The organism is Prochlorococcus marinus str. MIT 9201 (assembly GCF_000759955.1).
GTDB lineage: Bacteria > Cyanobacteriota > Cyanobacteriia > PCC-6307 > Cyanobiaceae > Prochlorococcus_A > Prochlorococcus_A marinus_G.
The window spans coordinates 1-115,343 of the sequence record NZ_JNAL01000017.1; the positions used below are offsets into that span (position 1 = coordinate 1).

Genomic DNA, 115,343 nt, shown 5'->3' on the forward strand with positions numbered 1-115,343 from the left:
TGTTTTTGCTCTTCTTGCTTCTCTAATTCCTGTTTTTGCTCTTCTTGCTTCTCTAATTCCTGTTTTTGCTCTTCTTGCTTCTCTAATTCCTGTTTTTGCTCTTCTTGCTTCTCTAATTCCTGTTTTTGCTCTTCTTGTCGTTTTTTTAAAAGTGCATAAGCCTGTGCAGCCCACTCTCTAGAATTATCAGAATCAGCATTTGTCATTGATAGTTATGATTCCTATTTAGAAAAATTTTAATACTATCTATTTATATCAAATAATCATTGCAATTTTACTGTTTGTAATCTCCGTAAGACTCCATTAATAAATTTTCTTCCTTGGATATCACTATATTTATTAGCTAAATTTACTGCCTCATCACAAGCAACAGCCATCGGTGTACTAAGAAAATTAATATCAACATAAGCTAAACGCAAAATATCTCGATCAATTCTTGGTAATCTTTTTAATCTCCAACCATCCATTACTTGATCAATATCAGAGTCAACAATTGCAAGGTTATTAACTACATGACTAATCCTCTGATTAACATCCTCTCTTATATCAAATTGACCACTAGAAACTATTAATTTTGGAAAATCTAAACTTACTGAGAGAGTATTCATTACGGTTTCTATTTTGTTTAAAGATTTTTTTAACTGTTCTCTAACATCTGCAAGAGAAGAATCAACCCCATCTTGCAATTCACTATCTAATATTTTTTGTGATGCATTTTCTAAATCTGACTCGCAAATATCTAATTCATCTCTGCAATGATTTATTAAAGAATCCAAAGCAGATTCAACAACCTCTTCTATCTGAAATTTATTATATTTAAATTCACCCTTATCTTTTATCAAGCCTAAAGAAATTAAAGATAATTCTCTAGAAAGAGATCTATTATATTTCATCAATTAAGAAGATGTATTAGTGGAAGCACGTAGTTGAGAGAATAATTTTGAAAATGTTGGATTAGAAGTATTATTTTTCTCATCAGGATTCACTATCCCAGCTGAAATAATAGTTCTGAAAGCATCTTCAACAGAAATATCTAAATCCTTAACAGAGGACTCAGGAACCAAGGTATACCAACCAGTAGTTGGATTTGGCGCTGTAGGAATAAAAACACTTAACAACTTTTCCTGCAATTCTGGCTGAAGAGAAGGGCCTACATCACCAGTAACGAAACCCACGCTATATAGTCCTTCTCGTGGATATTCAACCAAAACAACTCTTCTAAATCTATTAGATTTGTTACTTAAAAAAGTTTCAAGTAATTGTTTAAGAGTTTTATAAACTGCTCCGGCTACAGGAATTTTTGAAAGAGTTCCTTCCCCAAATTCTAATAACCATCTACCTACGAAATTTCTCGCCATTAAGCCTATGAGCAAAATAGCTAACAAAGGAACTGTTAAACCCAAAGTAAGATTGATTAAATCTTGCAATAGAGGATTTAAAGTAATAAAAGGATTTAATTGCTTAGGAACAGAAGTAACTAATGTTAAAACAAATTTACTTACTAATGATGACAACCAGATAGTAGTTGCTAGGGGGATTACTACCAACAATCCAGCTATAAGATCATTTTTTAGATCTTGCTGTAGTCTCGATCCTAAACTAGAATCTTGATTTTGATTAGATTCAACCAAAATAACGTTCTATACTAAATTTACTCTACTAATAATTTAACTACTTTTACTTCTTTAGGATATATATTTTTTTAATAAATTTAAATTATTTATTAGTTTCTACCCTAAATTTTACTTTTTAAGGAAATGCTATTCATAATAAAGAAATGATTAATACCCATCAAGAAAAAAAAGAAATAAGTAAAAAATTAAAAGAAAAAGCAATTAGTGAAGGGTTTACAATATCTGGAATTGCTTCTATACCAGGAAGTTCACGGCTAAAGTTAAGAACAAATGCACTCGACAGATGGTTATCAAATAAACACCATGCTGAAATGAAATGGATGGAAGCAGAAAGAAGAAAAAGCATAAGCACACTTCTTGAAGGAGCAAAAAGTGTTCTTAGCGTTGGATTTGCTTACATTAATTCACAAAACAACAATAATAAGAACAACACAGACAAAAACTTGAAGATAGGGAAATTTTGCCAGGGAGAAGATTATCATAAGGTTATTTACAAAAAATTAAAGAAAATTGGCAAGTGGATTAACCTTGAAATCCCTGATTGCAAATGGAAAATATGTGTTGATACCTCTCCACTTCTTGAAAAGGCATGGGCTGAAGAAGCAGGTCTTGGCTGGATAGGTAAAAATAGTAATTTAATAAGTAAAAAAAATGGCTCTTGGTTTACTTTAGGTTTTATGATCCTCACAAAAGATCTAATGCCAGATAAACCTCATCAATCACTTTGTGGGAAATGTGAAAAATGTATTGAACACTGCCCCACTAAAGCAATAGTTGAACCCTTTGTAATTCAGTCAGATTTATGTATTGCTTATCACACAATAGAAAATAGAGAAACAACTATTCCCAAAAAAATTGAAAAAAATTTAAATGGTTGGGTTGCAGGATGTGATATTTGTCAAGATGTATGCCCTTGGAATAAATCGGTCCCATACAACAATACTTTTGAAAACAAACCAAAAGAATGGATTAAAAATCTTAATATTGAGGCATTAAGTTGGGATGATAAAACTTGGGAAGAAAATCTTAAAGGGACCACATTAAAAAGAATAAAGCCATGGATGTGGAGAAGAAATATAAAAGCAAATCTAATGAATAATTAATAAATGAAAAAATTTTTTAAAAAAGTAATATTTATCTCTCTGATAGGTTTTTATTTTTTACAAATAAAACAGGTTCAATCTTTAATTCCCTATTATTATTTTCCAGGAGATGAAAATTTAAAAAAAGAGAGTTTTTCTATTGGAAAAAGTGCATATCAATTATTATATCTAGGTCAATATGAACAAAGTCTTAATTTAGCAAAATTAGCCGTAAAGATAGATAAGACAAATGAAAAGCTATGGTTAATTTTAGCTGAAACGCAGCTAGCTAACGAATTACACGAACAAGCATTAAGGTCCCTAAATAAAGCACAAAAAATTAATTCGAATATTAGCGAAATATACTTTGCTAAAGGTAATGTTTATTTTAAAATTTCACAACTTAAAAATGCAAAGACTGCTTTAGAAAAAGGATTGAAAATTGAGCCAAAAAACCATAAAGCTATTTTTCAATTGGGAAATATTTTACTAATAGAAAAAAATTACTCTGAGGCCATCAATTTATTTGATAAGGCTGTAAATATAAAACCAGATTTCTGGCAAGCGATAAATAATATAGGTTTGGCTTATTACGAAAAAAACAACATACATAGATCTATGAAATTTTTTGAAAAAGCAATCTCAATAGAGGATAATGCTGAGCCATTACTAGGACTTGCTTCTTGTTTAAGAACAGAAGATATTAAATTAGCTCTAGAGCTTGCAAAAAAAGCTTTAACTAAAGACCCTAACTATGTTGACTATGATTTTAGAAAAGAACAGTTGTGGGGCGAAAAATTGCAAAACTCAACAGAAATACTTCTACAAAATGATCAGATTCAAACAGATGTAGCATTGGCAAAATCGAAAATAAATGCATCTTCTTAATTTTCAATACTGGTAAATATTTGTTTACCTATTAGTCTTAATTTAGTTAATTAATACATATTTAAATTTTGCGCTCTGATGAATAAGAAAAATTTCACTTCTATCTCACTTCAAGAGGAAATGCAACGTTCTTATTTGGAATATGCAATGAGTGTAATAGTTGGACGTGCTCTACCAGATGCAAGAGATGGGCTTAAGCCTGTGCAAAGAAGAATACTTTTTGCAATGTATGAATTAGGTTTAACACCAGAAAGACCATTTAGAAAATGTGCAAGAGTTGTTGGAGATGTACTTGGAAAGTACCATCCTCATGGAGATCAAGCGGTATATGATGCATTAGTAAGATTAGTACAAAATTTTTCAACTAAGTATCCTACCCTAGACGGCCATGGAAATTTTGGTTCAGTAGATAATGATCCACCAGCGGCAATGAGATACACTGAAACAAGATTAGCTCCGATAGCTTATAAAGGATTTCTTGAAGAAATTGGGTCAGAAACAGTAACTTTCTCAAATAATTTTGACGGCTCACAAAAAGAACCAGATGTTCTTCCAGCCCAACTTCCATTTTTATTGTTAAACGGGTCATCAGGTATTGCAGTTGGGATGGCAACAAACATTCCCCCTCATAATCTAGGCGAAATAGTAGATGGCTTAATTGCTTTAGTAAAAAATAAAGATATAAGTAATAAAAGACTTTCAAACATTATTAAAGGGCCTGATTTTCCTACAGGTGGAGAATTAATTCAAAGCGAAACAATAGAAGAACTTTATGCAAAGGGCAAAGGATCAATAACAATTAGAGGGGTCATAAATACAGAAGAAATAATTTTGGGCAAAGGTAAGCATAAAAAAAATGCATTGATTATTACTGAACTTCCTTATCAAATCAGTAAAGCTGGTTGGATTGAAAAATTAGCAGAACTTGTTAATACAGGCAAAATTAATGGAATTTCTGATATTAGGGATGAAAGCGATAGAGATGGTATGAGAATTGTAATAGAGCTAAAAAAAGACTCCAATGCTGAACTTATAATTTCTAATTTATATAAAAAAACAACTCTACAAACTAACTTTGGTGCAATATTTTTAGCCTTAATTAAAGGTAAGCCTATACAGTTAAACTTAAAAGAATATCTCAACTTTTTTCTTGAGTTTCGAGAAGAAACAATTAGAAAAAGAACTAATTATTTTCTAAAAAACACTCTGGAAAAGCTTGAAATATTAGAAGGTTTATCTAAGGCAACAAAAGATATAAAAAGAGTTATCGAGATTATTGAAAACTCTGAAAATTCTGGAGAGGCCAAATCAAAATTAATTATTAAATTTTTCTTAAGTGAAAAGCAAGCAAATTCAGTTTTAGATATGCCTCTAAAAAAACTAACAAATCTTGAAAGAAATCAAATAAATGACGATATAAAAGATTTACAAGAAAAAAAGAATTATCTTCAAAAATTATTAAACGAAAGAAAATTATTACTTGAGTTGCTAATAGATGAATTCTTATTATTAAAGAAGAAATATAATGTCAAAAGAAAAACAAGAATTCTAAAAAACATAGATCAAAATGAAGAGTTAGAAACAATTAATAATCAAATATTAGAAGAATTCATCAATAAAAAAACTAAATTACACATAGACAATAGACTATATTTAAGGAGAATGATTTTGAATAGTTATAAGAAATCTTTTGAGAATTCAAATAAAATAATAGATAATAAAAATATTCAAAAATTTATATGTAATATTGATAAAAATTTAAAATTAATTGGAATCACTCATACGGGTAAAGTTTTTCATATAGATTGGGAGTCAAATATTAATAATGACTATAAATTAGATAATAAAAGTCTTGGAAATATTGAACCAAATGAGATAATAAATTTCCATTCAATTAAAAAAGGGGTTAATAACTATTTATGTATCTTAAATTCAGATGGAAGATTTAAAAAAGTTTTATTTGATAAGGATATGATCAAAAGTAATAGATCTTTTGCAATAACAAAATTAAAAAAAAATATAAAAACAATTGATTCATTTATTTCTAATGAAGAAGAAAATTTAATAATATTAACCTCAATTGGAAGAATTTTTAAATACAATTTATCAGATAAATTTTTAACTCCAACAACAAAACAATCTCAGGGTTTAATGCTTGTAAAGCTTTTACCAACTGAAAAGATTGTTTCTTGTTGTCCGCATCGAAATGAAGAAAATATTTATTTAATTTCTAAAAATGGGAAAATCTTTTGTATAAATACTAATGAAATTTATTACGCTAATGAATATAGCTTAGGTTACTTAAATGAAAAAACTCAGCTTAAAAACGATTGTTTCTTAAAAGTCCTTCCAAGCAACCATTACCTCGATATTGAAACTAATAAAAATAAATCTGCTAGATTAAACTTTAACAAATTAAATTTCAAATCTAATAAAACAAATTCACTAATTGACTTTTTAAAATTAGAAACAGGCGAACATCTTGAAAATTGTTTTCTACTAAAAAACCTTCTCGACTAAGATTTATATTCGTTTTCAACCCAATTTAAATATTCTTTATTTACTGTTCCTGTTACATAAAAGCCAGTAAAACAACTCATCTCCAAATCCTTAATTAAAGTATCATTTATTATGGATTTACGTAGATTTTCAACACTTTGATAAACAAGATTATCGATTCTAAGTTGATGAGCAATTTCGCTAATTGTTCTATCGTGAGCTATCAATTCATCTTTATTAGGCATATTAATTCCATAGACATGAGGAAAACGTACAGGAGGTGCTGCTGATGTAAAAAAAACTTTATTTGCTCCTGCATCTTTAGCCATCTGAACGATTTCTTTTGAAGTAGTACCTCTTACTATTGAATCATCAACAATTAATACATTTTTATTTTTAAATTCTGCACTCATAGCATTTAATTTTTGTCTTACAGACTTCTTACGTTTCTGCTGACCAGGCATTATAAATGTTCTACCAACATATCTATTTTTAAAAAAACCTTCTCTATACTCTATTCCTAACTGTCTGGCAACTTGCATAGCGGCAGGTCGAGAAGAATCAGGAATTGGCATTACAACATCAACATCTCCTGAATTAATTGTCTCTTTTATTGTTTCAGACAAATAATCACCCATTTTTAAACGAGCTTTATAAACTGAAATTCCATTCATGATTGAATCTGGCCTAGCTAAATAAACATATTCAAAGGCACAGGGACATAAAAACGGATTTTCGGAACATTGCTTAGAAAAAAACTCGCCATTTTGATTTATAAAAATTGCTTCTCCAGGATCTACATCTCTAACAACTTGATAATCATTATTCTCGAGCACTAAAGATTCACTAGCAACCATCCACTCTTCCTTGTTTGTTTTTAATGAAAGTCTTTTTCCAATTACTAAAGGTCTAATTCCAAAAGGATCTCTGAATGCTAATAAACCATGTCCTGAAATTAATGCAATTGAAGCATATGATCCCTGAATTCTTTTATGCAAAGATTTAACAGCATCAAAAATAATATCAGGTTGTAATTCTTGATTATGAATCTGTTCTTGCAATTCTGTAGCAAATACATTTAATAGCATTTCAGTATCACTTGAAGAATTTGTATGACGCTTATCAACATTAAATAATTGTTTTTCTAAATCTCTCGTGTTCGTTAAATTACCATTGTGTATCAAAACAATTCCATAGGGTGCATTAACATAAAAAGGCTGAGCTTCCTCTACACTTTCTGCTGATCCCTTTGTTGCATACCTAACATGACCCAATCCAGTTTTACCGATTAAATTCCTCATGTCTCTCGTTCTATAAGCAGTATTAACATGACCTTTAGACTTATGTATATGAAAAACGGTATTTTCCATTGTGGCTATACCTGTTGAGTCTTGACCTCTATGTTGCAAAAGCAAAAGACTATCGTAAATTTGTTGATTTACATCATCTGAAGAAACGATTCCAACTATTCCGCACATAACTTAATATCTTAAAAAAAATAATAGTTGAGAAATATTTTTCATATTTAAAAGTAACCTGAAATACTATTATTAAATTTTTCGGATAATTCCTCAACCCTAATATTGCAGATATCTTTATCTTGAATTTTTATCTTAAGCGTTTCATTAGATACACGTCCTATTTTTTTTACAAAAACACTTGATGGAATTTTTATCTGATTTTCTTTTAAATAATTAAGCCATTCATTTTCGTTTATTTTACTAATTGAAAAAATAATTCTAGAACCGCCTTCTGCAAACAATAAATTATCATCTCTATTTAAATCTCTGGTTAATTCTATCGTTGCACCTTTTGATGACAAAATACAAGACTCTGCTAAAGCTATAGCTAAACCGCCATCGCTAATATCGTGAGAAGAAACTACAAGACTTTTTAAAATCGCATTTCTTAAAAAATTCTGACAAAATTTTTCATCCACTAAATCTATTTTTGGAGGACGGCCTGTGATTTCTCCATGAAAATATTCCAGATAAGAACTAGCTGCAATTGTTGTATCTGATTTAGTAGAACCAATTAACCAGATTTCATCATCAATATTTTTCCATTCACTACTTATAGCTTTTTCGACATTATTAATGCTTCCAACCATTCCAATGACTGGAGTAGGATTGATAGGAGTTATTACGTTATCTTTATTTTTAGATTCATTATACAAAGAAACATTACCTCCTGTAACAGGAGTTTCTAAAGCTTCACAAGCTTGAGCAATTCCATTACATGAAGATGAGAGTTGCCAATATCCTATTTCATTCTCTGGAGAAGAAAAATTTAAATTATTCGTAATTGCTACTGGCTCAGCACCAACACAACTAACGTTTCTAGCGGATTCTGCGACAGCAGCAATAGCTCCTCTAAAAGGATCAAGAGAAACCCATCTACTATTACAATCAACTGAAGCAGCGATACCAGAAAATACTTTATTTTTATTTTTATTATTTTGTTCTCTTAATCTTATTACAGCTGCATCTGATTTTCCAGGTTTAAAAACTGTATTTGACTGCACTTGAGAGTCATATTGTTTATAAATCCATCGTTTAGAAGCTATTGAGGGATTAGAGAGTAGTTTTAAAATAATTTCTGAATAAGAAAAATTCTTATTTTCCTTGAGTGAAAATATTTTTTGCTCATAAATTGCTGGCAAATCACTTTCTTTCCATTCCCATTTCTTTAAAAGATAATCAGGTGGAGTATCAATCACATTATGAAAATTAACAGGGGTATCATCAGATAAAGCAGAAGTGGGTATTTTGGCAACAATTTGACCTTTATGAGAAATAATTACCTCATTAGTGGCTATTACCTGACCAATTACATTCGCATATAATCCCCATTTATTAAACTTTTTTATAAGATCATTAATTTTATCCTCTTTAACGACAAACAACATTCTCTCTTGCGATTCAGATAATAAATATTGATATGGAGACATTTCATCTTCTCTAGAAGGAACCAAATCTAAATCAATAGATATACCTAAATTTCCATTTGCAGCCATTTCTGCACTGCTGCATGTTAAACCTGCAGCACCCATATCTTGAGCTGCAATTACATCTCCTGTTTTGAAAGCCTCCAAACAAGCTTCAATAAGACTTTTCTCAATAAATGGATCTCCTACCTGAACTGCTGGTCTATCATCTAATGAGGTTGTAGTTAATTCTGAACTAGCAAAACTAGCACCGCCAACTCCATCTCTTCCAGTTGTATTACCAACATATAATACTGGTGATCCAATATTTTTAGCTCCAGAACAAACAATTTCATTAGTCTCTAAAAGTCCTAAAGCCATAACATTCACTAAAGGATTTCCTGAATAACTATCATCGAAGTCAATTTCACCTCCAACAGTCGGCACGCCTACGCAATTCCCATAATGAGCAATGCCGGATACAACTCCTCGCAGTAAATCAACATTTGATGATTTATCAAGATTTCCGAATCTCAATGAATTCAAAACTGCGATTGGCCTTGCTCCCATTGTAAATATATCTCTTAAAATTCCCCCTACACCTGTTGCCGCACCTTGAAAGGGTTCAATAGCGGAAGGATGATTATGACTTTCTATTTTGAAGACAAGTTTTTGATTATTTCCAACATCAATAACACCAGCATTTTCTCCAGGTCCAACTAAAACATTTTTACCTTTAGTGGGAAACTTAGATAGTAAAGGTTTTGAATTTCTATAACAACAATGTTCAGACCACATAACACCAAACATGCCTAATTCAGTCCTATTAGGTTTTCTCTTTAATCTCTTGCAAATTTCTTCATAATCATTAATTGTTAAATTTTCAACTTTCAGTGCCTCATTGAGATCATAATTTTCTTGATTTATCATTCTTTATATCCAGGGATCATCTTCTTTTTTTTCGCCAAACGGTATGGATGTTATATCTTCATTATAAAAACTTTTTTGTTTAAAATCTAAGTTTTGGCTTATATCTTCATCTTCTTCAAGCCATTCCTCTAATCTATTAGACGCAATATTTTTCATATCATCAAATCTATCAATAATTTTTTTTCCTTTTTGCATGAATTCATTTTTAATACTTGATTTTAATAAAGATAAATCATCTAAAGAATTTATTTCACAAAATACCAATCCGGGTTGTTGATCATTAATATTTTCAATATTTAATTTCCATCTACTAGACCCTGGAATCTTAGGATTAGATCTAGAAACTAAGTAATATTTAATTTTCCCAGTTTTCATTTCAAATAAAAAATCTGCAATAACGCCAATTTTTGATCCTTTTACATTTATCAGATTAGCTTCTATTAAAGTTGGGAATCTATTTAAAGTTGCTAAATCAGAAATAGCTGGCTTACCTTTAACATAGATTTCATTATCTATTATTTGAGAAATTTGATTTAATCGCCAAACATTTCTTTTCAAATCAAAATTTGATGGACGAGAGTACCATCCTAAAATTCGATGAACTGGAGGGTGCATCCAAACATTTTCACCATTTCCATAATTAAGGAACATATCACCCTTAACACAATAATTTAATAGGTCACTTAATAAAATTTCTTTAGGTAATTCCAAATTAAGAACGAACTTGCACAGGCATAACTAAATAAGTAAAAGAATTCAAATTATCTTCTGGTACAAAAACAGCTGGAGTAGTTGCAATATTACACTTTAAAAGTACATTTTCAGAAGCAATAACTTTTAAACCTTCTAATAGATATCTTACGTTAAATGCAATATCAAAGTTTTCTCCAGAGTATGAAACAGGTATTAATTCATTTGCATTTCCAATATCTTGAGCATCTGCGCTGATTGAAGCTAAATCTGTATCATCTAATTTAATCTTTACAACACTACTTTGCTGATCAGCTAACACGGCAATTCTTTCTAATGCATCAATTAATTTTTTTGTATTAAAGTTCAGTATTTTAGAAAAAGAATCAGGAATTAATTGTGAGTAATTAGGATATTTACCTTCTAGGGTTCTTGTAGTAATTATTTGGTTAGAAGAAATAAATACTACTTGACCCTTATCATAGAAAAGTTTTATTGAATTTTCTAAACTTTTCAAAGATACTAGTTTTTCAATTTCTCTTAATGATCTTGTTGGAATAGTTACTGACAAATCACCATCATTCGAAGATGATTTTTCTTCATTTTCGATATTTTCTTCATTGCCAATTAAAGCAACAGCCAATCTATGACCATCTGTAGAAGCAGACTCTAAATAATTTGGTTTAAATGTGAAATTAACACCTGTAAGTAATTGCTTTGAATCATCATTACTACTAGCAAAAATGGTAGATTTTAAAGCTTTTAAAAAAGAGCTTGAATCAATATTCAAAGAAGTCCCAGTTTCAACAAATGGTAAATTAGGGTATTCATCAGAGGGTATACCTTTAAGGTTAAAAGAACCTCTGTCACTTTTTATTAAAATATTATCTGAATTCTCATCAACTTCTAAAGAAACAGGAGTTTCATTAGGTAGTTTGTTTACTATTTCAGATAAAAGTTTTGAAGGTATAGTAATAGCTCCACTATTTTTAACAGTTCCATCAAAAGAGGTTTGAATTCCTAAATTAAGATCAAATCCTGTCATGCTAATTTTATTGGTTCCTTCGTCAGCTGTTAAAAGTATATTTGCAAGAATTGGATGCGTTGGTCTTGAAGCAACTGCTTTACTCACTAGTTGTATAGAATTATTTAATTCATTTTGATTACAAATAATTTCCATCGGAATTTGGAACTTTTTACAAATACAATATACTTTTTTCGTAAATTAAATTCAATAAATTAATTTTTTACTTTTCTAATATAAAAATAATTTAATAAATAAAAGTTTTAATAGTAGTAGTTCTTGTGGGAACTGTGGAATTCTTAGCTAAAGTGGCTTGTCTAAACAGTTTAAGTACAAAATAATATGTGAAAAAAATTTTTCATTTGTTGAATAGTTTTTCTTCGATTAGAAAAATTTAAATTTATTCAACAAATACAATTAATTATTAGGTATTTTTCAACATATGATGTTTGTTTTTAATTGATTTCCACAGACACTATTTTTTTTGGATTTTAATATCCTAAGATTTTAGTTATATTTTTTAATGAAGGTTCTATATTTTTTCTGAAAATAGCATTATTGCTCTTTATGGCGCAATCAGGATCTTTTAAGCCATTTCCAGTAAGAACACAAACAATAGTAGATTCTTTCTGAATTCTATTTCTATTTTTAATCAGCCCAGCAACTGATGCTGCACTTGCAGGTTCACAAAAGACTCCCTCTTTGGCAAGGATTCTATAAGCATTGATTATTTCTTCATCAGTAACTGACTGAAAGTCTCCTTTACTCTCTTTTTTTACTTTTTTTGCTTTTTCTCTATTTACAGGATTCCCAATTCTTATTGCAGTTGCAATAGTTTCTGGGTCTTTAACTATTATATTTTTTACTAAAGGGGCAGAGCCTTCGGATTGAAAACCCATCATAATTGGTAATTTCAAATTTCTTTTTATTTTTGAATATTCTTTAAATCCCGTCCAATAAGCAGTTATATTTCCTGCATTGCCCATTGGAATACAAAGCCAATCAGGAGCAATTCCCAAGTCATCAACTATCTCAAAAGCTGCTGTCTTTTGTCCCTGTATTCGATATGGATTAACCGAATTAACGAGTTCTACCGGATTTTCTGAGGATATATCTCTAACTATTTCAAGAGCCTTATCAAAGTTTCCATTAATAGATATTATCTCAGCGCCATACATTAATGCTTGAGCAAGCTTTCCTTGTGCAACAAATCCTTCTGGTATTAAAACATAAGGTTTTAATCCTCCTCTAGAAGCATATGCTGCTGCTGCTGCAGAAGTATTTCCAGTACTCGCACAAATTACTGCTTCGCAGCCTTCTTCTTTTGCTTTGCTAATTGCCATAGTCATACCACGATCTTTAAAAGATCCTGTTGGATTTAGGCCATCATATTTTAAAAAAACTTTTGTTCCATTTCCAATTAAGTTGCTAATTGAATCGCTTAGGATTAGTGGTGTATTTCCTTCATTAAGGGAAATAATAGGAGTTTGTTTAGTAACTGGGAGATATTGTTTATAAGCTTCTATTAGACCTGGCCATCTTTTTTTTCTGTAATTAATACGCAGTTTATTTTTGATTTTATTTAATAACACCATGATTGTTTAATTTGTTTTGATTTTTTCTAGAGGAGAATTGGTGAAAAAGGTTAATAATTCTGAAATTGATTCTACTTTATTCATAACTTTGCTCAAAGCGCTGACATCTAAAATAACAGTTTTAGTTGGATATCCTTCAAAAAAATTTATTAGATTTATTTTTCCATCTCCTATATTAATTCCTTGAATTACGCTTGCTCTAAGGGCCAGCATACCTGTTCTTTCATCATTTGCTTTGGGTGGGTGGATAATAGATGAAAGTCTTGTTAAAAAAATATTTCCTATTTCAGAATATACTAATTTGCTTGCAATCGTAATAGGAACTTCAAAATCTTTATTTAAAATATTTCTAATTTCTTTATCGGGTGACCCTGTTGCTTTCAAAATTCTTTTTAATTTTTTTGTTGATTTACCTTCTTTAGCAAAAGTTTTTAAAGAATTTACTTTAATTGTTCTGGAAAATATGCTGTATGTGATTTTAATTTCCTCAGCAGCAAAAGTTTTTGAAGGATTAAAAAATAATGGATAACTTACTAAAAGAAAAAAAATTTTAAATATTAAAAATTTACTAAAATTCATTTAGATATTTGCACCAGCGGCAATCTTAACAAGTCTTACAACTCCTTTTTCAGTAACTTTTTTTGCGATTTTTATACCCATTTCTTTTGTATAAGGCTCATTTATAAGTCTCGGAACCCTTTTTAGAAAAATGTCAATTGAATAGCCTGGTACTTTTTGTAAAATCTCTAAAAAGTTTCTTAATGGCTCTATGCTCATTATAAGGTCATTTGACATGTTGTTTTCGTTAATAGTATTTAATTTAATTGATTGTGGAAGATAGTTATTCAAATTTTTCAATATTTTTAGACTGAGTATATCTATCTGATTTGTTAAACTTTCAACTATCTCATTTCTAAGAAACCCTCCTTTTGGAGAAAAAAGAAGATTTATAACTTCGTCTAAAAGTTTTTCTAAATTTAGATTTGTTTGTTTTGCAGCGTTAGAAAGTAGATCTTCTAAACGGTCCCATTTAAATTTTTTATTATCAAAAAGCATTTCTTTAAGGCTTTCTCTTAATTGTGGATCAGGGTCTTCCATCAATCTTCTTGCAAAGTATGGATAAGCTGCGCCTAATATTTTGAAGTTTGGATCTACGCTTAAAGCTATACCCTCTAATGTAAGCAATGATCTAATTATAAGTGCATAATATGGAGGTAGTCTGAAAGGGAATTTATACATAACGCCTGACATATCATCAGTAACGCTCTTGAAATCCATTTTTGAAACTCCTTGTTCGACGGCGTTAATGAAAACATCTTGAAACGCTGGAACAATGGGTTCTAGATTAACTTCCTCTGATAGAAATCCTAATTTAACGAAATCTTGAGATAATTTATCGAAGTTTTTATTTACTAAATGTACTACTGCTTGAATTAAGCCTGATCTAGACTCTCTGGAAACTTCGCTCATCATTCCAAAATCTAAGTAACATAATCTTCCATCTTTTAAGGCTAATAAATTACCTGGATGTGGGTCTGCATGAAAAAAACCATGTTCCAAAAGTTGTTCTAAACTGCACTGCACCCCTATATCAATCATTTCATCAGGATTAATTCCTAAACTTTTTACGTCTTCTAAATTTGTTAATTTTGTACCGTCTATCCATTCCATTGTTAAAACTCTCCTTGAAGTTATTTCTTTGTAAATTTTTGGCACAGCAATCATTTTGTTATGTTTATGCATATCTCTAAATTTTTCTGCATTTGCAGCTTCATTTAAATAGTCCATCTCTTCAAAAACTCTCTTGCCTAATTCATCAATCAAAGCAACTAGATCACTTCTAATTAAGCCGACATTGTTTTTTAGCCAATAAGCAATATTTCTTACAATGTAAAGATCTAAAGTTATTTGTTCTCTTAAGCCTGGCCTTTGTACTTTTACTGCAACAGTCTCTTCATTTTTTAATTTAGCTTTGTGCACTTGCCCTAGAGAGGCAGCGGAAATTGGCTTTTTATCAATTTCTAAAAAAATCTCATCTATTTTGGACCCTAAATCTTCTTCAATTAATTCCATTGCTTTATCACCATCAAACCCTGGTAGTTGATCTTGTAATTCAGATAATTCTTCAAGAAGAACTCCTGGAATGATATCTGGTCTTGTTGATAAAGCTTGACCAGCCTTAACAAATGCAGGACCAAGTTCTACTAACAAATTTGTTAATTCTCTTGCTCTAAATCTTGCTTTTGCTTCATTTTTTAATCTTCCGGTTAATTTATCCCATCCAACAGAAAATAAATAGGCAAAAATAGGTATGAGTGTTTGCCAAAGTCTTTTAAGAAGTCTTTTTGGGTTCTTTTTGTAAATTTTAGAAATTGTTTCTGGATCATAATTCAACAGTCCAGATACCTCAATAAAATCTGTAAAATCTTCTTTCATAACTTTATATATTCAAAACCTTTATTTTTTTTAAAAACCAGTTAATTTTTTTATATGGAAGATTTATCATGCTAGAACAATTAAAGATAGAAAATATAGCCTTAATAGAGATTATAGAAATTAATTTCGAAAAAGGTTTGAACATCATTACTGGGGATTCTGGTTCAGGAAAATCACTAATTTTGGATTCTTTAAATGTTTTATTTGGTGGAACTAATATACCTTTAAAGCACTTAATACGTCCAGGAAAAGACCATTGTGCTATCGAGGCAAAATTTTCTTCTTCGTTTCAAATCAATGATTGGCTAATTAATAATGGTTTTAAAAGCAATTCAGTTATAAATGTAAGAAGAATATCTTATAGAAAAAAAAATAAAGTTTTATCTAAATATAGTCTTAACAATTTCTCAATTAATAAAAAATTATTAGAAGAACTTGGACAATTATTAATTGATTTCGCAGGCCAATCAGATGCTTTAATATTTGATTCTCTAGACAAGAGAAGATTAATTATTGATGATTTATGTTCTCAAGAATTGAGAGATACAAGTTCAAAGATTAAAAATATATGGGAGGAAATTCAGTTTTTAACAGTTTTAATAAATGAAAAAATTGAATCTTCTAAGAAGCAAGAAGAAAATAACTTAATAACTAAACAAATTTTGAAAACTCTAGAGGAAGCTAATTTAGAGTCCGGTCAGGAAATATTAGAATTGGAGTTACTAGAAAATAAACTTGTAAATAATCTCGAAATAAATAATTCAATTCAATCATCTTTAGATAACTTAAATAATTTCAGTCATGATAAACCATCAGTATCGTCTTTAATAAATCAATCAATTAAAAATCTAAACAAAACAGCAGATTTTGATTTGAAAATTCAAAAGTTTAGAGAAAATTTATTAGATATCCAAACTTATATTGAAGATTTAATTTTCGCTTTAAACTCATATATTCAAGATATAGATGACAATGAATCTAACCTTTCAGAAATACAAAAAAGATTATTTTTTTTAAAAAACTTAGAAAGAACTTTTTCATTGGATTTACCTCAATTAATTAAAAAGCGAGATCAATTAAGAACATATTTTCAAAAAAACGATAAAGACAATGAGATCTGTAATATCGAAAATCAAATTAAAAACTTAGAAAGTAATTTAAATTCTTTATTTTTTACTCAATCTACTGAAAGAAAAAAAATTGCTAAAAAGTTACAAGACTCGGTAATTTCTATCTTAAGAAATTTAGGATTAGAAAATGCAAATTTTTCAATTCATTTTACGGAATGTAAGCCTTCTGGCGATGGTATAGATAATATAAATTTTTTGTTTTCTGCTAATCCTGATCAGAAGCTTGCTTCATTATCAAATGTTATTTCAGGTGGAGAAATGTCAAGATTCTTATTAGCTATTAAATCTAGTATTTCTAAAAAACCAAATACTTTCTTTTTAGACGAAATTGATAACGGTTTAAGTGGTAAATCTTTACTCTCTTTGGTTGAGCTTATAAAAGAAATTTCTAAAGATCAACAGGTTTTATGTATTACACACCAGCCTTTCTTGGCTGCTAGGGGATTAGCTCATTTTAAAGTTACTAAAAACGTTGTCGATGGAACAACTTATACTTCAATAGTTAAACTAATTACAAAAAAACAAAGAAAAAATGAATTAATAGAACTTATTGGTGGAGGTTCAACCGAAGTAAATGAATATGCTTCTAGACTTCTTGATCATGCTGCTGCATAAAATAGATAAAATTCCACTATAATAGTCTTTCTAAATCATAGTTAGATTTAAATATGGTTATTAAAACTGATAATAATTATGAAAAAGATAACTCGATTATTATTAGAGGAGCTCGTCAACATAATTTAAAAAATATTGACCTTTCTCTACCTAGGAATAAATTTATTGTTTTTACAGGAGTCAGTGGTAGCGGTAAAAGTTCTTTAGCTTTTGATACGATTTTTGCTGAAGGTCAAAGAAGATATGTCGAAAGTCTTTCAGCATACGCAAGGCAATTTTTAGGTCAAGTAGATAAACCAGATGTTGATAATATTGAGGGCTTATCACCTGCTATTTCAATTGATCAAAAATCAACAAGTCATAATCCTCGTTCAACTGTTGGAACAGTAACAGAAATACAAGATTACTTGAGGTTGTTGTTTGGTCGTGCTGGTGAACCGCATTGTCATCATTGTGGGATTCCAATTGCCCCACAAACAATCGATGAAATGGTTGATCAAATTCTTTTATTGCCAGAAGGAACAAGGTATCAATTGTTGGCTCCTGTAGTAAGAGGGAAGAAAGGAACTCATACAAAATTAATAAGTGGACTAGCTGCTGAGGGCTTCGCTAGAGTAAGAATCAACGGTGAGGTAAGAGAACTTGCTGATAGTATTGAATTAGATAAAAACCAAATTCATAATATTGAGGTAGTAGTTGATAGACTTATTGCAAGAGAAGGAATTCAAGAACGACTAAACGATTCTTTACAAACTTGTCTAAAGAGAGGCGATGGTTTAGCGATTGTAGAAGTTGTGCCTAAAAAAGGAGAAAGTTTACCTCCTAACCTAGAAAGAGAGAAACTTTATTCAGAAAATTATGCATGTCCTGTACATGGTTCTATTGTAGAGGAGCTTTCTCCTAGACTTTTTTCTTTTAACAGCCCATATGGGGCGTGTCCAGACTGTCATGGAATTGGTTATTTAAAAAAATTTACAGCTGATCGAGTTATACCAGATCAAACATTACCTGTTTATGCCGCCATAGCTCCCTGGAGTGAAAAAGACAATACTTATTATTTTTCTTTACTTTATTCTGTAGGACAAGCTTATGGTTTTGAATTAAAAACTCCTTGGAAAGATTTAAGTGATTTGCAAAAAAAAGTTCTACTTTTGGGATCGGATAAACCAATATTAATTCAAGCTGATAGCCGTTTTAAAACTTCTAGTGGTTTTGAAAGACCTTTTGAGGGAATTTTACCAATATTAGAAAGACAATTGAATGAAGCTAATGGAGAATCTGTAAGACAAAAATTAGAAAAATATCAAGAATTAGTCGCTTGTAAAATATGTTCTGGCAAAAGATTAAGACCTGAGGCTCTGGCAGTTAAACTTGGTCCATTTAATATTACTGATTTAACTTCTATAAGTGTTTCAGAAACTTTAACTCATGTAGAGCTCCTAATGGGATTAGGCAAGACTAAAAAGGAAAATATATCTTTATCAGAAAAACAAAAGCAGATAGGTGAATTGGTTTTAAAAGAGATTCGTTTACGATTGAAGTTTTTAATTAATGTTGGTTTAGATTATTTAACTCTAGATAGACCAGCAATGACTTTGTCTGGCGGAGAAGCTCAGCGTATTAGATTAGCTACTCAAATCGGTGCAGGTCTTACTGGTGTTTTATATGTGTTAGATGAACCAAGTATTGGTTTACATCAGAGAGACAATGACAGATTATTAGAAACTTTAAAAAGTTTAAGAGATCTTGGCAATACTTTAGTTGTTGTTGAACATGACGAAGATACTATGAAATCTGCAGATTATTTAGTAGATATTGGTCCAGGTGCAGGAGTTTATGGTGGAGAAATTATTGCTAGTGGATCATATCAAGATGTCTTGAAATCAGAGCGGTCACTAACTGGGGCTTATCTAAGCGGGAGGAAGTCGATTCCTACTCCACAAGAACGCAGATCTTCTGTGAAAAAAAGTTTAATTTTAAATAATTGTTCAAAAAACAATTTAAAAAATATATCTGTAGAGTTCCCATTAGGAAGACTAGTTTCTGTAACTGGTGTTAGTGGTAGTGGTAAAAGTACTCTTATAAATGAGTTGCTTCACCCTGCCTTGTGTCATTCTCTGGGATTAAAAGTTCCTTTTCCTCAGGGGGTAGAAGAGTTAAAGGGTATAAAGGCAATTGATAAAGTCATCGTTATTGATCAATCTCCAATAGGAAGAACACCAAGATCAAATCCTGCCACATATACAGGTGCTTTTGATCCTATAAGGCAGATATTTACTGCTACTGTGGAAGCCAAAGCAAGGGGTTACCAGGCTGGTCAGTTTAGTTTTAATGTAAAAGGAGGAAGATGCGAAGCGTGTAAAGGCCAAGGAGTTAATGTCATCGAAATGAATTTTTTGCCTGATGTGTATGTTCAATGTGAAGTTTGTAAAGGAGCTCGCTTTAACCGTGAAACTCTTCAAGTTAAATACAAAGGTTTTAATATATCTGATGTCTTAGAGATGACTGTTGAACAAGCTGCAGAAACTTTTTCTGCTATACCTCAAGCTGCTGATAGGTTATCTACATTAGTAGATGTCGGATTAGGATATGTCAAATTAGGCCAACCTGCTCCCACATTATCTGGTGGAGAGGCTCAAAGAGTTAAGTTGGCCACCGAATTATCTAAAAGAGCTACTGGAAAAACTTTATATTTGATTGATGAACCAACTACAGGTTTAAGTTTTTATGACGTACATAAATTAATGGATGTCATACAACGTTTGGTAGATAAAGGTAATTCAGTAATTGTTATTGAACATAATCTCGATGTTATTAGATGCTCGGATTGGATAATCGATTTAGGACCTGATGGAGGAGATAAAGGGGGTGAAATTATTGTGGAAGGTATTCCTGAAGATGTAGCGAAACATCCCACAAGCCATACAGCTAAATATCTAAAAAAAGTTCTAAATTAAGAGAATCTTTGTTGTATTTCTTTGTATTTTTAATTATCTATGTAAAGTGAAAGTCTTTCTTCGAGGGACTTAATGTCAGTCTCTCTCTGCTTTTTTTAAAATTTTAATACAAAAATTTTGAAAATCATAATGCTTTCTTAATATTTCCTTTGGAAATTCAGCTTATTTGTATTAAAGGCGGTTGATCGGAGGATTTGCTGAATGAGGCTTAAATTTTTACATTTACATTTACATGGTCTTATACGTTCTAAAAATCTTGAATTAGGTAGAGATGCAGATACAGGAGGGCAAACACAATACGTTTTAGAATTAGTTAAAAGTTTGGCCAATACTACAGAAGTTGATCAAGTAGATTTAGTCACTCGTTTAATCAGCGATGCTAAAGTTGACGATGAATACTCTCAAGAAAAAGAATTTGTAGAACCTGGAGTTAAAATTTTAAGATTTAAATTTGGGCCTAATAAATATTTAAGAAAAGAATTACTTTGGCCTTATTTAGACGATTTAACTGAAAGCCTTATTTCACACTATAAAACAAATAAAAAGCCTGATTTTATTCATGCACATTATGCAGATGCTGGATATGTCGGAGTTAAATTAAGTAAATCTTTAAACGTTCCACTTATTTTTACTGGTCATTCTTTAGGAAGGGAAAAAAAGAGAAAATTGCTTGATACCGGTTTAAAAGGCAATCAGATTGAAAAGCTTTATTCCATAAGTAAAAGAATTGAGGCAGAGGAAAAAGCATTAAAGACAGCAGATATTATTGTTACAAGCACTAAACAAGAGTCCGTTTATCAATATTCCCAATATTCTTCTTTTTCATCTCACAAGGCTAAAGTGATTCCGCCTGGTGTCGACCATAATAAGTTTCATCATATTCACTCGACAACAGAGACAGCTGAAATTGATATTATGATGAAACCTTTTCTAAAGGATTCTACTAAACCTCCATTATTGACTATTTCTAGGGCTGTACGAAGAAAAAATATTCCCTCTTTGATTGAGGCATATGGAAGGTCTGAGAAATTAAAAAGAAAAACTAATTTAATTTTGATTTTAGGTTGTCGAGAAAGTACCTCAAAACTTGATCCTCAGCAAAAAGATGTTTTTAATAATATTTTTGAAACGATTGATAAATATAATTTGTATGGAAAAGTTGCTTATCCAAAAAAGCATCTTCCAAGTCAAATACCTGCTTTATATAGGTGGGCTGCTAGCAGAGGAGGTGTATTTGTAAATCCAGCATTAACGGAGCCTTTTGGTTTAACCCTTATTGAAGCTTCTTCATGTGGATTACCAATAATATCAACGAATGATGGAGGACCAAAAGAAATTCGCTCGAAATGCGCAAATGGGCTTTTGGTAGATGTTACTGATATTAACGAGTTGAAAAATATTCTTGAAAAAGGAATTTCAAATAATAATCAGTGGAAATTATGGAGTAGAAATGGAATTGAAGGGGTTAACAGGCACTTTAGTTGGAATACTCATGTACGAAATTATTTATCAATACTTACAGAAGAGTTTTCAAGGTCAAATAATCATTCTTCTTCTGATATTAAACAGAGTTGTTTAAAAGGAAGTTCCTCACTAATAAAACCCCACTGATCAAATACTTTAGGATCTGGGTGCAGAATCAGTTGATTGTTATGAGTTTTCTTTAGTTTGAAGCCTTTTTTAGATAGTTTTTTCATTAAGTTAGCAGTTTCTTCAAACCTTGATGCCATTGCATCAAGACTTGAGCAGTCACTTGTTAATCCATTATCTTTCCATGTAAAAAAACTCATAACAAATTTTTTAAAGATTAATTTTTAAAACTATACCTAAAATTACAAGTAAAATGTTGATTTTCCAAAAATTTTCAACTATTTTTTGTTCTTTTATTCCTTGAAGTTCAAAATGGTGGTGCAGTGGAGACATTAAAAATATGCGTTTACCTTTATGAAATAATTTTTTTGTAATTTTAAAAAATCCTACTTGGATCATTACTGATAAAGATTCAACAATAAATATTCCAGAGAAAATAGTTAAGGTAAAAATGCTATTAGTTAATATTGCTATAGAACCCAGAATTGCCCCAATACTTAAAGATCCTGTGTCACCCATAAATATTTTTGCAGGATAACTGTTGTACTTTAGAAACCCTAAGCATATCCCAGACATTGAATAACATAAGATACTAAAAACAAAAAGTTCTTGCTGCTCTTTCATCAATATTTCTGTTCCTAATCCGTAAAAGACGATTCCACTGCATCCAGCTGCTAATCCATCTAGCCCATCAGTTAAATTCACTGAATTACTTATCCCAATTAGTACTAAAAAAGTAATAGGCAATATGAAAGTATTTATATTTATTCCCAAAGAGTCGGATATTATAATTATTGGATTTAGAAAATTTTTTTCATAGGTTAACCATATAAAAATTATTGAGATGATACTTTGTAGTATTAATTTTTCCTTTGTTTTTAAACCTGTGTTTTCATTTTTTTTAATACTTAAATAATCATCTAAAAATCCGATAATAAAAAACCCAACAATAGTAACCAATAAAAGAAATAATTTTAGGGAACCTAAATTGATAGTTATTAACAACAGAAAAATTAAAAAAGGGATTATCATAAATACCCCACCCATTGTTGGAGTACCGCTTTTTTTTACGTGACTAGCAGGGCCTTCAATCCTAATATTTTGAAGTAAATTTAATTTATTGATTATTTTTAGACCACTCTTTGTTATTAATAAAGAAGTAAAGAAAAATAATGTATAAACTCCTATAAAAATAAAATTTTTAAAAAAAAAGGAGGTAACTATTAAAGAAAAAGTATTAAATATTAATAACGATTTAAAGTTAAATTCTTTAATCTTCCCAATCATCTTCTAAAGAAGGGTCTTCTTCAGTTTTATAATCTTCTTTTTCTCCCATAAGCGCTGAAAGTTCTTCTTCTTCTATCGTACTAATCTCTTGTGAATCCCCCTCTTTTTCAGCAACAAGTCTTCCTGTATTTTCAAGCCAAGATAGCAAATCAGGTTCATCTCTTAGGGGTAAAACAGGAGCTGGGTCATCTCTGTGGTAGCAAGTTAAAGCAGGGTTGACTTCAGAAATATCGTCTAATCTAAGTTTTAGTTTATTTGAGTCCATAAGGAGTTTTCTTCTATATATAAGATAATACATAATGATGCACACGAAAAACTTTGTTTGACAAAGCAAATTTAAAATACTTTTTTATCTGGTCAATTTCATTATTGATTTCAGGATTATTTAAACTGATTGGTTATTTGAATCCTAATGTTTTAATAATTAATAACTTTCTTCTCTTGTTACTAGTTTTTGGACCAGCTCTTTTAGTTACAATAATATTAGTTTTTAAAAAGTTTTCAAATTCTTAATTACGTCAAAATTTAAATTTATGGAGCAAATTTAGATGCAGCAGGTTAAAAAAGTTGTACTAGCTTATTCTGGCGGAGTAGATACGAGCGTTTGTATTCCATATTTAAAAAATGAGTATGGAATTTCAGAAGTGGTTACTTTTGTAGCAGATCTTGGTCAAGGCGAGGATTTGGAACTTATTAGACAAAAAGCCTTAAATTCTGGTGCATCTCAATCAATCGTTGGTAATTTAGTAAATAATTTTGTTGAGAAATACGCTTTTCCAGCTATTAGAGCAAACGCGTTATATTTAGATAAATATCCTTTATCTACAGCTCTTGCAAGGCCTTTAATTGCTGAAAATCTCGTAAATATTGCTAGAGAGATTAATGCTGATGCAGTAGCTCATGGATGCACTGGGAAAGGCAATGATCAAGTTCGATTTGATTTAGCGATTAATTCTTTAGGCCCTGATTTGAAAATAATTACTCCTGCAAGGGAGTGGAATATGAGTAGGGAAGAGGCAATAATGTACGGAGAAAAATTTGGTATTCCTGCACCAGTTTCAAAAAAATCACCATATTCGATAGACGTTAATTTACTTGGTAGGAGTATTGAAGCGGGGATTTTAGAAGACCCAATGCAAGAAGTACCTGAAGATATATTTGCGATGACATCATCAATTGATAATTCACCTAATTCGCCTCAAGATATAGAAATTGCCTTCAAAAATGGGTTTCCAGTTGGAATTAATGATAAATTTTTAACTCCATTAGAAATCATTCAAAAAGCAAATGATCTTGCAGGTGTGCATGGTTTTGGAAGAATAGATATGATTGAAGATCGAGTAGTAGGAATTAAAAGTAGAGAGATTTACGAAACACCTGGCCTCTTACTTTTAATCAAAGCTCATAAAGAATTAGAGAGCATTACATTAAATCCCGATGTTGTTGACTTTAAAGAAATAGTAGAAAAAAAATGGGGGCAATTAGTTTATCAAGGGTTTTGGTTTGGACCTCTTAAAGAGAGTTTAGATTCCTTTATTTCATCGACTCAATCTTCAGTTAATGGAATAGTAAGGATTAGACTTCACAAGGGGAACGCAATAGTAATAGGGAGAATGTCGGAAAATAATTCACTCTATAGGGAAGATTTGGCGACTTATAGCAAAAATGATGTTTTTAATCATTCTTTAGCAGAGGGTTTTATTTATATGTGGGGAATGTCTAATAAAATATGGGCTGAGTTAAATTCAAAAACAAAAGATTAACATTTAAGATTTTGCATTTTCTTTTGTTTTAGTATCATCTTTTTCTAAAGTTGAAGTATTTGCGCTTAATACTGGTTGTTTTTCCTTAGATTCATCTTTAGTTTCTAGATTCTCTTTATCATCTGATTGAGTTGAACCCTTTGTGGAAGGTCTTGGAGTTGGTAAAGGCCCTTCTTGTTTAACGGTCATGTATCTAATAACGTCTTCACTAAGTCTCATTGATTTTTCTATTTTAGAAATATGTTGCCCATCACCTTGATGACTCAATTGAACATAAATACCTTCTCTGTGTTTTGATATTTGATAAGCTAGTCTTCTTTTACCTCTCATTTGACTATCCAGGATGGTGCCACCATATTCTTCTAAAAGCTTATTGTCTTTTTCAATGTGATTATTTACTTCATCTTCCGCAATATCAGGGCGGAGGATGTACATTGTTTCGTAATAAATTTGTTGGTCGTTCATAGTTTCAGACAAGGTCTTTGGCTCATAAATAGTTTTCATGAGCGTCTGTACATTATTTACCTTACATTACGAAGGGTAGTTTCTTAAAAATTGGCATCATTTTTTTTAAGATAATTTTTCAGCGCGTCACTCATAATGTGAAAAGGGACTTCTAAACCATCTGTCCAAAATGTTAATGATTTCATACCTTGGGCAATAAGCATTTGTAAACCGTCGATAGTGATGCATCCTTTGTTTGAGCTAAATTTTAATAAAGGTGTTGGAGCGGGATTATAGATTAAATCATAAACAATAGTTTTCGAGGTAAGAGATCTCCAAAAAGTCTCTCCATATGGCAAAGTGTTTTCTTCATTTGAAGCTGTTTTCATTCCTACTGGTGTTGTATTTACTATTAAATTCGCTTCTTTAATTAATTTTTGAATCCTATCATCATTATTTAAAAAACCCTGAATTTCAATTTGATTTCCAAAATTTTTTATTAAATTATCTAGTGATGATTTGTTACGTGATACCACTGAGATTGTTGAGAAATTTAAATTTATTAATCCTTGAATAACTGATCTTGCTGCACCACCGGAGCCAAGAACTATCGATTGTTTTTTTGTTAAATTTAATGTTTTTAACGGATAAATAAATCCCTCTACATCAGTATTAGTTCCGCTCCATTCTTTTTTAGAATTTAGTTTTAGCGTATTTATTGCTTTAAGTTTGTTAGCGATAGGGGAAATTTCACTACAGAGGTCAAATACTTTTTCTTTATGGGGGATTGTGATATTTAAACCCTTACAATTAATTTTTTTAAAAGAACTGAGAACTAACTCTAGATCTTCATTTTTACAGGGTATAGCAATATAAATTAAATCCAAGCCTAAATACTGAAGAGCGTGATTTTGCATAATTGGTGATAAGGAATGGCTTACTGGATCGCCTATTAATGCAATAAAAGATGTCTTACTTGTAATCATGTCTAAAAATTTTTAAAAAAAATTGCGGTCTGTTCGGGAACCACACCCCGTTTTTGAGTAACAATAATGACGCCAATGACCGATTATGGAGAATAACAAATATGAGAATTTACCCATGGGTAAGGTTGTAGGAATTGATTTAGGAACAACTAATAGTTGTGTCGCTGTAATGGAAGGTGGTAAACCTACTGTAATAGCAAATGCTGAGGGTTTCAGAACTACTCCATCAGTTGTTGCATATACAAAAAATCAAGATCAGCTTGTTGGGCAAATTGCAAAAAGACAAGCTGTGATGAATCCTGAAAATACTTTCTATTCCGCAAAGCGTTTTGTTGGTAGAAGAGTTGATGAAGTCAATGAAGAATCTAAAGAAGTTAGTTACTCTGTCGAAAAGTCAGGTTCCAGTGTCAAATTAAAATGTCCTATTTTAGATAAGCAGTTTTCTCCTGAAGAGGTAAGTTCTCAAGTTTTAAGAAAGTTAGCTGATGATGCGGGTAAATATCTTGGTGAAAAAGTTACACAGGCTGTAATAACAGTTCCAGCTTATTTTAATGACTCTCAAAGGCAGGCTACAAAAGATGCAGGAAAGATTGCAGGCTTAGAAGTTCTTAGAATCGTTAATGAGCCAACTGCTGCGGCTTTAGCATATGGGCTGGATAAAGAAAATGAAAAAATACTTGTTTTTGATTTAGGTGGAGGAACATTCGATGTCTCAGTAATTGAAGCTGGTGATGGAGTTACTGAAGTATTATCCACCTCTGGAGATACCCATCTAGGTGGTGATGATTTTGATAGGTGTATAGTTGATCATTTAGCTAGTACTTTTAAATCAAATGAGGGAATAGATCTCAGACAAGATAAGCAAGCTTTACAAAGACTCACTGAAGCAGCAGAAAAAGCAAAAATAGAACTCTCAAATGCTACTCAAAGTGAAATCAATTTACCTTTTATCACAGCGACTCCTGAGGGACCAAAACATTTGGATTTGAACTTAACTAGAGCAAAGTTCGAAGAATTAGCAGCTTCTTTAATTGATAGGTGCAAAACTCCAGTAGAGAGAGCAATAAGTGATGCAAAAATCTCTACAAGTGAGATTGATGAAGTTGTAATGGTTGGAGGTTCGTCCAGAATTCCCGCTGTTTTAGATTTAGTAAAGAAAATCATAGGTAAAGAACCAAATCAAACTGTAAATCCAGACGAGGTAGTTGCTGTTGGAGCTGCAATTCAAGGAGGCGTTTTAGCAGGCGAAGTTAAAGATATCTTGTTACTTGATGTTACTCCACTTTCTTTGGGCGTAGAGACTTTAGGGGGAGTAATGACAAAAATGATAAATCGAAATACTACTGTACCTACTAAGAAATCTGAAACATATTCAACTGCTGTTGACGGCCAAACAAATGTAGAAATTCATGTCTTACAAGGTGAAAGAGAAATGGCATCTGATAATAAAAGCTTAGGAACTTTTAGATTGGATGGTATCCCATCAGCTCCAAGAGGAGTTCCCCAAATTGAAGTTACATTTGATATTGATGCAAATGGAATTCTTAGCGTCACTGCTAAAGACAAGGGAAGTGGTAAAGAGCAAAGTATTTCTATAACTGGTGCATCGACTTTATCTGATAATGAGGTAGAAAAAATGGTCAAAGATGCTGAATCAAATGCATCCGCTGATAAAGAAAAAAGAGAAAAAATTGATTTAAAAAATCAAGCCGAAACTCTTGTATATCAGACAGAAAAGCAACTTGGTGAACTTGGAGATAAAATCGATGCTGCAGCAAAGTCTAAAGTTGAAGAAAAAAGCAATGCTTTAAAGGAGGCAATATCAAAAGAAGATTATGAATTAATGAAAACACTTCTTGAAGAACTTCAGCAAGAACTGTATGCAGTAGGTTCATCTGTTTATCAGCAACCAGGTAATCAGCCACCTTCACCAGGAGCACCGAGCGATTCTGATCAAAGTGATTCAAACGAAAAAGGTGGAGATGATGTAATTGATGCCGACTTTACTGAAACGAAAGATTAAAAAAGGTAATTCTTAATTTCATTGGCTACCCATTTTGAACAAGCTGGAGCAAGCAAAATTCCATTTTTATAAAAACCTGTACATATAATTAGTCCATCTGTAAAATTTTTCATTATTGGCGAAGGTTGACCATCTGGTCTTGATCTTATTCCGTACCATTTTTTAGAAATCTTCCCTTTCATCAGCCAATATGGTTTTTTGTCAAGAAAATTTGTGAGTTTTTCGAATGTATTTTCTTCTGGATTAGTACTATATTCGTCAGTTGATCCAATAATTAACTTATTTTTTGATTTTGGAATTATATTTATACCATTTATGTTGAATTGTTTAGGCAGCGATAATAAATTAACCTCTGCTTCATTTATATCAATTTCCATAGCTTGACCCAAGACAGGTTTTAATGTGATGTTGGGAGATATTATGCTATCTATTAAATCAACTGCTTTAAGTGAATTGCACAAAATAACCATATCAGATTTGATGTTTTCATTATTTCTTGTTGTAGAAATCCATTGACTGTTTAATTTTCTGATTTTTACTATTTCTTCTTCTAAAAAATTGATTTTTTTATGTCTTAGACATTTATCTAATGTTTGAAGTAAAGAAAAAGGATTTATTCTTCCATCTTTGAAGGAGATCATTCCTTTTATATTTTGTGTTTGAAAGGCTTTATTTATATTCTTGATAAATATTGAGTCTTTTTCTAGAATTTGTAAGTTTTGATCATTATTTTCATAAATAAATTTCTCTAATTTTTTAAACTTTTCTTCATTAGTAGTTAGTTGTATTAATGGTTTTTCGATATTTAATTCACTATTAAACTTTTGTAGGAATGTAATCCATTGTGGCCATAATTCAATGCTTTGTTTCCTGAGAGCCCAACTTCTACCTTTTCTTTTTTGATACATATTACCCATTAGTAAGCCTAAAGCTGCATAGCTACTATTTTGGATTTCAGTTGGATCTATTATCGTTACTTGCAAACCTAATTCTGATAATTCTAAGGCGTTAAATTTTCCAATAATCCCTGATCCAATAATAACTATGTGTGCTTTTTGCAAATTTTCTTTTAAGCTTTTCATTGATATATTAGAAATACTGCTTTATTTGACTAAATAGTTAAAGATTTTTTGGAACATCCTTCAATTATATTCAAAATTGTTTGTCCCGATCGTCCTGGTCTTGTAAGTTTACTTACAAGTTGGATTTCAAATTACGGTGGCAACATAAAACATTCTGATCATCATACAGATCAAGATGCGGGTTTGTTTCTTAGTCGAATTGAATGGAATAGTAACAATGCCTCTTTTAATAGAGATGAAATTTATAAAGAATTTGAAAAAATTGCATACGAAGTCAATGGAAAATTTAATGTAAATTATTCTGATGAAATTCCAAATGTTGCTATTTTTGTGAGTAAACAAAATCATTGTTTGATTGATTTACTTTGGCGAGTAAGAAATGGAGAACTCAAAATGAAAGTCCCGTTAATAATTTCAAATCATTCTGATCTTGAAAATATTGCAAATGACTTTAACGCAAAATTTGTTCATTTTGATACCTTTAATACAGATAAATCTATTGTTGAAGATCAATTTTTAAATTTACTAAAAGAATATGAAATTGATCTTGTTGTATTAGCTAAATATATGCAAATTTTGAGTGACTCTTTTTTAAAAAAGTTTTCTTCAATAATAAATATTCACCATTCTTTCTTACCTGCATTTAAGGGTGGGCAACCATATCATCGAGCATGGAAGAGAGGCGTTAAATTAATCGGTGCTACTGCTCACTATGTTACTGAAGATCTTGATGAAGGCCCGATAATTGAGCAATGTACAGTTAATGTAAGTCATAGGGATGAAGTTGATGATTTGATTAGAAAAGGAAGAGATATTGAAAGAATTGCTTTAGCAAGAGCAGTTAGATTACATCTGAATCATCAAGTATTTGTATATAACAGCAAAACTGCTGTTTTTGATTGAAGATATTTTCTTAGTCCTCTAATTCTATTTGTATTTGTCTTTCATAAATTGATTCTTCATTAAAAGCTCTTGCTATCAAGAAACTGGCAATGCAGCTGATTAATACAGGTTTCATTATTAATAAATTTTTTGTTAAAGCAAAAGCTAAAAACATTGCTGTTATTGGTGTTCGCGAACATCCTGCTACGAATGCTCCCATTCCAGCAAAAATGTATGTACTAGGTGCATGTCCTGTAGCTATTTCCACCAAACTCCCCATTATTAGTCCGATTGACCCTCCCAAAGTAAGCATTGGATAGAACAATCCTCCAGGAGCCCCAGATGCTGCAGCTAAACCTGTCGTGATAAATAATACTAAAACTGCTAACAAAGCAATTCCAATACTTGTATTTTGTTCAGCTATTATTTTTTGTAATTCATCTAAATTATGAAATGTACTGGGTAAACAAGAATAGATACTTCCTAAAATAAGTCCACAGATACTCATTTTTAAAACAAATTTATTTTTATACCACTTTTTCCCAAGATTTTGCATTAACAAAACATATCTGCTGTACAATTCTGCAAACATTCCAATAATTATTCCTAGTAAAACTAGATAAATAAAATCTATAGGTAAGAAAAAAACTGATGGGTCATATTCTTTTTGGATTAAAAATCCGAGGTTAAAATCAAAGCCTCCTGCTTTAGGATCTAAACCTAAGGCTTGAATAATATCAGCAGATGAATCTGCGATGAAAGTTGTGATTACTACTAGTAGCAAAATTACTGGTCTAGCAGAGTTTAATAACTCTTCTATTGCATAGATAAATCCTCCTAATGGGGCGCTAAATACTGCAGCTATTCCAGCACCACCACCTGCTGCTACTATTACTCTTCTGAAAGCTGTAGGAGCTTTGAGCCATTTGGCCATTTGCCAAGCTACTGATCCTCCCATTTGAACTGATGGACCTTCGGGACCCAAAGGGAATCCACTACCAATTGCAACAATTCCTGATATGAGCTTTACTAATCCTACTTTTAAATTCATTGGAACTTTTTTATGCCTTAAGAACCCCATGATTTGACTCACACCTGAACCTTTTGCAGCAGGTGCTATATTTTTGATCAAATATCCTGCAATTGCTCCTCCAAAAGCTCCAAAAATAGGTAAGACCGCAATAGATGGGAATTGGTCTAATAATGCTAATCTCCAATTATTAATAAAGTAAATTCCAGTTTTAAAAAATATGCTTGTAATTGAGGCCCCTAAACCTGTTAATAAGAGCGAAAAGACAACGACTAGAGATCTTTGTTTTAATAATTTTTTGATGGTACGAGAAGAATTATTACTTGTTTTTTGAATATTATCTTTTATAAGGTTTGGCATGGTTCATGATTACTTTGACAAGCTGAAATCGTTTATTTCATCAAATTGAAGATAACGATAAAGTTCTTTTGAATATGGATTAATTTTATTTTTAGTAATATCCTGATATTCTTCTTTTTCAGGTATTTTTCCAAGCAGTGCACAAACTGCTGCTAATTCTGCACTACCTAAAAATACTTGCGCATTTTTGCCAAGTCTATTGTCAAAATTTCTTGTACTGGTAGAAAATACTATAGAACCTTCATCTACTCTAGCTTGATTTCCCATACATAAAGAACAGCCTGGCAATTCTAGTCTTGCACCACATTCTTCGAATATTTTATAGTAGCCTTCAGCTTTTAAAGTTTCTTCATCCATTTTTGTTGGTGGACAAATCCATAATTTGGCTTTTAAATTTTGTACTCCTTCAAGAACTTTCGCAGCTGCCCTGTAATGACCAATATTTGTCATGCAAGAACCTATAAAAACTTCGTCAATATTTGTATTTGCAACATCCGTGATTTCTTTTACATTATCTGGATCATTGGGGCAAGCAACTATAGGTTGTGTTACTTTTGCTAAATCAATTTCAATGATTTCTTCATACTGAGCATTTGAATCTGGTTGAATTAATGATGGTTTTTTTAACCAATTTTTCATATCATTTATTCTTCTTGAAATCGATTTTGAATCTTCATAATTGCTCTCGATCATTTTTTCTAACAGGCAAATATTGCTTTTTAAGTATTCTTGAACAGTTTCTTGTGATAAAAGTATTGTGCTACCAGCGCATGAGCGTTCTGCGGTAGCATCAGTAAGTTCAAAAGCTTGTTCAAGTTTTAGCTTTGGTAATCCTTCAATCTCCATAATTTTCCCGTTGAATATATTTTTCTTATTTTCTTTCTCAACAGTTAAGAGTCCTTTTTTAATTGCGAAGAGAGGGATTGCATTTACTAAATCTCTAAGAGTAATTCCTGGTAATAATTCTCCCTTAAATTTAACCAGCACAGATTCCGGCATATTTAATGGCATTGATCCTATTGCAGCGGCAAAGGCAACAATGCCCGAGCCTCCAGGAAATGAAATACCAAGAGGAAATCTTGTATGACTATCTCCACCTGTGCCAACAGTATCAGGAAGAAGCATTCTGTTAAGCCAGCTATGTATTATGCCGTCTCCAGGCTTAAGAGCTACTCCACCTCTTTGAGATATAAAATCAGGTAATTCTTTATGGGTAATTAAATCTACTGGTTTAGGATATGCAGCTGTATGACAAAAACTTTGCATCACTAAATCTGCTGTAAATCCTAAACAAGCTAGTTCTTTTAGTTCATCTCTAGTCATTGGCCCAGTAGTATCTTGACTGCCAACTGTGGTCATAATTGGCTCACAGGTCATTCCTGGCCTAACTCCATCTAAACCGCATGCTTTTCCTACTATTTTTTGAGCTTGGGTAAAGCCGGCACTACTTTCTGTTGGATTTTGTGGTCTGGTAAATATTTCACTTGGTTGATAATCTAATTTGTTTCTAATTTTGTCTGTAAGAGATCTTCCAATCATAAGATTAATTCTTCCGCCAGCTTGAATTTCATCAGTAAGAGTTGATGGATACAAGTCGAATTTGCTTATCAATTCTTCAGTATTTGAATCTTTTTCAATTTTCTTAATAATGCCTTTATGAGGATATATTTTAATAACATCTCCTGTTTTCATATGAGATACGTCAGCTTCTATAGGTAAAGCTCCTGAATCTTGTGCAGTATTAAAGAAAATTGGAGCTATTTTGCTACCAATTATTATTCCACCTGTTTTTTTGTTTGGAACAAAAGCGATATCTTCTCCTATATGCCAAATGAGTGAATTAATAGCAGATTTTCTAGAACTCCCTGTTCCAATAACATCTCCAACATAAGCTATAGGTAAATTTTGTTTTTTTAAATTATCAAGAATCCTTAGGCCATCAGGTTTTTTAAATTCCAACATAGCTAATGCATGCATTGGAATATCCGGGCGCGTTGTTGCATGTACAGCTGGAGATAAGTCGTCTGTATTTGTCTCACCGTCAACTTTAAATACTAAACACGTAATTTCTTTCTCAAGAACTTTTTTATTAATGAACCATTCTGCATTTGCCCAACTATTTACAACCTCTTTTGCATAAATATTATTTTGAGATAATTCATAAATTTCATTAGCTGCGTCGTAAACAAGAATAATATTTTTCAAAACTTCTGCTGCTTTTTTCGCAAATAAACTATTTTTTCCTTTAAGAATTTCAACCAAGGAATTTACATTGTATCCGCCTATCATTGTTCCTAGTATTTCAATTGCTTTTTCGGGATTTATTGATTTGCAATATTTTTCGGAATTAACAATTGCCGTAAGCCAGCTCGCTTTTACATAAGCAGCCTCATCAACTCCTGGTGGTACTCTATTTATTAGTAAATCAAGTAAATAAGATGAATTGTAAGTACTATCTTGCTCTAATAATTTTGTAATACAATTTGTTTGCTCAGCATTTAAAGGTAAAGGAGGTATACCTTTGGCAGCTCTCTCAGCTACGTGATCTGCATAATCTTTTAGCAATGTTTCCAAATTCTTCATTAGTAAGGTTTAATGCCTAATCTATTGTTATTTTTAATATTGAAAAGGAGAGTATTCATAAATGCTTTTTTAAATATTCAAACATCTTAATCAATGACGACATCATCAAATAATTCAGCTTTAGAAAAGACATCAGATTTACATGTTGTTGAAACACGTCCATTAATACCTCCAAGCAGATTACATAATGATATACCTTTAGATCACGCCTCTGCTAATACAGTATCTAAAACAAGAAGATCGATACAAAATATTTTGCATCATAATGATCAAAAGCTTTTAGTTATTGTGGGTCCTTGTTCAATTCATGATCTTGAGGCGGCAAAGGAATATTCAAAATATATTAAAAATTTTCGAGAAATTTATAAAGATAAATTAGAAATAATCATGAGAGTATATTTTGAAAAACCAAGAACAACTATTGGTTGGAAGGGCTTAATAAATGATCCTCATCTAGATGATTCTTATGATATTAATACTGGTTTAAGAAGGGCAAGAAGTTTGCTTTCATATTTAGCAACTCGTGGTATACCTTCTGCTACAGAATTACTGGATCCAATTGTTCCTCAATACATCGCCGATTTAATAAGTTGGACTGCTATAGGTGCGAGGACTACAGAAAGTCAAACTCATAGGGAAATGGCATCAGGATTATCAATGCCTATAGGTTTTAAAAATGGAACGGATGGTTCTTTTACTACTGCAATTAATGCAATGGAGTCAGCCTCAAAATCTCATCATTTCTTAGGTGTAAATGAAAATGGAATGGCTTCTATAGTTAATACTACGGGAAATCCAGATGGACATATAGTACTAAGGGGCGGTTCAAAAGGCCCAAATTATGAAAATGATCATGTTAAAAGAATTTCAGCTGAATTGAGGCAATGTAATCTTCCCCATAAAGTTATGATTGATTGTAGTCATGGAAATTCCAATAAAGACTTCCGAAAACAATCGGAAGTGCTTAAAAATATAGCTTCTCAAATAAGTAATGGTGAAAAAAATATTTTAGGAGTTATGCTTGAAAGTCATTTGAAGGAAGGAAATCAAAAACTTTTAAAAAAAGAAGATCTCCAGTTTGGCAGAAGCATTACAGATGCTTGTATAAGTATAGAAACAACAAAAGAATTGCTTGCTACTTTATATAGTTCACTTAGCTAGTTATAAAAAAATTAAAAAATAGTGCCGAAGAAATCGGAACAATGAAATTATCTATCCCTAAAACACTAAATTGTTCTAGTAAAGTCGCAAAAAAAGCTATTGTAAGATAATTTAAATTTAAATTATTTTGCTGGGCGTATCCTATTGAGCAAACTACTATCAAACTTGTTAAAAACATTGTAATAGTTCCAAACAAAGATTTCTTTTGGTTAAAAAAAATCCAACTCTTTGAATTAAAGCTTTTTCCTATTAACCCAGCTAATCCATCTCCAAAAGTCATTATGAAAAATCCACTAATTAATGCATATGGATCTTTTTCCCAGAAAAGATAAATCAAAATAAATAAACTTAGACAATAAAATAATGTTCCATAACTCTTTCTTTCAACATCCTCAATTGTTGGAAATAATTTATAGGTGTAATTGATGAAAACCATTAATGAAACAATTCCCGTAAAAATTAGAGCAAAGTTTTGATTAATTTTTAAAAATTGAGCAATTGGTATTAAAGGTCCTATTCCAATATGTATTATTTTTCTAACGATTTCTTTGCTATTCTGATTATATTTTTTAAAAACTATTGAGATTAAAAAAATTGACAATAAATATAATAAAATTACAGTAAATTTTATCAATTTAGTTATGCTGCTTTTTGATGAGTTGTCATTACTCTAAGTTTTAATATTGCTTTAGCTTCTAGTTGCCTCACTCTTTCTCGTGAAACATTAATTTGTCTTCCTATTTCTGCGAGTGTCAATGGCTCTTCACCATCTAAGCCAAATCTAAGTTTCATTATTTTTTGTTCTCTTTCATTTAATTGAGAAAGCCAAGTTCCTAAATGTTCTTTTTGAATAGTTCTATCCATGCCTTCCATAGGCTCTTCACAGTTTGGATCAGGTATTAGTTCACCAAGAGTACTTCTATCTTCTTCGCCTCTTGCGTGAGCATCTAGAGAAGCGCAAGGAGCACTTTGCGAAATTAAATCTTCTAAATCTTTTTGATCAATTCCCATTTCGGTTGCCATTTCCAATCTGGTAGGTTGTCTACCAAATTTGTGTGATAATTCTCTAGAGACTCTTCTCATTTTGGATAGTTTTTCACTTATGTGAATAGGCAAACGGATTGTTCTTGCACTGTTATCAATAGCCCTTGTCATTCCTTGCCTAATCCACCAGTAAGCATAAGTTGAGAATTTATATCCCATAGCAGGATCAAATTTATCTACAGCTCTTTCAAGGCCAATAGCTCCTTCCTGGACAAGATCTAATAATTCAAGCCCTTGGTTTTGGTATTTTTTTGCAACTGAGACAACAAGTCTTAGATTAGCTGCCATCATTCTATCTCTGGCTCTTTTGCCAATCTTAATTTGATAAAGATTTCGTTGCGTTCTGTCAGTTTCAGGAATTTGTAGCAACTTTTTCATGTTCTGAACATGATGAGCTAACTCTATTTCCTCTGCTGGAGTCAATAGGGGTACTCTTCCAATGCTACTTAAGTAATAGCCAATAGAATCTGAAGCGAGTCTGCCAGATTTTTTTTGGCTTTGTTTTGCTGTAAGACTGGATTTTGATTTGCGAGATTTACCCGCAGTGTTTGGTAATCTAGGCTCATCAAAATTTTTATCTGAAGAGCTTTTCGCAGATTCCAGAGGGATCCCCATCACCCTGGCCTCCTAAATAATGGATTTTTTAAAAAGCTAGCACTGAAATCGAAATAAAAACTACTTTTACTTTGAAATATTAAAGACAAAAAATCTTTTTTTAAAGCTTATTTCTTGAAATCCATTGATATGAAAGGATTTCATAAAAATTAAAAAAAATTTAAAATATTAAGTATTTTTTTAAATGTTGTAAAAATCAATATTAATTCTATTTTTCTATGAGATCAATTTGCGAACGATTATCCGATGAATCTAACTTAAATTTCGAATAAGAACCATCTTCCTTCATTATCCAAGAAAAGTAATCATCTTTAATGTAGGTTTGCAAAAGCAAGTATATTTTAGATTTTAATTCATAATCCTCTATCGGAGTAACAGCTTCTATTCTTCTATCAAGATTTCTTCTCATCCAATCTGCACTCCCAATAAAAACCTCATTATCACCGTTATTACAAAACCAAAAAATTCTTGAGTGTTCAAGAAAATGGCCAATAATGCTTTTGACTTTAATATTTTCACTTAAATTTTTTCTTTGGGGATATAAGCAACAAATTCCTCTTATGATAAGGCTAATTTTTACACCTGAATCAGAAGCTAAATAAAGAAGTTTTATTATTTCAGGGTCTACTAAAGAATTCATTTTTGCAATTATTTCAGCTTTTTTACCTTCCACTGCATTTTTAATTTCTCTCTTTATTAGAAAAATAAATTTTTCTCTCATCGATGAGGGAGAAACTAATAACTTTTGATAACTTTTTTGTTTAGAAAAACCTGATAAGTAATTAAATAACTCAAGTAAATCTGATGCAATATCAGGATCTGTTGAAAGTAATCCTAAATCTGTGTAAAACCTTGAAGTATTAGAGTTATAATTACCAGTCCCGATATGAAAATAATTTCTTAATCGTCCTTTTTCTTTTCTGACTATTAAAGCTATTTTTGTATGTGTTTTAAATCCTATTATTCCATAGACAACATGAACGCCAGCTTGTTCAAGTTGCTTTGCCCATTGAATATTATTGTCTTCATCAAATCTTGCTTTTAGTTCTACAAGAGTCATTACTTCTTTCCCATTCTCTGCAGCTCTCATTAAGGCTGCGATGATAGGAGAATCCTTAGAAACTCGATATAAAGTAATTTTTATAGCCATCACAAGTGGATCATCAGCTGCCCTGTTTATAAATTCTTCAACTGAAGTCTTAAATAAATTGTACGGATGATGAAGCAGAATATTTTTTTTCCTAAGTATTTTGAAAATAGAATTGAGGTTTTCGTTAGAAGGCAAATCTAAATTCTTTAATTCTGGGTGAGTTTTCCCAATTAGCAGATTTTCTTTTAAATCATCTCTATTAATTTTTGTTAGTTGATTTAAATCGTCAAGGCCTAATAAACTTTCGCAAAAGTATATGTATTCTTTTTGTATCGAGATACTTTCAATAAGTAAATTGAGGATATTTTCTGGCATATTCGACTCCACTTCTAATCTAACTACGTCTCCACCTAATCTTCTCTTTTGCAAACTTTGTTCAACTGCCAGAAGCAAATCATCAGCTTCAAGCTCTTTTAATTCTAAATCTGCATCTCTTGTCACTCTAAAAAAAGAGTAATTTATACATTCCATTCCATTAAATAAAGTATTTATGTTATTCCCAATTAAATCTTCAACACTTATAAAAAAGTGAGTACTTGCATCATTATTTTGAAAAATTTCATTAGGAATTTTTATAAATCTGTTTATATTTTTTGTTGGTATTTTTACTCTGACAAACTGATTTTTGGAATTTTCCCCATCTTTTATTAAAGCTGCTAAGTTCAGACTTAAATTACTAATAAATGGAAATGGATGTGCTGGATCAACAACTAGTGGAGTTAATAAAGGAAAAACAGATGAAGTGAAATAGTTGTTACACCAATTTTTTTGATTTTCACTTAAATCCTTATATTTTTTTAAAATTACACCTTTTTCTTTTAATTCATTTTTTAATTCATTATTTACATAGTTTTCTTGAAGAGTAGTTAAATTTTTTACTTTTTTATTTATTCTTGTTAATTGCTCTTTAGGGGTAAGTCCGTCAATACTTTTTGTAGTAATTTTTGCTTCAACTTGAGCCTTTAATGAAGCTACCCTTACCATAAAAAACTCATCAAGATTATTACTAAAAATTGAACAAAATTTCACTTTATCTAGGATTTTGTACTCTTTTTCCATACCAGTTAGGAGTACTCTTTTATTGAATTCAATCCAACTTAATTCTCTATTAATAAAAATATCAGCCTGGCTTTTCATTAAAAAACTTTTGATTTTTGATTTTTAAAAAAATTATTATTTTTACCCTCTGCAATAAGGTATATCATGAAAAGTAAGATAACGGAACCAGCTATAAAAGGTGATTTAGGACCAAAACTATCATAAACCCTTCCAGCCATTGCAATTCCTAAAACTCCTCCAAGACTCTGTAGACCCTGAAGGTTACTTAAAATTGATCCTTGTTTATCAACGTCCAATTTCTTTGATATTAGTGCTCTTAAGGTGGGCGTAATTAACCCTGCCCCAACGGCTAAAAATGAAACAGCTGAATAAATATTAAGTGTCGCATTTTCTTTTGGAGCAGTTATCAAAAGAGCGCATGCTACAAGAATAAAGCTTGATCCGATAAGTGTTAATCGCATTTCTCCAAATTGCTTGACCAGAGGCCCTATTAGTCCTCCTTGAACGATAATTGCAATTATTCCTACTAGAACAAGAGTTCCACTTGATGCTTTGGTCGTCCAGTTTAATGATTCTTGAAGAAAAAATATAAGAATATTGGTCAGTCCAGTAAAAGCAATAAAGTAAATAAAAAAAGCTAATGATAATTTTTTAATCTTTTCTTCTTTGAAAACTTTAAAAAGCTCTTTTAAAGGGTTTTTTAAAATAGTTTTTGATTTATCTGAGTTACTATTAGGCTTGGTTTCTGGTAAGTAAAAAAATACAAGGAGGAAATTTATTATTGGAATGATTGATGCTATTAAAACTGGAATAATAAAATTATTATTTGTATTTTTTGCAAAAATTACAACAAAAATATTACCTAAGAAAAAACTTAAACCGAAAGCTACACCTATAAGACCAAATGTTTTTGCTCTTTTTTCAGGGCTTGAAATATCTGCAAGAATTGTTGTTGCAGTAGCTGCAGTCCCCCCACTTAAACCGTCAATTAGTCTCGCTAAAAATAATAAAAACAACGGGATAGAGGCTATTGAATTTGACCAATTAAAAAGAACCGTAAAAGATAATATTGATATACCTATTACTGAACCAGTAATACAAAAAAGAGTGACAGGTCTTCTTCCATATCTATCACTCATAAGTCCTATAACAGGAGAAGCTGCAAATTGAGCTAATTGGTAAGTGCATGATAATAAACCATATGTACTTGCCTTAGAGTCAAAAAGTAAAACAAAAGAGGGTAATATGGGTAAAAGTATACTTTCACTTAAACGATCATTGAGAAGAGTGATAAACGCACTAAGGAGAGTGTATTTTTTATTTGGTTTTAATAAACTTTCTTTCACAATATTTACCTTCATTGCGATTAACTTCTACTACCATACTTGTTAATGGATATTATTGTGCCCGGCATTGTTTATTTAGTTGGAGCAGGTCCTGGTGACCCTGAGCTTTTAACTCTTAAAGCTTTACGTCTAATAAAAAATTGTGATGCATTGGTTCATGATGCTTTAATTCCAGATGAAATAACAAAAGAGGCAGGAAAAAATACAGAAATTTTCCATGTAGGCAAAAGAGCTGGAAAGTGTTCCGTACCTCAGGCTGAAACCAATGCTCTTATTTTGAAATTGGCAAAAGAAGGCAAAAATGTTGTAAGGCTTAAGGGTGGAGATCCTTTTGTCTTTTCTAGGGGTGGTGAAGAAGTATCGTTTTTAGAAAAAAATGGAGTTTCTGTTGAAATAGTGCCTGGGATTACCTCTGGTATAGCTGCTCCCACGTATTTTGGTATTCCACTTACTCATAGAGATGCAGCCAGTTCTGTTACTTTCGTAACTGGGCATGAGCATTTTCATAAGGATAAAAAGAGCGTAAATTGGAGAGTTTTAGCTAAATCTTCAGATAGCTTAGTTATTTTTATGGGCATAAAAAATATTGAATTTATTGTAGAGGAATTAATTTTAGGCGGCTTATGTAAGGATACAAAATGCGCTGTAATCCAGGAAGCTACTTTGAAAAATCAAAAATGTTTTATAGAGAAATTAGATAATCTTCCAGATAAAATCAAAGATAAAGAATTTTTAGCTCCATCAATTATAATTATTGGAAAAATTGTTGAATTTAAGGTTAATAACAATATAACTAAAGTATCTGATGTCTATTTACCAGATATAAATAAAGTTCAATTATATAATAAATCCCAAAAGTAAATTGGATCGAATTTAGGTTTAAGCTTTAGATCATTAACTTGATTAATTTGTCTGCAAGATAAGCTATTAATTGCAACTACTATGTCATCATTTTGAAATTCTGCACGAATTAATTTTTCTTTTACAATTTTTAATTTTAGAGCTTTAGAAACCATAATCCCCTCTAAACAGCCGCTCTCTTTTCTAGGAGTTATCCATTGATTATTTCTTTTAATTATAAGATTAAATGTACTTCCACAACAAAGTTCACCTGCCGTATTTAATAGGATAGAATCATCAAACGACTTTTCATTAGCTTCTGTCAAAACTTGTATTGCTTGATTATATGAAAATGTTTTGCATTTACTTATAAGACTGAATTCATTTATTTTTTCCTTTTGACTGATAAAAACGCTTATCGGATGAAAATTCGGTTTGATTCTATAGAACTCAAGCCATAAATTATCTAAATCTTTTGTCTCTGAAGTGCTATCAATTGTTAGTGTTCGACCTTCATTAGTTCCTCGACTATAGTTTATTCTTACTGAAGCAAATTGATCATTCTTAAGCGATAACTTTCTAATTCCATCATGAATAAGTTGTCTCAAAGTTAATTTATTTATTTTGAGATTAATATTTAAAATTTTGCTACTTTTTTCTAACCTTTTCAGATGTTCATCAAAAAGAATAGGTTTGTTTTCTTTTATCAAAATGGTTTCAAATATACCATCAGCAAATTTTAATCCTCTATTATTAGCAGCGATAAATATTTTATCAATATCTAACCATTGATCCTTGTGCCAGCCTAAATTTTCAATCATTTTAGTGAATCAATTAAGGGTAAAAGTTTCCACTTTAGTTCATCAGTTTCCTCTTCAGGGTTTGAGTCAATAACTATTCCGCAACCAGCATATATATTGATTTTTTTGCCTTTAATTAAAAATGATCTTATTAGTATATTGCTGTCAAACTCTCCGTTCCAGTCAAGCTTCAAAAATGAGCCGCAGTATGGTCCGCGTTCATATTCTTCTAATTCAAAAAGTCTCTGGCATGATCTTAATTTAGGTGCTCCAGTTATAGAGCCCCCAGGCCAACAAGCTTTTAGTAAATCAATCCAGTTTTTGTCTTTTTTTAATTTGCCTCTGATTACTGAAGTTAGATGATGAACTTTTAAGAAACTTTCAAGTTTTAATATTTCTGGCACAATAATACTTCCTGTTTCGCAAACTTTACCTAAATCATTTCTTATTAGGTCAACAATCATAATATTTTCGGCTCTATCTTTTTCGTTCGTTATTAAATCAATAGCATTAAGTGCATCTTGATTTAAATCCTTGTCTCTGGATCTAGTTCCTTTGATGGGTCTTGATTCTACAAAATTTTTATTATCTATTTTTATAAATCTTTCTGGTGAGGTAGATAATACCGCCTCTTTATAATTATCATTGTTATTTATTATTATTCCTCCAAAGGGAGCCCTTAATTTCCTTCTTATTTTTAAATAGATATCTAGAGGATTATAGTTTTTGGTGGATTCAATTTCGCATTTAGTTGTTAGGTTTGCTTGAAATAAATCCCCTAGGGAAATTAGTTTTTTCAATGTTAAAATATTTTTCTGAAATTTTTCAGCCATCTCGTCCAAATTAATTTTTGAAAAATCAAAATTCAAATTTGTTTTAAAAATATTTTCTTCTTCAATAGTTTTTATATTGTTGATTATATTTTTATAATTCATCAGTTCAGATGAGTTTGTGCCTTCGATAATTATTTCTTTTTTTATTAAATTACATTTAATGATTGGATCATATGATGCAATCCATAAAGTTGCCATATCAGATTGTCGCCATGGGTTTTTTGGTTCTATGTAAATTCCAGCTTCATAACTTAACCATCCGATCCAAAATCCTTTTTCAATATCTTTTAAATTGTTAAAGGGATTATTAGTTTTTTCTAAGTTACTTATATCTCTTGATTGGATTATTTTTTTAGGTTTAATTCCTATTATTGACCATTCCCCATTTTCTTTGCCATCACTGTCTAGCCAAGCTAAACCTTTATCCCCGAACTGTTTTGTTAGATTATGCGTAATCTGTGCTGGATCTATCCATTTTTTAAGAATTATTTTTTTTATTTTCATTTTTTATTTTTTTTATTGAGCCATTTTTCATAAGCGATATTTCTAATTCTGCAACTATCACACTTTCCGCATGGTTTTAAATTGCCTGAATAACAACTCCATGTTTTTTCTAAAGGGACATCATTATCGAAAGCTAATTCAATAATTTCTTCTTTATTTAGATCTAATAGAGGTGTCCAAAGTTTAATTGGGTTATTTTCTCTTCCTCTTTTATTGGCGAGATCTGCCAATTCTTGAAATTTCTTAATGTAGTCAGGTCTGCAATCTGGATAACCAGAATAATCCAGTGCATTAACTCCTAATCCTATAAAATCAGCATTTATTGCTTCAGCATAACTAAGTGCTACGGATATAAATATAGTATTTCTCCCAGGAACATAAGTATTAGGAATCGTATTAGTTTGAACCCCTTCTATTGGAATATTTTTTTGAGTGTCAGTTAATGAAGAGCCTCCCCATAGAGATAAGTCAAGCTTAATAAGCTTAAATTCTACGATATCAAAGTGTTTTGCAATTATTGATGCAGAATGTAATTCTTTCTTATGACGTTGACCGTAATCAAATGAAAGGCCAAAAATTTTAGCTTCGGATTTTTTTGCGATCCCAGTAACTGTAGAAGAATCTAAACCTCCAGATAATAAAACTACTATCGATTTGTCTTTAAGAGTCATATTATTTCATTTAATTTTTAAGTATTTGTGAGTTTGAAGGCTTAATTTCCAATCAGGGTTATTTTTCACGAAATCAATAGCAAGAGAAAAACCTTTTGTATTGTTCCATGCTGGCTGTAAATAAAAAATTTTATCTTCTTTTTTTAAGCCATCTTTGCTTTTTGAGAATTGATATTGTTTTAAAGTTTCTTTTTTTATTTGAATAGCAAATTCAATATCTTCTATTTCGTTTATGATTATTTTGACCTCATTACAGTTTTTTAAAAAATAATTTTTTGGAGGTGAGTGTCTTTTTGGAGATAAAGTAATCCAGTCATAACTTCCAGAAATAGAGTTAACGCCACTAGTCTCAATATGAATATTCATTGAGTTTTGTTCTTCTCCCCTAGTCATTTTTTTAATGGCATTACAAAAATTATCCAAGTTATGTTGTAAAGGTTCTCCACCTGTAATAACGCAAAAAGATGCTCCTTTTCCTCTAGCAATTTTTATTTGATTTATTATTTTCTTAATTGATATAGGTGGATATTTTTTCTCATCCCATGAATTCTTGGTATCGCACCATGAACAACCAACTTTACAACCTGCTAATCGCACAAAAAAAGCACTTTTTCCAGCATGATAACCTTCACCTTGTAATGAATGAAATTGTTCGACTAAGGGTAAAAAATTTGTCATTTTTTCATTCAAAAAAATAAAAAATATTAATTTGATTGAGTTAACTTTTCTTGAGAGGCTTTTATTAAGCCTTTAAATAATGGATGAGGTTTCCCAGGTCTTGATAAAAACTCAGGATGATATTGACATGCTAAGAAGTAAGGATGATTTTCTAACTCAATTAACTCAACTAATCGGCCATCTGGTGATGTACCACTAATTTTGTATCCAGAATTTAAAAAACTTTGTTTGTAGTAATTATTAAATTCGTATCTATGTCGATGTCTCTCATAAATAACATCTTCATCATATAATTTTTTTCCAGTTGTATTTTTTGTCAATCTACATGGATAAACTCCTAGTCTCATTGTCCCACCTAAATCAACTACATCTTCTTGTTCTGGTAATAAATGTATCACTGGATTGGGAGTATCTGGATCTAGTTCTGAACTAGATGCATCTGGAAGATTAGCTACATTCCTGGCCCATTCTATAACTGCACATTGCATACCAAGGCAAAGGCCTAAAAATGGAATTTTATTTTCTCTTGCGAATTTTATAGCAGAAATTTTGCCATTCACTCCTCTGTTTCCAAATCCTCCAGGTACGACAATTGCATCAACTTCATTTAAGTAAGTTTCTGCTGAATCTTTTTCTATCATTTCAGCACTGACCCAATGTAAATCTAACAAAGCCTTGTTTGCAATACATGCATGCCTTAAAGCTTCAACTACAGATAAATAAGCATCTCCAAGTTCAATATATTTGCCCACAAGAGCAACTTTTATTGGATCTCCAGGATTTCTTAGATTATGAATTAGTGCTTCCCAATTTTTCAAATCACATTCTTTGTCCTCAAGTTCAAGATACTTCAGAGTTTCTTTGCACAACCCTTCTTTTTTTAAAGCAAGAGGCACAGAATAAATACTATCTGCATCTAATGCTTCTATTACTGATTTTATATTTACTCCACAAAAACCACTAAGTTTCTTTTTAAGACCTTCATTTATTGATTTATCGCTTCGGCATACAAGTAAATCTGGCTGAATTCCAATTGATCTTAATTCTTTTACTGAATGTTGTGTTGGTTTAGTTTTTATTTCGCCAGAGGTTTTGATGTAGGGAAGTAATGTTACGTGTATGTACGCTACGTCATTTCTATTGACATCATTTTTGAATTCTCTTATTGCCTCTAAAAAAGGTAAAGATTCAATATCACCAACTGTTCCACCAATTTCAGTAATAATAATATCTGCATTGCTGTTAGCTGCTACTCTATGAATCCTTTCTCTAATTTCTCCAGTTATGTGAGGTATTACTTGCACAGTTCCACCGTTATAACTACCTCTTCTTTCTTTATTAATTACTGCTTGGTAGATAGATCCCGTCGTTACACTATTTAACCTAGTCATTGCAGTATCAGTAAATCTTTCATAGTGACCTAAATCTAGATCGGTTTCAGCCCCATCTTCGGTTACAAATACTTCTCCATGCTGGAATGGGCTCATTGTGCCTGGATCAACATTTAGATATGGATCTAGTTTTAATATTGAAACACTATATCCTCTCGACTTTAATAATCTCCCTAAGCTTGCAGCTACAATTCCTTTACCAATGCTAGAAACTACTCCTCCTGTGACAAAAACAAATTTTGACATTAAATATTTTTAATTAAGCACATACTCCTTATATTTTATTTAAACAAAAAACTTTTAGAACATCCATATATATTCTTATTCATCAATTGTTATTTCAATATCTAATTCTTTTAATTGTGATTCAGAGACATTTGAAGGTGCATTTGTGAGAAGACATTTTGCTTGTTGATTTTTTGGAAAAGCAATGGTTTCTCTGATTGAATCTGCACCTATGATCAGCATGGTAATACGGTCCAATCCAAACGCTATTCCACCATGCGGAGGAGCACCCATTTCTAAGGCTTCTATTAAAAATCCAAATTTTTCATCAATCTCTTTATCAGAAAGTCCTACCGTTTTTAAAATCTCTCTTTGCAAGTTCGCTTCGTGAATACGTAAAGAGCCACCTCCTAACTCCAAACCATTAAGAACTAAGTCATAAGCATTTGCTATTGAGTTCTCAATTTCTTTTTTCAAGTTTTCACAATCTTTAGATTTTATATTTTTTGGAGAACAAAAAGGATGATGTAAAGCTTCATATCTATTTTCTTCTTCATTTCTCTCAAACATCGGAAAATCAGTTACCCATAAGAAATTCCATTTACTTTTATCTATAAGATTTAAGTCTTTTGCAATGTATTGTCTCACTCTATCTAATGACTGGTTGACAATTTGTTTATCTCCAGCTCCTAAAAGGATTAAGTCTCCATCTTGGGCCTCGGTTATTTTTAAAATATTAGCTATATGCTCTTCATTTAAATTATTTTTAATTGCCCCAATAGTCTCGAGCTCATCTCCTTTGACCCTTATAAAGGCCAAACCACCAGCTCCTGCATCTTGAGCTACTTGGAAGATATCACCTCCGGGTTTAATTCTTACGTTGCTAATACTTAAATTACCTCCCTTAACTGTTATGGATTTTATAGAACCTCCAGACTTAATCGCCTTGGTGAAAATATTAAAGCCAATATCACCTAATACTTCTCCTAAATCTTTAAGTAACATTTGATATCTAGTATCTGGTCTATCAGTACCGTAATTATCCATTGCTGCGTGCCATGACATTCTTGGAAAAGCATTATCAAAATCAATATTCAATACTTCTTTCCATATTTTTTTTATAAGACTTTCATTAAAAGATATTATTTCTTCTTCATTAATAAAGCTCATCTCAATATCTAATTGAGTAAACTCTGGCTGTCTATCTGCTCTTAAGTCTTCATCACGGAAACATTTTGCGATTTGATAATACTTATCTAAGCCTCCAACCATTAAAAGTTGTTTAAATAGTTGTGGGGATTGGGGTAGAGCAAAAAATTCCCCATTTGAAAGACGTGCAGGAACAAGAAAATCGCGAGCTCCTTCTGGAGTTGATTTTGTCAGCAATGGAGTTTCTACTTCAGTAAATCCAAAATTATCAAGAAATTCTCTAGCAACTTTAATAATCTTGTGTCTTGTTTTTAAATTTTCGAGTAATTTGCCCCTTCTTAAATCAAGGTATCTATATTTTAATCTGAGTTCTTCTTTTGTATTTTCATAATCATGTATAGATACTGGAAAAGGTAAGTTTTTTTTAATTTGATTGAGAATTTGCAAATCTTTAACCTTAAGCTCTAACTCTCCAGTACTTAAATTTTTATTAATTGAATCTTTGGGCCTTTCATTAATAATTCCGCTAACCATTATTACCGTTTCATTTCTTAGAGTTTCTGCCTGTTTAAATAGACTTGCGCCGTCATCGGGGTTAATTGTTATTTGTAAGAATCCACTATGGTCTCTTAAATCAATAAAAATTACACCACCATGATCTCTTCTTCTATCTACCCATCCGCATAAATTAACTAATTTACCAATATCTGTATTATTGAGTTCTTCACAAATTTTGTTTCTCATCTAAGTATGCTTTATTTATCAAAACTTATAATAATTCTTTGAGGGTAAATTTAGTTAATAATTTTTTTTATAAAACGCTCTTTTTGTTATAACTCCTTTGAATTTTTTGCCTCTTATTAATATTTCAACTTCGTTATTTATAAAAGCATGCGAAGTTGTGATGTATGCAAAAGCTATAGCTTGTTGTTTAGTTGGAGACCAACTGCCGCTAGTGATAGTTCCAATATTCTCTTCACCTTTTAGTACTGGGCAACCTTTTCTTCCTATTGCTTTACCTTCTATAGAGAGACCAACTAACTTTTTTTGAATACCTAATCTTGACTGCTCTTCAAGAAATCTTCTCCCAAAGAATTCATGATTATTTTCTAGATGAACTAGCCATCCTAACCCTGCTTCATACGGAGAAGTTTCTTCATTTATGTCTTGGCCATAAAGATGCATGCCCGCTTCAAGTCTAAGTGTATCCCTAGCTCCTAAACCACAAGGAGTAACATTGTTGGAAATTGAGAAATCCCATAAATTAATTGCTGCTTTTTTAGATAAAAGTATTTCTAGACCATTTTCCCCTGTATATCCTGTCTTTGAAACGAAGATTTTTTCTTTCTGCGAAATATGTTCAAAAATTTTATATTCGCATCCAAAGTTAGGGATATGGGAGATTGATGATTCAATCCATTTTTCAAATAAATCGAATGAGTTTTTACCCTGTAGTGCTAAAAGCACCTTGTCTTGTTTAAAGTTTGTTATTGAAATTTCATTCTTTTTTGAATTATTTTTTATCCACTGAAAATCTATGTCATATCTACTTGCATTAACTATTAACAATATTTCTGTTATATCATTTTCTTGTATGCCAAGGTCATAAATTATTAAGTCATCTATTATTCCTCCTTTATCATTGAGCATTACTGTATAAAGTCCCTGACCTTCAGAAATGGAGTATAAATTTGTAGGAAAAAATTTTTGAATATAATCCTTTGGATTGATTCCTTTAATAGAAATTACACCCATGTGAGAAATATCAAACAATCCAGTTGAAGATCTAACTGATTCATGCTCTTTGATTAATCCTGAAAATGATATTGGCATTTCCCAACCTGCAAAATTCACTAACTTTGCATTGGATTGAACATATTTTGAATAAAGAGGACTTTTAAGCAAATCCATGAAATATTAAATTTTAATTTACTATTTTTACACTTTAGTTTAGAAATTTTTTATTGCATATTTTCTAATGACAAAATTAAGCTTCTAAGTACTTTGGCTGCAACTATACTGCTAACTCCGCTTTTATCAATTTCTGGAGATAACTCCACAATGTCTGAAGCTACAATCCTAAAGTCTCTTAAAGTTTTCAGGATCTCTTCAAAATCATTCCAAAAAAATCCTCCCGGTTCTGGGGTTCCCGTCCCTGATAATAAACTGGGATCAAACCAATCTAAATCTATTGTTAAATAGATTGGAGACTTAGAGTATGGAAGAAGAGCTTGCTTTAACTCTTGCGCATTTCCGCCTGGACAAAAGTTAACTAATTGATTGTTATTATGCATAAACTGAAATTCTTCTTTAGTCCCACTTCTTATTCCTACTTGCAAAATTTTCTTTTTAGGTAGCACTTCTAGGCATCTTTGCATTGTACAAGCATGACTATTTTTATTACCTATATATGTTTCTCTTAAATCTGCATGAGCATCAAGTTGAACCAATATCAAATCTGGATATTTCTTTACTAACGCTTCAACAGCACCTGTGGTAATAGAGTGTTCGCCTCCAAGCATAATAGGCCTAAGGCCTTTGTTTATTAAAAAATTTGTTGCTGATTTGACCGATTCAATAACGGACTTTGAGTCATTTTTATCAATTATTATTGACCCAAAATCAGCATACATAATATTTTCTAAGTCTTTATTTAGTTTTGGACAATATGTTTCTAAACAAGAACTCACTTGTCTTATCGCTTCTGGACCGAATCTAGCTCCAGGTTTGAATGAACATGTGCCATCATAATTGACTCCAAATATACCAATTGCGCAATCATCAGGGCTTCTTTTTGCTCCCATGAAAATCGCATTTTCGTTATCAAATAAATTTTTTATCATTCTATGAATTGAGTTCTTTTACAATTTTATTTGGCATCATTTTGAATGCTGCATTTTGAAAATTCAAATTCCAAATTTCACAACCTTTTTCTATTCTCAGGGTTTCAATATAATTTTGCTTTGATAAATTTAAAACTTCTTCAGAAGCGAATGTCCAACTCCAAATACCGCTAGGATATATAGGTACAAAAGAATACATAGTTTCAGAGACTTTAAAGATTTTTTTCAGGGTTTTTAAAATACTTATGTGAATATTTTTGAAGGATTCAGGTGATTCGCTTTGCGTTGCTAAGATACCATTTTTTTTAAGAATTCTTTTGCATTCTCTATAAAACGAATCTGAAAATAATAAATTTGCAATTTCTGATGGATCTGAACAATCTATAAATATGACGTCGTAAAAATTATCTCTTGTTTTTTTTACCCATTGAACACCATCATCAATATGGATCGTTAATCTTTCGTCATTCCATGCATCGCCTCCAATTTCTTTTAAAAATTTTTTAGATATTTTGATTACTTCCTCATCAATCTCTACTAGATCAATTTTTGATATTTGAGAGTACTTAATGCATTCTCTTGCTGTACCGCCGTCTCCTCCACCAATAATGAGTACATTAGATTTTTCGTCAATGCTACTTAATGCTGGATGCACAAGACACTCATGATAATACTTCTCATCTTTTAATGATGTCATCCAACAGCCATCTAGCATTAAAGCTCTGCCATAATATTCATTTTCAATAACAATAATTTCTTGATATTTGGATTTTTGTTTAATTAAGATTTCTCCATTTAGACCAAATCTTGAGCCTTTATGATATTCATCTATCCAATTTGAAATATTAGTCATTTGCTTTTTAAGAATTTTTTCTTTTAAGTTTTTGCTTGGCTATTTGCCAAAGCCGTTGAAAATCTTTAGGGGTTTGTTTTTTAATATTATCTCCTGCATGATGTTCAATAATTGAGAATCTGTCTAAAAATTTTTTATTAGTTTTTTGAAGAGCTGATTCTGGATTTATTTTTAAAAAGTTTGAGAGATTTAGAAGGGTAAAGTAAATATCGCCATATTCATTTTTTATGTCTGAATAATTTTTACTTTTTATTGCTTCCTTTAATTCATTAATCTCTTCTTCTAACTTTTCAAAAATTTGATCAGTACTCTCCCATTTAAAACCAAATTCTTTAACAACATTTGTGATTTTATCTGTTCCAATTGTTGGCGGTAAACTTTTAATTTTCAAATTTAAATTTTTACTAATCGATGATTTAAAATGAGGTGCTTTTTTTTCTGAATTTTTAATTTTTTCCCAAATCTTTTGCGATTTTTCTAAAGACACTTTTTCTTTTTTGTCGAAAATATATGGATGTCTATTAATAATTTTCTTGTTTAGATTTTTTAAAACATCATTTAGTTCAAATTCTTTGTTTTCGTAACCGATTTCAGAATGCAGCATTACTTGTAATAAAAGATCTCCTAACTCTTCACAGATGTTATCCGCATTTTTTTCATATATCGCATCTATAAATTCACCACTTTCTTCATTTAAAAATGGGATCAATGATTTATGAGACTGTATTTTCTGCCATGGGCATCCCCAAGTTTTATCTTTCAATGACTTGATATTAGATATTAAAATTTTAAAGTTCTCTAAAGTCTCTAAATCGGAATTTTTATGCAAGTTATATCTATCGTTTGAGGACATAGGTTATCTTTTATTAATTCAATTTTGCCTTAATCATGAAATATTTAAATAGTTAGTGCAAATATTTCAACTTCATCCATTAGAATAGGTTATTATAAGGGCGATTAGCTCAGCGGTAGAGCGCCTGCCTTACAAGCAGGATGTCCCTGGTTCGAACCCTGGATCGCCCATCTTTTATTTTTCTAATGACTGAGATCGTCAATCTTTCAATCAGTCAAAGCGCTGCTTCAGAACTATCTAGGCAAGCTTCTTTTGGAGGTTCTCCTGGAAAAATGTCAATTGATTTGGTAGAGGAGAAAAATTGTTCCGAAGGATGGATGCATATTAAATTAAAGCCTGGAACATGTAATGGATCCCCAATCTCAAGAACAGAAGGAGTCACTTTATATGCCGATGTAAAAAAGTTTAATTTACTTAAAGATTTAAAATTAGATTACTACGGTGATTTAAGCGGTGGTGGATTTCTTATCTCAACACCAAAAAATGCAAAACGTTGTTCCTGCGGTTCTGGCTTCAAACTTTTGTAGAATGAATGTCCTTTTTTTTGCATACTAATATTATTTTCATTAATTGGCTGCTATGAAGATAAAATATAAAAAAGGTTTCGTAATAAAATTTGCATATGACTGAGATGAATGATCAATTATCTTTAAAGAATTATTCACCTTTTGAAGTAGAGAAAAAGTGGCAAGAAAAATGGGAAAGTTTACAGGCGTTTAGTCCTAATCCTGAGGATGACGGGGAGCCTTTTTGTGTTGTTATTCCGCCACCAAATGTAACTGGATCTTTGCATATGGGGCATGCATTTAACACCGCTTTGATAGATGTTGTAGTACGTTTTCAAAGACTTTTAGGTAAGAATGCTTTGTGTTTACCAGGAACTGATCATGCTTCAATAGCTGTTCAAACTATTCTTGAAAAACAATTAAAAAATGAAGGTAAAACAAGCGAGGATATTGGAAGAGATGAATTTCTTAAAAGAGCATGGAACTGGAAAGAACAAAGTGGTGGAAGAATAGTTTCTCAATTAAAAAGGATAGGATATTCAGTTGACTGGACTAGAGAAAGATTTACTCTTGATCAAAAATTAAACGAAGCAGTTATTGAGGCTTTTAATATTCTCTATAATAAGAATTTAATTTATAGAGGCGAATATTTGGTTAATTGGTGCCCTGAATCTCAATCTGCCGTAAGTGATCTTGAAGTTGAAATGCAAGAAGTAAATGGTCATTTATGGCATTTTAAATACCCTTTAATTTCTGAAAGTGGTGAACAGTTAGATAAGTACTTAGAAGTTGCAACAACAAGACCAGAAACGCTTTTGGGTGATACTGCTGTGGCAGTTAATCCTGATGATGATAGATATAAAGAATTTATTGGTGTCAAAGTAAAAGTCCCTTTTGTTGATAGAGAAATACCTATTATCGCTGATTCACATGTTGATAAAGATTTTGGTACGGGTTGTGTGAAGGTTACTCCAGCCCATGATCCAAATGATTTTGCAATAGGGAAAAGGCATAATTTAAAACAGATTAATGTAATGAACAAAGATGGAACTTTAAATATTAATGCAGGTATTTTTCAGAATTTAGATAGATATGAGGCTAGAAAGAAAATTATCAAAGAATTGGACAACTTAGGTCTATTGACAAAGATAGAGGACTATAAACATACTGTTCCTTTTTCTGATAGAGGTAAGGTCCCAATTGAACCTTTATTGTCAACACAATGGTTTTTGAAAATGGATGATATATCACAAGGATGTCTTAATGAAATTGATTCTAAAAAACCATCTTTTATTCCTCCACGCTGGGAGAAAGTTTATAAGGATTGGTTGGAGAATATCAATGATTGGTGCATCAGTCGGCAATTGTGGTGGGGGCACCAAATACCAGCATGGTATGTTTTAGATGCCTCTCAAGACTCAATAGAACAAAATACTCCATATATCGTTGCAAGAAATGAAGAAGATGCTTTAATCGAAGCTAATAAAAAATTTGGATTAAATATTAAATTGGTTCGCGATAAAGACGTTTTGGATACATGGTTTTCAAGTGGTTTATGGCCTTTCTCAACACTTGGTTGGCCAAATACAAATGATCCAGATTTTAAAAAATGGTATCCAAATAATGTTCTTGTTACTGGTTTCGATATTATTTTTTTCTGGGTGGCCAGAATGACAATGATGGGGAGTACTTTTACCAATAATATTCCTTTTAAGGATGTTTATATTCATGGTCTAGTTCGAGATGAAAAAAATAAAAAAATGAGTAAAAGTGCAGGTAATGGTATTGATCCAATACTATTAATTGATAAATATGGTTCTGATGCTCTACGATTTGCTTTAATTCGAGAAGTTGCAGGCGCTGGACAAGATATCCGGCTTGATTTTGATAGGAAAAAAGATACGTCTTCAACTGTTGAAGCTTCAAGAAATTTTGCGAATAAATTATGGAATGCAACTAAATTTGTATTAATTAATAAAACTTCTAACAATAATTGTTCGCTTAATGAGAGTGATGAAACTTCTTTAGAATTATGTGATAGGTGGATTTTATCGAAATTGAATCAGGTAAATAAAAAAGTCGCTGCTTTGTTGAAAGAATATAAATTGGGAGAATCTGCCAAACTTCTATATGAATTTGCATGGAATGATTTTTGTGACTGGTATGTAGAATTTGCTAAACAAAGGTTTAATAATAAAGAGACTAAAAATAGACAAATATCTGAAAAAGTTTTAATAAAAGTACTCAATGATATTTTGGTAATGATTCATCCTTTTATGCCGCATATTACTGAGGAACTTTGGCATGCACTGCAACTAAAACCAGATAATGCATTATTATCTCTTCAAAAATGGCCAATACACGAAAATAAATTTGTTGATCACAAGCTTGATAATTCCTTTCAGCAACTCTTTGAAATTATTAGACTGATTAGAAATTTGAGAGCTGAATTAGGTCTTAAGCCATCAGAAAAAGGTCCTGTATATTTAATTACAGATAATGATGAATTGATTGATTTTTTAAAAACTTTAGTTGAAGATATTCAAACCTTAACTAAATCTTCTGAAGTATTTATTTTTAAAACTAATGCTGTTGATAAAAAAGAGTTTGCTAAATCTTTTTCTGGTATAATTAGTGATTTAGAGGTTTACTTACCTTTTCAGGATTATGTAAATATAGATGCATTAAAGGAAAGGTTAACCAAGGATTTAAAAAAGGTAGCTATTGAATTAGAAAATTTAAATAAGAGATTATCTAATAAAAATTTTGTTGATAAGGCTCCAAAAGATATTGTTGATGAATGCAGATTAAAATTAAATGAGGGTTCGGTTCAAAAGGAGAGAATTACAAAAAAACTCGCACTATTGAATTGAGTATGAATATATTCCTAGAAAATATTTATAATTTGTCTTTTTTTTTTAATACTGGAATTGGAATTTTAGCGTTTGTTTGTATTTATATTTTAATTGTTTTATTAATACTTCCAGCTTCTTGGTTATCTTTATTATCTGGTTTTTTATATGGCTCATATTTAGGATCAATTATCGTTTTCATTTCCGCTTCCATTGGAGCAACAGTTGCATTTTTTTTATCAAAAACTTTTTTTGCAAAAAAGCTAAAAAACTTTTTTATCCGTTATCCAAAATTAACTGTTATGGAGAAAGTAGTAGAAAAAGGCGGACTTAAATTAATTTTTTTAGCGAGATTATCTCCGATATTTCCCTTCAGTATTCTAAATTATTTTTATGGTTTGAATAATATTAAATTTAGAGATTTTTCTCTTGGCCTTCTTGGAATTATTCCAGGAACTTTTCTTTATTGCTCAATAGGTAGTTTGGCAAAAACTCTCCAGGATTTAAAAAATGTACAATCACCAAATAATTTGTATATGACTATCGTCGGAGTTGTTTCAACTTTTTTGGTTGTATATTTCTTAGCTAAATACTCCAGAGAATATTTTGAAAACTCCTAAGAATTTAATCTTTAATATTCCAATCTCTAATAGATGCAATTAAAATAAACCAAAATAGCCTAACTTTACCTAACAAAGTTTTATTAGCTTCTAATTCCATATATTTTGCCTGTCCACAAGGTGTTTTTATGTAGTTGAAAACTGTTTTCTTTGTCATAAGTCTTTTAAAAGTCTTAATAAATATTTTTATACTTTATAACTTATATTTTAAGTTTTTTATTTAAAAACCACATTTATTATTGACTACTTTGTTAAATAATTTTTTAAAATTTACACTTTTTCTCCAGCTTTAAATCCTCTAAAGCATTTGAATCTTGGAAACCTAAGACTAAAAGCCACTGCATCCTTGGATTTAGTTTTAGCATCAGCTCTGATTTCTACAAGTTGACCAATGAGATGATTACGTTTTGACCAATATTCTTCACGTTGGATATCACTAAACCCGCTTCCACAACTAAGACTGTATTTATACCCATCATCTTCCCCTTCTACCAGTATTGCCCCTAGCCTACCTTTATTACGACCTGTGCCTTCCTCAACCGATACAACTTTTAAAGTGACTTCAATGAAAGGTTTTGCTTTTAACCAACTGTGCGTTCTTTTACATTCATACATAGCATTGGGATCTTTAATCATTACTCCTTCATATCCTCCTTCAACGGCAGATTTATTCAGCTCTACAAATCTTTTCTGACCTTCAATGGTGTCAAGATCTACATCTTCCCATTCCAGTGTTTGTACATGTTTTAGAAGCTTAGAATGTTTTGCTACCCATTCTTTTATTAATAAACTTCTTGATGTTTGACTAGTGTTCCATCTCCCTTGTTGAAAGTTTTCAAGGGGACATAAATCAAATAAGTGTAGAACTGCATCTTTTGTTTGTTTGCCATCTTTTCTATGAACCTGTTTCATTAAATCCTGAAAGTTAGCGCTCATTACTTCACCATCTAGGACTAAGTCATAAGGTACAGGATCTTCTTTTAAGACGTTTTCTATTTCCGAAATAATATGACCAAAATTATGGAATTGTTTCCCATTACGAGAAAACATTTCTACCTTATTTTGTCTAATAATAGTTAAGACGCGTACACCATCTAATTTAATTTCAATTTGCTTTTTCCCTATCATTTTTTTTTCATGATTGGCACTGTCATGAGCTAAAGGACAAGAAAAAATAGGAATCGCATATTTGGGAAATTTCTTTGCTATCTTGTTGATTGTTTTTTCAGATACACCACATCTAAGATCTTTTATTAAAACTCGTCTATAAAATCCATTCCACTCTTCTTTTGTTGCAGATTCCATAGCCGAAAAAATTGCATCTCGAGCAGCATGACCAGTAAGTTCTCTTTGAATAAGCTTATTGGCTAATTCTTTAAAATCTTTCCATAAAAAATTTTGACTTTTTTCATTCTCTTTCTCAGGAACAATTTTTACACCAAAAGTTACCAATGGATCAAGTGCCATTCGGATTCCTTCAAAAAAATCATCTAGACCTTCTTCCATCGCTTCTGAGATGATTTTTTCTTTTTCTAATCTACTTGGGTGTAATTCTAATTGTTGTATTATTTCTTCTTTAAACAATTCTTTTCCCTCACAAGAAATTATTAATTCACCTTAGCTATTCTGTCTATTTTCCAATCATTGTCAGTTTTTGAGAAGGTAAAATCTAATGGGAGTTCATCTTGTTTGTCTTCTGATTTTAAATTCAAAGTTATTATGATTTGATCTTCTTGAACTCTAGGTCTTCCTGATTTTAGATTTCTGTATTTATTGAGGTTTAAACTAGCTAAAAATTTAAGAAAGTCTTGGCGTTTAACATGAGTTTTATAAGTTTTTGTAGTCAAACCATAAGCTGCATCAATTCTTCCAGCAGCTATTTGATCAAAAAACTTCCTTACTAATGGATTAATTCCTCTAGCGCTTATAACTAATTTGACGGCATTAAAAGTCCAAAAAGAAACTAGTACTGCTCCACCTACTAATAATGCTTTAATTCCGATATCTTTAACTAGTGTTGCATCCATGTTGATTTAAGTTTTTTATTACTTTAAGAAAAGAAATCGTTTTTGATGGCTTTTTTTGTCAAAATAATACTAATTTTAATCCATAATGCCTTTAATTCCTCTTTTACCCTTATTTCATAGATTTAATAGCCAATATTTTGAAAATTCTTTAACGGTTAATAATCAACCTTTAGTAAAAGTTAGATGGAGTGATAATAGATTAAAAACTACTGCTGGTTTTTACAAAAGAAAACGTATTAATGGTCTTGTAGATTCTGAAATTATTTTATCGAAACCTATCTTGAGTAAATTATCTACTAGTGAAATAAACAGTACTTTATGTCATGAAATGATTCATGCATGGGTAGATAGGATATTAAAAAAAAATGAGATTCATGGCCCAAATTTTTTAGCAAAGATGAATGAAATTAATGAGAAAGAGAAGAGCTTTATAATATCTGTAAGACACTCATTTCCTATTGAAAGGAGAGAATTAAAATATATAGGAACTTGTCAAAATTGTGGTGATAAATTTTTTTATAGGAAAAGGATAAAGAATATTGCCTGTAAAAAATGTTGTGTAAATTTATTTAATGGATCATGGAATAAAAACTGTTTAATTTTGTTTGATTAAAAATATAAGATGTGTTTTTGTTTCTATATTTGGAATTATTTATTTTTTTAATGTAATTTATATCTTAAAAAGCATAATAATTTATGGATTCAAGGAGAATTAGAAATCTTAGAAATAGTTTTGATAGAAATATTGTTGACAAACAAGTTGATAAAATTTTTGAAACTGGAAGACAATTCGTTGATGGAGTATCTGGTGCTAGGCCAGGCAAAAGAAGGAATTCAGATTTTCAAGGAATAACAAGTAAGAGTGTTAAAAAAGTAGGAAAATGGGTATCTGAAAAAGTGGATTTATTTTTTGATGAAGATAATGATGATTGGCGTGATGATTATTTTTACGATGATAACAACGATTTTAAGAATTTTACAAGAGAATCAAATCCTTATGAATCTGCTAAGGCGCACTCAAAAAGACCTTTAGAAGCAATATCTTTAAGGCAACCAAAAAGCTTACAGACAACTGAGCAAAAAAAATTACCTTATGTGAAAGAGAGTAAAGATGAAGATTGGCCAGATGAAATGGATTTCAAAGTTGAAAGATGGCAAAGAGCTTCAGAAAACGAGAATACTACACCAAGAGATCAATCAAACCAACAAAGTCAATCAAAATCAAGAAATCTTCCCAGATCAAGAAGAAGAAGAGTATAGTCTCTTAAAATTTTTAATTCCTGAATCACCCAATAAACTTTCTAGATGTGGATTAAAGACTTCCCTAATAATTGTTAGGGGCTTTTTGTCTCGAAAAAATCTATAATTTCTTGACCAGAATGGGCCTTTAAAACAAAATTGATCTTCTAACCAATTTGAATTTACAAGTGAAATTCGATCAACTTCTCTAAACAATTCAGATCTATCTTGTGTCAAATTCTTCCAAATAGGTTCTTCTTTGGCTTTTAAATTTTCATTTACTTGTTCTGCATTCCACCAACTTTCAGCCCATGCTAGGTTTTTATTATTGTTTTTAATCCATACTTGTCTTCTAATTAAAGGCCCATTTAACTGATTTAATTCTTTAGGACCTTCTTTAATGAATAGAGGATCTACTTGCATTGAAATTAATTTAATTTTCGTCTCTTGATTAGTAAGGAGTTGTAGATGTCTAGTTGGGCTTCCATCCCCAAGCAGCATTAATTTCCATGGACCTGATATCTTCGGTAATGAATTTTTCACTAAAAAAGTAGATGCTTTTTCTTCCCATAAAATTTTTGGTGAGTTAAAAAGTTTTTTATTCAGTGCTCTGACGGATTGCTTTTAAGATGATAACTTTTTTTCAGCAAAAACATTTGCATTTTCATTCTTTATTTCTTTTATTTTTAGCCAAACAAGTAATGCAGTTAAATCAGCTTTGCTTACTCCAGGAATTTTTGAAGCATCACCAAAATTTTTTGGCTTTATCTTATTCAAATTTTCTCTAGCTTCTAAAGATAATGTATCTATCTTTTCGTAATTTATTTCTTGAGGCAGAGATTTACAGCTTTGACGATTTATTTGTTCAATGTTGTTTTTTTGTCTTTTAAGATAACCCTCGTATTTAATATCTATTTCAACACCTTCCTGTATTGAAGAATCAAGATTTTTTTTAGTCAAATTATATTTAATTAGATCTGAATAATGAAAGTTTGGTCTTTTTAGGAGTTCTTTCAAAGTCGTTGAACCTTTGATTTTTGATCCCGTGTCTAATTCTATTTTTTTTGACGTTTCATCGGTATTTTTTAAACGCGTGTTATTTAATCTTAATTTCTCTTCCTCAAGGAGTTTCATCTTTTCTTGATAGGCCGACCATCTTTTCTCATCAATAAGCCCTATTTGATAGCCTAATGGGGTTAATCTCCTATCTGCATTATCACCTCTAAGAGTTAACCTATATTCACTCCTACTAGTAAGAACTCTGTATGGTTCTTTGAGATCTTTGGTAATTAAATCATTAATCATGGTTCCTATATAACTGCTTTCTCTAGTGAAAATTATTGGATCTTTTTTGTTTAGTTTTCTTGTCGCATTGACTCCCGCAACTAATCCTTGTGCTGCTGCTTCTTCATAACCAGTAGTGCCATTAATTTGTCCAGCGCTAAATAAATATTCAATTTCTTTCGTTTCAAGTGATGTTTGGAGCTGTGTTGCTGGTATATAGTCATACTCGACAGCATATGCTGGTCGCAACATTTTACATTTACTTAATCCAGGTAAGGTTCTTAAAAGTTCTAATTGAATATTCTCTGGTAAACCTGTAGAAAATCCTTGTACATATATTTCAGGGGTATTAATTCCTTCTGGCTCTAAGAAAATTTGATGTGATTCTTTATCAGCAAATTTAACTATTTTATCTTCAATTGATGGACAATATCTTGGCCCTTTACTATCAATAAAACCGCCGTAAATGGGAGTTAAATGTAAATTGTCTCGAATGAGTTGATGTGTTTTAGAAGTTGTTCTTGTGATATGACAACTAACTTGAGGCATATTATTTTTGATATCTGGGTCAAAAGAAAAATATTTATCAGCTGCCGTACTGGGTTGAATATCTAATTCATCAAAAATGATACTCTTTTTATCAACTCTTGCTGGAGTTCCAGTTTTTAAACGTTCTGTTTTAATACCAATTTCGTGTAAGTTTTGAGTAAGACCTTGTGCTGCTTGTTCGCCCGATCTACCTGCTGACATTGATTTATTTCCTATCCATATTCTTCCTTCTAAAAAAGTACCAGCTGTGATAATAACTGATTTAGCTGAATAATAACTACCAAAGAATGTTTTTACACCTTTTATTCTTTTTTTTACGATTTTTTTGGAGTTCAATCCAATTTCTTCAGTTTTTGTAATATCCAGTTCAGTAATCATTGCTTCTTTTAAAGATAAATTATCTGTGTTTTGAAGGATTTCGATCATCTTTTTTGAGTATTCTCTTTTGTCTGTTTGAGCTCTTAATGCCCATACAGCTGGTCCTCTACTTGCATTTAATATTCTTTTTTGAATAGCTGTTTTATCAGCTAATTTCCCAATTATTCCTCCTAATGCATCAACTTCATGCACTAACTGACTTTTTGCTGGCCCGCCAACTGCAGGGTTACAAGGTTGCCAGGCAATCCTATCTAAATTGATTGTGAATAAGGCTGTAGAAAATCCTAATTTTGCTGTTGTTATAGCTGCTTCGCATCCTGCATGTCCTCCTCCAATAACGATGATGTCAAAAGATTCATTTGTTGCTTGATGATCTTGCATTTTAGGATCGATTTAATTAGCTAAATTCCTAAATCTCGTAAATTGAGGTTCAAATAATAATTTAACAGTTCCTACGGGCCCATTTCTATGTTTAGTGACAATGATCTCGGTAATTCCTCTATCTTCAGTCTCTGGATTGTAGTATTCATCTCTATAAATCATTAATACTAAATCTGCGTCTTGTTCAATAGACCCTGATTCTCTTAAATCGCTTAACATTGGTCTTTTGTTTGTTCTAGACTCTACTCCTCTACTTAGTTGAGACAAAGCAACTACAGGTACTTTTAATTCTCTTGCCATGCTTTTGAGACCTCTTGTTATCCTTGATAGTTCTTGCACTCTATTATCAGGGGTCGTTCCTTCCATTAATTGGAGATAATCAATTACGATTAATCCTAGTTCTTTTTTTTGTTCAGCTATTAATCTTCTACATAGAGATCTCATCTCTAAAACACTTAAGTTAGGTTTGTCATCTATAAATATTGGTAATTGACCCAATGAATTGATACCTTCTCCAAGTAATGGCCATTCATCTTGTTGCAATCTACCTGTTCTTAGCCTGCCACTTTCGATTCCAACTTCCATAGAAAGTAGCCTATATGTTAACTGTTCTTTACTCATTTCAAGGCTAAATACGCATACAGGTAAATCTTGAGATTGTGCAACATTCTTAGCCAAATTAAGAACCATTGAAGTTTTCCCCATAGAAGGTCTTCCAGCAACAATTATTAAATCACTTCTTTGAAAGCCTTGAGTCATCGCATCAAGGTCATAAAAATTTACGGGAATTCCAGCTACTGAAGTACCTAATGATCTCGACTCTATTTCATTGAAGGTGCTTGTAAGTATTTCAGCTGCTTGAGTCAGACCTTTTGAAGGTTTTTCTTGACTGATTTCAAATATTTTTTGCTCTGCTTTATCTAAAACTTCATAAGTATCTTGAGTTTGATCAAAACCTAGTTGAACCACTTCATTTCCAGATCTGATAAGTTGCCTTCTCATGAATTTGTCGTTAATTAAATTAGCAACTTGTTCTATGGAAGCTGTAGAGGAAACGTTTTCAACTAGTTCTACCAGTTTGCTGTTCCCTCCAATTTTTTCTAGTGATCCATTATCTGCTAACCAAGCACTCATTGATGTTAAATCAGTTGGTTTGCCCTGGGTATGCAACATTAATGCTGTTCTATAAATCTCTTGATGAGCATTAATATAAAAAGCTTCAGGTTTAATTAAGTCCGCAATTCTTCCGATCGCGTCTGGATCAAGAAGTATGCCACCAAGAACGGCTTCCTCTGCTTGAACGTTTTGAGGAGGTACTAATCCAGAATTTTCACTATTAAAATCCTTTTTAAAATTTTTATTTTGCCCATTATTTGGAAAAGGTACGGAAACCATATATTTAATTGCTTAGATATATACTCTGGCTACTTTTCAAAATAATGCAACAAATTGATTAACTTGTTACTTCAATATTTACTTCTGCATTTACTTCTGCATGTAATTTTATTTTTGCAGTAAAAGAACCTAAATTATGAATGTCAGGAACTGTAATGTTTCTTCTATCAATTTCTTTTTTAGTTGCAGCCTCTATTGCTTCTGCAACATCCCCATTGGTAACAGTTCCAAAAAGTACACCATCTTCTCCAACCTGTTTTTTGATAGTGAACCTACCTATTGTAGATAATGCAGTTTGGAAATCTAAAGCTTCTTGCTTTAATTTATCAGCAGCAATTTTTTCTTTTTCTTTCTTCCTCTCGATTTGTTTGAGGACTGCTGGTGTTACATTCATTGCCTTGCCATAAGGTAATAGAAAATTTCTTGCGTATCCAGGTGCTACTTCAACTAGATCTCCTTCTTTACCAAGTGATGCAATTGATTCAGTTAATGCGACTTGTATTCTTTTAGCCATGAAAATATTGATCAATATAGTTAATAATAAGACCTAGAGGGTAACTTTACTTTTTTTGCAAGACCAAATTTCGCAAGAATCTTAATATGTTCCCATGTTATATCAATTTGACCTCTAAATAATCCTTGTTTTGCCGAATTGGGAAATGCATGATGATTATTATGCCAACCTTCTCCAAATGTTAATGCAGCAACCCATGCATTGTTTTTAGATGAATCACCACTTTCAAATGGTGCTTTACCCCAACAATGCGTCGCGGAGTTTACTAGCCAAGTGATGTGATAAACAACCACAAGTCTCAATGGAATTCCCCAAAGGACTAAAGCCCAGCCTCCAACTCCTAATTTTTGACCTATTGCGAATAATGAAAGTCCAATAGGAATTTGTAAGAATAAAAAATATTTATTTAAAAATCTATAGTATGGATCCTTGATTAAATCTGCACTTAGTTTTGGGACAGCTTTTAGTGCCTCAACGTCTTTAAACATCCAACCCATATGACTCCACCAGAAACCCTTTTTACTATTGTGATGATCTACTTCAGTATCTGAAAAAGAGTGGTGATGCCTATGTAAACCTACCCAATCTATCGGTCCATGCTGGCAACTTATAGCTCCACAGGTAGCAAAAAATCTTTCTAACCATCTTGGAACAATAAACGATCTGTGTGATAACAATCTGTGATATCCAAGAGTGACTCCTAAACAAGCAGTTACCCAGTAAAAAAATAATAATGAAGTGACTGCAGGGAGACTCCAAAATTTTGGTTGTATAGCTACAAGAGAAAGAATATGAATTACAACCATGAAAACTATTGTTCCCCAAGTTTTATGTAGTCTTGGAGGATATCTTTTTGAATGGCTGGAAGGTTCCAATAACTTTTCTGAGAGTTCTATGACTTTTTCAGCTGGAACAGGTTTTTTTAATTTTGCTGTTTCTTGGAAAATTACTGAATTCATGATATTGAAATACTATTTTCAAAATTACCGATATGTAATATTATCATACTATACTATTGATAAGTTTAATTATCTGTGAGTCTCGGATATCGCGATAAATTATCTAGAGGTCGAAGGGCTATGGCTCATTTGATACACCTCTGGCATGAAAGAAATGGATGGTCTCATAGAGTTTTGCCATTACTTGCTGAAGTTCTTGATTTAGGTAAAGTTCATAATTCGCAAATTTCTAATCTTAGAAACGGGAAGTTATCTTCGCCAGGTCCTGAAGTTTTTCTTGCTTTAGCTCAAGTTAATACGATTCTTGATCAAGGTATAGAAAAAATCAGGGATCGTTTTGAAAGTGATTATCCAGAGTTATGGAAATCTTTAGAAGAGTCTGCATTACCCCTAAAAAATGATTCTGGTAATCCATTGTCGGCCGGGGAGTTATTCGAGATATTTTCAGGATTAAAATCTTTACCTTCATCTTTTGACTGGTACATAGAAGATGAAGAAGCTTCTGCTTTAAGTGATTCTCTTTCAGTGCATTTTTGTCAGAATAAGGCCTGGAGATCATGTAAAGTTAAAGTAATGGAAGCCTATGCTGTCACTAAATCTGCTCGTAGAGAACGTTTTGCTGAGGTAATAGCAGGAATTAGAGATTATACGGCAGAAGAATTAGATGCAGAACTACTCGATTTGTATGAGGCTTCAAAAAAACTTTCTTATTTTCAGGGTAGGGGACCTAATGCTTTCCTTGTAGAATTAAGAAATTTAGCTTCTGAAAAATAATATTATTTTTGTAATAAATGATAATAAACAATAACTTAAAACTGGCTGAAAACGCTGTCCTTTCTGTCGAAGAAAGTTTAAGTAAAGTTTTCCAAGAAAGATCTAATCAGGTTTTTCAGAAATTAGAAAATATTTTGACAATTTTTAAGGAAGAAAAAGTTTCTACTAGTCATTTCAATCAATCTTCTGGTAGTGGTCATGATGATATATCTAGAGAAAAAATTGATGCGGTTTTTGCAAGATTTTTTCTAGCTGAAAAGGCAGCTGTAAGGATGCAATTTGTAAGTGGAACGCATGCAATAAGTTCTGTCTTATATGGAATTCTTAGACCTGGAGATGTGATGTTATCTCTAACAGGACAACCATATGACACATTAGAAGAAGTGATAGGGATAAGGGGAGGAGGTAAAGGCTCACTCAAAGATTTTGATATTGAATATAAGCAAATAAATATCTGCGAGAATTTTGATTCTTTTGAAGAAAAAATTATTCATTTTTTTAAAGAAAATTCATGCAAATTAGTATTTATACAAAAAAGCTGTGGATATAGTTGGAGAAAATCTCTTACGAATGATCAGATAAAGAAAATTTGCAGTTTGATTCATTCTTTTGATCCTAACTGCATATGTTTTGTCGATAATTGTTATGGGGAGCTTGTTGAAGATAGTGAACCAATTTCTAAAGGAGCAAATATAATTGCTGGATCATTGATTAAAAATTTAGGAGGAACAATCGTTCCTACTGGTGGGTACGTTGCAGGAGATGCAGAGTTAGTTGAGATGGCGTGTTCTAGATTAACCTCACCAGGTATTGGTTCATCTGCAGGAATAAATTTCGGACTGGGAAGATTAATTTTGCAGGGTTTGTTTTTAGCACCACAAATTGTTCACGAATCACTAAAAGGTGCTGATATGGTTGCAGCAGTTTTTAAAAATTTGGGATTTAAGGTTTTGCCAGAGCCAGCAACTTATAGATCTGATCTTATTCAGTCAGTAAGATTGAATAATCCTGATTTGGTACAAAAAGTTTGTCAATCTTTCCAAAATTCTTCACCAGTAGATTCTTTTCTTAATGTTGTTCCATCATCAATGGATGGATATGATTCAAAATTATTAATGGCAGGAGGTACATTTATTGAAGGTAGTACAAGTGAATTTTCCGCCGATGCTCCTCTAAGAGATCCTTACAATATTTTTGTTCAAGGTGGTTCTCACATCGCTCACATCAAAATTGCACTAATTCAATTATTATCTGAACTATTAGAGGAAAAATTAATTTCAAAAGATTCTCTACTTTTTTTATCAACTTAATCATGTCTTACCAGTTTCCAGACAACTTTAACTATGCTGATACCCATGAGTATGTCTTAGAAGAAAATGGATTATTAAAAATTGGAGTTAGTGAATTTGCTATAGATCAATTAGGAGATATTGTTTTTGTTGAGTTAGCTGATCAAGGGAAGACTTTAGAGAAAGGTGAGACTTTTGGAACAATAGAATCTGTTAAGGCCGTTGAGGAAGTCTACCTGCCTTTTACAGGTGAAATAGTATCTGTAAATGAAAGTGTTATTGATAACCCTGAGCTTTTACAGAATGATCCGATTGGAGAAGGTTGGTTAGTCATTTTGAAACCAGAAGCAGAAGTATCAATTACTGATTTGATGACTTCTGAGGAATATAAATCAAAGGTTGTACCAAAATAAGGCAAACTTTTTAAAAAGAGCTATTTTAAAGAAAAATATTTTAATATGACTTCCAAATTTGGGTCCGATTTGTTTGTAGATAGGCATCTGGGGTTAGGAGATAATGATGAGAGAATTATGCTAAACAAGCTTGGTTTTAATAATATTGATCAATTTATAAACCAAGTTATTCCTCAAGATATTCAGCTTGAAGATAAATCTTCAGAAATTCTGCCCCAAGGTTGTTCAGAAATTGAGGCATTAAATGAATTAGAAGAGATTGCGAAGAAGAATATCAAAATGAGATCACTTATAGGTCTTGGTTACTATGACAATCACATGCCTAAAGTAATTCAAAGACATGTTCTCGAAAATCCTAGGTGGTACACATCCTATACTCCATATCAAGCAGAAATTGCACAAGGAAGATTAGAAGCTTTATTTAATTTTCAGACTATTGTTTGTGAACTAACAGGATTCCCTGTCGCCAATTCATCTTTGTTAGATGAGGGCACTGCTGCTGCAGAAGCTATGGCCATGAGTTTTGCTGCAAGAAAAAATAAATCTTCAAAAGTGTACTTAGTGGAATCAAATGTTTTTGATCATACTTTTAATGTGCTACAAACCAGAGCAAAACCTCTGGGCATATCCTTAAGACGTTTTACTCAAAGCAATCTTCCTAATCACGATGATGTCTTTGGAATTTTGTTACAATTACCCGGTAAAAATGGTGAATTATTTGATCCCACATTTTTAATATCCCAAGCACATAGATCAGAAATTATTGTAACGGCTTGTATTGATCCACTTGCACAAGTCTTAATCAAACCAATTTCTGAATTTGGTGTTGATGTAGCAGTGGGTAGTATGCAAAGATTTGGTGTTCCAATGGGTTTTGGTGGCCCCCATGCAGCATATTTTGCATGTAGCGAAAAATATAAAAGGCTGATACCTGGAAGAATTGTTGGACAAACTCTTTCTAAAAATGGAGAAAAGTCTTTAAGACTTGCATTGCAAACAAGAGAGCAACATATTAGAAGGGAGAAGGCCACTAGTAATATTTGTACCGCTCAATCATTATTAGCCATAATTTCTTCTTTTTATGCTATTTATCATGGCCCCTCTGGATTAACGCAAATTGCTAAGAGATTAGTAGAGTTGAGAATAAATTTAGAATCATGTTTAGTTGATTTAGGTTTTGATATACCTGATGGGATTAGATTTGATAGTGTTGATGTTTATTCTGAGCATTCCCAAAAGATCCATAATGAAGCGTTAAAAAATGGCTATAACTTTAGAATTTTGCCCTTGGGATCAACTATTGAAGATTCAACTGGCTTTGGGATCTCTTTAGATGAGCTTAGTAATGAAAAAGAAATCAAAGATATTTTGACTTTTATAGCAAACCTCATAGAAAAAAAAGAAGATTTAGAGCATATAAAATTTGATAAAGGATTTCATCTTGAAAGTTTAGCTTTGAGATCTACTGAATGGATGCAGCAAGATATATTTATAAATTATCAAAGTGAAACTGAATTAATGAGATATATATTCCGACTTGCTGAAAAAGATTTTTCTTTGGTAGATGGAATGATGCCATTAGGAAGCTGTACTATGAAGTTAAATTCTGCAGCAGAGTTAAATCCAGTCTCTTGGGCTAATTTATCTTCCATTCATCCTTTTTCTCCACCAGATCAAACAAGGGGCTATTCAAAAATTATATCTGACCTAGAAAAATGGATAAGTGATATTGTTGGTTTAAAATCAGTTTCTTTTCAACCAAATGCAGGCTCCCAAGGAGAGTTTGCAGGCTTATTGGCAATAAACTCTTATTTTGAATCAAAAGGCGAACTTTTAAGAAAAAAATGTTTAATTCCTAAAAGTGCTCATGGAACAAATCCTGCCAGTGCCGTTATGGCAGGCTTTGATGTTTTAACTGTTGAATGTGATGACGAAGGAAATATTGATTTTCAAGATTTGTCGATCAAGGTCAAGAAATTTGATAACCAAATTGGAGCTCTTATGTTGACCTATCCCTCTACTCATGGAGTTTTTGAATTACAAATTAGAAAGATATGTGAATTAATTCATTCTGTTGGAGGATTTGTCTATTTAGATGGAGCAAATTTGAACGCTCAGGTTGGATTATGCAAACCCGGGAAATACGGTGTTGATGTTTGTCATTTGAATTTACATAAAACATTCTGTATTCCACATGGAGGTGGTGGTCCAGGAGTAGGTCCAGTAGCTGCATCAGAAACTTTAAGCCCATTTCTTCCTACTCATTCTTTAATGGATAATAAATTCTTTAATAGTTCCAATTACGTATCTTCTGCCAAGCATGGGAGTGCAAGTATTCTTCCAATAAGTTGGATGTATATAAAAATGGCTGGTCTTAGTGGTTTAAGGAAAGCAACTTCGCATGCAATTTTATCTGCAAATTATATTGCGCATTCTTTAAAGCATAAATTTAAGATTCTTTATAAAGGAAAAAATAATTTTGTTGCACATGAATGTATTTTAGATTTTAGAGATTTAAAATCCAAAACCGGTTTGAGTGTAAATGATTTAGCTAAAAGATTAATAGATTATAGTTTTCATGCCCCAACTATAAGTTGGCCAGTTCCAGAGACCATAATGATAGAGCCAACTGAAAGTGAAGGTTTGGCAGAATTAGATAGATTTTGTGAGGCTATGCTATTGATCGGAGAAGAAATCAGTGAAATAGAAAATAATATTGAATTAAAAAATAATAATGTAATAAGTAATGCTCCCCATACGCTGAAAGAGTTGATCGCAGATAATTGGCATTATCCTTATTCAAGAGAAAAAGCTTCTTTTCCTTATAAAACTCCAACAGCTATTAAGTTTTGGTCCACAGTTTCTAGGATTAACAATGCATACGGCGATCGCAATTTAATTTGTTCTTGTAATGTAAATCATGGAGAGAAGTTAGAAGAAAAAAAATGTGCTTAAAGGACTAGCGTCCTTGTATTTACTCAGGTATTATCAATGTGAATAAAAATTTAATATTTTCTTATAGAATTTTTTTAAATTTTTTTATTAAAATAATCGAGCATCAAATTTTTTGGGGTATTTGAAGCTATGACCAAAGATTTTAAAACTGGTAATGTTAAGCACCTGCCAGTGAAAAATGTCGACTTACCAAATTTTGTCAATAATTTTTCAGAAGATAACTCAAATATTAGTTCCATTGAGGGAACTAATGTTATAAGAGTACCTTTTGGTAAAAAATTTCCAAAGAAAAAAAGGCCTGAAAAGAATCAAAATATCGCTACTTTAATACTTCCTTTAAGTTCATATAGTAATCCTACCCCTCCACACGTAGCATAATTTAAATTAAGTTAAATCTATTTCTTTGAGAGTATCTGAATAATAATTTTGTAGTTGTAACGTTGCTTGATTCCAATCCCATTTTTCTGCTTCGTTTCGTGCTTCTTTCCTCATAACTTCTCTTTTATCTTCATTCTCTAGGATTTTTTTTGTCGCTTCAATCAAACTTCGTTCGCCATTATCTTTTTCATCAGGATCATATAAACATCCATTTATCCCATCACTAATTATATCTGGAATTCCTCCTTTATTAGCTCCGATAACTGGACATCCTGCCGCCATTGCTTCTAGTAAAACTAACCCAAGTGTCTCTGTACTAGAAGGAAATAAAAATATATCTCCAGAAGCATAGGCGCTAGCAAGTTCATCGCCAGATAAATATCCTATGAAATTAGTCTTGGTATTTTCAAAGATTTTTTCAAGCTGGTTTCTATATGGTCCGTCACCTACAAGTGCTAGGCAAGCATTAGGTATACTTTCTAAGACTGGTTTAATTCTCTCAATTTGTTTTTCTGCTGATAATCTTCCTACATAAATCAATAAATAATTAGCGTCGTTGTATTCCCCAAATAATTTTTTTCTCATTTTCTCACTTCTTAAATCTGGCCGGAAACTGTAAGTATCCACTCCCCTTTGCCATAGAGCAGTTCTTTGAATACCTTTATTTTTCAACTCATTTACCATAGCGGTGGAAGTACATAAATTTAACAAGGCTTGATTATGTGCTGCTTTAAGTAATTCCCACAAAAGTGGCTCTAACATACCCATACCGTAATGTTCCAGATATTTTGGAAGATGAGTATGGTAACTCGCAATTAAAGGAATATTATTAGTTTTTGCCAGCCATATACCACCTAAGCCAAGTACAGCTGGATTAACAACATGTATCAAATCTGGGTTAAATTTTTCTAACTTATCTGAAACTGCAGGACCTGGTAAACCAAGCTTCAACTCTGGGTATAAGGGTAATGGCATTGCGGCAACTCCAACTACAGTTGCTCCCATATATGATTCTGGACACCCCTCTGGACAAAAAACAATAACTTCATCACCATTTTTTATTAAAAATTCAATCGTTTTAGTCAGTCTTGTGACTATGCCGTCAACTTTAGGTAAAAAAGTTTCAGTAAACAATGCAATTTTCACTTTCTTCAGGTAATTATTTCAGAAATTTTAATTAGTCTTTATAGCCTCAGCTTGTTTTTTAGTCCAGGATGAAACACAAGGTATGCGCTTAAGATCACATCTATTGGAGTATTTCTTAGCAACTTCAACAACTTCTTCTAGTAAGCCATTATCAAGAGTCGTTGGATTTAAACCTAATTCTATAAAGCATTTATTATCAACTATGAGGTCATTTTCTACTGCTTCGTTTCTTGGATTTGGTAAATAATTTATATCAGCTCCTGTTAAAGATGCGACTTTTTTTGCTAATTCTCCAACTTGATGACTTTCAGTCATTTGATTAAAGATTTTGACTCTTTCTCCAGGTTTTGGAGGATTTTCAAGAGCAAGTTGAACACATTTTACAGAGTCTTTTATATGAATAAATGCTCTTGTTTGCCCTCCTGTCCCATGAACACTTAATGGATATCCAATAGCTGCTTGCATAAGAAATCTATTTAGAACAGTTCCATAATCTCCGTCATAGTCAAATCTGTTCGTCAATCTAGGATCTTTTAAAGTTGCTTCTGTGTTTGTTCCCCAAACAATGCCTTGATGTAGATCAGTAATTCTTATAAGATCATTTTTATTGTAATAAAGAAATAATAATTGATCTAAAGTTTTTGTCATATGGTAAACACTACCTGGACTTGCAGGGTGTAATATTTCTTCTTCAAATCGGCTTCCATCTGGTTGTGGAACTTCAACTTTTAAATAGCCTTCTGGAATCGTTGCACCTCTATGTGATCCATACCCGTAGACTCCCATTGTTCCTAAATGAACAACATGAATATCTAAATTACTCTCTACTATTGCAGCAAGGAGGTTGTGAGTTCCATTAACATTATTATCAACTGTATATCTTTTGGTGAAACTCGATTTCATTGAGTAAGGCGCTGCTCTTTGTTCTGCAAAATGGATCACGGAATCTGGTTTTTCATCAATGAGCAAATTGAGTAATTTTTGATATTGTTTAGAGATATCCATGTTATGAAATCTTATAGGCTTACCTCCAATCTCTTTCCATGCGGAAAGTCGTTCTGTTATCGAAGCAATTGGAGTTAAGGATTCTACCTCTAGATCAATATCAATTTTTCTACGACTTAAATTGTCGACAATAATTACATCATGATTTTGTTCTGCTAAATTCACCGCACAAGGCCAACCGCAAAAACCATCTCCACCTAGAACAATAACTTTCACTCAGAACTCCAGAATTAATAGATTCATAATATATTTATTAAATTACTACAGTGCGCTTCCAATTTGCGAAAAAACATTGTAAATAGTTTCAAATCTTCTCCATTAAATAAGATAAATAAAATCAAATAATAAATTTTTACTATCTTTTTTTAAAATTTGCTCAATTCAGGGAATTAGATAGATATATTTTTTTCCGGTGAACTTGCTATTGCAAAGTCTTGTTTTTTAATTCTTCCGGCCAGAAAAGCTTGTCTACCAGCTTTAACACCATAATTTATCGCTTTAGCCATTAGAGCAGGATTTTCAGCTTGTGCTATTGCACTATTTATTAAGACACCATCAGCTCCAATTTCCATAGCTTGAGAAGCTTCACTTGGCACCCCAATACCTGCGTCAATTATTACTGGCACTTTTGCATTTTCGATTATTATCCTTATATTTGATAAATTTAATAAACCTTGCCCAGAACCAATAGGCGAGCCTAATGGCATTACAGTTGCACAACCTATTTCTTCTAGTCTTTTTGCAAGAATAGGATCTGCATTGATATAAGGAAGTACAGAAAAACCTTTTTTTATTAAAATTTCAGCTGCTTTAAGGGTTTCTATTGGATCTGGTAGCAAATATTTTTTGTCAGGAATCACTTCTAATTTGACAAAATTATTTTCTTCTTGACCAGACAATTTTGCGAGTTCTCTTCCCAAAATTGCTATTCTGACTGCCTCATCGGAATTCATGCAGCCAGCTGTATTAGGGAGCATCCAGTATTTTTTCCAGTTGATCTTCTCGAGTAAATTTTCTCCGGTCTGATCATTTTTAATTCTTCTAACAGCGACGGTTATAATTTCCGTTTCAGAATTTGACAAACTTTCTACCATATCTTGAGTAGATTTGTATTTGCCAGTACCTACCATTAATCTACTGGAAAATTGTTTTCCTCCAATCAGTAAAGATGAATAATTTTTCATATTTAGAATCCTTTGTCTTTAATACCTTTATAAGGTTTATAATTATTTCTTTTTTCTAACTCTTTACTTTTTTTTATTGCTGTTTTGTTCTTTGGATCTATCACCAAAACCTTTTGATAAGTTGCATATGCCAAATCATACTCAAGTAAACGCTGCTGAGCTGATGCAAGGTTATTTAGGGCTATAGGATATTCTGGGAGTGATTTTAATGCAGAGTTATAGTATTTTATTGCTTTTTTAAATTCATTTTGAGCAGCATAAGAAAAACCTAAAGCATTATTTATTATCGCTTTGGCTTCATCAGGTTCATTTTCATAATTTTCAATTGCTTTTAGAAAAGTTTTAGTTGCTTCAGGATATAATCTTTTTTTTATCTGAATAGAACCAAATTCATATAATTCTGTAGCTTGAGTTAGAGAAGTTAAACCTTTCTGCTCGAATTTTACTAAATTTAATTCTTCACTTCTTGTTTTTAGAAATTGTCTGAATACAAAAATAGAAATGATTATTAATACAACAAAAAGAATTATTAAATAGGATTGAAAGGAAGAAATTTCCATTATTTATAATTACTTTTTAAATTATATTCTTTTTCTAATTGCTAACGGAAGCAACAATTTTTTCAAAACACTTAGGATCGTTTAAAGCTAATTGAGCAAGCATTTTTCTGTTAATGATAATATCTGAATTTTTCATGCCATTTATTAACTTACTGTAGTTTGTTCCATTTATCCTGGCAGATGCGTTGATTCTAGAAATCCAAAGTCTCCTAAAATCTCTCTTTCTTCTTCTTCTATCCCTATAAGCATTACAAAGAGCTTTCATCACTCTTTGATTTGCGGTTCGGAAAAGATTTTTGTTACCGCCTCTGAAACCTTTTGCAAGATTTAAGATTTTGTTTCTTCTTTTTCTGGCTATGTTGCCTCTTTTTACGCGTGCCATGAATATCTAATAAAAATTGGTTAAAAATTTATGCGTATGGAATCATTAATTTTACATTATCAGCATCTCTTTCATCAACTACAGCTTTTGTTGATAGATGTCTTTTTAATTTGGAGCTTTTATGATCAAGTAAATGATTATGGAAAGCTCTTCTTCTCATAAATTTTCCCGTCGCAGTAGCTTTAAATCTTTTTGCAGCTGATTTACGAGTTTTAAGTTTAGACATTTAAGTCAAATGTGTTTAATTAGGATAATCTAAACCTTTATACGCATTGGTGCAAATTAAATTTTTTAATTGATAAGGAAAGTTCTAACTTATGAAACTTAAATTTGCTTTTTTTTGCTTGTTTTTAGGGTGTATTTATACTTTAACAATTAATCCTAAATTTACTCCTTCTTTAAAAGCAGAAGACTTGCTAAAGGTTGATCTCAATAATGAAATTAAAAAAGGAAAATTTTTAATTGGTTTAAAGCAATATCTAGGCGGTAAAAATGATAGTTTTTCAAAAAAAAAGAATATAAATATTAGTACTGATAAAGGGTTTTTAAGCCTGATATCCTCCAACGGCATTAAACATAAATCAAAAAAGATTAATATTTCCTGGGTGGATATACCCATCAAAAATCCTAAAACAATTGAAAGAATTGTTTTTGGACCTTTTGCTAGCTATGAATCAGCAGCAAAAGAAGCAGAAAAACTTAAAGATAAAGGATATGAGACGACTATTGCTTACCCTAAAAATTGGGAAGTATGGATTCCATTTGAAGATGACCTTCCTGAGTTTGAATTAAAAAATAAAATTTTCAGAAAAATAAAAAATTTTCAAATTACTCCTGTTCTTAAAAGTGAATATAGTGTTATGAAATTAGAGGGACCTATATATGTTTATGCCCAAGAGGAAATAAAAATAAATGGTGAAAATTTTGGCAAAAATTTTTATTTAATAAAAGATTCATATGGAACTTGGACATTAGTTCAAAAAATTGAGTTTGACGATTATTTGGCAGGCGTTTTGCCATATGAAATTGGACCTAATTCTCCTTTAGAAGCACTCAAGGCACAAGCAGTTATAGCAAGAACTTGGGGTATTTTTAATTCTGATAGATTTAATATGGATAAATATCATTTATGTATTACCACTCAATGTCAAGTTTATAAGCCCTCTAAAATTAAAAATATAAAAGTACAAAAAGCTATAGAGGCAACTTCAAATTTAATTCTCACTTATGGAAATCAACCAATAAATGCTTTTTACCATGGTTCTAATGGTGGCGTATCTGCTACTGCAGGAGAGTCTTGGCAAATTCAAGATTATTCTTATTTCAATTCAATCATTGATGGTTCTAAAGCATTAAATAAAAAATTTAAGCTTCCAATTACAAATGAATCTGATTTGAATAATTTTTTAAATTTTGATAAAGAACAGTTTTATGGGAGCAATCATTCTCTTTTTCGATGGAGCAAAAAAATTTCTAGTCTTCAAATTAAAGAAAATTTAATTAAAAACAAACTTATAAATATTAATGATGATGTTTTAGATTTGATTCCTATTGAACGTGGGTATAGTGGCAGAGTGACAAAATTAGAAATACAAACGAACAAAGTTAATCAATCTATAGTTCTAGTTAAAGATGATATTCGACGGGTATTGAATTTTATACCTAGTAATTTGTTTACTATTAATAAATTAAGTGATGATTTATGGCTTTTGCGAGGAGGAGGCTTCGGTCATGGTGTAGGTTTATCTCAGTCAGGAGCAATTGAAATGGCTAAATTAGGATTCTCTTATGAACAAATATTGAATCATTACTATCGAGACGTAAAACTAAAAAAAATTGAGATATTGTCTCAATGAAAGTTAAGTAATTAAAAATTTGTTTTATGAGCAAGGGTTTTTATAAAAATAGAAGATTAAAGTCCTTTATATTCCTTAGTGCTTGTTTTTTAGTGGCTTTTATTCCGCATGCTTACAATATTCCAAGTTTTTCTTTTCTTATATTGACGCTTTCTTTTGTGATTGTTTTTTACGGTTTAATAGTTATTTCTAGAAATTTCAAAAGGAACAAAGTTTCAAATAATCTAAGTAGCAAAATTAGTAATAAAGATTTACCTGCTCTTGATATTTTGGTCGCAGCGAGAGATGAAGAAAATGTCATAACTCGATTAGTTGAAAGATTATTTAATTTAGATTATCCGGAAAATAAATTAAATATTTACATAATTGATGATGGTAGTTCTGATAAGACTCCTTTAATTTTAGATCGATTATCTAGAGAATATGAAAAGCTAAAAGTAATAAGTCGTTCTCCAAACGCAGGAGGCGGAAAGTCAGGAGCTTTAAATTATGCCTTGAAGTTTACTCATGGTGAATGGTTATTAGTTTTGGATGCGGATGCTCAATTAAAACAAGATTCTTTGATGAGATTATTTAGTTTTGTAGAGGATGGTGACTGGTCTGCAGTTCAATTAAGAAAGTCAGTAACAAATGTAAGTAAGAATTTTTTAACTTCTTGCCAGTCAATGGAGATGGCTATGGACGCAATCTTTCAATATGGACGATTATCAGTTGCTGGAGTTTCTGAACTAAGGGGAAATGGTCAATTAATTAAGAAGGATACATTATTGGCATGTGGTTCTTTTAATGAAGACACGGTTACAGATGATCTCGATTTAAGTTTGAGGTTATTGATATCAAAATCGAGAATTGGAATCTTATGGGATCCTCCAGTCATGGAGGAAGCAGTTGAGAATTTAAATGCTTTATTAGCGCAAAGGCAAAGATGGGCAGAGGGGGGTTTGCAAAGATTTTTTGATTATGGGGATCAATTAGTTACTAATAAAATTGATTATTTGCAGAAATTTGATTTAACTTATTTCTTTATCTTGCAATATGCACTGCCAATTATTTCTATTTTTGATTTAGTTCTCAGTATTGCTTTATTAGATTCACCAATTTACTGGCCTATTTCATTTACAGCTTTTATGTTATCCGGAATTGCTTTTTGGTACGGTTCTTCTTGCAAAAGCGAAGTTCCCGTATTGCAAAAAAGCAATTTTTTGATGGTATTTGTATCGGTTTTTTATTTATCACATTGGTTTCTAGTAATCCCCTGGGTAACAATAAAGATGTCTGTTTTCCCCAAAAAGATACTTTGGCGAAAAACTCTTCATACTGGAGTTTAATTTATTCATCAAGGTCTATAATTTCTCCATTAAAAAAATTTGCTAAGTTTTTGGAACTATCATTATAAGTTTCCTCGTTAGATATTTTTGTTGACGAATTAGTATTTGGGTCTATTTTCTTTATTGGCTTCAAATTCTTGACTTCATCTCGCGTTATTTCTGGAGTGTTTGTTGGGTTACTGTTAGTTAATTGTTTGATTGAGAAATTAAGTATTATTTGATCTCCAAATATCTTCTTAACTGTATTTTCAATTATAACTTTTCTACTTTTTATCATATTTTCCCAGTTTGGAGATAATGCGATTGTGATTTTCTCCGAATCAAAACTTTCAAGTTCGGCTTGTTGTGAAAGTAACATTCTTGTTGATGGTAACTCTAATTTAGAAAGAATTAATTCCCATTTATCTTTTAAATTAATTGACTCAAGATCATTCTGGCCATTATCAGCAATAGTGCCTGTACTTTCTTTTCCAAGAACGTCAAATTTTTCTAAATTTACGTCTTTTTTTTCAAGCAATTCATCCCAACCTATCTCCTTTTTGATACTTGGTTTTTGAATTTCATTAGAAATATTTTTTTTATTAGTAATTGCAATGTTTTTTCTGCTTTCATGATTCTCCTCATTCTTGTTATTTTTACTTTCTTGTTTATTCTCAAAACTATTTATCTCTTGATTACCTAGAAGTCCAGTTAAATGTATTTCAAACCAAAGCCTTGGATTATCACTTGTTTTGATTTGATATTCAGTATTTCGCAGATGATTATGCCATTTAATTATTGTTGATTTATTTATTCTTTTTGAGATTGTATCCAATTCATCTTGAAAATTATCAGAGGTATAATAGAGATCTGAATATTTATTATTTGTAGTGTGTAGTAGTAGATCTCTTGTTATATTCAATAATCCAATAATAATTTGAAGTGGTTCGTTTCCAGCATCATATAATTTGTTGCAGGTGATAATTAATGACTCAGGATTATTCTCAACCAATGATTGAATCAGATTTGTCAATTCAATCTCTGATACTTCTCCTAGAAGGTTTTGGATATTATTAATTGTTATACCTTCTGGTAAAAGATTCAGTTGTTCAAGGAGGCTTTGTGCATCTCTCATACCTCCATTAGATCTTTTTGCAATCATTTTTAAGGCCTGAACTTCATACTTAATAGACTCTTTTTCTGCTATTTCTGATAAATGTTGAAAAATGTCTTTGGGGCTTATTCTTCTAAAATCGAATTTTTGGCATCTACTTTGTATCGTATTTAATACTCTCTCAGGATTTGTCGTCGCAAGGATAAATACAACTCTTGAGGGCGGTTCTTCAATAGTTTTTAGTAAAGCATTTGAAGCTGCCGTTGAAAGCATATGACATTCATCAATAACGTATACTTTCCATCTCGCTTGAGTAGGTGCAAATCTTGCTCTTTCTATAATTTCTCTTATGTTTTCTACTCCTGTATTGGAAGCTGCATCAATCTCGATAATATCTAGAGCTTGCCCATCTGTAATTTGTCTACATAAGTCACATTTACAACAAGGATTTATCGTAGGTTGTTCGAATGCCTGGCAATTTAAAGATTTTGCAAATATTCTTGCACTTGATGTTTTTCCAGTGCCTCTTGGACCATTAAAAAGATATGCAGGAGCAATTTTTTTTGTTATTAGTGCTTGTTTGAGTGTAATGGATATAAATTCTTGGCCAACCAATTCGTCTAAGTTGTTTGGTCTATATTTTTGATGAAAAGGCTTATGCATATTTGGCATTTATTTTTCATTAATTAGAAAAATTCTGGATAAATTAAAAAAATTAAACTCTAATTTTATGCAGACTCTTTAATGATTCTTTTTGATCCTGAAGGTAGTTTAACAATTTTAGATGAAAACAAATTATCTACCATTTTTTTCGTAATTGTGAATTCTTTTACATCGTCTTCTGAAGGTAAAGTGTACATTATGTCTAGCATTAGTTCCTCTATTATTGATCTTAATGCTCTTGCACCTGTTTTCCTTTTATATGCTTCATTTGCTATCGCTGCAACAGAATCAGGCTCAAATGATAATTCAACATTATCCATACTAAGCAAAGTTTTGAATTGCTTTACTAATGCATCTCTTGGTTGAGTCAAAATAGATTCTAAAGTTTCTTTAGTAAGACGATCTAATACAGCACAAACCGGAATTCTGCCAATAAATTCTGGAATTAGGCCATATTTAACTAAATCATCTAACTCTAAATTTTTCAGAGAATCTCTTGGGTCTACTGTTTTTTTTGTATCAACTTTGTTTTGATCTGAAGTTGTGGTAAATCCTATGGAGTGTTTACCCATTCGCTTTTGAACGATATCCTCTAAACCTATAAAAGCTCCTCCGCAAATAAATAATATTTGACTCGTATCAATTTGGATGCAGTCATGATAAGGATGTTTTCTGCCACCTTGAGGCGGTACATTAGCAATTGTTCCTTCAAGCATTTTTAATAATGCTTGCTGAACACCTTCACCGGAGACATCTCTAGTAATTGAAGGATTCTCACTTTTCCTTGCAATTTTATCTATTTCATCAATATAAATAATTCCTTTTTGAGCTAGGTCTACATTCATTTCTGATTTCTGTAGAAGTCTTAAAAGTATATTTTCAACATCTTCCCCAACATATCCAGCTTCTGTTAAGGTCGTTGCATCAGCTACTGCAAAAGGAACATCTAGAAACTCTGCTAAAGTTTGCGCCAATAACGTTTTTCCACTTCCAGTAGGGCCAATGAGTAAAATATTTGATTTTTGTAATTTAGTTGCTTTTGAATCTGTTGAATTGCTATTTTTACTCTCTTCTTTAATTTTCCAAGCTAATCGCTTGTAGTGATTGTACACGGCTACTGATAATATTTTTTTTGCAGATTCTTGTCCAACAACTTGATTATCTAGGAAACTTTTAATTTCTAATGGCTTAGGAATTGAGGTTAATTCTAAAGGAACAGATTTTTTTGGACTATCAGTTGGTAATTTCTTTTTTACTTGAGGAGAGTTGTTTGTGTTAGCTTGATTATCAAGTAGTTCTTCATCGAGAATCTCATTACAAAGGTCTATGCACTCATCACAGATGTAAACTCCAGGACCAGCTATTAGCTTTCTTACTTGGTCTTGTGATTTGCCGCAAAATGAGCATTTAAGATGGGCGTCGAATTTAGCCATCGATTATAAATTTAAATTTGAAAGGTGTTAAATATTCCCTATTCACTAGGATTGCTTATAAATATCGATTCGTCATCATATTCTTAAAAAATCACTATTCCTTGTCACTTTTTGATAACTTTATCAATTAATCCATATTCGACTGCTTCTGAGGGGGATAAAAAGTAATCTCTTTCTGTGTCTTCATTAATTTTCTCCAAAGGTTGACCTGTATGATCTGCTAAAAGCGAATTTAATGTTTTCTTGAGAAAAAGTATTTCTTTAGCTTGTATTTCAATCTCTACTGCTTGACCTTGTGCACCCCCAAGAGGCTGATGAATCATAATCCTAGAATTAGGTAGAGCTAATCTTTTTCCTTTTGCTCCTCCAGAAAGTAGAAATGCTCCCATACTTGCTGCTACTCCAAAGCATATTGTCACTACATCAGGAGATATTTGTTGCATAGTATCGTAAATGGCCATACCTGCAGTGACTGAGCCACCAGGAGAATTAATATATATTTGTATATCTTTTTCGGGATCTTCAGCTTCAAGAAATAATAATTGTGCCACAAGTGAGTCAGATACTTGATCATTAATTCCAGTGCCTAAAAAAATTATTCTCTCCCTCAATAATCTTGAATAAATATCAAAAGCTCTTTCTCCTCTGCCTGATTGTTCTATAACGGTAGGAACAGCGGCAAAAGTTTTATTATTACTTTCGTAAGAACTTATTGAGCTTTGAATTAAATGTTTTTTTTCTGAGTTCACAAATTAATTTTCGTCTTATAGATAATCTAAGGGGTTTTTGTTTAATTAGTAGGAAATTTCATAAATTATTTTTTTTCATTTTTATTTTGTTTTTTTTTAGTTTTTGAAGTTTTTGAAGTTTTTATGGCTTTTGTTGTTTTGGAGGTTTTGGTAGCTTTAGAAGTTTTTGTAGTTTTTTCTTTTACTTCAGAATTTTCTTCAAGCCAAATTATTAATTTTTCTTTGAGTAAATCGTTACTGATTACTTCCGTTAATTTTTTAATATCTATTTGTTTTGAAGATTGGGAGATTGCATCTTCATAATCTTTCATTTTTAAATCAATTTCATCTTTTTCAACTTTTATGTTTTCTTGTTCAGCTAATGCTTTTAGAGCTAAATTTCTTTGAACATTTTTTTCAGCTTGAGGCCTTGTTGACTCTGCTAATGACTTGATTAATTCCGGAGTGAAAGTAGATTTAACATCAAGTCCCTGTTGAGCAAATCTTTGAGCGGTTTGTTCAATATTATTCCTCACTTCTATATCAATCATAGATTTTGGAATTTCAGTATCCAACTCGTTTGATAACGCATCTAATAAAGCTTCAACTTTGATATCTTTTTGAGTTTTTTCAAAATTATCTTTAAGTTGCTTTTCAATATCTTTCTTTAACTCTTTTAACGATTCTTTGTTGCCAGACTGTTTCGCAAAATCGTCATTAAGTTCAGGCAATTCTTTTTCCTTAAGATCCTTAAGATTTACTTCAAAGATTGCCTCTTTGCCTCTTGAATCCTCATGAGAATAATCTTCAGGAAATTTAAGGTTAAGAGTTTTAGTATCACCAATTTTCATCTTTACGATTCCCTCAACGAAACCCGGAATCATTTTGTTCTTTTCTAATTCAAGATCCATTGATTCACTTGACCCACCATCAATCTCTTTACCTGAATCTTTATACTTTCCTTTGAAACTAACTACAGCAATATCTCCTAATTTTGCTGCTCTATTGGTAACGGGAATAATGTTTGCAAACTGATTTCTAGATTTTTCTAGCGCTTCATCTATTGACTTAGGATCAAACTTTGTTTTTGATATTTCAACAATTAGTCCTTTGGATTTTTTAAGTTTTAATTCTGGGGCAACATCAGTTTGAAGAGTAACCTTAAGTGATTTTTCAGGACTAAACTTTGAAAGTAAAGATTCAAATCCATCTACCAATTCTGGCTCACTTAGTGGCTCTATAGATTTTATTTTTAACGCTTCTTGCCATGATTTATCAATAATTTTTTCCAGTGCAGAAGCATGTAATTGTGTTATGCCAATCCTTTGGATTAAGACTTGTTTGGGAATTTTACCAAGTCTAAATCCCGGAATTTTAGCCGAACGACTTATAGAACTGATTGTTTCATTTACACAATTTTTGCATGTCTCAGACGGTATTTCTAATTCAAATGAGATTCTACTTTGAGGCAGAGGAGTTGTTTTGACTATTAATGCTTCTTTAGCCATTTTTTTATTTATTACTAAAAGCCGAAACTTAATTATTTCACATTATGTGATTTCCTTGAAAGTTATTTTTTTGATAAAGTAAAAAAAATAGTCAATCTATTTATAAAAATCATTTTAAAGTGTGAGACAATCTCCGTTTTTGCCTAATAGGCCATTAAAAGTTGCTGTTTTAGGATCTTCAGGTGCTGTGGGATCTGAATTACTCAAAATTCTTGAACAACGTGATTTCCCAATATCAGAATTGGTCTTGCTTTCATCAGAGCGTTCAGAAGGAAAAAAAATTATTTGGAAAGGTGAAGATTTAGTTACAAAAAAAACAACTAAGGAAGAATTTCTGAATCTTGATTTAGTTTTAGCTTCAGCCGGTGGAAGTATTTCAAAAAAATGGTTATCTACCATTATGGAACAAAATGCTTTATTGATAGATAATTCAAGTGCTTTCAGATTAGATAATAATGTACCTCTTATAGTTCCTGAAGTTAATGGTAGTGACGTAATTAATCATGATGGTGTAATAGCGAATCCAAACTGCACTACCATTTTGCTGACATTAGTTTTAGCCCCGTTAAATAAACTTTCGACTATTCAAAGAGTTGTTGTCTCAACATATCAATCAGTAAGTGGTGCAGGTCAATTGGCCATGGAGGAACTAAAACTTTTAACTGAAAAATATCTTCGGGGTAATCCTCAAAAAAGTGAAGTTTTACCATACTCACTGGCTTTTAATTTGTTTTTGCATAATTCACCCATGCTTGCAAATAATTACTGCGAAGAAGAGATGAAAATGGTTAATGAGACTAGGAAAATTTTAAATATTGCTGATTTAAAGCTCTCTGCTACATGTGTCCGAGTCCCAGTACTGAGAGCACATTCTGAATCGATCAATATTGAATTTGCTGGTGTAGTTGAGCCTAAAGATGCTCTTGAAGAATTAAAAAAATCTCCTGGAATTGAAATTATTGAGGATTACAAAAATAATAGATTTCCTATGCCAAATGACGTTATGGGAAGTGATAATGTTGCTGTTGGCAGGCTAAGAACTGATATAAGTCAACCTAATGGATTAGAATTATGGTTATGTGGAGATCAAATAAGAAAAGGAGCAGCTCTTAATGCTGTTCAAATAGCTGAGTTATTAATTCCAAAAAAATGATTACAGACAAAACTGAGTGTAATAATCCACTATTTGGAAGAATATTGACTGCAATGGTTACTCCATTCACTGAAAATGGAGACGTAGATTATGAACTAGCTATAAAACTATCAAATTATCTTTTTGAGAACGGTTCCGATGGAATTGTGCTATGTGGTACTACTGGAGAATCTCCTACTCTTTCATGGGCGGAACAGCATGATTTATTTATTGCAGTAAAAGGATCTTTGGATCCAAGCTGTAAAGTAATAGTTGGCACTGGTAGTAACTGCACAAGCGAGGCTGTGGAAGCTACAAAAAAAGCCTACGATTGTGGAGCAGATGGTGCTTTGGTAGTTGTTCCTTATTACAATAAACCACCTCAAGAAGGTCTTTATAAACATTTCAGTTCCATTGCTAATGCTGCAAAGGATTTGCCTTTAATGCTTTACAACATACCTGGAAGGACAGGCTGTAATTTATTACCTGATACTGTGAAGAAACTTATGGATTTCTCAAATATTCTCAGTATTAAAGCTGCAAGCGGTAGAATAGAAGAAGTGACGGAGTTGAGGGCAGCTTGCGGTTCGAAACTTACTATATATAGTGGCGATGATTCTTTATTGCTTCCTATGATGTCTGTCGGTGCTGTTGGTGTGGTAAGTGTTGCTAGTCATTTGGTTGGCCCACAATTAAAGGAAATGATTTCTTTCTTTCTTAATGGGGAGGTTTCTAATGCATTAGAGATTCACGAAAAACTTCAACCACTTTTTAAAGGACTCTTTGTAACAACAAATCCTATCCCAATTAAGGCTGCTTTAGAGCTTTTAGGTTGGAAAGTGGGTTCTCCAAGAAACCCATTAACATCACTCAATAAAGAACAAAAAGAAAATTTATCTAAGATAATTAAAAATCTGTCTTTGTAAATACTTCTTCAAAGCTTTGATAAGCTTAATTTAATCAAAATAACTAAATTTTGCATGCTTGCAAAAAATAATCATCATGAATACAAATCAAATCAAATCAAATAATAAACAAGCTCAAACAAAAACGAACAGTCCTTGCTTAAAGATCATTCCTTTAGGAGGACTTCATGAAATAGGAAAAAATACATGTGTTTTTGAATATGGAGATGACATTATACTCATAGATGGTGGATTAGCTTTTCCTAGTGATGGCATGCATGGAGTAAATGTTGTCATGCCAGATACAACCTATTTGCAGGCTAACTTACATAGATTTCGAGGGATGATAGTAACTCATGGTCATGAAGATCATATTGGAGGCATATCTCATCATTTGAAGAAATTTAGAATTCCTGTTATCTATGGGCCACCTTTGGCGATGTCAATGCTTAAGGGCAAAATGGAAGAAGCTGGCGTGGCAGATAGAACAACTATACAAACTATTGAACCAAGACAAGTTGTTAAACTTGGCCAAAATTTTTCAATAGAGTTTATTCGTAATACTCACTCTATTGGGGATAGTTTCTCCTTAGCTTTGACTACTCCAGTTGGAGTTGTCTTTTTTACTGGCGATTTTAAATTTGATCATCTACCTCCAGATAATAAACATGCAGATATTGAAAGAATGGTTTACTACGGAGAGAAGGGTGTTCTTTGTTTACTTTCAGATTCAACTAATTCTGAAGTGAAAGGATTTGTTCCTTCTGAGATTTCAGTTTTCCCAAATCTAGATCGATTAATATCTGAAGCCAAAGGAAGAGTTATGCTAACTACTTTTGCAAGCTCTACTCATAGAGTTGCAATGGTCATTCAGTTAGCAATGAAGCACGGAAGGAAAATTGGATTAATGGGCCGATCAATGTTGAATGTAGTCGGTAAATGTCGCGAATTGGGCTATATCAAATGTCCAGATGATCTTTTCTTTCCTATTAAAAGTATTAGAGACTTACCAGATAGAGAAACATTGCTTTTAATGACGGGTAGTCAAGGTGAAGTAATGGCAGCTTTAAGCAGAATTGGAAGAGATGAGCACCCTCATGTAAAACTTAAAACAACTGATACTGTTATATTCTCTTCTAGTCCTATTCCAGGGAATACTATTTCAGTTGTTCATAGTATTGATAAATTAATTAAATTAGGAGCCAATGTTATTTATGGAAAAGAACATGGTATTCATGTTTCTGGTCATGGATGCAGGGATGATCAAAGATTAATGCTCGCACTCATTAAGCCAAAGTTTTTTGTTCCTGTTCATGGTGAGTATCGAATGCAAGTTTTACATGGTAAAACTGCGGTTTCAATGGGGGTTGATCCAAATAATGTCCTAATACTTGATAATGGTGACACTATTGAACTCAGAGCAGATTCTATGATTCAAGGAGAACCTGTTAAATCTGGAATCGAAATGTTGGATAACACTAGAACATGTGTTGTAGATGCAAGAGCTCTTAAAGAAAGACAGCAGTTAGCTGATGATGGCATAGTCACTGTTTTAGCACCTATAAGTACAGACGGTAATATGGTTGCTCCACCAAGGGTGAGTCTCAGAGGAGTCGTAATCTCTGCAGATCCTAGAAAAATGTCAATGTGGACTGAAAGAGAGATAAGTTGGGTTCTAGCTAATAGATGGAAACAATTATCAAGGCAAACTGGACCAAATAATTTTGAGGTTGATTGGATTGGTGTGCAAAGAGAAATTGAAAATGGTTTATCTAGAAGAATGAGGAGAGAATTGCAAGTTGAGCCTTTAATTCTATGCTTGGCCCAGCCTGCGCCGAGCGGAACTCGGGCATATCAACCCAAATTAGATGATGAAGTAAAACATCAACCTAGACATAAACATTATCCCAATGTGAATAATCAACCCAAAAATCACAATCAAAATAACTTTAAAAATCAGCCATCTAAGAATGATCAATCTCGAAATAATCCTATTAAAGAACCAGTAGAGAATAAAGAAGAAGTTTCTTCGGGACGCACAAGAAGGAGAAGATCAGCCGTAGCATCTTAAATTTTATTAATATCAATATATTTCTTATTCCAAACAATTTTTAAAAAATCTTGCAGGTCCACTTGACCATGATTTTTCTCATAAATCGAATTTACTAATTTTTCCAAATGTTTAGAATTATATTGCTTTTTGCATGTTTCCTTTAAAAATCTATTTAAGATTGTGCACCGTGCTTCAATACACATACTATTTAAGAGATTTCTATTAATACCTTTTACATCTTTACAATATAGGTATGCTAGTTCACCAAGATCATTCCGTTCATTATTGTAGTTGCTCATTTTTTGAGAAAAATTATTTATCCTTTCAGAACAACCAGGATAGATACTCTCCAAGGTAGGAATAATTTTTTTTCTTACTAAATTTCTTTTTAATTTAAGATCTGAATTTGTAGGATCTTCCCAGACTGGGATTTTCATATCATTACAGAATTTTTTTGTATCTTCCCTACTGAAAATTAATATTGGCCTTATTAAAAAAATTTGATTTTCTAGTAATCTTTTGCTCTCAATATTACTTAGGCCGGCAAAATTGCTTCCTCTTGATAAATTGAGGATAAATGTTTCTGCATTATCACTACTCGTGTGACCGGTTAACAAATAAATATTATGTTTTTGCTGGTTCTTGTTTGATAAAGTTTTGGCTCTCTCACACAACTTTTTATATCTCCATTCTCGTGCTTTTTCTTCTGAGGAGATATTTTCTTTATTTGCTTGATCAAAATAGAATGAAATATTTTTATCTTCGCAATAACTTTTTAATTCAAGAGCATATACTGAGGATTTTGTGTGCCACTGATGATCACCATGCCAAACACTAATAGACCAATTATAAAGTTTTTTTAAGTCATTAATTAGTGTTAATAAGGCCATTGAGTCTTGCCCCCCGGAAACACTTATTAAAAGATTAGATCCTTTTGGAATTAATTTTTTTTTGGTAAGAAAATCCTTGTGAAGCTGATGATGCCATGATGACCAATTTTTCTGAGTTAATTTTTTATCAGACATTTTGTGTTGCTCAGATAATATTTTTTAAAAAATGCACTGTTTTACTAAAACAATGTCACAATCGGGTAATAAATTCATTAAGTAAATGAGTCTGATTAATCTTTTGCCACAAAAAATCAAAGAAGAGTTAATAAGTAAGTCTTTACTCAAGATTATTTCAGGATTGAATAATTTCGATGTTCAATCTGTGAAAACAATTGTTGAGGCTGCTTCATTAGGAGGTGCAGATCTTGTCGATATTGCTTGTAAACCTGAACTAGTTGATTTAGCACTTAAGAATTCTTCATTACCTGTCTGTGTTAGTTCAGTAGTGCCTCAATCTTTTCAAGATTCTGTAAAAGCAGGAGCATCATTAATTGAAATTGGAAATTACGATACTTTTTATGAAAAAGGCATTAATTTTTCAGATAAAAAAGTTTTAAACATTACAAAAGAGACGAGGGATTTATTGCCTAATGTTCCTTTATCAGTAACTGTTCCTCATACTATGCCTATTGATAAACAAGTTGATCTTGCTATAAAACTAGTGGAAGAAGGTGTTGACATTATTCAGACAGAGGGTGGCACCAGTTCTAATCCTAACTCTTCAGGAATTCAAGGCTTTTTTGAAAAATCAGTACCAACTCTTGCAGCTACCTATGCTATTCATCAAGAATTTAAGAAACAATCTTTGAATATACCAATTATGAGTGCCTCTGGATTAAGCCAAGTAACTTGCCCACTAGCAATATCCTCTGGAGCCTCAGCAGTTGGCGTTGGATCTGTAGTTAATAAATTAAATGATTTAATATCGATGATTGCGGTTGTTAGGGGCTTAAAAGAATCTTTGAAAAATTCATTAATTGGAGAAAAAATTTCTTAGTATAGCAATACCCTTTTGCTACTAAGTTGATGAACAACTATAAGCTTCAAGCTCCTTACGAACCAAATGGAGATCAACCAGAAGCTATTAAAAAATTAGTTAAAGGTGTCAATACTGGTAAAGAGTTTCAGACTCTTTTAGGAGCTACTGGAACTGGGAAAACATTTACCATAGCTAATGTAATTCAACAGACAGGAAGGCCGGCCCTCGTTTTGGCTCATAACAAAACTTTAGCTGCACAATTATGTAATGAATTGAGGGAGTTTTTCCCGAAAAATGCTGTTGAGTACTTTATTTCTTACTATGATTATTATCAACCTGAAGCTTATGTCCCCGTAAGTGATACCTACATAGCAAAAACCGCTTCAATTAATGAAGAAATAGATATGCTTCGGCATTCTGCAACTCGCTCTTTATTTGAGAGAAAAGATGTAATTGTTGTAGCTTCTATAAGTTGTATTTATGGACTTGGTATACCAAGTGAATATTTAAAAGCTGCAGTTAAATTTGAAGTTGGAAAATCTATAAATCTGCGTTCCTCTTTAAGGTCACTTGTTGAAAATCAATATACTAGGAATGATATTGAAATAAGTAGGGGTAGATTTAGAATTAAAGGTGATGTTTTAGAAATTGGTCCTGCTTATGAAGATAGGTTGATAAGAATTGAATTATTTGGGGATGAAGTTGAGGCTATTAGATATGTTGACCCTACTACTGGAGAAATACTTGAAAGTTTAGAACAGGTTAGTGTTTACCCAGCTAAGCATTTTGTTACTCCAAAAGAAAGACTTGAGAGTGCAATAAGTGCAATCAAAAGTGAATTAAAAACTCAACTTGATAAGTTTACATACGAAGGAAAATTATTAGAAGCTCAACGTCTAGAACAACGCACAAAATATGATTTAGAAATGCTAAAAGAGGTTGGTTATTGTAATGGGGTTGAGAATTATGCTCGTCATTTATCAGGCAGAGAGGAAGGTTCACCTCCAGAATGCTTAATTGATTACTTTCCCAAAGATTGGTTGTTGGTAGTTGATGAGAGTCATGTAACATGTCCTCAACTTCATGCAATGTATAACGGTGATCAATCTAGAAAAAAAGTTTTAATAGATCATGGGTTCAGATTGCCAAGTGCTGCAGATAATAGACCTTTAAAATGTGAGGAGTTTTGGGAAAAATCAAAGCAGACACTATTTATAAGTGCAACTCCTGGTCAATGGGAATTAGATCAGTGTGATGGTGAATTTATTGAGCAAGTTATAAGGCCAACTGGGGTATTAGACCCCGTAATTGATGTAAGACCTAGTGAAGGCCAAATAGAAGATTTATTATCTGAAATAAGAATTAGAGCTGACAAAAATCAAAGAGTGCTCGTGACTACACTTACAAAGAGAATGGCTGAAGATCTAACTGATTTTTTATCTGAAAATAAAGTTAGAGTAAGATATTTGCATTCTGAAATCCATTCAATTGAAAGGATTGAAATTATTCAAGACCTCAGAATGGGTGAATATGATGTTTTAGTGGGAGTTAATTTATTAAGAGAGGGACTAGATCTTCCTGAAGTATCCTTAGTAGCTATTTTAGATGCTGATAAAGAAGGTTTTCTAAGGGCAGAAAGATCATTGATTCAAACAATTGGAAGAGCTGCTAGACATGTTGAAGGAGTTGCCTTACTTTATGCAGATAACTTTACAGATTCAATGAAAAGAGCAATCTCTGAAACTGAAAGAAGAAGAACTATTCAAAAAAAATACAACCAAGTCAACGGTATTACTCCAAAACCTGCTGGTAAGAAAATAGAAAATTCAATATTATCTTTTCTAGAACTTTCCAGAAAATTAGATGCTGGTGGTTTATCTAAAGATTTAATAAATATAGTCAATAACAAAACGGACGCGATTCTAAATACCAGCGATAATCAATGTTTGCTTGAAGAATTACCTGACTTAATTGAGAAGTTAGAAATTAAGATGAAAGATGCTGCAAAAGAGCTAAATTTTGAAGAAGCAGCGAATTTGAGGGATAGAATCAAAAAATTAAGACAAAAATTGGCAAGAAATAACTAAAAAAACTTATTTCTCTAATTCGAAATGATTATGAATCGCATTAACTGCTCGGTCACAATCTTTTTCTAAGACAATACACGAAGTTCTAATTTCACTTGTGGCAATCATTTCAATATTGATATTTTGGTCAGCCAATGCTCTAAATATTTTTCCAGCCGTTCCAACCTTAAATGCCATTCCCGCTCCTACAGTACTTACTTTGGCTATAGCAGGGCCATCTTCAATGTATGATCCGGGTAATTTTTTTGTTAAGGCTTCAAAAACTAAGTTAGCTTTTTCTCTATCTTGTTTATTCATTGTAAGACTAATATCCTTAGTTTTTAAAGAGGAAATTCTTTCAGACTGAACGATAGTATCGATAAGTAAATTATTTTCAGCTAATGCTAAACATATCGATGCTGCTACTCCTGGACGATCAGGCAGTTTTCGAAAACTTACTTGAACTTGGTTTTTATCTAATGCAATTCCTCTTACTTCAGGTTGATCTTGTTTTGCATTGATTGGATTAACAAATATTTGTGTATCGGATAACTTAAATTTCTCAGCAATAAATCTAATAGCTTTTGGTATATTATTGATTTCAATTACACAGCTGACTTTAATTTCACTAGTAGCTATTAACCTGACATTTATATTCGCTTGAGATAAAGTATCAAATAAATCAGCTGAAATACTTGGTCTGCCCATAATGCCTGCTCCTTGAATACTTAATTTAGTCATGTTTGTTTTTAAGTTATATTCTCCTCCTAATTGACTAGTTATAAGTTCACATTGTTCTGCAGTCTTTTTAACTTCTAATTCACTAACAGTAAATGTAATATCATTTTTATTTCCATCATTAGTCGCTTGTATTATTAAATCTACACTAATACTTGCTTCTGAAAGTTTTTCAAAGATTTGTGCAGCAATCCCAGGCCTATCAGGAATATTTGAGAGACTGAATACTGCTTGGTTTTCTAATACCTCAAGACTATTGACTGTTTTTGTTAATTCTAAGCTTCCTCTTTTTAGTGGGAGAGGTTGGATTTGACTTTCTAGGAGAGTCCCACTTGACTCGCTTTGGCTTGATTTGACACACAATTTAATTCCATAATTGCGAGCAATTTCTACTGCTCTTGGATGAAGAACTGAAGCACCGACACTTGCAAGTTCAAGCATTTCCTCGCAGCTAATTTTATCTAAGAGTTTTGCATTAGGAACAATTCTTGGATCAGTAGTAAGAACCCCTGGAACGTCTGTGTAAATTTCGCACGTCTCAGCTCCTAAAGCTGTTGATAAAGCTACTGCGGAAGTATCTGAACCACCTCTACCCAAAGTTGTAATTTCCATTGAACCCGTATGGCTTAATGTTGTTCCTTGAAATCCAGCCACTACAACTACAAAACCCTGATTTATATAGTTTTGGATCCTTTCTGTTTTAATATCCAGAATTCTCGCTTTCCCATGAATTGATTCAGTAATAATTCCAACCTGGCTACCGGTCATTGAAATTGCAGGGATTCCGTATTCGTTTAATGCCATTGAGAGAAGAGCTATGGTTATTTGCTCTCCAGTGGAGAGAAGCATATCCAATTCTCTTCGATTAGGATTTTTACTAATTGATTCTGCTAAAAAATTTAAATCATCTGTAGTTTGCCCCATTGCAGAGACAACTACGACAATTTCATTTCCTTCTTCTTTACTTTGACAGATGCTACTTGCAATATTTTTAATTTTTTTAATATCACCTACAGAAGTACCGCCAAATTTTTTTACTAGTAAAGCCATATTTAAATCATAATGTAAATTCTTAAACTTATAATTTGGTTAACTTAAATTAATTAATTTCTCTGTAAAAACATTTATAGGATTATTACCTTGTTTTAGTAATGATTCAATATCTAGTAAGTTACTCATTAAATTTATTAAGTATTCTTGAGATACATTTTTGACTTTTCTTCGAATAAAAAAAATTCTTTTTGGATTAGAAATTCCTGCAAGATTACAAATCTTTTCTGCATTATCGTAACCTGAATTAACTGCTAATTTTATAATGGTATGAATTCTTATTTGACTAATTAAACCTGCATTTAGTCTTAAAGCAGGTTCTCCTTTCTGTAAGGAATAATTTATTTCTATGAGGCTTTCATTAATATTTTTTTGTAGGAGGAGATCAATGATTTTGAAAATATTGGATTGATGATCACTAAATATTTTTTTTACATCAATACTTTTAAGAAAAAGTTGTGACTTCGAATCACTGGATACTGCAGAAAGGTATGTTTTTGCTTTGGCTAATTCATTTATTAGTTTAAAACTATCATTACCAACTGAATCAATTATTAATTCAGTTGCATTTTGATCAATTTTGATATTCATTTCATTTGCTGCATCTTCTAAAAATCTTTTTTGTCCTTCATAGTCCCAGATTTCCGGTAAAGAAAATGACTTTTCTTTAGCTAAATTATTTTTGATAAGTTTTTGTAAAAATTTAGTACTTTTTAGTCTTGAGTCTGGTTTTTTTGTATTTTGTAAAATGAAATAAGTATTTTGAGGTATATTGTCATGAATTTTCTCAAATTTAGTTCTTAGATCCTCATTTTTGGCAGTAAAAATTGGATTATTTTTTAATGTAACAATTCTGTATCCCTCTCCAAAAGGAGGTGTAAGAACTTCATCAAAAGCTTTATTGACTTGCTCATCATCATCTCCATTTAAATTAGTAACGTTTATTTCTTTCAATTCTTTGCATACTTCCTTGTCAATTAATTTTTGAATAAATGTATCTTGAGCATTTAAATCATTACCCCATAATATTTGTATTGGCATAATCGCTCAATAAAAACCATATATTAACTATGATTACTTCTAACACAAATTAAATTTAATGGTAATAGATCATCCAATTTTTTTGGAAAGCATCAGATTCATAAGATCTCATTTATTAGCCAATGATCTAAATTATTTGGAAAAAAAAGTGTTAGAGAGATTAGTCCATACTTCAGGAGATTTTTCAGTTCAAAATCTTTTAAATTTTAGTGAAGGTGCTTGCGAAAAAGGGCTTCAGGCACTTAAAAATGGCGCCCCGATTTTAACTGATACTGATATGGCTGCAGCAGCAATAAAATCCATGGCAGAAAATACCACTAGCAATAAAGTATTCACCGCTAGAATGTGGTTTGGAAAAAACAATAATACAAACTTAACTAAAACTGCATATGGTTTAAGTGAAGGTTGGAAGGAGTTATCCGCAATGAATTCTGGAAGCAAATCACCTATTGTAGCGATTGGCAGTTCGCCTACAGCGTTAACTTATTTAATTGATATTTTAGAGAATGCAAAAGATTTACCAAGTTTAATTATCGCAATGCCTGTTGGATTTATTGGAGTAGAGAAAAGCAAAAACAAACTAATTTCTACCGATCTTCCTAGAATTGTTTTGAATTCAACTAGAGGAGGTGCTGCCATGGCAGCTGCTGCGGTCAACGCCTTATTGAGGGAAACTATTTAAAAAGTATTTATTTTATAAAAATGTCAAAAATCTACTTAATATCATAATTTAATTTGTTATTTTCTTCTAATGAATTTAAAACTGATTTTGCTTTTTCTATAACTTCTTTTGGAACTCCTGCTAATTTAGCTGCTTCTATGCCATAGCTTTTGTTTGAGCCCCCTTTAACAATCCTGTGGCTAAAAATTAGCTGATCATTATTTTGTTCTACTAAAACTTGAAAATTTTGTATATTCGTATTTGAATTTTTTAAATAATTAAGCTCATGATAGTGCGTAGCAAAAATAGTATTACATTGAATTTGTTTTGCAAGATATTCACTTACAGACCAAGCAATTGAAAGTCCATCAAAAGTAGATGTTCCTCTGCCTATCTCATCAAGTAAAACTAGTGAGTTAGAAGTTGCCTGATTTAGAATTGACGCAGTTTCAGACATTTCTACCATAAATGTTGATTGTCCAGATGATTGATCATCAACTGCCCCAATTCTTGTGAAAATCCTATCTGCAATCTTAATTTCAGCATTATTAGCAGGAACAAAGCTACCAATTTGTGTAAGAATTTGTATTAAACCAAGTTGTCTTATAAAGCAACTTTTTCCGCTTGCATTAGGACCGGTTAATATAATTAATTTTTGATTATCATCAAAAGAGATATCGTTTGCTACAAACTTTTTATCACTTAACAATTGCTCTACAATTGGATTTCTTCCTGCGATAATTTTTGTACTATTTTTTGTCATTGAATCATTTATTGGTATTAGTGAAGGTTTTATAAAATTGTTTTCTACTGAAGTAATTGATAAACCAAGCAGTGCATCAAGCGATGCTATGGATTTTGCGATTGATCTTATTTGTTTTGTTTTTTCAGCAACTATATTTCTTAATTCGCAGAAAATTTCATATTCTTTTGATGAAGCTCTACTTTTTATTTGGAAAATCTTATTTTCTTTATTTTTAATTTCAGAAGTGATATACCTTTCTTCATTAGTAAGTGTTTGCCTTTTGATCCAATGTTGTGGAGCTAAATTAACTTTTGACTTATTTATCGAAATGTAATAACCAAAATTTTTATGAAATTGAATTTTTAGGTTTGAAATTTTGCTAATTTTCCTTTCTTTTAATTCCTCTTTATTTAGCCACTCAGAGTAATCATCCATTAAATTGCGTAAACCATCTAATATATTGTCAACACCATCATGGATCATGCCTCCTTCACTAATATTTAGAGGAGGATTATCTATTAGTTTAAAACTTATAGTATCAGCTAATTTTAAGAGTCCTTCATCAATATTTTTTAATTGATCAGTCCAATCTGGGAGATTATATTTAAATAATTCAATTATGGATTTTAGTCTAGGCAATTTTTTTAAACCTTCAGATATTGCAATTAAGTCTCTGGGACTTGCATGACCTGCACAAGCTCTACCTGCAAGTCTTTCTAAATCCCCCATTGCTCTAAGTAAATTTTGGGTATCTGTACGTAATTTTTTAGATTCAATAAAGTTTGTAATTATATTTTGTCTTTTATAAATTTCATTAACGTTTAATAATGGTGAATCTATCCACCTTCTTAAACACCTTGCACCCATGCAAGTGTAAGTTCTATCAATACTCCATAGCAGCGAACCTACATAATTGTTTTCTCTTTGTGTATTTTTGATTTCTAAGTTTTTTTGAGTTTGATAATCAATAATTAATTTGTTGTGACCATATTGGATTTGTGGAAAGTCTAATGAGATTTTTAAAGAAGAATCTTTATCTAAATTTGAAGGATTAATTTTTTCTAAATAATTTAATAAACCTCCAAGTGATCTAGTTGCATTGTTTAAATTTTTAAGTCCTATTCCCTCTAGGTTTGAAATTTGGAAATAATTTTTTATTAGATAATTTGCTTCATTAATTCCAAAATTAGTCTCTTGAGAAACAGTATATGTAATTTGACTATTACCTTTAATTAATAAATTTCTTACTGCATTGTTTCCTACAATGATTTCTGAAGAATCTAATTTAATAATTTCATCAAATAGTTTTGTCAGAGATTGGCCTTCTAAAGTTATTAATTCTCCTGTGCTTACATCAGCTTTTGATATACCCCATTCATAAGATTCGTCTGAGTTTTCTTCTGATAAGTAAATAGCAGAAATCCAATTATTTTTCTTTGCTATCAACATCCCCTCTTCAATTACAGTTCCAGGAGTAATTATTCTTGTTATTCCTCTTTTAATTGGAGTCCCATAATTTCCAGAACTTTTTTCTAATTGATCGCAAATAACAACAGAATAATTTTTCTTAATTAAATCAGCACAATATCTCTCCATTGCATGATGGGGAACCCCTGCCATAGGGATCTTGCCAATCTCTTTGCCAGCATCTTTACTGGTAAGAGTTATTTCTAAAAGGTTAGATATTAATACAGCGTCCTCAAAAAAACATTCAAAAAAATCTCCTAATCTATAAAGTAATAACCTATCCTTATTTTCTTCTTTTAGAGTTACATAATGCTTCATTACAGGAGTTAATTTCAGTTTTGAAACTGTTTTATAGCTATAAGATTCTTCATTGATGCAAACATTTTTGTTATTTGAAATTAAATCAGTCTTGAATTTATTTATTAAATTAGTTGAATTTTTTCTTTGTCTGGGCCTTTTTTGCGATTCTTTTTTTAAATCTTCCAAAGATAAATCTTCTGGAATTTTTGTTATTTCTTTTTGCTCATTATTATCATTACCAATCGCAAATAAATTCTTTTGAATTATCGTATCTTCTTGCATACTTTTTTAATTCCTAAATAGATATTAGGTAGATTTTTTTTTTTTGCATTTAATAGTGGCTAAAGTATGTAAATTTTCTCTAAAAATTATCATTTTCATGAGATTATAGTATTTATAATGTTTGAAACCTAAGATTAAATTATGCAGGCTGTTAACTTTTTTTTCGTAAATGCTCTTTTATTTGCTTCTTTAATTGCGGTAGTTGGAGTACCCGTTTTATATGTGACTCAACCTTCTACTGAGGAAGGACAGCGAGAAAGTAGGAGAAAAATTTATTCTATTGCTGCTGTTTGGGTTGTTTTGGTTTTTGTTACAGGGATAGTTTCTTCATTAGTTTGAACTTAATACCTTTTCGTGAGAGTCTATTAATATATCTAAGTAAATTTAATGGCAATTTTTGAGGGTTCTTTTACTAATGCCTCTTCTTTAAAAGTTGGGATTGTAATAGCAAGATTTAATGATCTAATTACAAATAAAATTTTATCTGGTTGTCTTGATTGTTTAAAAAGACATGGTTTAGATACTTCTGAATTAAGCGATCAAGTAGATATAGTTTGGGTTCCTGGTTCATTCGAATTACCAATCGCAGCTAAAACACTCATGAAAAAAAAGAGTTATGACGTTGTCATTGCTCTTGGCGCTGTGATCCGTGGTGAAACTTCCCACTATGATGTCGTTATATCTGAAGCGAGCAAAGGTATTTCGCAAGTTTCAAATGAAAATAATGTTCCAATTATTTTTGGAGTTTTAACTACTGATACTATGCAGCAGGCTTTAGAAAGAGCAGGGATTAAAAATAATCTTGGTTGGAATTATGCTTTACAAGCAATTGAGATGGGATCCTTAATTAAAAATTTAAATTAATTGAAAAAATTTAATTATTTTTATCATTGATCCCTTCTTTGAGATAAAATAAAAAAGTTATGCGGATGTAGCTCAGTGGTAGAGCATCTCCTTGCCAAGGAGAATGTCGAGAGTTCGAATCTCTTCATCCGCTTTTAAAGTTTTTATCTTTTAAGATATTCTTAAAAAATTTCGAAATGGCAAGAGTAATTTCTATTGAGGATTTAAAGGGATTATTTACTAAACCTTATGGTAAGGATGCACCAACAAAACAAAAATGGGCTGAATTTTATAATGAGGATGTTATTTTTACAGACCCAACCCAGGAAACAGAGGGCTTAGATTCTTATGTTAAAGCTCAAGAAAAGCTAGTTAAAAGATGTGATGATGTTTTTTTAGAAACTCATGCAATTTCCATAACTGGGGATTGTGGATTTGTTGAATGGACAATGGGTTTAAAAATTATGGGTAAAGAATTTATTTATCCTGGAACTACTCGTTTATTATTTGGTGAAAATGGATTAATTAAAGAGCACAGAGATTACTTTGATTTTTGCGGACCAACTTTTGGGCCGGTTCCTATTTTAGGACCTTTTATAAGATGGCTTTATAGTAAATTTGTATCTTGATTTTGTTTCTCTAGAAACAAGGTGCTTTATATTTCACGTATTAATAAATTTTGAGAAGTAACTTCTTTAAAATCAATTTGAGAATAAAATAATTTTTTATTTGTAGTCATTAAATACAATTTTTTTGTATTTTTAATTTTTTCTGAAGATAAAAGATTTTTTACAATTAATGTACCAAAACCTTGGCCTTGGTGATTTTGATCTATAACAATATCCCAAAGCACTCCGCGATAAATCCCATCGGTTAAAGCTCTTCCAAAACCAACTATTTCCTTACCAACCCAAAGACTTATTATGACATCACTGTTAGCAAGGCATTTTTTTAGATCATTAATTGTTCTATTTTTTGCCCAGAAAGCATTGTTATCTAATAATTTTTGTAGCTTAATTAATCCGTTCGTGGGTTTCAGATTAGGACCTAATCCAAAAACCCTTAACCCTAAAGCTCCATTGGCATGTTTAATTAGAGATATTTCTTTCATTTATTAAAAAGATTTTGAGAAGTAATGTCAGCTAGGTTATTTTTATGACTTTAATCTAAATACCTTAATCGATCGTTTCTATAAAATAAAGAGATAACATTTTTCTTCATTCTGTTGTAACGCACTGATTTATAATGTTTGTAATAAAATAAACTACTGAAGGAAATTTACTTATGCTAAAACTTTTGTTGGGAGATCCGAATACACGAAAGTTAAAGCGCTATCAACCAATAGTGGAAGAGATAAATTTTTTAGAAGAAGAAATTTCTCAATTGACTGATGATGAGCTTAGAAAAGAAACTCAAAATCTTAAATCAACGATTTCATCAGAATTAGATTTTAAAAAACAAAAAGAACTCTTGGAAGAATTTCTTCCTAAAGCCTTCGCAATAGTAAGAGAAGCAAGTAAACGTGTTCTTGATATGAGACATTTTGATGTGCAGTTAATAGGCGGGATGGTTTTAAACGAGTGTCAAATTGCTGAGATGAAAACTGGAGAGGGAAAAACTCTTGTCGCAACATTACCTTGTTATTTAAATGCTCTTACTGGAAAAGGTGTTCATGTTGTTACCGTAAATGATTATTTAGCTAGAAGGGATGCAGAGTGGATGGGACAAGTTCATCGTTTTTTAGGTTTATCCGTTGGTTTGATTCAGCAAGATATGAATCCAGTTGAGAGAAAGAAAAATTATGATTGTGATATAACTTATGCCACTAATTCAGAATTAGGATTTGATTATTTAAGAGATAATATGGCTACAGATATTAATGAGGTAGTTCAAAGAAAATTCAATTACTGTGTAATTGATGAGGTTGATTCAATATTAATTGATGAAGCAAGAACCCCTCTAATCATTTCTGGCCAAGTTGAAAGACCACAAGAAAAATATCAAAAAGCTTCAGAATTATCTCTGGTATTAGTCAAAGCAAAAGAATTAAGTAAAGATGGAATTGATCCAGAAGGCGATTATGAAGTTGATGAAAAACAGAGAAGTTGTATCTTAACTGATCAGGGTTTCGCAAAATGCGAAGAGTATTTGGGAGTTAATGATTTATATAATCCTCAAGATCCTTGGGCTCATTATATAACTAACGCTTTAAAAGCTAAAGAATTATTTATTAAAGATGTAAATTATATTATTAAGAACGATGAGGCTGTGATAGTGGATGAATTTACTGGTAGGGTAATGCCTGGAAGACGTTGGAGTGATGGACAACATCAGGCAATAGAAGCGAAAGAAAGTCTTAAAATTCAGCCTGAGACTCAAACATTAGCATCCATTACTTATCAGAATTTCTTTCTCCTATATCCCGGGCTGGCAGGTATGACGGGAACTGCAAAAACTGAGGAGGTTGAATTCGAAAAAACTTATAAATTAGAATCAACAGTTATACCAACAAATCAAACAAGAAAGAGACAAGATTGGTCTGATCAAGTATTTAAGACAGAGATTGGTAAATGGAAAGCCGTTGCCAGAGAAACTGCACAAATTCATAGAGATGGTAGACCTGTTTTAGTCGGTACAACAAGCGTTGAAAAAAGTGAGTTATTAAGTTCACTACTATCTGAAGAAAAAATTCCGCATAATTTGTTAAATGCTAAGCCAGAGAACGTTGAACGTGAAGCGGAAATTGTTGCTCAGGCAGGGAGAGCTGGTGCAGTGACTATTGCGACTAATATGGCTGGAAGGGGAACAGATATAATTCTTGGCGGTAATAGTGACTATATGTCAAGACTCAAGTTAAAAGAAATTTTAGTTCCTATTCTTGTTAAACCTGATAATGAGCATAAGCCACCCATCCCTAAACAAAAAAATTTAAAGTCTAAGAGCGGCTTTTCTTCAAAAGAAGACTTAAATTTTAAAAAGAAAATCCCAAACTCTTCAAATAGTCTTTTCCCTTGCAAGCTTGATGAAGAAATTGAAAAGAAACTCACTTTTTTATCTAATGAACTTGTAAAAAATTGGGGAGATAGACAACTTTCTGTTTTGGAACTAGATGACAGGATAGCTACAGCTGCAGAAAAAGCACCAACTGAGGATGACTTGATTAAACTTTTAAGAGAATCATTATCGGATGTAAAAGAAGAATATGAAAAAGTTTTGATCCATGAAGAAGAAAAAGTAAGAGAAGCTGGCGGCTTACATGTCATTGGTACTGAGAGACATGAATCAAGAAGAGTTGATAATCAACTTAGAGGTAGAGCTGGAAGACAAGGTGATCTTGGAAGTACAAGATTCTTTTTATCTTTAGAAGATAATTTGCTAAGGATTTTTGGAGGTGATAGGGTAGCAAGTCTAATGAATGCATTTAGGGTTGATGAAGATATGCCTATTGAGTCAGGAATGCTCACTAGGTCTCTAGAAAGTGCTCAAAAGAAAGTTGAAACTTACTATTACGATATTAGAAAACAAGTGTTTGAATATGACGAAGTAATGAATAATCAAAGAAAAGCAGTTTATGGCGAAAGACTTAGAGTCTTGAAAGGAATTGACTTAAAACAACAAGTAATTGGTTATGGGGAAAGAACAATGAGTGAAATTGTAGAGGCTTATATTAATCCTGATCTTCCTCCTGAAGAATGGAATATTGATCAATTAATTTCTAAAGTCAAAGAATTTATATATTTATTAGATGATCTTAAGGCTGATGATATTAATTTACTGTCAATAGAAGAATTAAAAAACTATCTTCAAGAGCAATTAAGAATAGCTTATGATTTAAAGGAATCACAAATAGAAAAGATTCGTCCAGGATTAATGAGAGAAGCTGAAAGATTTTTCATTTTGCAGCAAATTGATAATTTGTGGAGAGAACATCTTCAATCCATGGATTCCCTTAGAGAATCTGTTGGATTAAGAGGTTATGGCCAAAAAGATCCTCTAATCGAATATAAAAATGAAGGATATGATATGTTTCTCGAAATGATGACAAATATGAGAAGAAATGTTATTTATTCAATGTTTATGTTTCAACCTAAAACTGAGGTAGATGATAAAAATAAGGTTTAATTATCGCCAAGAAATTCAAAAATTTCTTTATCTTTAATATTTTGGGAATCACCGAGTTTAGAAATATCAATAGATTCTGAGTTAGCAAGACATTGGAGAGTTTTTTGTAATTTAAGAATTTCATTTTCAAGTGAGTCTATCCTGTCCATTAAATTTTTTATCACATTAGCTTCTGCATCTGGTAAGGCAGAGTGAGCTAATGGATTTACTTTGACACCGCTTTGATGGACTACTCTACCAGGAACTCCAACTACAGTGCTATTTTCTTCTACATTCCTAACAACAACTGAACCCGCACCAATACGAGTATTAGAACCTACCGTTATAGATCCAAGAACTTTTGCACCTGCTCCAACAACAACATTTTCTTTCAAAGTTGGGTGTCTTTTTCCATGACTTTTGCCAGTGCCTCCTAGTGTTACTCCCTGATAAAGCAGACAATTATTCCCTATTACAGCTGTTTCACCAATCACAACGCCCATTCCATGGTCTATGAATACCCTTTTGCCTATTTTTGCTCCTGGATGGATTTCAATACCTGTTGCTAGCCTATTAAAATGACTCAAAAGACGTGGAATTAAAGGAATTTTTAATTGCCATAATTTATGAGTAAATCTATGAATAACTATTGATTGAAAGCCTGGGTAACAAAGAAAAATTTCTAAGATTCCTCTAGCGGCAGGATCCCTCTCTTTGATAATTTCAATATCTGATTTTAATGTTCTTAGCATCATGTTCTAATTAATAACTCCTATTTCTTTTTTTAATTGATTAATTGTTTCGATACTCAAATAATTTTTAGCGCATATAATTTGCGGTAATCGCATCAGTTGGGAGCGATTTTTTAATAATGCGTTTTCTACAACAGATAAGCTCGGACCATCACATACTATATAATTTGAAGTCTTTAAGAGGGATAGTAATCTACTATTATTATCCGAGATTGCAGTCATAAGAATTAATTCACTACCTCGCATGCTGTGTATGATAACTTCTGCTGCCCTCAATAAACCGGGGCTAATGCTAACTATACCTACACAATTTCCAGCATTTAATTCTTTCAGAATTTTTAATTCCTTTTGAAAGTCGCTTAAGTCAACTGCAATAGCTCGAATACCATGTCGCTTAGCAACTTTTTCTAGAGGCTGTAAAAAATATCTACTTGTGACGATAGTACCATTATTTGAATTAATTAGAACTTTATCTAATTCTTCCATAGGAACAACTTCAACTGGTACATTAATTTTTGGAGAGAGGTCTTCTGCTATTAACATTGAAGCGCCTATATCCTCTCTTGGAGTACTGACTATAATTTTTGCTCCGCATTTAATACGCCAATCAATTTCATTGGTTAATATTTCTCTAGTTTCTTGTAAAGTGCAGCCAAGATTTATGAAGTTATCAATAGACTTCTTCGCTTCTTGATTTGGCGGTTTGATTATTTTATTTTTTGAGTAAACTGATCTTTTTAACTCTCTATTAGTAAGATTATCTCTTACATAAATACCTGATCCAGCCATCGCTTCAACAACTCCATCTATTTCAAGTTGTCTGTAAACTTTGCTTATAGTATTTCGATGCAGTCCAGTCTGCATCGCAAGTTGCCTTGTACTAGGTAGTCTATGACCTGGAGGATAATGTCTCGATGCTATTGCAAAGCAAATTTGATTATAAAGCTGTGTAGATGCTGTGATATCACTTTCTTGTTGAATATGAAATCTCACTTTAGAAAAATCCTGATTAATTTATTTTGATCTATAGTGACACTTTAACATTCGTCATACTTTTTAGATAATAAATGCTTAATCGGCCTCTTTTTTGATCAAAGGAGTTTTTCTAGGGCTTAAGAACATAATCATGTTTCTTCCCTCTCTTTTGGGTTTTTGCTGGACTTCTGATTGTTCTTCCAAATCATCAGCCATTTTTAAAAGAAGTGTTTCAGCTAAATTTGAGTGTTGAATCTCTCTACCACGAAAAATTACAGTGCACTTTACTTTATCTCCCGATTTCAAGAATTTAGTAGCTTGGCCTATTCGTACGTCATAATCATGCTTGTCAATTTTATATCTCATTTTTACTTCTTTAACTTCTGTTTGGTGAGATTTCTTTCTTGCTTCTTTTGCTTTTTTCTCTTGTTCAAATTTATATTTTCCATAATCCATGATTCTACATACAGGAGGATTAGCTTTTTCGCTCACCAAAACTAAATCCAGTTCTCGTTGTGAGGCTATTTCTAATGCTTTCAATCTATCTATGACACCTAGTTGCTTTCCATCTGAATCAACTACTCTCAGCTGGGAGTAGTTGATTCTTTCATTAATGTTAGGGAGCTCTCTAACAGGAGTGCGGCGGTCAAAGCGTGGGCGTGGTGGCATTCAGTTAAATTAATAAATTGATTGGATGATGAATGAAATCTATTATTTTGTAAAGTTAGCCTAAAAAAGACTCTATTTTAATTATTGCATCTTTTAGCAGGTTTTTGTTATTAAGCCAAATAGGATTATTTTTATTACGAAACCATGTTTTTTGCCTTTTGGAAAATTGAATCGTTTTTGTACTAGTTAGTTCAATAGCCTTTTCAATCGTTAAATTATCATTCAAAACATTTCTTGCTTCACGGTAACCAATGGTTTCTAACATGGGCAATTCAGATCCATATTGAGAAATAATTTGTTTCGTCTCATCAATAATTCCAGATAAGAACATATTTTTTGTTCTTTGTAAAATTCTTTCTTTTAAATTGTCTCTATCTAATCCCAGTTCTAATATTTTCCAATCAGGTGGTTTTTGACTTTTTTGAATTGATAAAGGATTCCCTGTTACATAAAACACTTCTAAAGCTCTTATTGTTCTAATGTGATCAGCAAAATTTATGTTTTTTGCTGATATTGGATCACAAGTTTTTAAAAGTTCCCAACATTTTGTCTGCCCAAGTTCTTCTAATTGCTTTCTTAAATTTTTTTGCGGAGGGACATCTGGTACAAAAAACCCTTTTGTTATTGAATTCATATACAAACCACTTCCTCCAACAAGAAAAGGTAATTTATTTTTTTTAATTTCTTTTTTTAATGATTCTTGAGCAATTTTTTGAAATTGTTTAACGTTCATTGGATTGATAGGCTCTTCAATATCTATCAGGAAATGCTTTATTTTTTTTTGTTGATTCTTAGATGGTTTAGCTGTGCCAATATCCATAGACTTATAAATTTGTCTTGAATCGATATTATGTATATGAGTTTTGAAATATTCCGCAATCTCAATAGCTAATTCTGTTTTGCCACTTGCAGTTGGTCCAATTAGAACTATTACATGAGGTTTATAAGAAGACATATGAATTTCTGAAGAAAAATCTAATAGCTATATAATTAAAGTAATTAAATTTTTCATATACTTCGAGCCTTTCTTTTATTGCGGTGGTAAGTTTAATGAAAGTACTTTTAAAATAACATTTTAAAAGTTTAATGTTTTTTTTTATATTAAATGAGTGAGGACAAAAGATCTAATAAAATCTCAAATGACTATGGTGCGGAACAGATTCAGGTTTTAGAAGGTTTAGAACCTGTCCGTAAACGCCCTGGGATGTATATAGGTTCTACAGGTCCTAGAGGTTTGCATCATCTAGTTTATGAGGTCGTTGATAACTCTGTTGATGAAGCACTAGCAGGACATTGCGATCATATAGAAATAGTTCTTAGAGCAGATGGATCAGCCTCAATATCTGATAATGGACGAGGAATTCCAACAGATATTCATCCAAGGACAGGTAAAAGTGCCTTAGAAACTGTATTAACTGTTCTTCATGCGGGAGGTAAATTTGGAAGTGGTGGGTATAAAGTTTCGGGTGGCTTACATGGAGTAGGAATATCTGTAGTTAATGCTTTGAGCGAATGGGTTAATGTAACTGTATATAGGGATGGCAGTGAGTTTAATCAAAGATTTGAAAAAGGTGTATCAAAGGGGGAATTGGAAACTCAGAAGCAAACTACAAAACCTTTAAAGAAAGGAACTACTATTTCTTTCAAACCTGACATAACAATTTTTTCTGGAGGAATTGAATTTGAATATAATCTTCTTTCATCTAGATTAAGAGAATTAGCTTATCTTAATGGTGGAGTAAAAATTGTTTTTAGAGATGAGAGAAATAAATTGTCAGATGGTTCTTTCAAAGAAGAAATTTACTTATATCAAGGAGGTATTAAAGAATATGTTCAATACATGAATGCAGAAAAGGAATCTATTCATCCTGAGATTATTTATGTTGACTCACAGAAAGAAAACGTTTACGTAGAAGCAGCTCTGCAATGGTGTTCAGATGTATATTCTGATAATATTTTAGGTTTTGCTAATAATATTAGAACTATTGATGGAGGAACTCATATAGAAGGATTAAAGACAGTCTTGACGAGAACATTCAATAATCTTGCAAAAAAGAGAGGTAAAAGAAAAGATATTGAAAAAAATTTAGCAGGCGAAAATATTAGAGAGGGTTTGACAGTAGTTTTATCTGTTAAAGTTCCAGATCCCGAATTTGAAGGACAAACAAAAACAAAATTAGGGAATACTGAAGTAAGAGGAATTGTTGATTCTCTTATTGGGGATGCTCTTACAAAATATATGGAATTCAATCCAGGTGTTTTAGACTTAATTCTTGAAAAAGCAATTCAATCATTTAATGCAGCAGAAGCTGCAAGAAGGGCTAGGGAATTAGTGCGAAGAAAAAGTGTTCTTGAAAGTTCAACTTTGCCAGGTAAATTAGCAGATTGTAGTTCTAGAGATCCCTCAGAATCAGAAATTTATATCGTTGAGGGAGATTCTGCTGGAGGTTCTGCGAAACAAGGAAGAGATAGAAATTTTCAAGCTATTCTGCCTCTCAGGGGTAAAATCCTTAATATAGAAAAAACAGATGATACTAAAATATATAAAAATACTGAAATTCAATCACTAATAACAGCTCTCGGATTAGGAATAAAAGGAGAAGAGTTTGACGTTAGCTCTTTAAGATATCACAGAGTTGTAATTATGACTGATGCTGATGTTGATGGAGCTCATATAAGAACTTTATTACTGACATTTTTTTATAGATATCAAAGAGAACTAGTTGAAAGAGGTTTTATATATATTGCTTGTCCTCCTTTATATAAAGTGGAGAGAGGTAAAAATCATAAATACTGTTATAACGAGATTCAATTGAAGGATACAATTGCAGGTTTTGGAGAAAATGCAAATTATAATATCCAAAGATTTAAGGGATTAGGTGAGATGATGCCAAAACAATTGTGGGATACAACTATGAATCCTCAAACTAGGATGATGAAAAGAGTTGAAATCGAAGATGCGCTAGAAGCTGACAGAATATTTAATATTTTAATGGGAGATAAAGTTGCACCAAGAAGAGAGTTTATTGAAACCCATAGTAGCAACTTAGATATGGCAACTTTAGATATATGATTAATAATCTCCTTAAGAATTTTTGCTTAATTACTTTTGCCTTAATTGCTCCAATTACATTACCTGCTGGAGGAATACAAAAATGTTTAAATCAAAATAAGCTTTCCAATAATACAAAAGAAATCATTTTGAGTTGCAATACTTCTCTTTATTCTTTTCCTGAGATTAACTCTAAAGAATTATTAGTTCTTAATGGAGGTACAACTTTATCAATTTTGCGTAATTGGAAAGTAAGCGAAAATGAAATTTGGGTTAGGGTAGAATTAGGTTCTAATAAATTATTAGACGATCCTAATAAGATCACAAAGGGCTGGATAAAAATGTAAACCTTGGAATTTACCTCTATAAGTTTTGTTTTCTTAGGAAGTACCTTGGGATTAATACTTAGAATATTTATACAAAATAATTTCAAAATTATTATAGGATTTAATATACAAAGTACTTCAATAGTAAATTTCATAGCATCATTTTTTTTGGGAATTTTTGTAGCATTAAATTTTACTAGTAACCCCACTTTTTTGTTATTTTACAGTGGTTTTTTAGGTTGTTTTAGTACTTTTTCTTCGTTTATATATCAACTATTTGTTTTATTTCAAAAGAGGAAATTTATGCGTTTATTTTTTCACTATATAGAAGTAATTATGATTTCATTTCTTTTTTTTTATTTAGGTTACTTTTTTGTTCAATTTTTTTAAAGTGAAATTAAAAGGCTTAATTTGTTTATTTTTAGCTGGTTATTTAGGTACTTTTTTTAGATTATATATAGATAATAACTTTCTTATATCCATACTTGGATCATTTTTCGTTGGTTTTTTTATTAGCAAAAGATTAAGTTACTCAAGCGAAAAGATTTTATTCAGTGGTTTTTTTTCTTGCTTTACATCCTTTAGCGGATTTATATATTTTTTATTCAAAGTTTTGAATCAAGGAAGTTGGATAAAGTTTATAATTTTTTTTAATTTAATTATTATCTTAAACTTATTAACAATGTATTTTGGGTTCTGGATAAGTAGAAAATTTACTTAAATTTCATATAATAGTGTTGTTACTTTGATGAGGAATTATATACATGAATGACAATAATCTTGAACCTGTTACATCCTTACCTTCAGACTTGAGCACTCAAGAAAATATTACTATTCAACTTGAAAAATTGCTTGTGGCAGGAAATTATGATGAGGCAAAGTTACTTTTAGAACCTTCTCAACCAGTTGATATTGCAGATGCTATTGGAAGCCTTCCATTAATATTGCAGGCATTGGCATTTCGATTGTTAAAAAAAAATGAGGCAATTGAGGTTTATGAATATTTAGATCCAATAGTTCAGCAAACTTTATTAGACAGACTTCGTTCAGGAGAAGTTTTAGAAATCGTTGAAAAAATGTCTCCTGATGATAGGGTTCAACTCTTTGATGAATTACCAGCGAAAGTTGTAAGAAAATTTTTGTCTGCTCTTAGTCCTGGTGAAAGAAAAGTGACAGCTGAACTACTTGGATATGAGCCTGAAACTGCTGGAAGATTAATGACAACTGAATTTATAGACCTTAAGGAGATGCAAACAGCAGCTGAGGCTCTTTCTTTAGTTAGAAAACGAGCTCCGTTTACAGAAACTATTTATAGTTTATACGTGACGGATAAAGAAAGGCACTTAACGGGTATTCTTTCTTTAAGAGATCTTGTAACTGCTGATCCTTCTAAACCAATTGGAGATGTCATGACAAGAGATGTAGTTAATATTTCTACTAATACGAATCAAGAGGAGGTCGCGAGAGCTATACAAAGATATGATTTTTTAGCGCTCCCTGTTGTAGATAAAGAAAAAAGGCTGGTAGGCATAGTAACTGTCGATGACTTAATTGATGTAATAGAGCAAGAAGCAACAAGAGATATCTACGCGGCGGGAGCAGTTCAACCTGGAGATGAGGATGATTATTTCCAAAGTAATCTTTTTACGATAGCTCGTCGAAGAATTTTGTGGTTGTTAATTTTGGTATTGGCAAATGGTTTGACAACAAAAGTTATAGCGATGAATGATCAAATATTGAAAGATGTAGTTTTACTAGCTGCATTTATACCCCTCCTTATAGGTACTGGAGGCAATGTTGGTGCTCAAAGTTCAACGGTTGTAATTAGAGGCTTAAGTACTCAAAAATTGAAATCTCTTGGTGCAATAAGGTCAGTAGTTAAAGAAGCGATAACAGGGGCTATTTTAGGGGTTTTGATGATGCTAGTAGTATTTCCCTTTGCTTGGTGGCAAGGAGAGGGACCTTTAATAGCCTTCGCTGTTGGAATAAGTTTAATATCGATAACGACTTTAGCTGCTGCAACTGGCGCTATACTCCCTTTGTTGTTTGACAGAATGAAATTGGATCCGGCTTTAATGTCCTCTCCCTTCATAACAACAGTTACTGATATTGCAGGTGTATTTATTTATCTAAATACTGCAAAATGGTTATTAAGCTCTTCATAAACAGAAATCCACTAGGTATTTATTCTCATTTTTGTTAAATTGTGGATTTTTTTGTTTAACTTTACATTTCTTAATGGTATTGTTTACAAAACAACATTCAACTTTCATGTCTACTGAAGCATTAAGTGAGAATAAATTAGCGACAATATCAAGTTTAAAGGCCAGCAACGATGTTGATCTTGTCAGATCTTATTTAAGGGACATAGGTAGAGTTCCTTTATTATCTCATGAACAAGAAATTACTCTTGGTAGGCAGGTACAAGAATATATGCAAGTCGAAAGAGCAGAATTAGAAATTATTGAATTAACAGGAGATAAGCCCAGTATTGAGGAATTAGCAAAAAAAGTAAATCTGTCTACCTCTACAGTAAAAAAAAGATTAAGAGCTGGACAGAGAGCTAAAGAAAGAATGGTTGCAGCTAATTTAAGGTTAGTTGTTAGCGTCGCAAAAAAATATACTAAAAGAAATATGGAACTATTAGATTTAATTCAAGAAGGAACGATAGGACTTGTTAGAGGAGTAGAAAAATTTGACCCAGCTAGAGGTTATAAGTTTTCAACTTATGCATATTGGTGGATTAGACAAGGTATTACTAGAGCCATTGCTGAGAAAAGTAGGGCAATAAGGCTACCAATACACATTACAGAAATGTTGAATAAGTTAAAAAAAGGGCAAAGAGAGTTGAGTCAAGAAATGTCTAGGACTCCAACAATTAGCGAACTTGCTAAATATGTAGAGCTTCCTGAAGAAGATGTAAAAGATTTGATGTGCAAAGCTGGGCAGCCAGTTAGTCTTGAAACAAAAGTTGGTGACGGTGAAGATACTGTTCTATTAGACTTATTAGCAGGCGGTGAGGATTTGCCAGATGAACAAATAGAGATGGATTGTATGAGAGGCGATCTTCATTCTCTGTTGCATCAATTACCAGATTTGCAATGTAGAGTATTGAGAATGAGATACGGAATGGATGGTGATGAGCCAATGTCTCTTACAGGCATAGGAAGAGTTTTAGGTATCAGTAGAGATCGAGTGAGAAACCTTGAAAGAGATGGATTAAGAGGTTTAAGGAGACTCAGTGACAATGTAGAAGCCTATTTTGTTTCATGAAGAAATTCACATATTAACTTATTTGTTTCTTCTGGTTCTTCATCATGAGGACAATGTCCAGCACCTTTTATAATGTCTAATCTTTTGATATTACTGAATTTTTTTTCCCAATCCTGTGCTTCACTTAAAGATTCCCAAGGATCTTTTTCACCCCATATTAATTGGATTGGAGCATTAATTCTATCGAAAAGGTCTGTAGCAAGATAGTCATCAAATAAGTTAATAAAGCCACGAAATGCTTCTTTCGAGTTTGTCCTTTTAGACGGTTGATAAAGTATTTCAATTAATTCTTTATCGATATTTTTTCCCGAGGGGTAAGCTTGTGTAAGAATTTTTTTTATAACTTTTGGATTTGCAGCTCTTGTAAAAAGTGTATTGCTAATAATTCTTTGCCTTACCAACGTTTTTAAAACCGGCCTCAGTAAATTCATCAAAATATCACTTTTTTTTAAACGTTTGTCATCCATAGTTCTTTGAGCACAATCAATCAAAATGATGCCCTTACAATTTTCTTTAAGAATCTCAGCGGCTTTAAGCGCAATAACTCCACCAATTGAATTCCCTATCAAGTAAACGGGAGATTTTATTACTTCCGAACAAAATGTTGATATTTGATGACTCCACAAGTCAAATGAATATTTAATTGAATTTTCTTTGTGAGGTTCATAATTTAATAAAGCGCAAGGCTGACTGCTTTCTCCGAATCCTAGTAAGTCAATTGAGTAACAATTAAAAACTTTGCCAAGAAAGTCTTGATTATGTCTCCAATGTTGTTTTGATGCTCCAAATCCATGTATTAATAAAATATTTATATTATTTTTGAAAGTAGAGTTTTTTGACAAAGACCAAGAAATTTCCCAATTTTTCCATTTCCAAGTTTCAGATTTATTTAAAGACACTATGAATATGTGGTTAATTAAACTTTAATTCAAAAAAAAAATATTCGTTTTTTTATAAATTATTCTTAGTTAAGAAAAAGGGTTCACTTTATGAAAAAGAATAAGGTCATATGTGTTGGAGAGGCTTTAATAGATAGAATTAGAAATAAGTCAAATCAAGGATTTACAAATTTTTTTGGTGGTGCCCCTGCTAATGTAGCTTGTGCATTAAGAAAATTAAAAATAGATTCTACATTTATTGGACGTTTGGGAAGTGATGATTTTGGAAAAAAATTTATCATGCTACTTAATGAATTGGATGTTAATCTAGATTTTTTGCAATTAGATAATGATCTGTCTACTCGTGTAGTTAATGTAGATAGAGATCAATTTGGAGATCGTTTTTTTTCAGGCTTTGAAAAAACTTCTCAATCATGCTTTGCAGACGAAGTTCTTAGTAAGAAATTAATCGAAAAAGACATTTTAAAATTGGAGAAATCTTTCCTAGAAACAAAATATTTGGTTACCGGAACGATCTTATTATCATCTCCAATATCAACAGAGACAATCTTTTTTCTCCTTGAACGGGCTAAAAAATTTGAAGTAAAAATAGTTATTGATTTGAATTGGAGAGAAGTCTTTTGGGATCATTCAAGTTTTTCATCAGGAATTAGTAAATCTGCAAGAGTTAATTTAATTAAGAAATTTTTAAATCATGCAAATGTTTTAAAACTTGCCAAGGAGGAAGCAACTTTGTTTTTTGATAATGAAAATCCCTCGCTAATATCTCAACAAATATCTAATAGCCCAGATGTAATAATAACTAATGGAAAAGATCCCATTGCATGGTATATCAATGGATTGCAGGGAATAAGCGAAACTCCTACTTCACAAAAAATTGTCGATACAACTGGCGCAGGCGATGCTTTTCTTGCGGGCTTAATTTCAAAATTAATTTCTTCCGGCTATCCTTCAAATGAACTAGAGATAGAAGATTGCATCAAGTTTGCAGGTGTTTGTGGATTATTAACTTGTCTTGGTGAAGGCGCCATCGAGCAACAGCCATATTATGAGACAGTCAACAAATTTTTAGGATCTCTTATTTCATAGTGTCTTCCATAATTTTTTGCATAACTAATTTCTATTTTCCAGAAATTTTCAATAACTGGTTCTATTAATTCCGGCCATTCAATAACTAAAATAGCTTGGCTTTGCACGGCCTCTTCTTCTTCTGAAAAAAAAACTTCTTTTGCAGAAGAAACATCTTTTAACCTGTATAAATCAAGGTGAATTAGCGGAATTTTTCCAGAGTTATAGTGATGCGATAAGGCAAATGTAGGGCTTGTAATGTCCTCAGAGATAGAAAGCCCTTTGGCAATGCCTTGCACGAATGAAGTTTTCCCGGCCCCAATTGGACCCTTTAATAAAACAATTGATTGGGGATTTAATTTGTGTGAGAGTTTTTTTCCTAAATTTAAAGTCTCTTCTAAATTCTCAACAAACACAAAATTACACAAAAATCATTTATAGTTTAATAGAAAAAGAATTCCTAAATATGGTTATCGCAAATTCAGTTAAAACTTCCATACCAAATTACGTAATTGCTGATATTACCTTATCAGATTTTGGCCGTAAAGAAATTAAAATTGCCGAAACAGAAATGCCAGGATTAATGGCACTTAGAGATAAATATCAATCTGAAAAGCCACTTAAAGGTGCAAAAATCGCTGGAAGTCTTCATATGACTATTCAGACAGCAGTGCTAATAGAAACTCTTGTTGATCTTGGTGCAGAAGTGAAATGGGCTTCATGCAATATTTTTTCAACTCAAGATCATGCAGCTGCGGCTATCGCAAATCAGGGAATTTCTGTATACGCAAAAAAAGGTGAGAGCCTTGATGAATACTGGCAGTATACCCACTACATCCTTGATTGGGGTTCAGACTCTCCCAACATGATTCTTGATGACGGGGGAGATGCAACTGGCTTATTGATACTTGGTAGTAAAGCAGAAAAAGATTTATCTGTTTTAGATAATCCTGGTAATGAAGAAGAAATTGCTTTATTCAATTCTATTAAGTCTAAATTGGTAAATGATAGTGACTTCTACTCCAGAATAAAGAGTAATATCATTGGTGTCACTGAAGAAACTACAACCGGAGTTGCAAGACTTTATCAACTCCAAAAGCAAAATGCTTTACCTTTCCCTGCTATTAACGTTAATGATTCAGTAACTAAGAGCAAATTTGATAATTTATATGGCTGCCGAGAATCTCTAGTTGACAGTATAAAGCGTGCAACTGATGTGATGATTG

The 115,343-nt window shown here is 31.7% G+C and carries 101 protein-coding genes, 2 tRNA genes and 1 pseudogene (1 of these 104 running past the window's edge); 43 read left to right on the forward strand and 61 right to left on the reverse strand.

Features of this window, described 5'->3' with window-relative positions; genetic code table 11:
* From EU95_RS0109140 to EU95_RS02160, 3 genes and pseudogenes are all read right to left on the reverse strand, one after another.
* Positions 1-206 (reverse strand): annotated as a pseudogene (locus tag EU95_RS0109140) (signal recognition particle-docking protein FtsY); the annotation flags it as partial.
* Between the two features lie 57 nt (positions 207-263).
* Positions 264-893, reverse strand: a complete 630-nt coding sequence (nusB, locus tag EU95_RS02165) for a transcription antitermination factor NusB (RefSeq protein WP_032522660.1) — start codon at positions 891-893, stop codon at positions 264-266.
* Positions 894-896: 3 nt separating this feature from the next.
* Positions 897-1,631, reverse strand: coding sequence for a DUF502 domain-containing protein (locus EU95_RS02160; protein WP_032522661.1), 735 nt, complete (start codon positions 1,629-1,631; stop codon positions 897-899).
* 146 nt (positions 1,632-1,777) lie between these two features.
* On the opposite strand from EU95_RS02160, the gene queG reads away from it, so the two are divergent.
* The 3 genes from queG to EU95_RS02145 all read left to right on the forward strand — a co-directional run bounded on the left by queG (position 1,778) and on the right by EU95_RS02145 (position 6,124).
* Entirely contained in the window at positions 1,778-2,737 is a 960-nt protein-coding gene (gene queG, locus EU95_RS02155) for a tRNA epoxyqueuosine(34) reductase QueG (protein WP_032522662.1), read from the forward strand.
* Positions 2,738-2,740: 3 nt separating this feature from the next.
* Entirely contained in the window at positions 2,741-3,604 is an 864-nt protein-coding gene (locus tag EU95_RS02150) for a tetratricopeptide repeat protein (protein ID WP_032522663.1), read from the forward strand.
* Between the two features lie 78 nt (positions 3,605-3,682).
* Complete coding sequence (locus EU95_RS02145; RefSeq protein WP_032522664.1) at positions 3,683-6,124, forward strand: DNA gyrase/topoisomerase IV subunit A; 2,442 nt, start codon at positions 3,683-3,685, stop codon at positions 6,122-6,124.
* Here EU95_RS02145 and purF read toward each other — a convergent pair.
* The 7 genes from purF to EU95_RS02110 form a co-directional block, all read right to left on the reverse strand.
* Positions 6,121-7,581 carry an amidophosphoribosyltransferase gene (gene purF / locus EU95_RS02140; RefSeq protein WP_032522665.1) on the reverse strand — a complete coding sequence of 487 codons (1,461 nt, stop codon included), beginning with the start codon at positions 7,579-7,581 and terminating at the stop codon, positions 6,121-6,123. The two genes, EU95_RS02145 and purF, sit on opposite strands and share 4 nt — an antisense overlap.
* A 47-nt stretch (positions 7,582-7,628) precedes the next feature.
* Positions 7,629-9,959 carry a phosphoribosylformylglycinamidine synthase subunit PurL gene (gene purL, locus EU95_RS02135; RefSeq protein ID WP_032522666.1) on the reverse strand — a complete coding sequence of 777 codons (2,331 nt, stop codon included), beginning with the start codon at positions 9,957-9,959 and terminating at the stop codon, positions 7,629-7,631.
* A 3-nt stretch (positions 9,960-9,962) separates the two neighbouring features.
* Entirely contained in the window at positions 9,963-10,670 is a 708-nt protein-coding gene (locus EU95_RS02130; protein WP_032522667.1) for a PRC-barrel domain-containing protein, read from the reverse strand.
* A 1-nt stretch (position 10,671) separates the two neighbouring features.
* Positions 10,672-11,829 (reverse strand): DNA polymerase III subunit beta, encoded by a 1,158-nt coding sequence (gene dnaN / locus EU95_RS02125; protein WP_032522668.1) that lies wholly within the window; start codon positions 11,827-11,829, stop codon positions 10,672-10,674.
* Positions 11,830-12,164: 335 nt separating this feature from the next.
* On the reverse strand, positions 12,165-13,268 hold the full coding sequence (gene thrC / locus EU95_RS02120; RefSeq protein WP_032522669.1) for a threonine synthase: 1,104 nt from the start codon (positions 13,266-13,268) through the stop codon (positions 12,165-12,167).
* A 6-nt stretch (positions 13,269-13,274) separates the two neighbouring features.
* Entirely contained in the window at positions 13,275-13,847 is a 573-nt protein-coding gene (locus tag EU95_RS02115) for an alpha/beta hydrolase (RefSeq protein WP_032522670.1), read from the reverse strand.
* Positions 13,848-15,704 carry an ABC1 kinase family protein gene (locus EU95_RS02110; protein ID WP_032522671.1) on the reverse strand — a complete coding sequence of 619 codons (1,857 nt, stop codon included), beginning with the start codon at positions 15,702-15,704 and terminating at the stop codon, positions 13,848-13,850.
* A 68-nt stretch (positions 15,705-15,772) separates the two neighbouring features.
* On the opposite strand from EU95_RS02110, the gene EU95_RS02105 reads away from it, so the two are divergent.
* From EU95_RS02105 to EU95_RS02095, 3 genes are all read left to right on the forward strand, one after another.
* Positions 15,773-17,449: an AAA family ATPase gene (locus EU95_RS02105; protein ID WP_032522672.1), complete on the forward strand. Its 1,677-nt coding sequence runs from the start codon at positions 15,773-15,775 to the stop codon at positions 17,447-17,449.
* A 53-nt stretch (positions 17,450-17,502) separates the two neighbouring features.
* On the forward strand, positions 17,503-20,406 hold the full coding sequence (uvrA, locus tag EU95_RS02100) for an excinuclease ABC subunit UvrA (protein ID WP_032522673.1): 2,904 nt from the start codon (positions 17,503-17,505) through the stop codon (positions 20,404-20,406).
* 201 nt (positions 20,407-20,607) lie between these two features.
* Positions 20,608-22,017 (forward strand): glycosyltransferase, encoded by a 1,410-nt coding sequence (locus tag EU95_RS02095; RefSeq protein ID WP_032522674.1) that lies wholly within the window; start codon positions 20,608-20,610, stop codon positions 22,015-22,017.
* Here EU95_RS02095 and EU95_RS09475 read toward each other — a convergent pair.
* Genes EU95_RS09475 through EU95_RS02085 form a run of 3 tightly spaced genes read right to left on the reverse strand, consistent with a single transcriptional unit; the run spans position 21,951 to position 23,548 of the window.
* On the reverse strand, positions 21,951-22,196 hold the full coding sequence (locus tag EU95_RS09475; RefSeq protein ID WP_072014842.1) for a hypothetical protein: 246 nt from the start codon (positions 22,194-22,196) through the stop codon (positions 21,951-21,953). The two genes, EU95_RS02095 and EU95_RS09475, sit on opposite strands and share 67 nt — an antisense overlap.
* 10 nt (positions 22,197-22,206) lie before the next feature.
* Positions 22,207-23,283 (reverse strand): phospho-N-acetylmuramoyl-pentapeptide-transferase, encoded by a 1,077-nt coding sequence (gene mraY / locus EU95_RS02090; protein WP_032522675.1) that lies wholly within the window; start codon positions 23,281-23,283, stop codon positions 22,207-22,209.
* Positions 23,267-23,548, reverse strand: coding sequence for a DUF3134 family protein (locus tag EU95_RS02085; protein WP_032522676.1), 282 nt, complete (start codon positions 23,546-23,548; stop codon positions 23,267-23,269). Before EU95_RS02085 ends, mraY begins: the two co-directional genes overlap by 17 nt.
* A 283-nt stretch (positions 23,549-23,831) precedes the next feature.
* Here EU95_RS02085 and EU95_RS02075 point away from each other — a divergent pair, with 283 nt between their 5' ends.
* Positions 23,832-25,046 (forward strand): argininosuccinate synthase, encoded by a 1,215-nt coding sequence (locus EU95_RS02075; RefSeq protein ID WP_032522678.1) that lies wholly within the window; start codon positions 23,832-23,834, stop codon positions 25,044-25,046.
* A gap of 3 nt (positions 25,047-25,049) precedes the next feature.
* On the opposite strand, the gene rpsF is transcribed toward EU95_RS02075, so the two are convergent.
* Positions 25,050-25,511 carry a 30S ribosomal protein S6 gene (gene rpsF, locus EU95_RS02070; protein WP_032522762.1) on the reverse strand — a complete coding sequence of 154 codons (462 nt, stop codon included), beginning with the start codon at positions 25,509-25,511 and terminating at the stop codon, positions 25,050-25,052.
* An 83-nt stretch (positions 25,512-25,594) separates the two neighbouring features.
* Positions 25,595-26,476, reverse strand: coding sequence for a shikimate dehydrogenase (locus EU95_RS02065; protein ID WP_032522679.1), 882 nt, complete (start codon positions 26,474-26,476; stop codon positions 25,595-25,597).
* Positions 26,477-26,591: 115 nt separating this feature from the next.
* On the opposite strand from EU95_RS02065, the gene dnaK reads away from it, so the two are divergent.
* Positions 26,592-28,499: a molecular chaperone DnaK gene (gene dnaK / locus EU95_RS02060; RefSeq protein WP_032522763.1), complete on the forward strand. Its 1,908-nt coding sequence runs from the start codon at positions 26,592-26,594 to the stop codon at positions 28,497-28,499.
* Here the strand turns inward: dnaK and EU95_RS02055 are convergent.
* Positions 28,496-29,581: an NAD(P)/FAD-dependent oxidoreductase gene (locus EU95_RS02055; protein ID WP_032522680.1), complete on the reverse strand. Its 1,086-nt coding sequence runs from the start codon at positions 29,579-29,581 to the stop codon at positions 28,496-28,498. The two genes, dnaK and EU95_RS02055, sit on opposite strands and share 4 nt — an antisense overlap.
* Before the next feature lie 48 nt (positions 29,582-29,629).
* On the opposite strand from EU95_RS02055, the gene purU reads away from it, so the two are divergent.
* Positions 29,630-30,484, forward strand: a complete 855-nt coding sequence (gene purU, locus EU95_RS02050) for a formyltetrahydrofolate deformylase (RefSeq protein ID WP_032522681.1) — start codon at positions 29,630-29,632, stop codon at positions 30,482-30,484.
* 10 nt (positions 30,485-30,494) lie between these two features.
* Here the strand turns inward: purU and EU95_RS02045 are convergent, their stop codons facing one another.
* Both EU95_RS02045 and acnB read right to left on the reverse strand, forming a co-directional pair.
* A complete protein-coding gene (locus EU95_RS02045; protein WP_032522682.1) occupies positions 30,495-31,853 on the reverse strand; it encodes a ClC family H(+)/Cl(-) exchange transporter in 1,359 nt (452 codons plus the stop codon).
* Positions 31,854-31,862: 9 nt separating this feature from the next.
* A complete protein-coding gene (gene acnB, locus EU95_RS02040) occupies positions 31,863-34,436 on the reverse strand; it encodes a bifunctional aconitate hydratase 2/2-methylisocitrate dehydratase (RefSeq protein WP_080728120.1) in 2,574 nt (857 codons plus the stop codon).
* A gap of 93 nt (positions 34,437-34,529) precedes the next feature.
* On the opposite strand from acnB, the gene EU95_RS02035 reads away from it, so the two are divergent.
* Positions 34,530-35,597, forward strand: coding sequence for a 3-deoxy-7-phosphoheptulonate synthase (locus tag EU95_RS02035; RefSeq protein ID WP_032522683.1), 1,068 nt, complete (start codon positions 34,530-34,532; stop codon positions 35,595-35,597).
* Here the strand turns inward: EU95_RS02035 and EU95_RS02030 are convergent.
* From EU95_RS02030 to EU95_RS02015, 4 genes are all read right to left on the reverse strand, one after another.
* Entirely contained in the window at positions 35,590-36,231 is a 642-nt protein-coding gene (locus EU95_RS02030; protein ID WP_032522684.1) for a diacylglycerol/polyprenol kinase family protein, read from the reverse strand. The two genes, EU95_RS02035 and EU95_RS02030, sit on opposite strands and share 8 nt — an antisense overlap.
* A 5-nt stretch (positions 36,232-36,236) precedes the next feature.
* Positions 36,237-37,256: an RpoD/SigA family RNA polymerase sigma factor gene (locus tag EU95_RS02025; RefSeq protein ID WP_032522685.1), complete on the reverse strand. Its 1,020-nt coding sequence runs from the start codon at positions 37,254-37,256 to the stop codon at positions 36,237-36,239.
* 208 nt (positions 37,257-37,464) lie between these two features.
* Positions 37,465-39,543, reverse strand: a complete 2,079-nt coding sequence (gene ppk1, locus EU95_RS02020) for a polyphosphate kinase 1 (protein WP_032522686.1) — start codon at positions 39,541-39,543, stop codon at positions 37,465-37,467.
* The gene (locus EU95_RS02015; RefSeq protein WP_032522765.1) at positions 39,543-40,811 is read right to left on the reverse strand and encodes an MFS transporter; all 1,269 of its coding nucleotides are present in this window, start codon (positions 40,809-40,811) and stop codon (positions 39,543-39,545) included. Before EU95_RS02015 ends, ppk1 begins: the two co-directional genes overlap by 1 nt.
* Positions 40,812-40,868: 57 nt before the next feature.
* Between EU95_RS02015 and cobA the strand changes: the two genes are divergently transcribed.
* The gene (gene cobA, locus EU95_RS02010; protein WP_032522766.1) at positions 40,869-41,672 is read left to right on the forward strand and encodes a uroporphyrinogen-III C-methyltransferase; all 804 of its coding nucleotides are present in this window, start codon (positions 40,869-40,871) and stop codon (positions 41,670-41,672) included.
* Here cobA and EU95_RS02005 read toward each other — a convergent pair.
* The 10 genes from EU95_RS02005 to mazG all read right to left on the reverse strand — a co-directional run bounded on the left by EU95_RS02005 (position 41,645) and on the right by mazG (position 52,451).
* Complete coding sequence (locus tag EU95_RS02005) at positions 41,645-42,472, reverse strand: aminotransferase class IV (RefSeq protein ID WP_032522687.1); 828 nt, start codon at positions 42,470-42,472, stop codon at positions 41,645-41,647. The two genes, cobA and EU95_RS02005, sit on opposite strands and share 28 nt — an antisense overlap.
* The gene (locus EU95_RS02000; protein ID WP_032522688.1) at positions 42,469-43,788 is read right to left on the reverse strand and encodes an anthranilate synthase component I family protein; all 1,320 of its coding nucleotides are present in this window, start codon (positions 43,786-43,788) and stop codon (positions 42,469-42,471) included. The genes EU95_RS02005 and EU95_RS02000 overlap by 4 nt, the downstream gene beginning before the upstream one ends.
* On the reverse strand, positions 43,785-44,459 hold the full coding sequence (queC, locus tag EU95_RS01995) for a 7-cyano-7-deazaguanine synthase QueC (protein ID WP_032522689.1): 675 nt from the start codon (positions 44,457-44,459) through the stop codon (positions 43,785-43,787). The genes EU95_RS02000 and queC overlap by 4 nt, the downstream gene beginning before the upstream one ends.
* 6 nt (positions 44,460-44,465) lie before the next feature.
* Positions 44,466-45,137, reverse strand: coding sequence for a 7-carboxy-7-deazaguanine synthase QueE (locus EU95_RS01990; RefSeq protein WP_032522767.1), 672 nt, complete (start codon positions 45,135-45,137; stop codon positions 44,466-44,468).
* A 26-nt stretch (positions 45,138-45,163) separates the two neighbouring features.
* Positions 45,164-46,774: a CTP synthase gene (locus EU95_RS01985; RefSeq protein WP_032522690.1), complete on the reverse strand. Its 1,611-nt coding sequence runs from the start codon at positions 46,772-46,774 to the stop codon at positions 45,164-45,166.
* A gap of 75 nt (positions 46,775-46,849) precedes the next feature.
* Positions 46,850-48,646, reverse strand: coding sequence for an aspartate--tRNA ligase (aspS, locus tag EU95_RS01980; RefSeq protein WP_032522691.1), 1,797 nt, complete (start codon positions 48,644-48,646; stop codon positions 46,850-46,852).
* Between the two features lie 54 nt (positions 48,647-48,700).
* The gene (gcvT, locus tag EU95_RS01975; RefSeq protein ID WP_032522692.1) at positions 48,701-49,813 is read right to left on the reverse strand and encodes a glycine cleavage system aminomethyltransferase GcvT; all 1,113 of its coding nucleotides are present in this window, start codon (positions 49,811-49,813) and stop codon (positions 48,701-48,703) included.
* A gap of 50 nt (positions 49,814-49,863) precedes the next feature.
* Complete coding sequence (gene speB / locus EU95_RS01970) at positions 49,864-50,745, reverse strand: agmatinase (RefSeq protein WP_032522693.1); 882 nt, start codon at positions 50,743-50,745, stop codon at positions 49,864-49,866.
* Position 50,746: 1 nt separating this feature from the next.
* A complete protein-coding gene (gene speE / locus EU95_RS01965) occupies positions 50,747-51,598 on the reverse strand; it encodes a polyamine aminopropyltransferase (RefSeq protein ID WP_032522694.1) in 852 nt (283 codons plus the stop codon).
* 7 nt (positions 51,599-51,605) lie between these two features.
* On the reverse strand, positions 51,606-52,451 hold the full coding sequence (mazG, locus tag EU95_RS01960; RefSeq protein WP_032522695.1) for a nucleoside triphosphate pyrophosphohydrolase: 846 nt from the start codon (positions 52,449-52,451) through the stop codon (positions 51,606-51,608).
* Positions 52,452-52,549: 98 nt separating this feature from the next.
* Between mazG and EU95_RS01955 the strand changes: the two genes are divergently transcribed.
* From EU95_RS01955 to EU95_RS01940, 4 genes are all read left to right on the forward strand, one after another.
* Positions 52,550-52,621: transfer RNA gene (locus tag EU95_RS01955), tRNA-Val, on the forward strand.
* Positions 52,592-52,978, forward strand: a complete 387-nt coding sequence (locus EU95_RS09480) for an AIR synthase (RefSeq protein ID WP_072014843.1) — start codon at positions 52,592-52,594, stop codon at positions 52,976-52,978. The genes EU95_RS01955 and EU95_RS09480 overlap by 30 nt, the downstream gene beginning before the upstream one ends.
* Positions 52,979-53,073: 95 nt before the next feature.
* Complete coding sequence (locus EU95_RS01945) at positions 53,074-55,830, forward strand: valine--tRNA ligase (RefSeq protein WP_032522697.1); 2,757 nt, start codon at positions 53,074-53,076, stop codon at positions 55,828-55,830.
* A gap of 2 nt (positions 55,831-55,832) precedes the next feature.
* Entirely contained in the window at positions 55,833-56,429 is a 597-nt protein-coding gene (locus EU95_RS01940; RefSeq protein WP_032522698.1) for a TVP38/TMEM64 family protein, read from the forward strand.
* 4 nt (positions 56,430-56,433) lie between these two features.
* On the opposite strand, the gene EU95_RS10010 is transcribed toward EU95_RS01940, so the two are convergent.
* From EU95_RS10010 to EU95_RS01930, 3 genes are all read right to left on the reverse strand, one after another.
* Complete coding sequence (locus tag EU95_RS10010; RefSeq protein WP_193742497.1) at positions 56,434-56,586, reverse strand: hypothetical protein; 153 nt, start codon at positions 56,584-56,586, stop codon at positions 56,434-56,436.
* A gap of 113 nt (positions 56,587-56,699) precedes the next feature.
* The gene (locus EU95_RS01935; protein WP_032522699.1) at positions 56,700-58,013 is read right to left on the reverse strand and encodes an RNA ligase family protein; all 1,314 of its coding nucleotides are present in this window, start codon (positions 58,011-58,013) and stop codon (positions 56,700-56,702) included.
* Between the two features lie 23 nt (positions 58,014-58,036).
* Positions 58,037-58,456 carry a hypothetical protein gene (locus tag EU95_RS01930; protein ID WP_032522700.1) on the reverse strand — a complete coding sequence of 140 codons (420 nt, stop codon included), beginning with the start codon at positions 58,454-58,456 and terminating at the stop codon, positions 58,037-58,039.
* Between the two features lie 85 nt (positions 58,457-58,541).
* Here EU95_RS01930 and EU95_RS01925 point away from each other — a divergent pair, with 85 nt between their 5' ends.
* Positions 58,542-59,069 carry a SprT family zinc-dependent metalloprotease gene (locus EU95_RS01925; protein WP_032522701.1) on the forward strand — a complete coding sequence of 176 codons (528 nt, stop codon included), beginning with the start codon at positions 58,542-58,544 and terminating at the stop codon, positions 59,067-59,069.
* An 83-nt stretch (positions 59,070-59,152) separates the two neighbouring features.
* Positions 59,153-59,716 (forward strand): hypothetical protein, encoded by a 564-nt coding sequence (locus EU95_RS01920; protein ID WP_032522702.1) that lies wholly within the window; start codon positions 59,153-59,155, stop codon positions 59,714-59,716.
* Here EU95_RS01920 and EU95_RS01915 read toward each other — a convergent pair.
* From EU95_RS01915 to EU95_RS01895, 5 genes are read right to left on the reverse strand one after another with little or no spacing between them, the layout of a single operon-like run.
* A complete protein-coding gene (locus EU95_RS01915; RefSeq protein WP_193742499.1) occupies positions 59,696-60,271 on the reverse strand; it encodes a chorismate lyase in 576 nt (191 codons plus the stop codon). The genes EU95_RS01920 and EU95_RS01915 overlap by 21 nt on opposite strands.
* 48 nt (positions 60,272-60,319) lie before the next feature.
* Positions 60,320-62,287, reverse strand: coding sequence for a tRNA uridine-5-carboxymethylaminomethyl(34) synthesis enzyme MnmG (gene mnmG / locus EU95_RS01910; RefSeq protein WP_032522703.1), 1,968 nt, complete (start codon positions 62,285-62,287; stop codon positions 60,320-60,322).
* A gap of 12 nt (positions 62,288-62,299) precedes the next feature.
* A complete protein-coding gene (gene dnaB / locus EU95_RS01905; RefSeq protein ID WP_032522704.1) occupies positions 62,300-63,682 on the reverse strand; it encodes a replicative DNA helicase in 1,383 nt (460 codons plus the stop codon).
* A 58-nt stretch (positions 63,683-63,740) separates the two neighbouring features.
* A complete protein-coding gene (gene rplI, locus EU95_RS01900) occupies positions 63,741-64,196 on the reverse strand; it encodes a 50S ribosomal protein L9 (protein WP_032522705.1) in 456 nt (151 codons plus the stop codon).
* A gap of 20 nt (positions 64,197-64,216) precedes the next feature.
* Positions 64,217-65,155 carry an acyl-CoA desaturase gene (locus tag EU95_RS01895; RefSeq protein ID WP_032522706.1) on the reverse strand — a complete coding sequence of 313 codons (939 nt, stop codon included), beginning with the start codon at positions 65,153-65,155 and terminating at the stop codon, positions 64,217-64,219.
* 75 nt (positions 65,156-65,230) lie between these two features.
* Between EU95_RS01895 and EU95_RS01890 the strand changes: the two genes are divergently transcribed.
* The 5 genes from EU95_RS01890 to EU95_RS01870 all read left to right on the forward strand — a co-directional run bounded on the left by EU95_RS01890 (position 65,231) and on the right by EU95_RS01870 (position 70,964).
* Positions 65,231-65,929 carry a hypothetical protein gene (locus EU95_RS01890; RefSeq protein WP_032522707.1) on the forward strand — a complete coding sequence of 233 codons (699 nt, stop codon included), beginning with the start codon at positions 65,231-65,233 and terminating at the stop codon, positions 65,927-65,929.
* Between the two features lie 17 nt (positions 65,930-65,946).
* Positions 65,947-67,239 (forward strand): aminotransferase class I/II-fold pyridoxal phosphate-dependent enzyme, encoded by a 1,293-nt coding sequence (locus EU95_RS01885; protein WP_032522708.1) that lies wholly within the window; start codon positions 65,947-65,949, stop codon positions 67,237-67,239.
* A 2-nt stretch (positions 67,240-67,241) separates the two neighbouring features.
* Positions 67,242-67,631 carry a glycine cleavage system protein GcvH gene (gene gcvH / locus EU95_RS01880; protein ID WP_032522709.1) on the forward strand — a complete coding sequence of 130 codons (390 nt, stop codon included), beginning with the start codon at positions 67,242-67,244 and terminating at the stop codon, positions 67,629-67,631.
* 45 nt (positions 67,632-67,676) lie between these two features.
* Positions 67,677-70,586, forward strand: a complete 2,910-nt coding sequence (gene gcvP, locus EU95_RS01875; protein WP_032522710.1) for an aminomethyl-transferring glycine dehydrogenase — start codon at positions 67,677-67,679, stop codon at positions 70,584-70,586.
* A gap of 129 nt (positions 70,587-70,715) precedes the next feature.
* Positions 70,716-70,964, forward strand: coding sequence for a hypothetical protein (locus tag EU95_RS01870; RefSeq protein ID WP_032522711.1), 249 nt, complete (start codon positions 70,716-70,718; stop codon positions 70,962-70,964).
* Between the two features lie 6 nt (positions 70,965-70,970).
* Here the strand turns inward: EU95_RS01870 and EU95_RS01865 are convergent, their stop codons facing one another.
* The 6 genes from EU95_RS01865 to rpmI all read right to left on the reverse strand — a co-directional run bounded on the left by EU95_RS01865 (position 70,971) and on the right by rpmI (position 75,467).
* A complete protein-coding gene (locus EU95_RS01865) occupies positions 70,971-72,110 on the reverse strand; it encodes a glycosyltransferase family 4 protein (protein ID WP_032522712.1) in 1,140 nt (379 codons plus the stop codon).
* 27 nt (positions 72,111-72,137) lie between these two features.
* A complete protein-coding gene (locus EU95_RS01860) occupies positions 72,138-73,331 on the reverse strand; it encodes an NAD-dependent epimerase/dehydratase family protein (RefSeq protein WP_032522713.1) in 1,194 nt (397 codons plus the stop codon).
* Positions 73,332-73,504: 173 nt separating this feature from the next.
* The gene (locus tag EU95_RS01855; RefSeq protein ID WP_032522714.1) at positions 73,505-74,299 is read right to left on the reverse strand and encodes a thiazole synthase; all 795 of its coding nucleotides are present in this window, start codon (positions 74,297-74,299) and stop codon (positions 73,505-73,507) included.
* A 2-nt stretch (positions 74,300-74,301) separates the two neighbouring features.
* Entirely contained in the window at positions 74,302-74,859 is a 558-nt protein-coding gene (locus EU95_RS01850; RefSeq protein WP_032522715.1) for a tetratricopeptide repeat protein, read from the reverse strand.
* A gap of 34 nt (positions 74,860-74,893) precedes the next feature.
* The gene (gene rplT, locus EU95_RS01845; protein ID WP_032522716.1) at positions 74,894-75,241 is read right to left on the reverse strand and encodes a 50S ribosomal protein L20; all 348 of its coding nucleotides are present in this window, start codon (positions 75,239-75,241) and stop codon (positions 74,894-74,896) included.
* Between the two features lie 28 nt (positions 75,242-75,269).
* Positions 75,270-75,467 carry a 50S ribosomal protein L35 gene (gene rpmI, locus EU95_RS01840; protein WP_002806185.1) on the reverse strand — a complete coding sequence of 66 codons (198 nt, stop codon included), beginning with the start codon at positions 75,465-75,467 and terminating at the stop codon, positions 75,270-75,272.
* A gap of 91 nt (positions 75,468-75,558) precedes the next feature.
* Here rpmI and EU95_RS01835 point away from each other — a divergent pair, with 91 nt between their 5' ends.
* Positions 75,559-77,097, forward strand: a complete 1,539-nt coding sequence (locus EU95_RS01835) for a SpoIID/LytB domain-containing protein (RefSeq protein ID WP_032522717.1) — start codon at positions 75,559-75,561, stop codon at positions 77,095-77,097.
* Between the two features lie 26 nt (positions 77,098-77,123).
* The gene (locus EU95_RS01830) at positions 77,124-78,425 is read left to right on the forward strand and encodes a glycosyltransferase (RefSeq protein WP_032522718.1); all 1,302 of its coding nucleotides are present in this window, start codon (positions 77,124-77,126) and stop codon (positions 78,423-78,425) included.
* Between the two features lies 1 nt (position 78,426).
* Here EU95_RS01830 and EU95_RS01825 read toward each other — a convergent pair whose 3' ends face one another.
* The 4 genes from EU95_RS01825 to tig form a co-directional block, all read right to left on the reverse strand.
* On the reverse strand, positions 78,427-80,190 hold the full coding sequence (locus tag EU95_RS01825) for a DNA polymerase III subunit gamma/tau (protein WP_032522719.1): 1,764 nt from the start codon (positions 80,188-80,190) through the stop codon (positions 78,427-78,429).
* A 56-nt stretch (positions 80,191-80,246) separates the two neighbouring features.
* Positions 80,247-81,614, reverse strand: coding sequence for an ATP-dependent protease ATP-binding subunit ClpX (gene clpX / locus EU95_RS01820; RefSeq protein ID WP_032522720.1), 1,368 nt, complete (start codon positions 81,612-81,614; stop codon positions 80,247-80,249).
* A 104-nt stretch (positions 81,615-81,718) separates the two neighbouring features.
* A complete protein-coding gene (gene clpP / locus EU95_RS01815; protein ID WP_032522721.1) occupies positions 81,719-82,363 on the reverse strand; it encodes an ATP-dependent Clp endopeptidase proteolytic subunit ClpP in 645 nt (214 codons plus the stop codon).
* A gap of 65 nt (positions 82,364-82,428) precedes the next feature.
* Positions 82,429-83,850 (reverse strand): trigger factor, encoded by a 1,422-nt coding sequence (tig, locus tag EU95_RS01810; protein ID WP_032522722.1) that lies wholly within the window; start codon positions 83,848-83,850, stop codon positions 82,429-82,431.
* 121 nt (positions 83,851-83,971) lie between these two features.
* Between tig and EU95_RS01805 the strand changes: the two genes are divergently transcribed.
* The 3 genes from EU95_RS01805 to EU95_RS01795 all read left to right on the forward strand — a co-directional run bounded on the left by EU95_RS01805 (position 83,972) and on the right by EU95_RS01795 (position 87,958).
* Complete coding sequence (locus EU95_RS01805) at positions 83,972-85,003, forward strand: aspartate-semialdehyde dehydrogenase (protein ID WP_032522723.1); 1,032 nt, start codon at positions 83,972-83,974, stop codon at positions 85,001-85,003.
* Complete coding sequence (dapA, locus tag EU95_RS01800) at positions 85,000-85,908, forward strand: 4-hydroxy-tetrahydrodipicolinate synthase (protein ID WP_032522724.1); 909 nt, start codon at positions 85,000-85,002, stop codon at positions 85,906-85,908. The genes EU95_RS01805 and dapA overlap by 4 nt, the downstream gene beginning before the upstream one ends.
* 76 nt (positions 85,909-85,984) lie before the next feature.
* Positions 85,985-87,958 (forward strand): ribonuclease J, encoded by a 1,974-nt coding sequence (locus EU95_RS01795; protein WP_032522725.1) that lies wholly within the window; start codon positions 85,985-85,987, stop codon positions 87,956-87,958.
* Here EU95_RS01795 and tilS read toward each other — a convergent pair.
* Positions 87,955-88,965 carry a tRNA lysidine(34) synthetase TilS gene (tilS, locus tag EU95_RS01790; RefSeq protein ID WP_032522726.1) on the reverse strand — a complete coding sequence of 337 codons (1,011 nt, stop codon included), beginning with the start codon at positions 88,963-88,965 and terminating at the stop codon, positions 87,955-87,957. The genes EU95_RS01795 and tilS overlap by 4 nt on opposite strands.
* A gap of 85 nt (positions 88,966-89,050) precedes the next feature.
* Between tilS and EU95_RS01785 the strand changes: the two genes are divergently transcribed.
* Both EU95_RS01785 and uvrB read left to right on the forward strand, forming a co-directional pair.
* Positions 89,051-89,827, forward strand: coding sequence for a DUF561 domain-containing protein (locus EU95_RS01785; protein WP_032522727.1), 777 nt, complete (start codon positions 89,051-89,053; stop codon positions 89,825-89,827).
* A gap of 29 nt (positions 89,828-89,856) precedes the next feature.
* Positions 89,857-91,896, forward strand: coding sequence for an excinuclease ABC subunit UvrB (gene uvrB / locus EU95_RS01780; RefSeq protein WP_032522728.1), 2,040 nt, complete (start codon positions 89,857-89,859; stop codon positions 91,894-91,896).
* 6 nt (positions 91,897-91,902) lie between these two features.
* Here uvrB and EU95_RS01775 read toward each other — a convergent pair whose 3' ends face one another.
* Both EU95_RS01775 and holA read right to left on the reverse strand, forming a co-directional pair.
* Complete coding sequence (locus tag EU95_RS01775; RefSeq protein ID WP_032522729.1) at positions 91,903-93,663, reverse strand: aspartate kinase; 1,761 nt, start codon at positions 93,661-93,663, stop codon at positions 91,903-91,905.
* Positions 93,664-93,702: 39 nt separating this feature from the next.
* Entirely contained in the window at positions 93,703-94,704 is a 1,002-nt protein-coding gene (gene holA / locus EU95_RS01770) for a DNA polymerase III subunit delta (protein WP_032522730.1), read from the reverse strand.
* Between the two features lie 58 nt (positions 94,705-94,762).
* On the opposite strand from holA, the gene EU95_RS01765 reads away from it, so the two are divergent.
* Complete coding sequence (locus EU95_RS01765; protein WP_032522731.1) at positions 94,763-95,386, forward strand: precorrin-8X methylmutase; 624 nt, start codon at positions 94,763-94,765, stop codon at positions 95,384-95,386.
* Positions 95,387-95,417: 31 nt separating this feature from the next.
* Here the strand turns inward: EU95_RS01765 and mutS are convergent, their stop codons facing one another.
* Entirely contained in the window at positions 95,418-98,159 is a 2,742-nt protein-coding gene (gene mutS / locus EU95_RS01760) for a DNA mismatch repair protein MutS (protein WP_032522732.1), read from the reverse strand.
* Positions 98,160-98,300: 141 nt separating this feature from the next.
* Here mutS and psbZ point away from each other — a divergent pair, with 141 nt between their 5' ends.
* From psbZ to EU95_RS01740, 4 genes are all read left to right on the forward strand, one after another.
* Positions 98,301-98,498, forward strand: a complete 198-nt coding sequence (gene psbZ, locus EU95_RS01755) for a photosystem II reaction center protein PsbZ (protein WP_002807211.1) — start codon at positions 98,301-98,303, stop codon at positions 98,496-98,498.
* Between the two features lie 48 nt (positions 98,499-98,546).
* Positions 98,547-99,023, forward strand: a complete 477-nt coding sequence (gene ribH, locus EU95_RS01750) for a 6,7-dimethyl-8-ribityllumazine synthase (protein WP_032522733.1) — start codon at positions 98,547-98,549, stop codon at positions 99,021-99,023.
* Between the two features lie 61 nt (positions 99,024-99,084).
* A tRNA-Gly gene (locus EU95_RS01745) sits at positions 99,085-99,156 on the forward strand.
* 43 nt (positions 99,157-99,199) lie between these two features.
* Positions 99,200-99,631 (forward strand): nuclear transport factor 2 family protein, encoded by a 432-nt coding sequence (locus EU95_RS01740; protein WP_032522734.1) that lies wholly within the window; start codon positions 99,200-99,202, stop codon positions 99,629-99,631.
* A 26-nt stretch (positions 99,632-99,657) separates the two neighbouring features.
* On the opposite strand, the gene EU95_RS01735 is transcribed toward EU95_RS01740, so the two are convergent.
* Positions 99,658-100,113: a GNAT family N-acetyltransferase gene (locus EU95_RS01735; RefSeq protein ID WP_032522735.1), complete on the reverse strand. Its 456-nt coding sequence runs from the start codon at positions 100,111-100,113 to the stop codon at positions 99,658-99,660.
* A gap of 173 nt (positions 100,114-100,286) precedes the next feature.
* Here EU95_RS01735 and secA point away from each other — a divergent pair, with 173 nt between their 5' ends.
* Positions 100,287-103,124: a preprotein translocase subunit SecA gene (gene secA / locus EU95_RS01730; protein WP_193742498.1), complete on the forward strand. Its 2,838-nt coding sequence runs from the start codon at positions 100,287-100,289 to the stop codon at positions 103,122-103,124.
* On the opposite strand, the gene cysE is transcribed toward secA, so the two are convergent.
* The 4 genes from cysE to miaA form a co-directional block, all read right to left on the reverse strand.
* Positions 103,121-103,855: a serine O-acetyltransferase gene (cysE, locus tag EU95_RS01725; protein ID WP_032522737.1), complete on the reverse strand. Its 735-nt coding sequence runs from the start codon at positions 103,853-103,855 to the stop codon at positions 103,121-103,123. The two genes, secA and cysE, sit on opposite strands and share 4 nt — an antisense overlap.
* 6 nt (positions 103,856-103,861) lie before the next feature.
* A complete protein-coding gene (locus EU95_RS01720) occupies positions 103,862-104,848 on the reverse strand; it encodes a GntR family transcriptional regulator (protein ID WP_032522738.1) in 987 nt (328 codons plus the stop codon).
* A gap of 78 nt (positions 104,849-104,926) precedes the next feature.
* On the reverse strand, positions 104,927-105,499 hold the full coding sequence (infC, locus tag EU95_RS01715) for a translation initiation factor IF-3 (RefSeq protein WP_032522739.1): 573 nt from the start codon (positions 105,497-105,499) through the stop codon (positions 104,927-104,929).
* A 55-nt stretch (positions 105,500-105,554) separates the two neighbouring features.
* Positions 105,555-106,454 carry a tRNA (adenosine(37)-N6)-dimethylallyltransferase MiaA gene (miaA, locus tag EU95_RS01710; protein ID WP_032522740.1) on the reverse strand — a complete coding sequence of 300 codons (900 nt, stop codon included), beginning with the start codon at positions 106,452-106,454 and terminating at the stop codon, positions 105,555-105,557.
* A 150-nt stretch (positions 106,455-106,604) separates the two neighbouring features.
* Here miaA and gyrB point away from each other — a divergent pair, with 150 nt between their 5' ends.
* From gyrB to EU95_RS01685, 6 genes are all read left to right on the forward strand, one after another.
* Positions 106,605-108,572 (forward strand): DNA topoisomerase (ATP-hydrolyzing) subunit B, encoded by a 1,968-nt coding sequence (gyrB, locus tag EU95_RS01705; protein WP_032522741.1) that lies wholly within the window; start codon positions 106,605-106,607, stop codon positions 108,570-108,572.
* Positions 108,569-108,898, forward strand: a complete 330-nt coding sequence (locus tag EU95_RS01700; RefSeq protein WP_032522742.1) for a hypothetical protein — start codon at positions 108,569-108,571, stop codon at positions 108,896-108,898. The genes gyrB and EU95_RS01700 overlap by 4 nt, the downstream gene beginning before the upstream one ends.
* Before the next feature lie 3 nt (positions 108,899-108,901).
* Complete coding sequence (locus EU95_RS0109145) at positions 108,902-109,267, forward strand: FluC/FEX family fluoride channel (RefSeq protein WP_032522743.1); 366 nt, start codon at positions 108,902-108,904, stop codon at positions 109,265-109,267.
* A gap of 1 nt (position 109,268) precedes the next feature.
* Positions 109,269-109,598 carry a CrcB family protein gene (locus EU95_RS01695; RefSeq protein ID WP_032522769.1) on the forward strand — a complete coding sequence of 110 codons (330 nt, stop codon included), beginning with the start codon at positions 109,269-109,271 and terminating at the stop codon, positions 109,596-109,598.
* 43 nt (positions 109,599-109,641) lie between these two features.
* Positions 109,642-111,042, forward strand: a complete 1,401-nt coding sequence (gene mgtE, locus EU95_RS01690) for a magnesium transporter (protein ID WP_032522744.1) — start codon at positions 109,642-109,644, stop codon at positions 111,040-111,042.
* A gap of 106 nt (positions 111,043-111,148) precedes the next feature.
* Entirely contained in the window at positions 111,149-112,150 is a 1,002-nt protein-coding gene (locus tag EU95_RS01685; protein WP_032522745.1) for an RpoD/SigA family RNA polymerase sigma factor, read from the forward strand.
* Here the strand turns inward: EU95_RS01685 and EU95_RS01680 are convergent.
* Positions 112,135-113,049, reverse strand: a complete 915-nt coding sequence (locus EU95_RS01680) for an alpha/beta fold hydrolase (RefSeq protein WP_032522746.1) — start codon at positions 113,047-113,049, stop codon at positions 112,135-112,137. The genes EU95_RS01685 and EU95_RS01680 overlap by 16 nt on opposite strands.
* Before the next feature lie 90 nt (positions 113,050-113,139).
* Between EU95_RS01680 and EU95_RS01675 the strand changes: the two genes are divergently transcribed.
* On the forward strand, positions 113,140-114,138 hold the full coding sequence (locus tag EU95_RS01675) for a carbohydrate kinase family protein (protein ID WP_032522747.1): 999 nt from the start codon (positions 113,140-113,142) through the stop codon (positions 114,136-114,138).
* Here the strand turns inward: EU95_RS01675 and tsaE are convergent.
* Positions 114,096-114,533, reverse strand: coding sequence for a tRNA (adenosine(37)-N6)-threonylcarbamoyltransferase complex ATPase subunit type 1 TsaE (tsaE, locus tag EU95_RS01670; RefSeq protein WP_032522748.1), 438 nt, complete (start codon positions 114,531-114,533; stop codon positions 114,096-114,098). The genes EU95_RS01675 and tsaE overlap by 43 nt on opposite strands.
* A gap of 50 nt (positions 114,534-114,583) precedes the next feature.
* Here tsaE and ahcY point away from each other — a divergent pair, with 50 nt between their 5' ends.
* A protein-coding gene (ahcY, locus tag EU95_RS01665) for an adenosylhomocysteinase (RefSeq protein WP_032522749.1) crosses the window boundary here: on the forward strand, positions 114,584-115,343 show its 5' portion. It continues 659 nt past the right edge of the window; only the first 760 of its 1,419 coding nucleotides appear in the window; it begins with the start codon at positions 114,584-114,586; its stop codon lies off the right edge, out of view.

What these genes read in the sequence shown, in the direction of transcription:
- rplT (WP_032522716.1), bottom strand. Translation starts at nt 75,241, where the DNA reads ATGGCACGCGTAAAAAGAGGCAACATAGCCAGAAAAAGAAGAAACAAA.
- EU95_RS01945 (WP_032522697.1), top strand. Translation starts at nt 53,074, where the DNA reads ATGACTGAGATGAATGATCAATTATCTTTAAAGAATTATTCACCTTTT.
- mazG (WP_032522695.1), bottom strand. Translation starts at nt 52,451, where the DNA reads ATGTCCTCAAACGATAGATATAACTTGCATAAAAATTCCGATTTAGAG.
- EU95_RS01850 (WP_032522715.1), bottom strand. Translation starts at nt 74,859, where the DNA reads ATGGAAATTTCTTCCTTTCAATCCTATTTAATAATTCTTTTTGTTGTA.
- EU95_RS02035 (WP_032522683.1), top strand. Translation starts at nt 34,530, where the DNA reads ATGACGACATCATCAAATAATTCAGCTTTAGAAAAGACATCAGATTTA.
- EU95_RS02025 (WP_032522685.1), bottom strand. Translation starts at nt 37,256, where the DNA reads ATGGGGATCCCTCTGGAATCTGCGAAAAGCTCTTCAGATAAAAATTTT.
- EU95_RS01830 (WP_032522718.1), top strand. Translation starts at nt 77,124, where the DNA reads ATGAGCAAGGGTTTTTATAAAAATAGAAGATTAAAGTCCTTTATATTC.
- EU95_RS01795 (WP_032522725.1), top strand. Translation starts at nt 85,985, where the DNA reads ATGAATACAAATCAAATCAAATCAAATAATAAACAAGCTCAAACAAAA.
- EU95_RS01985 (WP_032522690.1), bottom strand. Translation starts at nt 46,774, where the DNA reads ATGTCAAAATTTGTTTTTGTCACAGGAGGAGTAGTTTCTAGCATTGGT.
- mgtE (WP_032522744.1), top strand. Translation starts at nt 109,642, where the DNA reads ATGAATGACAATAATCTTGAACCTGTTACATCCTTACCTTCAGACTTG.
- ribH (WP_032522733.1), top strand. Translation starts at nt 98,547, where the DNA reads ATGGCAATTTTTGAGGGTTCTTTTACTAATGCCTCTTCTTTAAAAGTT.
- EU95_RS01990 (WP_032522767.1), bottom strand. Translation starts at nt 45,137, where the DNA reads ATGACAAATTTTTTACCCTTAGTCGAACAATTTCATTCATTACAAGGT.
- gcvH (WP_032522709.1), top strand. Translation starts at nt 67,242, where the DNA reads ATGTCTTACCAGTTTCCAGACAACTTTAACTATGCTGATACCCATGAG.
- queC (WP_032522689.1), bottom strand. Translation starts at nt 44,459, where the DNA reads ATGACTCTTAAAGACAAATCGATAGTAGTTTTATTATCTGGAGGTTTA.
- EU95_RS01685 (WP_032522745.1), top strand. Translation starts at nt 111,149, where the DNA reads ATGTCTACTGAAGCATTAAGTGAGAATAAATTAGCGACAATATCAAGT.
- dapA (WP_032522724.1), top strand. Translation starts at nt 85,000, where the DNA reads ATGATTACAGACAAAACTGAGTGTAATAATCCACTATTTGGAAGAATA.
- uvrB (WP_032522728.1), top strand. Translation starts at nt 89,857, where the DNA reads ATGAACAACTATAAGCTTCAAGCTCCTTACGAACCAAATGGAGATCAA.
- holA (WP_032522730.1), bottom strand. Translation starts at nt 94,704, where the DNA reads ATGCCAATACAAATATTATGGGGTAATGATTTAAATGCTCAAGATACA.
- EU95_RS01870 (WP_032522711.1), top strand. Translation starts at nt 70,716, where the DNA reads ATGACCAAAGATTTTAAAACTGGTAATGTTAAGCACCTGCCAGTGAAA.
- EU95_RS01925 (WP_032522701.1), top strand. Translation starts at nt 58,542, where the DNA reads ATGCCTTTAATTCCTCTTTTACCCTTATTTCATAGATTTAATAGCCAA.
- EU95_RS01920 (WP_032522702.1), top strand. Translation starts at nt 59,153, where the DNA reads ATGGATTCAAGGAGAATTAGAAATCTTAGAAATAGTTTTGATAGAAAT.
- infC (WP_032522739.1), bottom strand. Translation starts at nt 105,499, where the DNA reads ATGCCACCACGCCCACGCTTTGACCGCCGCACTCCTGTTAGAGAGCTC.
- EU95_RS01940 (WP_032522698.1), top strand. Translation starts at nt 55,833, where the DNA reads ATGAATATATTCCTAGAAAATATTTATAATTTGTCTTTTTTTTTTAAT.
- EU95_RS01855 (WP_032522714.1), bottom strand. Translation starts at nt 74,299, where the DNA reads ATGAAAAATTATTCATCTTTACTGATTGGAGGAAAACAATTTTCCAGT.
- cysE (WP_032522737.1), bottom strand. Translation starts at nt 103,855, where the DNA reads ATGCTAAGAACATTAAAATCAGATATTGAAATTATCAAAGAGAGGGAT.
- uvrA (WP_032522673.1), top strand. Translation starts at nt 17,503, where the DNA reads ATGGTTATTAAAACTGATAATAATTATGAAAAAGATAACTCGATTATT.
- EU95_RS02115 (WP_032522670.1), bottom strand. Translation starts at nt 13,847, where the DNA reads ATGAATTTTAGTAAATTTTTAATATTTAAAATTTTTTTTCTTTTAGTA.
- rpmI (WP_002806185.1), bottom strand. Translation starts at nt 75,467, where the DNA reads ATGTCTAAACTTAAAACTCGTAAATCAGCTGCAAAAAGATTTAAAGCT.
- EU95_RS09475 (WP_072014842.1), bottom strand. Translation starts at nt 22,196, where the DNA reads ATGAGTTTTTTTACATGGAAAGATAATGGATTAACAAGTGACTGCTCA.
- EU95_RS01825 (WP_032522719.1), bottom strand. Translation starts at nt 80,190, where the DNA reads ATGCCAAATATGCATAAGCCTTTTCATCAAAAATATAGACCAAACAAC.
- acnB (WP_080728120.1), bottom strand. Translation starts at nt 34,436, where the DNA reads ATGAAGAATTTGGAAACATTGCTAAAAGATTATGCAGATCACGTAGCT.
- mnmG (WP_032522703.1), bottom strand. Translation starts at nt 62,287, where the DNA reads ATGCAAGATCATCAAGCAACAAATGAATCTTTTGACATCATCGTTATT.
- EU95_RS01835 (WP_032522717.1), top strand. Translation starts at nt 75,559, where the DNA reads ATGAAACTTAAATTTGCTTTTTTTTGCTTGTTTTTAGGGTGTATTTAT.
- purF (WP_032522665.1), bottom strand. Translation starts at nt 7,581, where the DNA reads ATGTGCGGAATAGTTGGAATCGTTTCTTCAGATGATGTAAATCAACAA.
- EU95_RS01765 (WP_032522731.1), top strand. Translation starts at nt 94,763, where the DNA reads ATGGTAATAGATCATCCAATTTTTTTGGAAAGCATCAGATTCATAAGA.
- miaA (WP_032522740.1), bottom strand. Translation starts at nt 106,454, where the DNA reads ATGTCTTCTTATAAACCTCATGTAATAGTTCTAATTGGACCAACTGCA.
- dnaB (WP_032522704.1), bottom strand. Translation starts at nt 63,682, where the DNA reads ATGGTTTCCGTACCTTTTCCAAATAATGGGCAAAATAAAAATTTTAAA.
- purL (WP_032522666.1), bottom strand. Translation starts at nt 9,959, where the DNA reads ATGATAAATCAAGAAAATTATGATCTCAATGAGGCACTGAAAGTTGAA.
- gcvT (WP_032522692.1), bottom strand. Translation starts at nt 49,813, where the DNA reads ATGGATTTGCTTAAAAGTCCTCTTTATTCAAAATATGTTCAATCCAAT.
- clpX (WP_032522720.1), bottom strand. Translation starts at nt 81,614, where the DNA reads ATGGCTAAATTCGACGCCCATCTTAAATGCTCATTTTGCGGCAAATCA.
- psbZ (WP_002807211.1), top strand. Translation starts at nt 98,301, where the DNA reads ATGCAGGCTGTTAACTTTTTTTTCGTAAATGCTCTTTTATTTGCTTCT.
- EU95_RS02045 (WP_032522682.1), bottom strand. Translation starts at nt 31,853, where the DNA reads ATGCCAAACCTTATAAAAGATAATATTCAAAAAACAAGTAATAATTCT.
- rplI (WP_032522705.1), bottom strand. Translation starts at nt 64,196, where the DNA reads ATGGCTAAAAGAATACAAGTCGCATTAACTGAATCAATTGCATCACTT.
- EU95_RS02075 (WP_032522678.1), top strand. Translation starts at nt 23,832, where the DNA reads ATGCAGCAGGTTAAAAAAGTTGTACTAGCTTATTCTGGCGGAGTAGAT.
- mraY (WP_032522675.1), bottom strand. Translation starts at nt 23,283, where the DNA reads ATGATTGGGAAGATTAAAGAATTTAACTTTAAATCGTTATTAATATTT.
- EU95_RS02105 (WP_032522672.1), top strand. Translation starts at nt 15,773, where the DNA reads ATGCTAGAACAATTAAAGATAGAAAATATAGCCTTAATAGAGATTATA.
- secA (WP_193742498.1), top strand. Translation starts at nt 100,287, where the DNA reads ATGCTAAAACTTTTGTTGGGAGATCCGAATACACGAAAGTTAAAGCGC.
- EU95_RS02055 (WP_032522680.1), bottom strand. Translation starts at nt 29,581, where the DNA reads ATGAAAAGCTTAAAAGAAAATTTGCAAAAAGCACACATAGTTATTATT.
- EU95_RS01930 (WP_032522700.1), bottom strand. Translation starts at nt 58,456, where the DNA reads ATGGATGCAACACTAGTTAAAGATATCGGAATTAAAGCATTATTAGTA.
- EU95_RS02110 (WP_032522671.1), bottom strand. Translation starts at nt 15,704, where the DNA reads ATGAAAGAAGATTTTACAGATTTTATTGAGGTATCTGGACTGTTGAAT.
- EU95_RS09480 (WP_072014843.1), top strand. Translation starts at nt 52,592, where the DNA reads ATGTCCCTGGTTCGAACCCTGGATCGCCCATCTTTTATTTTTCTAATG.
- thrC (WP_032522669.1), bottom strand. Translation starts at nt 13,268, where the DNA reads ATGGTGTTATTAAATAAAATCAAAAATAAACTGCGTATTAATTACAGA.
- EU95_RS01785 (WP_032522727.1), top strand. Translation starts at nt 89,051, where the DNA reads ATGAGTCTGATTAATCTTTTGCCACAAAAAATCAAAGAAGAGTTAATA.
- EU95_RS01735 (WP_032522735.1), bottom strand. Translation starts at nt 100,113, where the DNA reads ATGAAAGAAATATCTCTAATTAAACATGCCAATGGAGCTTTAGGGTTA.
- EU95_RS01700 (WP_032522742.1), top strand. Translation starts at nt 108,569, where the DNA reads ATGATTAATAATCTCCTTAAGAATTTTTGCTTAATTACTTTTGCCTTA.
- mutS (WP_032522732.1), bottom strand. Translation starts at nt 98,159, where the DNA reads ATGCAAGAAGATACGATAATTCAAAAGAATTTATTTGCGATTGGTAAT.
- gyrB (WP_032522741.1), top strand. Translation starts at nt 106,605, where the DNA reads ATGAGTGAGGACAAAAGATCTAATAAAATCTCAAATGACTATGGTGCG.
- speE (WP_032522694.1), bottom strand. Translation starts at nt 51,598, where the DNA reads ATGACTAATATTTCAAATTGGATAGATGAATATCATAAAGGCTCAAGA.
- EU95_RS01895 (WP_032522706.1), bottom strand. Translation starts at nt 65,155, where the DNA reads ATGAATTCAGTAATTTTCCAAGAAACAGCAAAATTAAAAAAACCTGTT.
- speB (WP_032522693.1), bottom strand. Translation starts at nt 50,745, where the DNA reads ATGATAAAAAATTTATTTGATAACGAAAATGCGATTTTCATGGGAGCA.
- dnaK (WP_032522763.1), top strand. Translation starts at nt 26,592, where the DNA reads ATGGGTAAGGTTGTAGGAATTGATTTAGGAACAACTAATAGTTGTGTC.
- ppk1 (WP_032522686.1), bottom strand. Translation starts at nt 39,543, where the DNA reads ATGAAAAGCCAGGCTGATATTTTTATTAATAGAGAATTAAGTTGGATT.
- dnaN (WP_032522668.1), bottom strand. Translation starts at nt 11,829, where the DNA reads ATGGAAATTATTTGTAATCAAAATGAATTAAATAATTCTATACAACTA.
- EU95_RS02150 (WP_032522663.1), top strand. Translation starts at nt 2,741, where the DNA reads ATGAAAAAATTTTTTAAAAAAGTAATATTTATCTCTCTGATAGGTTTT.
- EU95_RS02065 (WP_032522679.1), bottom strand. Translation starts at nt 26,476, where the DNA reads ATGATTACAAGTAAGACATCTTTTATTGCATTAATAGGCGATCCAGTA.
- EU95_RS02085 (WP_032522676.1), bottom strand. Translation starts at nt 23,548, where the DNA reads ATGGACTCAAATAAACTAAAACTTAGATTAGACGATATTTCTGAAGTC.
- rpsF (WP_032522762.1), bottom strand. Translation starts at nt 25,511, where the DNA reads ATGAACGACCAACAAATTTATTACGAAACAATGTACATCCTCCGCCCT.
- EU95_RS01775 (WP_032522729.1), bottom strand. Translation starts at nt 93,663, where the DNA reads ATGGCTTTACTAGTAAAAAAATTTGGCGGTACTTCTGTAGGTGATATT.
- tig (WP_032522722.1), bottom strand. Translation starts at nt 83,850, where the DNA reads ATGGCTAAAGAAGCATTAATAGTCAAAACAACTCCTCTGCCTCAAAGT.
- tilS (WP_032522726.1), bottom strand. Translation starts at nt 88,965, where the DNA reads ATGTCTGATAAAAAATTAACTCAGAAAAATTGGTCATCATGGCATCAT.
- aspS (WP_032522691.1), bottom strand. Translation starts at nt 48,646, where the DNA reads ATGAGAAACAAAATTTGTGAAGAACTCAATAATACAGATATTGGTAAA.
- EU95_RS02005 (WP_032522687.1), bottom strand. Translation starts at nt 42,472, where the DNA reads ATGATTGAAAATTTAGGCTGGCACAAGGATCAATGGTTAGATATTGAT.
- EU95_RS01675 (WP_032522747.1), top strand. Translation starts at nt 113,140, where the DNA reads ATGAAAAAGAATAAGGTCATATGTGTTGGAGAGGCTTTAATAGATAGA.
- EU95_RS01885 (WP_032522708.1), top strand. Translation starts at nt 65,947, where the DNA reads ATGATAATAAACAATAACTTAAAACTGGCTGAAAACGCTGTCCTTTCT.
- gcvP (WP_032522710.1), top strand. Translation starts at nt 67,677, where the DNA reads ATGACTTCCAAATTTGGGTCCGATTTGTTTGTAGATAGGCATCTGGGG.
- EU95_RS02095 (WP_032522674.1), top strand. Translation starts at nt 20,608, where the DNA reads ATGAGGCTTAAATTTTTACATTTACATTTACATGGTCTTATACGTTCT.
- EU95_RS02000 (WP_032522688.1), bottom strand. Translation starts at nt 43,788, where the DNA reads ATGAAAATAAAAAAAATAATTCTTAAAAAATGGATAGATCCAGCACAG.
- queG (WP_032522662.1), top strand. Translation starts at nt 1,778, where the DNA reads ATGATTAATACCCATCAAGAAAAAAAAGAAATAAGTAAAAAATTAAAA.
- EU95_RS01740 (WP_032522734.1), top strand. Translation starts at nt 99,200, where the DNA reads ATGGCAAGAGTAATTTCTATTGAGGATTTAAAGGGATTATTTACTAAA.
- EU95_RS02145 (WP_032522664.1), top strand. Translation starts at nt 3,683, where the DNA reads ATGAATAAGAAAAATTTCACTTCTATCTCACTTCAAGAGGAAATGCAA.
- nusB (WP_032522660.1), bottom strand. Translation starts at nt 893, where the DNA reads ATGAAATATAATAGATCTCTTTCTAGAGAATTATCTTTAATTTCTTTA.
- EU95_RS10010 (WP_193742497.1), bottom strand. Translation starts at nt 56,586, where the DNA reads ATGACAAAGAAAACAGTTTTCAACTACATAAAAACACCTTGTGGACAG.